Source organism: Sulfitobacter sp. G21635-S1, assembly GCF_027213915.1.
Taxonomy (GTDB): domain Bacteria; phylum Pseudomonadota; class Alphaproteobacteria; order Rhodobacterales; family Rhodobacteraceae; genus Sulfitobacter.
In genome coordinates this window covers 1-111,375 of the sequence record NZ_JAPWGV010000020.1, presented here as the reverse complement: position 1 = coordinate 111,375, position 111,375 = coordinate 1, and the positions used below count along the sequence as shown (strand labels likewise).

Sequence of the window (111,375 nt, the reverse complement as noted above, 5' to 3'; positions counted from 1 at the left end):
TGCGCGCAAGCCAAAGTCAGAGAATTGCACCTTCTATCCGTCGGTCGGCGCTTGCCTCGAAGCAGGCTTTCGCGCTTGCAAACGATGTCACCCGCTGCAGCCGATGGCCTCTGCCGATCCGTCGATCACCGCGCTGCTGGCGGCATTGGACGAGCGGCCGACATATCGCTGGTCGGAACACGACATTGAACGCATGGGGTTCGATCTTTCGACGGTCAGAAGAAGTTTCAAACGCCAGTTCGGCATGACGTTTCTAGAGATGGCGCGACAGCGGCGATTGCGGGATGGATTTGAGACGATTGCCGGAGGCGGGCAGGTCATTGATGCGCAATTGGATGCAGGCTTCGACTCTCCCAGCGCATTCCGTGCGTCCTTTTCCAGGCTACTGGGGCGCGCGCCCGGCAGGCTGGACAGCACGCCGCTTCTTTTTGCCGACTGGATCGAAACGCCGCTGGGCAACATGATTTCGGTTTGCAGCACGTCCCGGCTGCATCTGCTGGAGTTTCTGGATCGCAAGGCATTGAAAACAGAGCTTGGCAAACTGGATGCCTTTGCCAAGGGCAAGATCGGTATCGGGAAAACCGGCCCCGGTGCGCAGATCAAAAGCGAACTGGAGGCCTTTTTTGATGGAACCTCCGCCCGGTTCTCGACCCCGCTGGCTTTCGGGGGCTCTGCTTTTGCCCGAAGTGTCTGGGCCGAATTGGTGCAGATCCCACCCGGCGTGACCCGCAGCTATTCCGAGATCGCCAAGCGGATCGGGCGGCCCTCGGCGACCCGCGCCGTTGCGCGTGCAAATGGCGCGAATCAGATTGCGCTAGCCGTACCTTGTCATAGGGTTCTTGGTGCGGATGGATCACTGACGGGATATGGCGGCGGGCTTTGGCGCAAACAAAAACTTCTCGAAATCGAACGACACTTCAAAACAACCTCAAAGGACATCGCGGAATGAAGGATCATGCAGCAAAGAGTGCTCAGTTCAGGACAATGCACGTAAAGGGCGATCCGCTGGTCCTCTATAACATCTGGGACGCCGGCGGTGCGCGGACGGTAGAGAAGGCGGGTGCAAAGGCAATCGCAACCGGCAGTTGGTCGATGGCGGCAGCGCATGGATTTGCAGATGGGGAAACCATCCCGCTGGACCTGGTCGCCCAGCTGGTTGAACGTATTGCAGTCTCGGTCGATCTTCCGCTCACGGTAGATTTTGAAAGCGGCTATGCCACTGCACCAGACGAAGTTGCAGAAAATGTGCGCCGGATCATTCGGGCAGGTGCCATCGGGATCAATTTCGAAGATCAGATCGTGCAGGGCGATGGGCTTTTTTCCATTCAGGATCAGGTGCAGCGGATCAAGGCCATCCGCAGTGCCGCTGAGCAGGAAGGCGTCGATCTGTTCATCAACGCGCGGACGGATCTTTTTCTGGCCTCTGACCCATCCGAGCACGAAGGTCTGGTCGACGAAGCCATCAGGCGCGAAGCCGCATACAAGGATGCAGGTGCCAATGGGTTCTTTATCCCGGGGCTTGACGCCACACGGCTCATCAAAAGAATCGTGGATGCCGTGAGCTTGCCCGTGAACGTCATGATGATGGGGAATCTGACCTCAATCCGGGACGTTGCGCAAACCGGTGTTTCCCGGGTCAGCTATGGCCCCGGGCCATACCGCAGCGCGCAGTCTGATCTGAAGGCACGCTTTGAGGCTCTGCAATGACGGCTGTCTGTTCAGGCGATGAACCTTTGAAAACCGGTCTTGCCTGATGAAATCTTGTTATTGGTCGGGCTGAGAGGATTCGAACCTCCGACCCCCTGCTCCCGAAGCAGGTGCGCTACCAGGCTGCGCTACAGCCCGACCGATGCGCGCCACATAGCTTAGTGGCGCTGCCTTGGCAATTGTTCTCTTACACTTGCGACAGTCTTGCGTGCGATCAGGCTGAGGCGGGGCATGCCGCCCATTTCCGGTCTGCGGCTGAGATTGTTCAGCACAGGCAGATGTTCCGATGTGCCGCCGCCTGTTTCGCGCAGAACGATATAGCCGCCGCTGGCAATGATGATGCCCGCTCCGATGAATGTCGTCAGGTCCGAGGTTTCCGCAAAGAACAGCCAGCCAAACAACGTGGCCCAGAGGATTTGGCTGTACTGCATCGGGGCAACGATGGCTGCATCGGCAAGGGTATAGGCACGGATCATCAGGCTCATCGCGGTGACGGCAAGCAGGGCGATGAGCAGCACAAGGCCGAGATCGGCAAGGGGCATCGGAACATAGACAAACGGCAGGATGCACAGCATCACACCGAAATTGGCCAGCAGCGGATAAAGCAGCAGGACCTCTCGCCGTTCCCGCGCGCCGATCTTGCGCATCACGACAGCCGCAAGGGCGCTGCCAAAGGCAGATACCAGTGCGGCCAGATGGCCAAGGCCCAATTCGGCCGACCCCGGCCGCAGCACCACCAGCACCCCGATCAGGCCGGCAAGGACAGCGAGCCAGCGATGCACACGCACGACCTCTCCCAGCAGGGGGACGGACAGGACCGTGATGATCAATGGCGAGGCAAAGAGAATTGCATAGGTCTCGGCCAGGGGCAGGACGGCAAAGGCGTAAAAAGCGCAGAAACCGCCGATCACGACGGCAGCGGTGCGCACCCCCGCCCAGAACGGATCGCGCGGGCGCAGGTTCTCTGCCTTCGTGTCACTGACCAGCATCAGCGTCACCATCGGAAAGCTCAGCAGCACCACAAAGAAAACGATCTGGAATGGCGAATAGGTGCTGCCAAGCGTTTTGATCGCCGCATCGTGGCTGGCATAGAGCGCAAAGGCCAGCAGCCCTGTCAGCACGCCCCTAAGGGTGGTGCTGCGGACCTGCTGGTGATTTTCACTGGTCACGGTCGCCTCGGGCATGTCGCCGAGTTAATATTGCCAGGGTGCAGCGTAAAGGGCCGACTGGGCAATTCGTCGGCTTGCGCAGAATATTTGGTCGGCCTGCGCAAGCGCTGTGCATCGCGTTAAGCCACAGCCGTCACAGGCTGGCGTCCAGTGCCGCCAGGATCACATCACCCATTTCGGTGGTGGAAATCGGTGTGCCGCCGTCGGGACCCATCAGGTCAGCGGTGCGCGCGCCATCGGCGAGAACCTTTTCGACCGCCTGTTCCAGCCGCGTCGCCTCGTCCCCCTGGTCAAAGGAATAGCGCAGCGCCATGGCGAAGCTGAGGATGCAGGCAATCGGGTTCGCCTTGCCCTGGCCCGCGATGTCAGGGGCGGAGCCGTGAACGGGTTCGTAGAGGGCCTTGGGCCGGCCATCGGCATTCGGCGCGCCAAGCGAGGCGGAGGGCAGCATGCCCAGCGACCCGGTCAGCATCGCGGCGCAATCGGACAGGATGTCGCCGAACAGGTTGTCGGTCACGATCACGTCGAACTGCTTGGGCGCGCGGACAAGCTGCATCGCGCCGTTGTCGGCATACATGTGGCTCAACTCGACATCCGGATAATCCGCGTCGCGCACGCGCTGAACGACTTCACGCCAGAGTACGCCCGATTCCATCACGTTGGCCTTCTCCATCGAGCAGACCTTGTTGCCGCGGCGGCGGGCCAGTTCGAAGGCCGAGCGGGCCACGCGTTCGATTTCGGATTCGGTGTAGCGCTGGGTGTTGATGCCGACGCGTTCGTTGCCTTCCTCGAAGATGCCGCGCGGTTCCCCGAAATAGACGCCCGATGTCAGCTCGCGCACGATCATGATGTCGAGCCCGGCGACCACGTCCTTTTTCAGCGAGGAGAAATCAGCCAGGGCATCAAAGCATTGTGCCGGGCGCAGGTTTGAGAACAGGTCCATCTCCTTGCGCAGGCGCAACAGGCCACGCTCGGGTTTCAGGCTGAAATCGAGGTTGTCGTATTTCGGACCACCCACGGCGCCAAGAAGGACGGCATCTGCGGCCAGCGCCTTGGCCATCGTATCGTCATGCAGCGGAGTGCCATGCTTGTCATATGCGGCGCCGCCGACCAGATCATGTTCGACAGTGAAGGCAAGATCGCGTTTGGCGCCGAACCAGTCGATCACGCGGGCGACCTGCTCCATGACTTCCGGTCCGATGCCGTCACCAGCGAGGATTAACAGGGTGGGATTTGCCATGGGATGCTCCTGAAAGATCATGTTTCAGGCGGCGTAGCCTGCCCGGCGCGGCGGGTCAAGTTGGGCTTGGCAGCTGGCCGGTATCAGGTCCCCAATTCGACCCAAACAAGCTGATGGCGGCTTGCCTCCGGATGGGGTGCGGTGATCCCTGATCCGATGACGGTCCAATCGGCAGAGGGCAGGACGTAGTCCACCCGCAGCGGCCCGGTTTGCGGCCAGTTCACACTGGCCTGTTCCGGCAAAGGGTCTTGCAGACGTGTGTCGCCCAGCAACCGGCGAATGGCGATGTTGCGGCCATCCCCCCGGTTCGGATCAAGGTTCGCATCGCCGGTCAGGATAAACCGTGCAACAGGCGGGGGGCCGAATTGACCATCAAGGTACTGCCGCCAGAATTCTGTCTCATCGTGGTTGCGCCTGCCATTGCGGTCTTCCGGCCCGTCAAAGACCGGGGGCGCGGCGTGATAGGTGAGAATGTGAATGGGCCCCAGGGCGGGATGCGAAATGGGCACCACCCAATGCCCGTTGCTGGACAGGCGCTGGATCGCCAATGCCTCGGCGCTGGGGAAAGGCGCCTGCCGCGTTCCGGGCAAAAGCGCACCCGGCAGTTCGCGCCAGAGCAGGGTCGAATAATCCTGCACCTCTGATTGTCTGATCGGAAAGCGGGACAGTATCGCCATGGCTCCCTGGCCAAAGAAATGTCCGAAACCCTGGGCATCACCCGGCCCGCCAACTCTGCTGTCGCCATCCAGGTCCAGGTCTGTCATCAGGCCTGCATTGGGCGGGCCTGCGTATCGGTAGGGATAGGTCAGGCCGCGCGCCCTGATCTGCGCGGCAAGGGCCTCCAGGGTGCGCCCTTCCAGGTCATAGTCCACGCCCTGAAGAGCCAGGACATCGGCGCGGGCGGTGACCAGCACGTCGACCACGGCGACGACCTGCGGATCGTCGCCCTTCAGAATGTCCCGCAGCAGGAGGCCAGGGCCCTCGCGCGCAAGTTCGGTGTTGTAGGTGGCAATCCGGATGCTCTCGGCCGATGCTGCCGAGACGCTGCAGATCAGGCAGAGGAAAAGGGCAATCAGGCAGTCTGGAATGGGGTATCCGCGTCGGCGTAGGTGCGGCGACGCTTGTCTTCGATCATGTCGGCGACCTTGCCCATTGCAAGGCCACGCATGATCATGCTGGCAGGCAGAAAGGCCCATGCGCTGATTGTCCAGATCAGGGTTTGCGGATTTTGCAATGTGATCGGGTCTATCAGGTCAGACGCCGCCTTGACCAGAGCGGGGATGATAAAGGGCAGCAGGAAACCCAGTGCGATATTCACGCGGGCATCGCGTTGCAGGCGGTATACAACATCGCCCCCGACTGTCGGGTCGAACAGGGGGAGGTTGACCCATACGTTGAAAATACCTTTGCGGGCGGGCCAGTTCATCACGCGGACAAGGATCAGGAAGGCGGTCATTGCCACCAGCGAAATCAGATAGGCAAGCCCGGCAGAGGTCCGCACGGAGGCAACCAGTTCGGGGTTGGCGGATTCGGGCAGCATCAGGACCACAAGGCGCACCGGCGAATAGGGAAAGTCGACAGCATTGCCGATGATTGTCCCGACGGAGGTCAAGGCGCCGGTCAGCAGGGTCGGCTCGGTTGCGCCCCGCAAGATCATGCTCAGCAGCAGCACCGTCACGAAGAGCGAGGCAAAGCGCAGCCGGTTGAAAGGCGGTGCATCGCGGAATTCCATGATGCTGGGAAAGTTGGAGTTGTATTCGACGAAGGTCAGGAAGGCGGCCAGCAGTGCAACGAGAACGGAGATCTGTGTGGAATCGGCAGCCACGCCCGGAAGCACAAGCGCTGGCAGCAATACCAACAGGGCCACAAAGAGACCACGCGCCGCGGCGCCTGTCATCCGTCCGATCACTAGTTTTCCCTTCCAAACTGGCCAGCCGCGGTGCATTGCCGCGTACTTGTCCCAACTTGCTGCCCCCGGGGTTTGGGGACCTGCCTCATTATCGCCCAATTTGTGCCTTCTTTCGTCTCAATCCTCAAGACTATTGATGAACAGAACTTAAACCTTGGGGCTTTTTGAGGGCAGGGGTGGTGCCATCTTGCATCTATTTTCGGGCAGGAAAATGGCGCGATCCATATCTTGTGGGCGAAATGGTATCGCCCACAAGTGCTTTGAAATCTCTGCTGAAATATTCAGCGTCTGTCAGACCCAGGGCCGGCTTTGCGCGACGGCTGTTTCGAAACTGTCGATGGCGGCGGCCTTTTCCATGGTCAGGCCGATGTCGTCGAGGCCGTTCATCAGGCAGTGTTTCTTGAAGGAATCGAGCTCGAAGGAAAAGGTCTCGCCGTCAGATGTTGTGACGGTTTGCGCTTCGAGGTCGATGGTCATGCGCGCATTTGCGCCCTTCTCTGCGTCCTTCATCAGGACATCGACCTGTTCCTGCGGCAGGGCGATGGGCAGAATGCCGTTCTTGAAGCAGTTGTTGTAGAAGATATCGGCATAGGAAGGGGCAATCACGCAGCGGATGCCAAAATCCTTGATCGCCCAGGGCGCATGTTCACGCGACGATCCGCAACCGAAGTTGTCGCCGGCCACAAGGATTTCCGCATCGCGGTATTGCGGTTTGTTCAGGACGAAATCCGGGATTTCATTGCCATTGTCGTCGTACCGCATCTCGTCGAACAGGTTCACCCCAAGGCCGGAGCGCTTGATGGTTTTCAGAAACTGCTTGGGGATGATCATGTCGGTGTCGATATTGATCATGGGCATTGGTGCCGCAATGCCGGTGAGGGTGTCAAACTTGTCCATTGAAATGAACTCCTGTTTCAGGGCCACGCAGAGAGGGGGCCAGATAGTTGGATGCACCTGTCAGAGGTGCTTTTGATGTGATGGCTTTCATGGCTGCCGGTTGCGCAGGACAAGGCCGACGGCGGCAAAACCGACGCCGTCCATGACCAGTTGAATGCCCAGCAGAAGCCCCAGCAGTTGCGTCGCCAGCGACTGGAAGTCGGAAAAGATCACGACCCCCACAAGAAGCGAGGCAGCGCCGGACAGCAGGAGCGGCACATAAGAAGGCGTGTCCCGGCCTGCCCGAGTTGCCCAGATGATCCGCGCGATGCCGGAAATGACAAAACCCGCGCCGACGACGATGGCCAGGGAAATCGTGCCCTCCAGCGGGTTGGCCAGCAGCCAGACACCGACCACAAGGGTGATCAGGGCGATGATCCAGTTCAGCGCACCGTCAAAGCCTGTCCCGGTCTTGAACAGCAGCCAAAGCTGCAGGATGCCGCCCAGCAGGAAAAAGATACCGACCAGGGTGGTGACCGCGATCGAAGCGGCGAGCGGATTCGCGATGGCAAGAATGCCGCCGATGATCAGCACGACGCCCATGAGGACAAGTGTAAGCCAGGGTTTCATAGCATTTTTTCCTTCAGATGCCCGGTATGCCAGCCGGGGTTCGGCTGGCACCGGTGTTACATCATGGTCCGAACATCGGTCAGCTTGCCGGTGATCGCCGCCGCCGCTGCCATGGCGGGTGACATCAGGTGGGTGCGTCCTCCCCGGCCCTGACGGCCTTCGAAGTTGCGGTTCGAGGTGGCCGCGCAGCGTTCACCGGGTGACAGCTGATCGGGGTTCATCGCCAGACACATGGAGCAGCCGGCCAGACGCCATTCGAACCCGGCCTCCTTGAAGATATCGGCAAGGCCTTCTTCCTCGGCCTGGGCGCGGACAAGGCCCGAACCGGGGACGATCATGGCGCGCAGGCCTTCCTTGATCTTCCTGCCCTTGAGGATCGCAGCGGCGGCGCGCAGGTCCTCGATCCGGCCGTTGGTGCAGGATCCGATAAAGACGGTGTCGATTTCCACTTCGGACAGCGGTGTGCCGGCGGTCAGCCCCATGTAGTCGAGCGAGCGCTGGGCCGCCCCAACCTTGCCGCCCTTGAAATCGGATGCGGCGGGAACATTGGCGGTGATGGGCAGCACGTCCTCGGGGGAGGTGCCCCAGGTCACGACCGGCGCGATGTCCTCGCCCTTGAGCGTGATCACCTTGTCCCAATGGGCATCGTCGTCGGAATAGAGGGTTTTCCACCAGTCCATCGCGGCTTCCCACTGCGCGCCTTTCGGTGCGTGGGGGCGACCCTTGCAATATTCAAAGGTCTTTTCATCCGGTGCGATCAGGCCCGCGCGCGCGCCGCCTTCGATTGCCATGTTGCAGACCGTCATGCGCCCTTCCATCGACAGATCGCGAATGGCCTCGCCGCAGTATTCGATGACATAGCCGGTGCCGCCCGCCGTGCCGGTGGCGCCGATGACGGACAGGGTGATGTCCTTGGCGGTGACGCCGGGGCTCAACTTGCCGGTGATCTCGACCTTCATGTTCTTGGATTTCTTCTGGATCAGCGTCTGGGTGGCCAGCACGTGCTCCACCTCTGACGTGCCGATGCCATGGGCCAGCGCGCCGAAAGCGCCGTGGGTCGCCGTATGGCTGTCGCCGCAGACCACGGTCATGCCTGGCAGGGTCCAGCCCTGTTCCGGTCCGACGATATGCACGATGCCCTGACGCACATCGGTCACCGGATAGTAATGCAGGCCGAATTCCTTTGCATTGGTGTCAAGCGCTGCCACCTGGATACGGCTGTCTTCGGTCATCGTCTCGGCATTGGCGCGATCCAGGGTGGTCGGCACGTTGTGGTCCGGCACCGCGATTGTCTTTTCCGGTGCGCGGACAGTGCGACCGGTCATGCGCAGCCCTTCAAAGGCCTGCGGGCTTGTCACCTCGTGGACAAGGTGACGGTCGATGTAGAGCAGACAGGTGCCATCCTCGGCCTCGTGGGCCACGTGGGCATCCCAGATTTTGTCGTAAAGCGTTTTGGGGGACATGGGTCCTCTCCCGTATTGGTGGTGTGGAACAGGCGAAAGGGCCGCGCGGTTGCGCGGCGGGCAGGCTTATAGGCGTGCCAGCACCGTATGCGTGGCACCGAAAAAGCGTTCGCGCAGCCGTGCGCGATCAGTTTGATCAAAGACCTGTATCATGGGGATGAGATAAGGCACCGCGCAGATTCCCGCAAGGTACCTCTTGATGCAGGCCGGTGCCGCCGGAAAGGACCCCCGCCGTTGCGGGGATTGGGGTAATGTGCAAGCATGAAACCGGTACGGTAGCGAGGCAAGACATGGATCAACCCACAGACCCGTTTGCACATTTCCTGGGTTCGCTTGAGAGCGTCTGGATCAACGCGATGGGATTTGTTTCGGGGGTGATCCAGCCGGGATGGCGGCAGAACCAGGTGCTGATCGTGCTGGGGCTGGCGCTGGTTGCATGGGTCCTGCACCGGTTCAGCGATCGGGCCGTCCGCAATTGGGTGCGGTCACGGCAGGGCTGGGCAAAGTGGCAGCTGCGGGTGATCGTGCAGGTGCGCCGCAGACTGGGTCTGATCTGGTTCTCGCTGATGGCCTATATGGTCTACACGGTGATGCAGAACGTCACCTGGCCATCGCGGTCCTATTTGATCGGTCTGGCGGCAACCCTGGCGATTGTCTGGGTCGGCATCGCCTTTGCGGCGCAGCTGGTGCGCAACCGGCCGCTGCGCCGCATCGTGACCTGGGCCTTGTGGATCTACGCGACGCTCTATTTCCTCAACATTTCGGACGATGTGGCGGCATTCCTGGACGGTCTTGCCATCGAAGTCGGTGATTTCCGCCTGTCCGTCCTGACCCTGATCACCGCGCTGGTGGTGATCGGCGCGCTCTTCACGGTTGCACGGCTGGTCAGTCAGGCGACCGCCAGCACAATCAGAAAGAACGAGGAAATAAGCCCTTCGATGCAGGTGCTTGCGGTCAAGGGCATCCAGCTTGCCCTTTATGGCTTTGCATTCTTCATGGGGGTCAAGGCGGTCGGCATCGACCTGACCGGGCTTGCGGTGCTGTCGGGTGCCATCGGTGTCGGCCTTGGTTTCGGTCTGCAAAAGGTGGTGTCGAACCTTGTCTCGGGCGTCATCATCCTGATCGACAAGTCGATCAAGCCGGGCGATGTGATCTCACTGGGAGAGACATTCGGCTGGATCCAGACTTTGGGCGCGCGCTATGCGTCGGTCGTTACGCGGGATGGCAAGGAATACCTGATCCCGAACGAGGACCTGATCACCGGGCAGGTGGTCAACTGGTCCCATTCGAATGATTTCGTGCGTTTGGACATCTATTTCGGCACGGCCTATGGCGATGACCCCCATGTGGTCCGCAAACTGGCGATCGAGGCTGCCTCGGGTGTGGAAAGGGTGCTCAGCTTCAAGGCACCGGTTTGTCACATCGTCGGCTTTGGCGACAGTTCGGTCGATTACATCCTGCGTTTCTGGATCAAGGACCCCACCGGCGGGCTGACCAATATTCGCGGCAATGTCTATCTGGCGCTTTGGGATGCATTCAAGGAAAACAACATTTCCATCCCCTTCCCGCAGCGCGAGGTCCTGATGCTGGAAGACAGCAAGCTGGCGCTGTCGCGCAACGTCCGGAACCCGGTACAGGATTGACTTGCTTTGCGCCGGTACAGGGGTAATTTTCCTGAAACGCCAAGGCACCCGGGGGAAATTCCATGACAGAACGCGGTCCGGTTGTTCTGATTCTGGGGTCCGGTCCAAATGTCGTGCAGGCTGCCGGTTGGCACAGATCCCTTTTCGATCACATCGTGGTGATCAACAACGCCTGGCAGGTCCGACCGGACTGGGACGCCCTGGTGTTTCCCGAGGATTTTCCGGCTCACCGTATGCCGCCACGGGTTGGCCCGGACCAGACCCTGGTCGATGCCAGCGCCTTTGTGCCCGCGCAGAACCGCTATGGCGGTTTCGTTTTTGCCGGCGCGACGATGGCTTTTACAACGGCCTATTGGGCGCTGGCTGAATACCGGCCCGGCGTTATGGCATTCATGGGCTGTGACATGGTTTATCCCGATCAGGGGCCAACGCATTTCTACGGGGCCGGTGCCGCCGATCCGCTGCGGGCCGACATATCGCTGCGCGATCTCGGGGCCAAGTCGGCACGTCTATCGGTCCTGGCGGCTTTGCAGGGTTGCGCCTGCGTGAACCTGTCCGGCGATGTGTCCCGCCTGATGTTTCCACGATGTGACGCGGCTGACCTGCACGAGGTGACAGAAGCGGGAGCGGTCGACCGGCACATGGTAGGCAGCCTGCTGGCGCGGGAACGCGCCTTGGGATATGCAACGCCTGATGGCCGCCATGACGCCTTGCAGGAAAGGGCCGATCTGGAAGCGCTGGATGCGCTGGACAGGGATTGGCAGGGCTTTTTCGGATCTGCAACGGGGCGCGCGCAATCAGACGGCAGAACAGCGTTTCCAACTGGTCAATCTCCTCCAGCGGTGTGAGTGGTTTCGAGCAGGAAGTTCGCGGCCTGTTGAAAGATATTGGTGCCGGAGAAAGCGGCATCATCAGCCGGGAAGGCCGGTAAATGCCGACAAATCCCGGTTGTCATTGAATTGTCACCCCTGGATTGCTAATTTGGGGTTACCCAGCATCGGGGGAAACGGTGCATTGAAAAGGAGGACAATGTCCTGTCAACCCAAGCCAACGCAGCTTTGGCTGCGAACCCTCAGGCGGCTGTCATGACGGCCACTGCTGATATGGCCACAAGCGATGCTGTGCTGGCTGCTGTTCTCAACTCTCTTCAAGACGACAAGGCCGAAGACATCGTGCAGATTGATCTGCGCGGGAAGACGGCAATTGGCGACTACATGGTTATCTGCTCCGGCCGGTCCACACGGCAGGTCTCGGCGATTGCCGAAAAGCTTGCGCAGAATATCAAGGATGAATTCGGTGTAACGCCGAAAATGGAAGGCAAGGACATCGGGGACTGGGTTCTGATCGACACCGGCGATGTCATCGTCCATGTTTTCCGTCCCGAAGTGCGCGACTTCTACCAGCTGGAGAAGATGTGGATGGCGGGCGGTGAGGCCGCAGTTCAGAACTGATCTGCCCGGACCGGCGCGATGCGCGTTCATATCTGTGCCGTCGGGCGCCTGCGCAAAGGTCCCGAAAAGGATCTGGTTGATGACTACCTGACCCGGTTCGACCGGACGGGCAGGGGGCTGAGCCTTGGCCCGGCCCAGGTGATCGAAGTGGATGACCGCAAGGGCGGCGGCATGTCCGCCGAGGCGGCCCTGCTGGAAAAGGCGCTGCCAAAGGGGGCAACCCTGTGCGTTCTGGATGAACGCGGCACCGTTGAGACTTCTCCGAAATTTGCAAAACGTCTGGCGGGCTGGCGCGATGGCGGGGTCGGTGATCTTGCCTTTGTCATTGGGGGCGCCGACGGGATAGACCCAGCCCTGCGCGCAAAGGCGCATCACGGGCTGTCATTCGGCAAGATGGTCTGGCCGCATATGCTGGTACGGGTGATGCTGGCCGAACAATTGTACCGTGCCGCATCCATCCTGTCCGGCGGGCCGTATCACCGCAGCTGACGGGCAGGTAGCCTGAGGCGGTGGCCGTGTCAGACCTTAACGCAGCTTGATGCGTTTGATATCGGGTGACCAGCCGTTCACCGTATCGCGCGCCTGAATGCCGATTTCGGTCACCCCCTCGGGGATGCTGACCCCTGAAAGGGACCGGGTGAAGGGCTGCTCATTCACATGGGGGTGGGCCAGATTGCGCAGGCCCAGTTCCTTGCCGTCGCCATCCACGATGCGCCAGCCATCGGCATAATCGTCCCAGCCGGTATCTGTGTGCTTGATGGTCACATCAAAGTTCCAGGTATCGCCGGTTTTCTTGATGTTGACGTTCTGAATGACCGGCGGGTCCGCCAGCGCGGGTGTCGTGGCAAGAGCTATGGCCAGTATGGATCGCTTGAACATGGGACTCACCTTGGGAGGATTGGAACGTATATATTTACCATATCTACTTTTCCAAGAGTATCCCCCGGGAACGGGAGGCAAACTCCCGTCGCCAGATCACAAATAGTGTCACAAATGCACCAGCGATCAACATCAGGGCGCCCCCCAGCCAGGCCACGCTGGCCAGCCCGAAATAGATCGAGCGCAACCCCCGGTTGAAGCTGCGCGCGGCAAAGATGTTTATTTCAGCGGCCTTGTGGGCCATCCGGGGCGCTTTGGGGTCGGTGGCGTCATTGGGCACCGCCGCCATCAGGACGGAACAATAGCCGAAGAGCCGGTTTGACCAGATGAACTTCAGAAAGGCGTTCGCCAGGAAGAAGACCACAAGCAGCAGTTTGATTTCCCAGACAAAGACGGGCTGATGCGCAAATGTCAGATCCTTTGCCACGCTGGCAAGACGTTCGGCATTGCCAATCAGCGCGAGTGTCCCGCCGATGGCGATCACGCAGGTGGAGGCAAGGAAAGACGAACCCTGCCTCAGCGTGCTGATGGTCTGCGCATCGAAAATGCGGGGCTGGCGGGTGATCATCTGGCGCATCCATTCGCGACGATAATCTGCCATCAGGACCGATACCGAAGGCCGGTGGGCGGCCGGGTTCTCGATCCGCCATCCAAGAGACAGCCAGAGAAGGATGATGATTACCACGGCTGAAAAATCCAGCGGGTCAAACAGGGCAAGGCGGTCGATCCAATTCATGGGTTGTTCATACGCGACTGGAATACTATTGCCATAGCGGTAAATTGGTCATATTATTTTACCAAATTGGAGTAGTGCGATGGAAATGCCGATCCCGGATGCTACGGTCCTTGCCCGCAAGGCACGTATCGTGGCGCGTTTGCGTGACGTATTGCCGGGGAATGCGGTGATCGACGATCCGCGAGAGACGCGGGCCTATGAATGCGACGCGCTGACTGCCTACAGATGCGCGCCGATGGTGGCGGTGCTGCCCTCCACCACGGCGGAAGTCTCTGCTGTTCTGCGGATCTGCCATGCCGAAGGGGTGCCGGTGGTGCCGCGCGGGTCGGGGACATCGCTGGCAGGGGGTGCTTTGCCAACCGCGGATTGCGTGATCCTCGGTGTGGCCCGGATGAATGCGGTGATCGAAACCGATTACGTCAACCGCCTGATACGGGTGCAGACGGGACGCACCAATCTCAGCGTGACGGGTGCGGTCGAGGCGGATGGATTTTTCTATGCGCCCGACCCGTCCAGCCAGCTGGCTTGTGCCATCGCCGGGAACATCGCGATGAATTCGGGCGGGGCACATTGCCTGAAATACGGCGTGACAACCAACAATCTGATGGGGGTCACCATGGTGATGATGGATGGCGAGATTGTTGAGATCGGCGGCGGACATCTCGATGCCGGGGGTCTTGACCTGTTGGGGCTGATCTGCGGATCGGAAGGCCAGCTTGGTGTCGTGACCGAGGCGACGCTGCGGATCCTGCCCAAGCCGGAGGGCGCGCGGCCTGTCCTGATGGGATTTGACGACAATGAGGTGGCAGGGGCCTGTGTGTCGGACATCATCAAGGCGGGTGTGCTGCCGGTGGCGATCGAATTCATGGACCGCCCCTGCATCGAGGCGACGGAGGCTTTTGCAAAGGCGGGATACCCGATGTGCGAGGCATTGCTGATCGTCGAGGTTGAGGGATCAGACGCCGAGATCGACCATCAGCTTTCGCTGATCAAGGAGATTGCACTGCGTCATGACCCGGTAGAGCTGCGCGAAAGCAAATCGGCGGAGGAATCGGCCAAGATCTGGCTTGGCCGCAAGTCTGCCTTTGGCGCGATGGGGCAGATCAACGATTACATGTGCCTTGACGGGACGATTCCGGTCTCTTCCCTGCCGATGGTCTTGCGCCGGATCGGTGAGATGAGCGCGGAATACGGCCTGAAGGTCGGCAACGTCTTTCATGCGGGCGATGGGAACATGCATCCGCTGATCCTGTTCGATGCGAACAAGCCCGGCGATCTGGAGCTGTGCGAAGCCTTCGGGGCAGAAATTCTCAAGCTGTGTGTCGAGGTGGGGGGCTGCCTGACCGGAGAGCATGGCGTGGGGATCGAGAAACGGGACCTCATGCATGTTCAATACGCGCCGGAGGATCTGGAGGCGCAGATGGCGGTGAAAGACGTGTTTGACCCGGCGTGGCTGTTGAACCCGGCCAAGGTGTTCCCGCTGAATGCCTCGGAACGGCGGCGGGCGGCGATGCTGGCGGCTGAGTGATGTCGCCGGGTGACTGCGGCAATGCATTGGGGGCGCTGCCCCCAAACCCCCGGGAATATTTAAGGCCAAAAAGAAAATGAATCTCAGTTCGGAAAAAGAAGTCAGCGCAGCAATTGCCGGGGCCAGGGGCCCTCTGTCGGTTTGCGGTGGCGCTACGCGTGGTCTGGCCGGCGCGGGCGAGGCCCTGAGCGTGGCGGGGCTCTCTGGGATCACGCTTTACGAACCGGGTGCGCTTACCATGGTGGCGCGGGCCGGAACACCTGTCGCGGAGATCGAACAGGCCCTCGCCAGGGAAAACCAGCGGCTGGCATTCGAACCGATGGACCACAGGGGGCTTCTGGCCACGAAAGGCGAACCCACCATCGGCGGGATATTCGCGGCAAATGTCGGGGGGCCGCGACGCCTTGCCGTAGGGGCGGCGCGGGATTTCCTGCTGGGGGTTCGATTTGTCGACAGTCAGGGTGTGGTCATCAAGAATGGCGGGCGGGTGATGAAGAATGTCACGGGCTATGATCTGGTCAAGCTGATGGCAGGGTCATGTGGCACGCTGGGGGTTCTGACGGAGGTGTCGATGAAGGTTCTGCCCCGACCCGAGACGGAGGCAACTCTTGTACTGTCCGGTCTGGACGATATGCGTGCCGTCGCGGCGCTGTGTCGCGCGATGGGCAGCCCCTTTGAGGTCACCGGCGCGGCACATGATCCGGGCGCCGGGGAAAGCTATCTGCGGCTTGAGGGGTTTGAAGATTCGGTTGCCTACCGACTGCGGCGGTTGAAGGACCTGTTGGCCAGCGCCGATGCGCATGTGCTGCAATCCGATGCCTCGGCGCGGAAATGGGCCGCACTGCGGGATGTCGAGGCGTTTCACGGCGTTTCGGGCGATGTCTGGCGGGTGTCGTGCAAGCCCTCGGCCGGGCCGGAACTGGCGGCAAGATCGGGTGCCGATGCGCATTTTTTCGACTGGTCCGGCGGGCTGATCTGGTTGCGGGTGCCGACGGGCCATGACCTGCGCGGTCGGCTGGGGGCGTTTGACGGCCATGCGACCCTGATCCGGGCCGACGCGGCGACCAAGGCGCGCTTGGGCCGATTCCAGCCGGAATTGCCCGGCGTGGCGCGGTTGGCCGCGGAATTGCGCGCGCGGTTCGACCCGAAGGGTATCTTCAATCCGGGATTGATGGAGGCTGTATGACAGTTCTGATCGGTATCTTTGCGATCTTCTTTGTCGGGGGGCCGCTGACCTTCCGGGCATTGACCCGACCGGCCCCGTCGCGTGATGCGCTGCAGGCACTTATTGTCTTTGCCGGAGTCTTTGCCCTGTTCGGGCTTGGGCTGCGCTTTGGTTTTGCGGGGCTATGGGGGCACGAGGAGATGCTGACGGTGGGGGGCATTCTGGCGCTGTGGTTCGCCTGGATCGGTGTGCTGGCCCTTGGCGCACAGGCTTTCCGGCGGGCGGAACCGGGGCTGTACATGCGCCGCTGGACCGGCATTCTGGGGGCGGGCGGGACCACGGTGCCCTGGTTCGGTCTGGCTTCCGCCCAGTTGCTGGTCGGATGAACCCGTCGTCAGATCAAAGTTAGCGGAGCCATCATGCAGACCACCTTTACCCCCGCCCAGCTGAAGGATCCCGACGTTGCGCGCAGCAACGAGATCTTGCGGTCTTGCGTGCATTGCGGGTTCTGTACCGCCACCTGCCCGACCTATCAGATACTGGGAGACGAGCTGGACAGTCCCAGGGGGCGGATTTACCTGATCAAGGACATGCTGGAAAACGAACGGGTGCCGGATGCCAAGACGGTCAAGCACATCGACCGCTGCCTGTCCTGTCTGGCTTGCATGACGACCTGCCCGTCGGGGGTTCACTACATGCATCTGGTGGATCATGCCCGCAGTTATATCGAGCAGAACTACAAGCGGCCCTTTGGCGATCGCGCCCTGCGCTGGATGCTGGCGCGTATCCTGCCCCACCCGATGCGGTTTCGCATGGCCTTGCTGGGCGCAAAGATCGGCCGCCCCTTTGCCCGGCTGATGCCGGATGCCCGGCTGCGGGCGATGCTGGAAATGGCGCCCAGGGTCATCCCGCCGGTCAGCCGCAATGATGACCCGCAGACGTTCCCTGCCAAGGGGAGGCGCAGGATGCGGGTGGCGCTGATGACGGGCTGTGCCCAGAAGGCGCTGAACACCGATATCAACGATGCCACGATCCGGCTGTTGACCCGCATGGGTTGCGAGGTTGTCGTGGTTCGGGGGGCGGGATGTTGCGGAGCCCTGACCCATCACATGGGCAAGACCGACGAAAGCCATCGTTCCGCGGCGCGCAACATTCGTGCCTGGACCGCCGAAATGGACGGCGCGGGGCTGGACGCCATCGTGATCAACACCTCGGGCTGCGGCACGACGGTCAAGGATTATGGCCATATGTTCCGGAACGATCCCCTGGCAGAAGATGCCGCGCGGGTTTCCGCAATTGCCAGGGATGTTTCCGAAGTTCTGGTCGACCTGTCCGATGCGTTTGCGGCTGATGGGGAAAGCCCGGGTTCCGGCGATCACCTGGCAGGGGCGGATGCAGGGCGCGGTGATCCTCACCGCCCCGCAGCGGGGCTGACAGTGGCCTATCACGCGGCCTGTTCGCTGCAGCACGGCCAGCAGATCAAGAGCCATCCAAAGGACTTGCTGAAGGCCGCCGGGTTCACCGTGGTGGAGCCTGCGGATCCGCACCTGTGTTGCGGCTCCGCAGGGACGTACAACCTGATGCAGCCGGAAATTTCAAAGCAACTGAAAACCCGGAAAATCCGGACGCTGGAGGCACGGCAACCCGATGTGATCGCGGCGGGCAACATCGGCTGCATGATGCAGATCGGATCTGCGGCTTCTGTCCCGGTAGTGCACACGGTGGAATTGCTGGACTGGGCCTCAGGCGGGCCGGTGCCGCCCGCCCTGAGCGGAAAATTGTCGGCCGAGGCGGAAATTCCCCGGCTGCGTTAAGGGTGCTGCCCAATTTTTGCCGCAAGTTGTCCATAACAAGGCACGAGTGGCTTGGCTTAGGGGAAATTCGTGCGGCGTTTACTGGCATTTACTTTGATGGTGGTCGTCACCGCAACGGCGGTTGTAGCGCAGGATGCCCGGCTCAAGCGTCTGGATTCCGGTGATGATGCCGCCGCATGGGAGGCCGTGGGGCGGCTGGATATCGCCGGAAGCGGATTTTGCACCGGCACGCTGATCGCCCCCCGCCTTGTGCTTACCGCGGCGCATTGCCTGTTCGACCGCGAGACGAAACAGCGTGTGGATCACAGCAAGGTGCGCTTTCTTGCCGGGTGGCGAAACGGCCGCGCCGGGGCCTACCGGGACATCCGCAGGGCGGTGGTGCACCCCGATTACGTTTATGACGATGTCGTCTCATCCGATCGGGTGCGCAATGACCTGGCGCTGCTGGAGCTGCAGCGGCCCATCAACAACACGACGATCAAGCCTTTCGGCACTGCCGCACGCCCCAGACCGGGCGATTCCGTTGGTGTGGTCAGCTATGCCAAAGACCGGTCCGAAGCCCCCTCGCTGCAAGAGCTCTGCAAGGTGATCGCGCAGCAGGAGGGCGTTCTGGTGACCTCTTGCTCGGTCGATTTCGGATCAAGCGGCGCGCCGATCTTCTCGCTGGAAAACGGCGAGGCCCATGTCGTCTCCGTGGTCTCGGCCAAGGCAGAGGTCGAGGGGGAAACGGTTTCTCTCGGTACGGCGCTGTCCACGCCACTGGCATTGTTGCAGGCGGAACTGGTCGCCGGAAAAGGTGTGTTCCCGGTCAGTGGCAGCGGCAGCAAGAGCATCCTGGCCGGGCAACGTGGCACGGATACGGGCGCGAAGTTCGTGCGCCCCTGATCTGTCAGCGGGGTCTTGAAACCCCGATATGGTATTCCCACATCTTCGATATCAGGACGCCTCTGCAGGGTCCTGACAACAAGGCCGGGCCTGTCCAATGGTGGAAGGTCCATATCGTTAATCGCTCGAAGATGAGGATGACACATGCGTACTTATGATTTTGCACCGCTTTACCGTTCCAGCGTTGGCTTTGACCAGATCGCCAACATGATGGACCGCGTGTTGAGCAATGATGGGGCAACCCCCAGCTACCCCCCTTACAACATCGAGAAACTCGACGACGACAGCTATCGCATTTCGATTGCGGTGGCAGGTTTTGCCGACGCTGACCTGAGCGTCGAGGTCCGTGAAAAGGCACTGATCGTGTCTGCGCGCAAAGCGGATGCGGATGAAGAAAAGACCTATCTGCATCGCGGTATCGCGACACGGGCATTCGAACGCCGGTTCCATCTGGCAGATCACGTCCAGGTGACGGGTGCCGCGCATGCCAACGGGATGCTGCACATCGAACTGCAGCGCCAGGTTCCCGAGGCACTGAAGCCCCGGCAGATCCAGATCGCATCGGATACCAAGGTGCTGGACAAGGATGTCGTCGACGCGAAATCCGTCAACTGAGGCGGCCGGTTCACGCTGGTCAGCCCCAAGGGGCGGATCACGGTCTGAACCTCACTCAAGATGGACCGGGCCCGGAGCAGAGATGCTCCGGGTTTTTTGATGAGCGGCGCTCAGGCTATGGGTTTTTCCAAATGTGGCCGATGTTCATCCGCCGGTGTCCACCCTGACAAAAAAGGGGGCCGGATCTGCCGTGGCAGAACCGACCCCCGGGACAGCCGAGGCAGTCTTGGGTTCAAACCGGGAGAAATCAGTTTGTCTGCGTCTCGGTGCCCGTCCCTGCGCCATTGCCCAGCTGCTGCTGGACTGCGGCGGCGAATTCCTGTTCGGTGACTTCCAGTTCGAGCTGGCCTTCGGCATTCAGCTGGTCGGCGCTCTGGATCGACACGCGGCCGCCTTCGACATCATATGAATCACCCAGGGCGATCTCATAGCGGTTCATGCCGTCTTCCAAAGCGGTCACTGTCTCGATCTTGCCGATCACCGCATCGTCTGACGTCACCGCGACAGCCGTGCCGTTTTCGATCGCCTCGGTCGTGGCGCTGTTGATCTCGGCGGTGGCTGCGGGTGCGACTTCGGTTGTCGGCTGTTCAGGTGTCGGCGAGGTTGCCGGTGCTTCCTGCGCCATCAGCGGCATGGAGAAAGCGGCCGCGAGAGCTGTCGATCCGACGAGGGTCCGGGTGATTTTCGAAAAGGTCATAGGTTTTCCTTTCTGTCTGTTAAGGCGAGAGACCGGCAGGCATCCTGCCCACCGGTTGTGGTGCCAACCCGGATATGGGCAGGGGGTTTCCCGCCTGCCACCGCGTCGGCGGCAGCTTGCGCAGATCGCAGGATGTCGGCGGCAGACCGCTTCTTGCGCCCCGTCGCGGGCGTGGTAAGGGGCTTGCAATCGCAGCGCGGTTTCCCGGTGGCGACGGTTACGGAATATTAGGGCGCAACTGCCAGTCTGCCCCGGTCCCCCAGGCCGGAGCCGTGATGCGTGTCGTTTCCCCAATTCTGCTGGCAGTGCTGTGCGCATCGGTTCCATGCAACATTGCCCGCGCCGAAAGCGGATCGTTGTTTTCGCAAGGGAACTGGGGCGGCGCGCGGGGCGGTTTGATTGCAACGCCTGCCCTTTCGCGTGACAGCAAGGGGACCCCCAGCCTGTTCGTGGGCCGTGCCGCGGCCGGCCTGTTCGCGGAAAGACCGGCCCATGAACCTGCCTTCGACACTGCGTCGCCGGTGCTGGCGCAGGGCTCTGATGTTGCGCGGTTGCGGGCGCTGATCGGTGCGGCGGAATCGCGGCGCGATGGCTATGAGGCCGTCCAGCATGGGGCGCGCGTCAAAACGCCGAAACCCCCGACACAGATGACATTGGCCGAAATTTACCGCTGGATCGGGCAAACACCGGGCCAGCCACATGCCATCGGCAGATACCAGTTCATCCCCGCAACCTTGCGCCGGGTTGTGGCAAAGCTTGGGATCGCCCCGAATACTAGGTTCAGCCCCGCTGTTCAGGACCGTCTGGCAGATGTCCTGTTGGCGGAGGCGGGTCTGCATGAATTCCGCGCGGGCAGGCTGGGGCGCGTGGCCTTCATGAACAATCTTGCAAAGATCTGGGCCGGTTTGCCCAATGTCACCGGCAAGTCGCATTATCACGGATATGCAGGCAACCGGGCGTCGATCACATGGGCCCGGTTCGACGCAGAGATGGCGAGGATTGATCCGGCGGTGATTGCTGGCCATGGGGTTGAGTAGCGGGCGCCCCCCTCACCCTAACCCTCTCCCCCGTGGGGGAGAGGGGATTTGTTTCACCTGTGGCGACCGGGCAGTCAGACGGACATGCAGATGTATTTCATTTCGAGGTAGTCTTCGATCCCGTGGTGGCTGCCTTCGCGGCCCAGGCCGGATTGCTTGACGCCGCCGAAGGGGGCAACCTCGGTGGAGATGATCCCGGTGTTCACGCCGACGATGCCGTATTCCAGCGCCTCGGCCACCTTGTAGACGCGGCTCAGGTCCTTGGCATAGAAGTAGGAGGCGAGGCCGAAGATCGTGTCATTGGCCATTGCGATCACATCGTCTTCGTTTTCGAACTTGAACAGCGGGGCGAGGGGGCCGAATGTCTCTTCCTTGGCGACTTTCATGTCCTGGGTCACGCCGGTGATGATGGTCGGCGCGAGGAAGTTGCCCGCGAGCTTTTCTTCTGTCGATCCCAGAACGATCCGGGCACCCTTGGAAACGGCATCCTCCACATGTTCCCTGACCTTTTCGCTGGCGTCACCGTTGATCAGCGGCCCCAGTTCGACACCCTCCGCGAAGCCATCGCCGACCTTCATCTTGCTGACGCGGTCCTTCAGTTTGGCAGCGAAAGCGTCGTAGACGCCTGCCTGGACATAGATGCGGTTGGCGCAGACGCAGGTCTGGCCGTTGTTACGGAACTTGCACAGGATCGCGCCTTCGACCGCGGCGTCGAGATCGGCGTCGTCAAAGACGATGAAGGGGGCGTTGCCGCCCAGTTCCATGGAACATTTCATGACCTGATCGGCGGCCTGACGCAGCAGGATGCGCCCGACTTCGGTAGAACCGGTGAAGGTCAGTTTGCGCACGGCTGGGTTTTCGCAGAATTCCTTGCCCACGGCAGAAGAAGACGAGGAGGGCACCACGTTGAACACCCCGGCGGGGATGCCGGCACGTTCGGCCAGGACACCCATGACGATGGCCGACAGCGGTGTTTCCGCAGCGGGACGGGCGACGAAGGCGCAGCCTGCGGCCAGTGCGGGGGCAGCCTTGCGGGTGATCATCGCATTGGGGAAGTTCCAGGGTGTGATCGAGGCCGCAACCCCGATGGGCTGCTTGATCACCGTGATGCGTTTGTCGCGCTGATGACCGGGAATGGTTTCGCCGTAGATGCGTTTGGCTTCTTCGCCGAAGAATTCGATGAAAGATGCGCCATAGGCGATTTCACCCTTGGCTTCGGCCAGCGGCTTGCCCTGTTCGGCGGTCAGGATCGTGCCAAGATCGTCCTGGTTCTCCATCATCAGGTCGAACCATTTGCGCAATACATTGGCGCGTTCCTTGCCGGTCCAGGCGGCCCATTCCTTTTGCGCCTTTTCGGCCTGTGCGATGGCACCTGCGACCTGCGCGCGGCTCAGGTCCGCAACCTTGGCGATCACATCGCCGCGGGCGGGGTTGGTTACATCAAATGTACCATCCTCGCCATCCACCCATTTGCCACCGATATAGGCGCGGGTTTCCAGGAGGCCGGGATCCTTGAGCATGGATTTCAGATCGGTTTTTGCGTCTGTCATTTGGTTGTCTCCGCTTTTGTTTGTGGAACCCAAAGCAACATTGGCTATGATTGTCCAGTTCCCGTTTGGTTTCGGGGCACTATCCAGAGGACGACTTATGACGCAGTTTGACGATGCCTATGACAATTCCGGCCATATCGAGGGCGCTGAAACATACCCTCCGAAGTGGGAAAAAGCAGCTGCTGCTTTTCGCCAGGAGCTGGGGGCGCGGGCGCAAATCGGGGTGTCATATGGCCCTTCTGACAGGCAGGTCTTTGATTTCTTTCAGCCCGAAGGCGTGTCGCGCGGGACCGTGATTTTTGTTCATGGCGGTTACTGGAAGGCATTCGACAGCAGCTATTGGTCCCATCTGGCTGCGGGGCCGCTGTCGCGCGGCTGGGCTGTCGCCATGCCGTCCTATGATCTGTGCCCCGACGTGCGCATCGGTGAAATCACCACCCAGATTGCCGCCGCCGTTACCGAGATTTCCAGGCGGACATTCGGCACATTGTCGCTTGCGGGACATTCGGCAGGCGGGCATCTGGTGTCGCGGATGACCGATCCGCTGGTGCTGCCATCCGAGGTGCGCGACCGGATCGCGAATATTGCCCCGATTTCCGCCGTTGCCGACCTTGCACCGCTGATGCAGACATCGATGAACGACATTCTGGGGATCGACGCGGCAGAGGCACAGGCGGAAAGCCCGGTCAACATGAGCCCGCCGCATGGCGTCAATGTGACCGTCTGGGTCGGTGCGGATGAACGGCCCGCCTTTCTTGAACAGTCCGAACAGCTCTCGCGGGTCTGGGGAGCGCGGCAGGTCGTTGTCGAGGGCAAGCATCATTTTGACGTGATCGATGCCCTGGCCGATCCTGAAAGCGACATGGTCCGGGCTGTGCTGGGCGGCTGAACCCTGCCCTGGCCGGTCAGGTTGCGGATCCTGCGCAGGTTGCGCCCGAAGGAGGGGTCCTGCCTGCCCGGAGGTAAGCGCCCGATCAACCTTGACCCGGCAGATCAGTTCAACAATACCGATGTGAAATTCACGTTCGGGCCAATTCTTCAGGATGCGGCGCGGCAATGAAAGAGCCTGGATGCAAGACAAGCTGATTGACGATGAAGAGATCCGCCTTGCGCTCCTGCGCGGATACAACATCCTGGACACGGCGCCCGAGGAAGGCTTCGATGAAATCGCACGACTTGCGGGCGAGATATGCGGGACACCCATCGCATTGGTGTCGCTGGTCGAAAAGGATCGTCAGTGGTTCAAGGCGGTTCAGGGTCTGGATGTGACGGAAACCCCCATCCAGATGAGCATTTGTGCGCATGCCATCCAGTCCGGCGATTATCTGGAGGTTCAGGACACAACCAATGACCCGCGCACGGCTGCAAATCCGCTTGTCACAGGCGATGAGCAGATCAGGTTTTATGCGGGGGCTTTGCTGACATCGGCCGATGGCGTGGCGTTGGGCACATTATGTGTTCTGGACCGTGTGCCGAGGGTGCTGACAGAAATGCAGCGCACCACGCTGAAGATCCTGGCAAAGCAGGTGATGCGTCATCTTGAGCTGCGTGAAGCCTTGGGTGCTGCGGAGATGCTGCGCCGCGAGGTCGATCACAGGGTCAAGAACTCCCTTCAGGCGCTGGAGGCGCTGATCCGCATCCAGACGCGTTCGGTCAAGACAAACGAGGCGCGCGAGGCGCTGGAGGCTGTACAGGGACGGCTGGCCATGGTCAGCAACCTGCATGAGGCACTGTATCTGTCCGATGCGGGTGCCATGGTAAATCTGAGCGGCTTTCTTGACCGGGTGGTTCAGACGGCGTCGGCGCAGATGCCGCAGGGCATCCATGTGCGTCATGAGGTGGAACCCTGCAAGCTCCAGTCCCGGGCTGCCTCAGCGGTCGGAATGATCGTGAACGAGGCCATCGCGAATGCTGCGAAATATGCCTTCGAGGGGCGTGACAAGGGGGCTTTCGACATCACCGGCAAGATTGAAGGCGAAAGCTATGTGCTGATCTGTGCCGACGACGGCGGGCCGCCTGCTGCGGGGGGCGTTCAGACCATCGTCGGAACCGGCCTGGGGATGCGCATCATGCAGGCGGCAGCGCAGCAGCTGGGGGGCGAGTTGACCTCGCATTCCGGTGAAAAAGGGCATGTTGTGACCCTGCGCTGGCCACTGACCTGACTCAATGCCCTCTTTTCAAGGGCATGGGCTTTTGCCACACTCTGCTTAAATTGCGGGTGTGGGTGATGTAAATTGCCATAACATTACCTACGTGTACTTTAACTTATTGGAAAGCGGAGACTTTAATGTCGAATTTGGATGCACAGGTCAAGGAATCCCAGGCGCAGGTCGCACAGGCGCAATCCAAGATTGCAGAGCTGACCAGCCGGATCGAGACAGCGCGGGCCAAGCTGAAGACGGGTGACGATGCGATGATCGACATCGAGAACGCGTCTCTGGAAGATGTCCACGCCCATACCGATGTGATGAACGCGAACATCGCCGAACTGATCATGGGCCTGGACGATGTCACCGCCGGGTTCAGCCGCGATTTCGACGAGATGCGCAACAAGACGGGGATGGAAACCTTTATCGGTATCTTCTCCCGCGCAAAGGCGGACAGCATGCGGCAGGAACGGGTGCGCTCTGCCTCGATCGACGACAAGTTGCAGGATCTGATCAGCAAATCCGACGTGATCGTCCAACTGCTGGAGGGGCAGTTGGCGATGTTGGAAGAGCAGAAGGTCAAGGTCGAAAGCAACCTGAGCGAGACGCTGGATGAACGCGAGCTGACAGTGGGAGAGCTGGAAACCATCCGTGCCGATATCGGCGGCATGGACCCGGACATCATCAAGCTGGAAAACGCCATCGCGTCAGAAGCGGATGCCGCGAAACGTACCAAGCTGGAAACCGAGCTGGCAGAGGCCAACGCGAAGTACAACGCGCTGGTGCAGGAGGAGCAGGTCAAGCTGGCCAAGTCCCAGACGCTGGAGCGCTATATCGAAAAGGGCAAGACCTGGATCGACTCCCTGCAGAACCAGGCGGCGACGCAGATGGTGCTGATCAACAAACTGCAGACGGACACAAAGCAGCGCGTGGTGCTCTATGACGCGCTGACCAAATCGCTGAAAACCGCCCAACAGCAGGACGTTGCCCACCGCATCAACGAGATCGGTGTGAAGACGGACCAGGAGGCGCAATCGGCCATGGCCGGGATCGGCGCCGCCACCAACGCCCGCATGGCCGAGATGATGGAGAAACACGAGGATCACATGGTGTTCGCGCGTGAAGTTCTTGAGGCCAAGGCCAAGGCGGATGAGCGTTTCGCACGGCGGTTTGCCGCGATCATCGAGAAACATGACAGCAATCAGTATGGCGGCTGAAAAGGAATACAGGAACAGGCATTCGGGAAACTTGCTTTCCGACCGAGGCAGGCGCGACTTGTTGATTGGTATTTCGCTTGTTGGCCTTCCGCCCCTTCTGGTGGTTGTCTTCAATATCGGCATTGGAGCCAATTTCTATGCTCTGGGGTTGTTGATTGCCGTGTTCCTTATCATCCGGACGTGTAGCCGGGAGTTAAACTGGCTCATTCTGAAAAGACGCTTTTTTGATGGCTGATCTTACGCTTTCGCAAGACCACGTCGGCATCACCGACACCTTCGCGTCGCGCCGCTACTTCGCCAAGTTCGAAGGCATCATGCAGCACATGTTGCATGTGGCCGGAGTGATGGAGGCCGAAGGGGCGCTGGACCGGGATGAAATCGACATTCTCACCCGCTATGCCGCCAAGCTGACCCATAGTTTCCGTGCGCTCAGCTACAAGTACCTGCTGGTGGGGCGCGAGACGGGCCGCTTCTTTGGTTCGTTGACAATGGACAACCGCGACAGCGGCTTTCCGGTGGCGGCGGAAATCATGACCATGGCCAATGACGCGCAGCAGGCCGCCAAACACCTGGAAAACATGCCGACCGAGGCGCGGCTGAAGGATGAGATGGTGCAGACCATTCTCGGCGACCGGAAAATTCCCACCAAGCTGCAATTCGCCCTGTCCCAGCGGATGTATTATGCGGAACTGGCGCGGGGTGATCTGTTCTGGGTGCAGAATGATCCGCAGGCGGCCTGGCTGGGCAATGTGAGCGAGGGGCGCAGGCGATTCCGCCTGCACTGGGCCACTTACGATTCAGAGGTCAACCTGCCGGTCATCTATCTGATGGAACTGGAGGATTCCGGCCGGATCGGTCTGCCCAAGGATGAACGCCGCTGGCCGGAGGTGCAGGCCCATCTGAGCGCGCAGGCGCTGGGCGGGCTGAAACTGCTGACCATCGCGCGCGGCTTTGATCAGGACTTTGACGATCTGCACCCCAAACGGCTGCGCCGGTTCCATCTGGGGCCGATGTACAGCCACGCCTACACCCGGCAGGCGGGCCCTCTGCGCGAGGTTCTGGCAGAGGCGAATGCGCCTGCGGGCCAGGACTGGGCGCTGGTCTGGACCGAGGAAGAACTGGTGAGCGACCGGGTGATCGAAGAGAAATCGGGCTGGTTCTCGACGGTCGAGCGGGAAGTCTTCGCGCTTGATCCATTTGGCGTGCAGGGGCCGGACCTGGGCGCCACGCGGACGGAGCGCAGCATCATCCTGCCCCAGCGGCCCTATCAGGTGCTGGAGGAAAAACGCCCCCCCGGCTTTGCCTCGGTGCGGAAATATGTGGTCAGCCCGAAAGGACGTGTTCTTCGATATTAGCGACGTCGTGCCGGAAGAGTGTATTTATTGAACAATGAAAATGAGTTTGAGATATGAGCCAGACATCTGACGCGATGGAGCTTCGGGAAGAGGATATTGCAAAGCACGTGAGCGTGGCACTCTCCCTGCTGGAGGGGTTCGACCACGCGCCGCGCATCGGCAAGGCCGCGGATGAGGTGCCCCGGTCAGAGCGGTCGCCGGGCATCGGCGCGCGGCGGCGGTTCCGCAGCACGACGCCGGGTCTGGCCACGCGGCGGACCACGCCCAGCGGTGCGGTGCAGCTGCTGGCGCGGATCGAAGGGGCGGATGATGGTGACACGCTGGTCACGCCCCTGCAGGCCACCGTGATGCACGCCCTGCGCCGCGCCACAGCCATCGCGCTGGCCGTAGCCGAGAATGTGGCGGAGCAATCCGGGCTCGGCGATCTGAAACGCGCGAACCTGGAAGGGTCTCTGCCTGCCGCGCGCAAGTCCGAGTTTTCCGAATTGTTGGCGGCGGAGGCGCTGGTGACGCTTTATGTCTTCGGTAACGCCACCGCCTATCTGCTGTCGTCGCATCTGTCCGAAACGACGGTCGAGGTCGGCGATGTGGATGAGGTGCTGACAGACAACGGCCAGACCGCCCTGCATGGCGCGTTGTGGGAGCTGGATCAGGACATCGCGGCGCATGCGCAGGACGATGCGCGGCTGGTGGCCACGGTCAGCGCCTTTGCCGAGGCGCTGATGGAGAAGGTCGCCCTGCGCGCCCAGACCGCCCCGCGCCTTGAAGGGTTCAGGGGCGCGTCCTGGCGTGTCGAGGCGGATGATTTCACAATTGCCGGGTTCAGCCCTGCCTCCAAGGCGAAGTCCACCAAGCTGACCATGACCTTCAAGAAGCCGAATGAGGTCGTGGGCAACCACATCGCCAAATATCAGGCGATGAAACTGGCCAAGATGCTGATGGCCTATGATTTCGACCGCCGCCTGAACCCCTTTGCCGATCTGGGCGGGTTCATCTTTACCTTCATGGGTGACGGTGCGCCGGGGACGGGCAAGACCACGCTGATCCAGATGATGGCAGGGCTGATCAGCGAATATTGCGGCAACGCGGGCTATCCGTTCCGCTATCAGAACCTGAGCACGGACAACATCGACAGCTATCAGGGCAAATCGGGCCAGAACGCCAAGGCCTTTATCAACAACATCATCGACCCCAGCGTGATCGGCTTTGGCACCATCGACGATATCGACCAGCTGGCCGGCAAGCGCGGCGACCGGCAGTCGAGCGCGGGCCAGCTGGAGATCACGGCGGTGCTGATGGAAAGCTTTGCGGGGGCCAATACGGTTGTGCGGGGCAATTGCACCTTCGGCATGTTCTCCAACTACCCCGAGAACGTGGACGATGCCCTGCGCCAGCGTGCCGGGGCGCGGTTCCTTGTGGACGGGCCGCAGACGCGGGAGGATTACGTCGACATCCTGTTTCTGCTGATGGGCAAGAACCACGATATCCCGCTGGGCGATCACAACGTGTTCGAGGCGCAGGCGATCAAGAAGGCGGTGGCGGCCTCGTTTGAATCCCATTCCAGGCCCCATGAGGCGGGGTTGCTGCGCGTCTACGAAGCGGTGCGCGGGGAGATCGGGGAGTTGGATACGATCAACAAGCTGGGGACGTACCTGAAGGGCATCCGGGAGGCCGACGAACGCTTCACGGGCCGCGCGATCAAGAACATCACGGATGCGGTCAAGGTCCGCGCGATGGACTTTGAATTGCCCGATGAATGGATGGAGAACCCCGATCTGTTCCTGTTCAAGGGGTATGACGCGAAGAAGGCGATGATCGAGGACATGCGCCAGCCGATCACGGTGGAGATGGTGATACAGGAGATCAACCGCTACGCCGACAGCGAATTCCGCTATGCCGACAAGTCGGACGAGGTGGCGATCGAGAACGCCGTGCGGGAGATGGGGAGGATGGAAGAGGCGAAGAAGCGGTATTTGGGGGGTAGGGAAGGGTGAGCGCATCTGTGAACATATCAGATGCTGTAACCGCTCTGGCAACACTCCTAATTGCTTGCGCAGCATGGGGTGCAACCATTGCGGCTTGGAAAGGCCTTGGTACTTGGCAGGATCAGGCCAAATGGCAAGCTGATCGCGACCTTGCAAGGCGAATCCTAGTTAGTGTCTACAACTATCGAAATTCTCTCTACTCCGTACGTCATCCTGCCATGCCACATGCTGAAATGGAGCTTGATCCTAAGCCAGAAATTGAACTCACAGCTTCTCAACGTCGAAGTCAGGGCGTGGTTCAAGCCTACGCTCGCAGATGGGAAAAGCATCGAACCTCGCGCGTCGAATTAGATACACTACTAATCGAAGCGGACGCATTATGGGGTAAAGAACTGTCCGAAATAGTAAAATCGATCAAATCGCTCGAACATGAACTCTATATTTACATCGTTAACTATCTCGACGCGAACTACCGAGAGGACCAAGAACTGGCGGCTGAGTATCAAAAGATACTCAAGAAGAAGAGGGACATACTTTATGATTCACTCGATGATGAGAAAGACGAGTTCCGAAAAGACTTCTTGAATGCCCTTGAACCGGTTGAGCATTTCTTGGCGAACAAACTAGGCCGAGCGAAATGAATATCTCTGGGTCAATTGAATCCTGCATTAATTGGAGGCTGCAGTGCCTTCTTGTGATCGTTTAATATGAACCGCCTCATCCGCTACGGCCTCATGTTCGGCAACCTCTTCCACGTGGACTCCCCCGCGTTGGTGGACCGATACAACCGTGCGCTGGAGCATCTGACCGGCAAGCGCACCACCCAAACTGACTTCCACATCGACATCTCCGGCTATTCCCCCGAAGTGGGTGACGAGCTGGGCGATCACCTCTATCTCAACCATGCGGGCGTGAACCGGCAGTTCATCCTGCTGAGCATGGAGCAGCGCACGGCGCCTTTGCTCAACATGAAATTCTCCACCTCGCGCGGCATCCTGCAGCAATTCATCGCCGAGAATGAGGCGCAGTTGTTCGCGCTGACCGCCCGTGACGCGGTGGCGGGAGAGTTGGTGAACAGCGTCTATGATGTCTCAACCCCCGCGCGGCTGTTCGACATAAGACGGGTGAAGGTCGAGGCCGATACCACCGCAGGCACGGTGCGCGACGCGGAAAAGCTGGGGCAGATGGTCGAGCGGTTCAAGACCGAGAAAGACGGCTGGTACGACGACGTGCTGATCGCGCAGATGATCGAACTGGCGGGCAAGACCGGGGATGTGGTGCGCAACCCGGTCAGGCTGCGCCAGATGTCCTTTGACCAGCGGAATTTCTGGACGGCGCATTTCGGCGGGCTCTATCTGTTCCAGGATCTGGATCATCCGGCGGTCGTGGCCCCCTCTGGCAAGGATCATCTGGGCGATCTGCCGATCAAATATGTCTTTGACGCCGACGACCGGAACCAGCTTGCGAAGTTTTTCGAATACAACGGCCTGACCGAAACGATTGTCGAGGCGCGGGGCATCAACTCGGCGGCGATCCTGCGGCAGAAGATGGATTTCATCCTGATCGACGCGGTGGCGGATGAGGGCGGCGACCTGACCGGGGCCACGCGCGCCGATATGCGGCGTCTGGCGCGGGAGCATGTGGACAAGCTGCCGGAGGAGTTCCACGCGCTGGGCGCGCTGGTGAACTGGGCCGAGAACGGCGGCAACTGGCCGCGGATATCCTCGGACCATCCGGCCTATTTCTATACCCTGCGGGCGAGCGATACCAAGGACGCGGCGCTGGTGAACATGCTGCTGGCCGAACTGGCCCCCAAGGACGCGCGGCAGATGTTCATCTGCCACAAGGAATTGTTCTATCAGACCTATGCCCGCTGGCCGGATGCGAAGAAGGCCTATGTTGCCGATTTCCTCGTGGCCGAGTATCAGATGGACAAGGCGGGTGCGCGGGCGGCGCTGTTCGGCCATGATGCGCCGATGGAAGAGCCTGCCCCCCGCAAGCCCGATCCGGTGTCCGACATGATCGCTCGTGTCGGCCCCTGGGGCGCGGTGAGGGAGAGATAGATGTTTGCACTGGCGCGTCTTGTGGTGATCGGCTTTGTCGTTCTGACGATCATCTATGTCTGTCTGTCGTTCTATTCGCGCAGCGTGCGGCGGTCGAAGCTGCGCAAGAAGTGGTACGAGGGCAAACAGCTGGTGGACCGCGACACCTTTGTGCAGCGCGGGCTTGAACGCTATGACGGGTCGATCCGGCGCAAGCTGATCCTGGGCGTCTATATCGTACCCGTCGTCGTTGTCGGCGTGGTCATTTACCTGACGAATTTTTCCTGAGAGGGGCCAACATGGCGATTATCAAGTGGGTTTTCTGGATCACCATCTGGGTGCTGGTGGCGGCCTTCTTCCACTACACACTGCCGCAGGTGGATATCGTCCGGGTCACCGATACCTATGAAAAGCGCGTCGATCCGGGTGAGAACTCGATCTTCTGGGCGCAGGCGGATATCGGAACGGACGGGACGCTGGCGAACCGGGATGTGTTCTTCATCCAGACGCGGCGCGCCAAGGGTGACGTCATGGTTTATCGCAACGAGGATACAGGCTGGGGCTGGCCGCCCTATTTCAAGTTCGACACTTCGAACCTGCAGGCAGAGGCGGCGGATGCCAAATCGACCGAGGCGGCGCCGGAATGGTATGCGATCAAACACTACGGCTGGCGCAACGAGTTCCTGACGGTGTTTCCCAACGCCATATCGCTTCGCAAGGTCGAGGGGCCCGACGCTTCCAAGGGCATCCCCTGGCTGAACATCATCATTCTCACGCTTTTCTTTGCCATCGTCTATGCCATCTGGGTGCGCTGGCGGCGGTTCCGGCGGGCGCGGATCGACCCGACGCTTGAGGCGCTTGAGGATGATCTGGCGGAGAAACGGCAGGGTATGTCGCGGTGGATCGGGAGCTGGCGGGCAAAGAAGTGACCGCGCTGTTGTGATCCGGGTGCTCCGGTGAGGGGGCGGCTTGCCCTCTCGCTCCCCCAAGCGGCGGTTTGCCGGCAAAAGAACGATGATCTGCGTCAGTCTGCGAACAGATAGTCCGTCTTGGCGATTTCGCGGGCCTTGTCCTTGGAGATGTTCAGGAATTTCTCAAGGTTTTCGGCGTTGAGCTCGGGATCGGCAGCCTCGCGGATGCGAATGTGGTTCTCGAACTGGGCGTCGCGGATGCGGTCGCTTTCGTGCACCATGTCGTTGCGGATCGTCGGCAACAGGCGTTCCAGCGTGTCCTGCGATGTCTGTTCCCCGGCAAGGCCCACGCGCATCGCATGGCCGATCAGGTAGTCGTCGGTGAACTGGCATTCGATTTCCAGAATGCGGGTGATGGACCGGTCCGAGGCGAAATCGTTCAGAAGCTCGATATTGCCCGGGTCCATGCAGACGATCATGCGGTCGGTTTCGAAATAGTCGAACAGCATCCGCATCAAGGCCCGCCGGTGACGGTGGCGTTTTTCCAGCGTGTTCTGGATGCCGCCCAGATCGGGCAGGGTCGTATCTTCTTCGTTGAAGAGGTACTCGATCGCGGGGACGTTGGTGACCTGCCGGATGCGGTCGAGGACCCTTTTGGCGACGTGCCATTTCTTGCAGACAACGATCAGCAGTTCCCGTTCGCGTCCCAGCGTGCTTTCGGTTTCCCAGAAACGGGTGGCAAAGCGGCGGCCGATCCGGCCCCGGCCTGACAGGAACTTGAACAGGCCGCGGCCTTCGTTGCTGATCTGGAACTGGACGCCCTCGGCGGCGTAGAGCAGCCCGAGCCTGCGTTTCAGGTCCTGCGCCTCGGGGCTGATCTTGCGGGCGAAAAGGTAATCCTGGCTGAGCAACAGCTCGTAATGGTCATTGTAGAAATTGACCGGCATCCCGTAATCCGTGAACATCAGGAAGGTCAGGGTGCGGCAGCGGATCTCGACCTCGGGCACCAGGTGGCGGACCAGCGTCTGAAAGAAGGTTTCATCGGGAATCCAGGTGGACCGGAAGAAACGGACGACATCGCGGCGCTTTTTCACAAAATCCAGCAGCCATTCAACGGTGCGGCGGCGCAGGCACCACCACTGGCTGCCAATCATGATCTGCAGATCGGCGGGGATGTTGCGGGTCAGCCCCAGTTTCTTCTGGATCTCGTACATCCAGTAGAACCGCTTTTTCTGGGTCCGTTCATTGAACCAGTGCCGGTAGATCAGACGTTCCTCTTTCCAGCCGGTCTTGATCCAGTCGCTTTCGAAGTAGTCGAAGCTTTCGATGAAATCGGCATCGTTGTCGTCAAGGAACTGGTGGGTGTACTCCGCCGACTTGATCGCCATGCAATCGCCGGAAAGCATGTAGAAATGCGTTGCGCGGGGAAACGCCTCAACGGCGGAGGTCAGGGCGCTGAGTGTTGCCTGCACAAGGGACCATTCGCCCCAGCCGCATTTCACACGTTTCTTCGCGAAGATCACGTTCGGGTTATTGTCCAACGCCGCGCGGATCTGCTGGTAATGCTCGGGCTTTGCCCGGGAGTCGAAGTGGATCGACATATAGTCGCCGGCCGTCGTCAACCGCTCTGCCTGCCGGATGATCGCCAGCGGGTCCTTGTGACAAAGCAGTATGTAAGCGATTTTGGCCACGGCTGAAACGAACTGCCTCTTTACCTTGTATTGTTTACCTAGATAATGATGAAGCAACATTGAATAAACCGCATTTATTTGCTTTTTTGCGGCAACTCAGAACTGTTGCTAAAAACAGTCATGACAGAACGAGTGAGAGGCAGTCGGCTATGGGGTTTCCCGGAACATGGATGACGGAAAGCGAAAGCGTGGTCTATCGGGTGGTGCCCAAGTGCGCCTGTTCGACAATCGGGCAGATCATGTACTACTCCGACCACGGCGAATTCTTCGATGGTGACATCCATGATGCACAGTCCGGGTTGCACAAATGGGCGCTGGATGCCTCGCAACTTCCGATCACCGAGAACGTCAAGGGCCACAAGTCCTACGCCTTTACCTGCGTGCGCAATCCCTACACCCGGATCCTGAGCTCGTTCTTCGACAAGATCTGCGGCATCCAGCGCAACGGCAAACGCTATCGCGGCAACCTGGTCCCCCTGCTGATCCAGAAGTATGGCATCGAAGTCGGCGGCGATGACGGCAAGCAGGAGTTCGACCAGATTGCCAGTTTCCGCAGGTTCCTGTTGTTCGCCCGCGATACCATCCGGTGGCGGCGGCCGATGGACCCCGACATTCACTGGTCGGCCATGTCCGGCCATGTCAGCACCTTCATCGTGAACGGTGGGCGCTATGACAAGATTTTCTGGACCGAGGCATTCAACGACGGGATGCAGGACGTGCTGGACGCGATCGAGACATCCCACCAGGTCCGCCTTGCGGATATCCCGCGGTTCAACGAGAGCGAGGGGCACGGCCCCAAACGGGCCCATCCGGTCGAAGATTATTTCGATGATCTGTCGATGCACCTGATGCGCGAAATCTACAAACGCGACTTCGAATTGTTCAAGTATGATTTCGAGAATCCGGGCAACAAGATGCCGGTGGGCGAAATCGACCTGGACGAAGTGCACGCCAAACTGGGCGATTGAGGGCCATGGCAGTCCCTGGCCATAGGGTGATGCCGTGAGCCTGGAAAGCCTTGTCAGCACCTATGGCGTGCCGGCTCTGTTCCTTGGATGTGGGATCGAAGGGGAATCCGTTGCGATCATGGGCGGCGCGCTGGTGCACCGGCATGTCCTGCCGTTTTTCCCGGTGTTGCTTGCCATCGGGTCAGGTGCCTGGATTGCAGATACATTGTTTTTCTGGCTCGGACGGCGTTTCCGGTCTCACCCGTTTGTGCAGCGTCAACTGGCGGGAAGCCGGATTGCGGCCCTGCTGGGCAGGGTCCGAAGCCAGCCCGGCCGGTTTGCCGCGTCCTTTCGCTTTATACCCGGCATGCGGATATTGGTTCCCTTGGCGCTGGCCCAGACAGAGATCACCTATCGCCGCTATGGCGCGATCACCGCAGTTTCTTCTGCGATCTGGGCTTTGTTCTACATCCTGGTCGGGCATCTCGTGGGGGCGGTTCTGGCGCGGGTGCTGGGCCATATCCACCATATTCCCGTCATTGTCTGGGGTGGCGGCATGGCTGCCACGCTTTCGCTGCTGCTGGCCGTGCATCACCTGCGCCGCTCTCAGAAGCGCGGGTAACAGGCGCTTCATGCGCGTTTGAATGCGCCGCCAGGACACGCCGCGCGGCAACGGCGCACCCCTTGGCCGAGGGGTGGACCATATCCGCCGCGTGATAGCTGCCGTCACTTGCTGCGGAAGTTTGGCGGAAATCCGGGGAACTCTCCCCGAAGTTGTAAGCAATGCTGCTTGTGCTTTCCGTATTCAGGACAAAGCAACTGCGAAAGCGCGGTGCCGAACCTTGCGCTGGCTTGGGGTGCGCTCTACATCTGCCTGCATGTCACAGGTCAAATCCGCCACGAAATCTGATCCCAATTACAAGGTGATCGCCGAAAACCGCCGGGCGCGGTATGATTACGCTATCGAAGAAGATATCGAATGCGGCATTATCCTGGAGGGGTCAGAGGTGAAATCCCTTCGGCAGGGCGGCGCGAACATCGCGGAAAGCTATGCGGCTGTGGAAGAGGGCGAGCTGTGGTTGGTCAACTCCTATGTGGCGCCCTATGCACAGGCAAAGACGTTTCAGCATGAAGAAAGGCGGCGGCGCAAGTTGCTCGTCTCGCGCAAGCAGATGGCGGATTTGTGGAATGCCACCCAGCGCAAGGGGATGACGCTGGTGCCGCTGGTGATGTATTTCAACCATCGTGGCATGGCAAAGCTCAAGATCGGCGTCGCCAAGGGCAAGAAGAATCACGACAAACGCGAGACCTCGGCGAAACGTGACTGGTCGCGGCAAAAGGCGCGTCTGCTCAAAGATCATGGCTGACGGTTTCACGCTGATCGGGTTCAGGCATTCGGTCTACACGCGGATTGTCCGGGTTGCCCTGATCGAAATGCGCCTGCAGGCCAGCTATGTCGAGGTGGACCCGTTTTCCGATCCCTCCGTGCTGGATCGTTTCACCCCACTGGCCCGCGTGCCGGTTCTGCGCCACGGTGATTTCACGCTGACCGAGACAGCGGCGATCCTGCGCTATCTGGCGCGGGTCAGTGGCGCCATGCACCTGCTGCCCGACGACTCACAGGCGCTCGCACGGATGGATCAGGTCTTTGGCATTGTGGATACCAGCCTGTACTGGCCGCTTGTCCGGCAGGTTTTCTCCAACGGCTTCTACGCACCGCTGATGAATGAACCCTTTGATGCCGATCAGGTCGCGGCCGGTATCAAAGCGGGCAGGCCCGGCCTGAAACTTCTCGATACCATCGCGGCGGAGGGGCTGGTGCTGAACGGCATGGATCTGACCCTTGCCGATCTGCATCTGGCCCCGGTCATGGATTACCTGACGCGGGTTGCTGTGGGGGCGGAGCTCCTGGCAGAGTATCCCGACCTTTCGGCGTGGTGGTCCGGAATGTCGGGCAGCCCGTTGTTGCAGGAAACGGACCCGTTTCCCGGCGAGGAACGCCCGTAATCACTCCGCAACCGGGGCGCGCTCTTGCCAGTTTGCATCAGCGCGGCTAGGCAAGAATGGAGCCATTTTCTAGAAGGACTGCCCATGGTTGATGATCCCAAGACGCTCGTGTCCACCGCATGGTTGGCCAAGCACCTCAAGGACCCGGACCTGCGGTTGCTGGATGCATCATGGTACTTGCCGGATGCGGGCCGTGACGCAAAGGCCGAGTATGACGCCGGTCATATTCCAGGCGCCCGGTTTTTCGACATTGACGAAATTTCGGATGGGCGTTCGGACCTGCCGCATATGGCGCCGCCGGTGGAAAAATTCATGTCGCGGATGCGCGCGATGGGCGTGGGCGACGGGCACCAGGTGGTGGTCTATGACGGGGCCGGTCTGCTCTCTGCAGCGCGGGTCTGGTGGCTGTTCCGCCTGATGGGTCAGGAGAATGTCGCGGTGCTGGACGGCGGATTGCCCAAATGGGTGGCCGAGGGGCACCCGACGGAAGACATGCCGCCGATTCCGCGTGATCGCCATATGACGGTCCGCCTGCAGAACCAGCTTGTCCGGGATGTGACGCAGGTGGCCCAGGCTTCCAAGCTGGGGGAGCCGCAGATCGTCGATGCGCGGGCACCCGCCCGGTTCCGTGGCGATGCGCCCGAACCACGCGAAGGGCTGCGCGCGGGCCATATTCCGGGGTCGCGCAACGTGCATTACGAGACCCTGTTGAACGATGACAAGACCATGAAGGATCCCGACGCCCTGCGCGCGGTTTTCGAAGCCGCAGGTGTCGATCCCGCGAAACCGGTCATCACGACCTGCGGGTCGGGTGTCACGGCCGCAATCCTGGCGCTGGCGCTTGAGCGGATGGGGCAGACCTCGTGGTCACTTTATGATGGATCATGGGCGGAATGGGGGATGTTCCCCACCGTGCCGATCGCTACCGGAGACGCATAAGATGTTCGAAACCCTACAAAGTCAGCCTGCGGACAAGATCCTTGCCCTGATGCAGATGTACCGCGACGACCCCCGGGACACCAAGATTGACCTTGGTGTCGGCGTCTACAAGGACGCGACTGGTCTCACCCCCGTGATGCGGGCGGTAAAGGCGGCAGAACAGCAGATTTGGCAGTCGCAGGACAGCAAGGTCTACACCGGGCTTATCGGTGATCCGGCCTTTTCCGATGCGATGATCGAACTGGTGCTGGCGGGGGCCGTTCCGCGCGACACCGTGGCTGCGGCGGCGACACCGGGCGGCACCGGTGCGGTGCGTCAGGCGTTCGAGCTGATCCAGATGGCCCGCCCCGATGCACGGGTGTTCGTGTCGGATCCGACCTGGCCCAACCACCTGTCGATCCTGAAGTATCTTGGCATGGAGGTGGTGAACTACCGCTACTTCGACGATGAGTCGCGCGGGGTCGACTTCGACGGCATGATCGCGGATCTGAGCAAGGCACATGCGGGCGATGTGATCCTGTTGCACGGCTGCTGCCACAACCCGACAGGGGCGAACCTGAACGCCAGTGAATGGGATGCCGTCATCAAGGTGTTGCAGGAAACCGGCGCCACGCCGATGATCGACATCGCCTATCAGGGCTTTGGCGACGGGCTGGCAGAAGATGCCGCCGCGACCCGCAAGATCGTGGCAGCAGTGCCGGAATGCCTGATCGCCGCCAGTTGTTCAAAGAACTTCGGGATCTACCGGGAACGGACAGGTCTTCTGATGGCCATTGCTGCCGACCCGGCGGCGCGCAAGCTCAATCAGGATACTTTGGCGTTCCTCAACCGCCAGAACTACAGCTTCCCGCCGGACCACGGGGCGCGGATCGTGACGACGATTCTGAACGACGCTGCGCTGCGGGAGGACTGGATGCAGGAACTGGAAGACGTGCGCGGCACCATGCTGAACCTGCGGACCCAGCTTGCCGGTGAATTGCAGCGCCTGTCGGGATCTGATCGTTTCGGTTTCCTCGCGCAGCACCGGGGAATGTTTTCGCGCCTTGGCACGACGCCTGAAAAGGTCGAGGAGCTGCGCGCCAAACACGGGATCTATATGGTGAGCGACAGCCGGATGAATATTGCCGGCCTGAACCAGCAAACCATTCCGATCCTTGCCCGCGCGATTATCGACGTCGGTATCTGAGCAGGACACCAAAGGGGCCCGCGCTGATCTTTCGGCGCGGGCCCCCGGATGTTTCAATCCCGGATGTCGTCGGGATCAGATCTTGTTGCCAAATGCGCCTTTGACCGCGCCCTTGGCCTTTTGTGCCTCGCCCTTGATCTTCTGGGCTTCGCCCTCGACCCTCAGCTTGTCATTTCCAGTCACTTTGCCCGCCGCAGATTTTGCGGCGCCAATGGCTTTGTTGGCATTGCCCTTGGCCTTGTCTGCAATCTCACCCATGGTCTGATCCTCTCGGGGTAGGTCAGGTGCGGCGCGCGGTGATCGCGTGTCCGGTCTGATCTATGTGGAAACCCGGCAGGGGTGGTTGCGGTTCCCGGTGAGTGATCTTGATTAAGGCGGGTCGGCCAGATCTGGCTGATGGCCAATCGGGTCGGGCGGCATAAAAAACCCGGCCTCGAAAGGCCGGGTTCGCTGCCACAGGGTTTGAGGGGGATCAGCCCTTGGAGAACTCCGGATAGGCTTCCATGCCCAATTCGGTGGTATCCAGACCCTGAATTTCCGCTTCTTCGCTCACCCGGATGCCCATCACGGCTTTGAGGATGCTGAAGACGATGAAGCTTGAGATGAAGACAAAGGCGCCGATGGCGACAAAGCCGATGATCTGCGTCACGAAGGATGTCCCGTCGGTATAGACCGGCACCACCAATGTGCCCCAGAAGCCCGCGACCAGGTGAACCGGGATTGCGCCGACCACATCGTCGATCTTGAGCTTGTCAAGGAAGGGCACGGCGAAGACCACGATGACACCGCCCACAGCGCCAATCCACAGCGCGCCAAAGAGCGTCGGGTCAAGCGGGCCAGCGGTGATGGAGACCAGACCGGCAAGTGCGCCGTTCAGCACCATCGTCAGGTCGACCTTGCGGTACAGGACCTGTGTCAGGATCAGCGCCGCGACGGCACCGGCTGCTGCCGCCATGTTGGTGTTTGCAAAGATCTGTGCAACCGCATCGACATCTTCCAGCGTGCCCATGGCGAGCTGGGATGCACCGTTGAAGCCGAACCAGCCCATCCACAGGATGAACGTACCCAGCGTCGCCAGCGGAAGGCTGGAACCCGGCATCGGCACCACACGACCGTCCTTGGCATATTTGCCGATGCGCGGTCCCAGGATGATGACACCGGCCAGGGCAGCAAAACCACCCGCGGCGTGCACCAGTGTGGAGCCCGCAAAGTCAGAGAAGCCCATCGCGGAAAGGAAACCGCCGCCCCACTGCCAGGATGCCTCGATCGGGTAGATCAGGCCGGTCAGCACGACAACGAAGATCAGGAAGGGCCAGAGCTTTACCCGTTCGGCCAATGTACCCGAAACGATGGAAGCGGTGGTGGCGCAGAACATCAACTGAAAGAAGAAGTCGGAGGCGTTGGAATAGCCGCCTGCGTCGATGTCCGTCTTGATGTCCTTGGGTGAAATCGTGCCAAGCACGCCGTCCATCATCCAGTTGCCGTCGCCGGGGTACATCACGTTATAGCCGATCAGCCAGTACATGATTGCGGCGATGCCGAAGAGGCCCATGTTCTTGGTCAGCTGGGTGGTGACGTTCTTGGACCGGACCAGCCCGGCTTCGAGCATGGCAAAGCCTGCAGCCATCCAGAACACCAGAAAGCCGCCGATCAGGAACAGCAGCGTGTTGAAGATGAATGTTGTCTGGGCGAGTGATGCAAATTCCGCATCCTGGGCCGCCCCCAGCGTGGGCACCAACGCAATCGCGGTGGCCAGCGGGATATATTTGAGTTTGTTCATTTCGGGTTTCCTCAGATCTAGGGGAAGGTTCAGATGGCGTCTTCGCCGGTTTCGCCGGTGCGCACGCGAACGGCCTGTTCGACGTCGAGCACGAAGATCTTGCCGTCACCGATCTTGCCGGTCTGGGCTGTCTTGGAGATCACTTCGACCAGCTGGTCCGCGACGTTGTCGGCGACGACAAGCTCCAGTTTGACTTTGGGCACGAAGTTCACGACGTATTCGGCGCCGCGATAAATCTCGGTATGACCTGACTGGGCGCCAAAACCCTTGATCTCGGTCACCATCAGCCCGCGGACACCCGCTTCGGTCAGCGCTTCGCGCACTTCCTCGAGCTTGAATGGTTTGATAGTAGCAATGATGAGTTTCACCTTCTGAGTCCCTCTTCCGGTTGGCAGGTTCGACCTGCGTGATGCCCCCGCAGAAAACAGGGTATTGAGCCTGTGGTGAAAGGTTTGACGCAGGTTTATGCGCAGAAAATCGCCGCTTCCTGCATGGAAAATGTGCAGAAATAGGAATCTGCACAAAAAATAATCAAATAAATGATGGGCTTTCCGGTCGGATGCGCTAAACAATCCTGCATTTGCAGCGTAAGGTGCAGAAAAAGACAGGCGAGCAGGCCAGATTCATGAGTGATTCATCAAAGCGCAAACGCCCGTTGGTGGCGGACAAGCGCTATCCGTCCAAAAGCAAGGCTGCTGCGAAACAGCCTGCCAGGAAACCGGTTGCGAAGAAGGCTCCGGTGCGGCGCAAACCCGCCCGTACCAAAAAGCCCCGTCGCGGCGGGATCATCGGTCTGCTGGCGGCGCTGGTGTCATGGATTCTGCGGCTGATCTGGAAGATCGTCTGGCGGGTGACGGCGGTTGCCGTTCTGTGCCTCGCGCTGGCCGTGGGCTATTTCTATACCACATTGCCCCCGCTGGAGGCGCTGCTGGATGGCCGTGCGCGCGGCTCTGTCACCTTGCTGGACCGCAACGGCGATGTCTTTGCCTGGCGCGGCGACCAGTTCGGCGGTGTGGTCACTGCCGACAGCGTGTCAAAACACCTCAAGAATGCTGTTGTCGCGACCGAGGACAAGCGGTTCTACCGCCATTTCGGGATCAGCCCGCGCGGCATCGCCTCTGCCGTGCGCATCAACCTGAGCGAGGGGCGCGGGCCGCTTTCCGGGCACGGTGGTTCGACCATCACCCAGCAGACTGCCAAGCTGATCTGCCTGGGAGAGCCCTTTGACCCCTCGACCGGCCAGACCGAGAAGGAATACGAGGCCGGGTGCCGCGCAGGCAACCTGCAGCGCAAGGCCAAGGAAGCGCTCTATGCCATGGCGATGGAGGTCAAGTATTCCAAGAACGATATCCTCTCCATCTATCTGAACCGCGCCTACATGGGCGGTGGCGCCTATGGGGCCGAGGCCGCCGCGCAGCGGTTCTTTGGCAAGTCGGCAGCGGCGGTCAATCCGTCCGAGGCTGCAATGCTGGCCGGGTTGCTGACCTCGCCTTCCGTCCTGTCGCCGACAAACAACCTCGACCGGGCGCAGAACCGGGCGGCAACGGTGATCCGGCTGATGCGTGAGCAGGGGTATCTGTCGGCCGAGGAGGCCGAAATGGCCATGGCAAACCCCGCCGAATTGTCCGAAGCGGCAGAAGCCCGCGCGGGTGGCTATTTCGCGGATTGGGTCATGTCGACGGGGCCGGAGTTTTTTACCCGCAACACGACCGAGGACGTGATCATTCGCACCACCCTGGATCAACGCATCCAGAAGGCCGCCGAGGACGGGCTGAAGTGGGTTTTCGAGAACAAGGTCCGCGAGGGATCGACGGCGCAGGCCGCGGTCATCATCATGTCGGCGGACGGTGCGGTGCGCGCCATGGTGGGCGGGCGCAAGACCAAGGTGGCGGGAGCATTCAACCGTGCGACCCAGGCCCTGCGGCAGACCGGCTCTGCCTTCAAGCCCTTTGTCTATGCCGCTGCGCTTGATCTGGGATATTCGCCCAATGACATCGTTGTGGACGAACCGTTTTGCATGAACATCCCCGGGTCGGGCCAGTGGTGCCCCAGAAACTATACCAACCGTTTTCTCGGCCCGGTGACGCTGACCCATGCCTTGAAGGATTCATTGAACATTCCTGCGGTAAAAATCTCGGAAAGCGTCGGGCGCGATCTGGTCAGCCGGGTGGCCGACCAATTCGGGATCAAGAATGACCTCGCCGCCGGTCCGGCGCTCGCCCTGGGGGCTTCGGAAAGCACGCTGATCGAGATGACCGGCGCCTATGCGGGTATTCTCAACGGCGGTTCCTCCGTCACCCCCTACGGGTTGGTGGATCTGCGCCTGATGGGCGACAATGATCCACTGATGGGGACCGGCGGGGGTATCGGTGAACGGGTCATCCAGGAAGAAGCGGCACGCCAGCTGGTCTATATGATGGAGAAGGTGATTTCGGACGGCACCGGAAAGCGGGCGCAGTTCGGCGGGCGGGAGCTGGCCGGCAAGACCGGGACAACCTCGGCGGCCAAGGATGCCTGGTTCATCGGATTTTCGGCAGATTATGTGGCCGGGGTCTGGATGGGCTATGATGACAACACCCCGCTCAAGGGGGTGACCGGTGGTGGCCTGCCCACCGACATCTGGCGCGAGGCAATGAGCCGCGCGCATGAAGGGGTCGAACTGAAAGGGCTGCCGATGTCGCCCCCGATCGCGCCCAGTGGTTTGGGTGAGGGTGATCCAGTGCTGGCCTCTGACCCGATTCCGGTTGATGACAATCGCGGCAATCAGGGCACCGGCAACATTATTGACCAGGTCCTTCAGGACATCTTTGGCGGCGGCAGCACCGGATCGGGCAGTTCCTCCCCCCCGCCCAGCCCCTCGGACAGGTAACCCTCCAGTTCCGGTGAGGGTCACCACACTTCGCTTGATTTCTGTTCCGTCTGGCACTCTGCCGACCATGCGGGTTGGTGCGGTGCGCCGGATGTGAACGGGCCACAGTTGCCGGACTTGCGGATTCTTGGAATGGAAATTCGCTGTTAAACTGGCTATGCCAATACTGGTCGGGCCTTTTGGGGCATTGTCGGGTCGATCTGCGGCGTCTGTCGCTGTCTGTCCTGACACCGGAGATTTTAGACAGCCTTTGGGCAGGAAGGCGCAGATGCGTGATGAAATAACTCAACGTGGCCTTGCCGAACTACGCGCTGTGCGCAAGCGCAGTCGCGCGCTTTACTGGACGGTGGCGTTGTTCAGCCTGTTTGCCAATTTGCTGATGCTGACAGGCCCCATGTACATGTTGCAGGTCTATGACCGGGTGCTGGGCTCCGGCTCCGAAGAGACGCTGATTGCCCTGTCGATCCTGGTGGTCTTTCTCTACGGGGTGATGGGGGTTCTGGACCACACCCGGGGCCGCATCATGGCGCGGGTGGGCGCGCGGTTTCAGGATGCTCTGGACCGTCGCGTCTTTGACGCGGTTGTGCGCAAATCGGCGATTGCGCCGGATACCCGGACCAATGCCAACCTGGCCGATCTGGAAGCTGTGCAGCGGCTGCTGACCTCACCGGTGCTGATGGCGTTCTTCGACATGCCGTGGACGCCGATCTTTTTCGCCGCGATCTTTATTTTCCACCCGATGCTGGGCTGGCTTGCCGTCTGCGGCGCGGGGGTTCTTGTCGCGATTACATTCGCCAACCAGATCCTGTCCCGCAATTCGCAGGCAAAGGCGGGGATGGCCGGGCAGACCGCAGGTTCAATCGCGGATCAGATCCGGACAGAGGCCGAAATGGTGCAGGCCATGGGGATGCGCGATGCGGCCTTTGACCGTTGGCAAAAGGCCCGGGGCGAGGCGCTGGAAAGCCAGATCAGGGCGACGGATGTCGGCGGCACCTTTTCGTCAATGACCAAGACGCTGCGCCTGTTCCTGCAATCGGCCATGCTGGGGCTCGGTGCCTATCTGGTGTTGCAGGGTGAAATGACACCGGGGGCGATGATCGCCGGGTCCATCCTGCTGGGCCGTGCCCTGGCACCGGTGGAAATGGCGCTGAATCAATGGCCGGTCGTGCAACGGGGCCGCGACGGCTGGCAGAGCCTTGCGACCTTGCTGGGGGCCGTGTCGCCCGAGCCGCTGCGCACAGCGCTGCCGAAACCGGCGGCCAAGCTGGTGGCCAAGAACCTGACCGTTGTCCCGCCGGGAGAGCGCCAGGCCTCGCTCAAGTCGATTAACTTCAACGTTGAACCGGGGCAGGCCGTCGGGGTGATCGGCCCTTCCGGGGCAGGAAAGACCACCCTGGCGCGCACCCTGACCGGCGTCTGGCCGCCCGCTGGCGGATATGTGCGGCTCGATGGTGCGGCGCTGGATCACTATGGGGCCGAAGTGCTGGGCCGGCATATCGGCTACCTGCCGCAGAGGGTCCAATTGTTCGACGGCACGATTGCGGAAAACATCGCACGCCTGTCGCCGCAGCCCGACGATGCAAAGGTCATCGAAGCGGCCAAGAAGGCGGCAGCGCATGAGATGATCCTCGAACTGCCCAAAGGCTATGATACCCAAGTCAGTGCCGGGCAGATCCGGCTGTCGGGCGGTCAGATGCAGCGGATCGGGCTGGCCCGCGCGCTTTACGACAATCCGGTGATCCTTGTCCTGGACGAACCGAATTCCAACCTCGACAATGTCGGCTCGCAAGCGCTGAACCATGCGATCCGGTCGATGAAGGCCGATGGCCGTTCTGTTCTCATCATGGCGCACCGCCCGGCGGCGATCCAGGAATGTGACACATTGCTGGTGCTGGATGGTGGCATGCGCATGGCCTTCGGGCCCAAGGACGAGGTGCTGGCAGGCATGGTCAAGAACGCGAAGGCGATCCAATCGGCCCCGGCGGACGCAGGAGGTGTCACATGACCCCGCAACCGACAAGAAGGTGGTCCGCGACCGGGCCTGTTGTCATTGGCCTTCTCGGCCTGTTGGTGCTGGTCGGCGGGTTTGGCACCTGGGCGATGATGACCCAGATCGCCGGTGCGGTGGTCGCATCGGGGCGCATCGAAGTGGAGCGGAACCGGCAGATCGTGCAGCATGAAAACGGCGGTGTCGTTGCCGAAATCCGCGTGGTCGAGGGCGATGCGGTGGTCGCAGGGGATATTTTGCTGCAGCTGGACGGCCAGCAGATCGGGTCGCAACTGGCGATCGTCGAAGGGCAATTGTACGAGCTGATGGCCCGCCGTGGCCGTTTCGAGGCCGAGCGCGACGAAGCCGAAGAAATCGTTTACGAAAAGGAACTGATCGCGACCGGCGCAAGGGATCCCGAAATTGCGGAACTGATGGAGGGGCAGCAAAATCTCTTCGTCGCCCGCCGCGCCTCTGTCGCGCGGGAGATCGAGCAATTGGGCAAGCGCCGCAATCAGATCGGCGCGCAGATCAACGGCGTCACCGCGCAGGAAGACGCGCTTGCCCAGCAGCTTGGGCTGATTGAGCAGGAGCTTTCGAACCAGCAGTCCTTGCTGGATCGCGGACTGGCGCAGGCCTCGACCGTGCTGAACCTGCAAAGGGAAAAGGCGCGGTTGACCGGGCAGATCGGTGAACTGGCGGCCAGCCGGGCACAATCCGAGGAACGGATCACCGAGATCGAGATCGAGATCCTGAAACTGGGCACCGCAGGTCGGGAAGAGGCCATCACCCGCCTGCGTGATCTGAGGTATCGGGAGCTTGAGCTGATCCAGCAACGCCGCGCCCTGCAAAACGAGATCGAGCGCCTGTCGATCCGCGCGCCGGTCTCCGGCATCATCTACGGGCTTCAGGTGCAGACCCCCCGGTCGGTCGTGCGGGCGGCGGAACCACTGATGTTCCTGGTGCCGCAGGACCGACCGCTGGTGATCGCGGCGCGGGTTCTGCCGATCCACATCGACCAGATCGTTGTCGGTCAGCAGGTCAACCTGCGCATGTCGGCGCTGGACCAGCGCACGACGCCGGAACTGGTGGGCCAGGTCATGCAGATTTCGGCAGATGCGATAGAGGACGAGGCCACGGGCCAATCCTATTTCCGTGCGGAAATTGCCCTGAACCCCGGCGAGATGGACAAGCTGCCGGAGGGGACGATCCTGTTGCCCGGCATGCCGGTGGAAGCTTTCATCCGCACCGGTGAACGGTCCCCCATGGCTTATCTTGTCAAACCGGTTGCCGATTATTTCGCCCGCGCGTTTCGCGAAAGTTGATCGCGGGGCTTTCGGATTCCGCGCTGCGGCGCTAGTTTCTGCGTAAGCAATATTCGCGAAAGGACGATCCATGAGTTTTGCAGACCAGCTGTCGGCACTGGGCGTGACCCTGCCCGATGCGCCCGCCCCGGCGGCAAACTATGTGCCTTACGTGCAGGTTGGGAATATCCTTTACGTCTCCGGCCAGATTTCCAATGGGCCGGATGGTTTTATCCTTGGAAAGCTGGGCGCCGACATGACTGTCGAGCAGGGGGCAGATGCGGCAAAATCCTGTGCCATCAGCCTGCTCGCCCAGGTCAAGGCGGCCTGCGGTGGCGATATCGAGCGGTTGGTTCGGGTCATCAAACTGACCGGTTTTGTCAATTCCACCGAAGATTTCACCGATCAGCCCAAGGTCATCAATGGCGCCTCCGACTTTCTGGTTGCGGCGCTGGGGGACGCGGGGCGGCATGCCCGTTCCGCGGTTTCGGCGCCTTCGCTGCCGTTGGGCGTTGCGGTCGAAATCGAAGGCATCTTCGAAATCAAATGACCCTGCCACGCGCATTCCACTCTACCCCTATCGCACACAGGGGCCTTCACGATGTGAACGCCGGGCTGCCTGAAAACAGCCGGGCATCCATCCGCGCGGCCATTGCGGCGGGTTACGGGATCGAAATTGACCTGCAGCTGAGCGCGGATCATGCGGCAATGGTCTTTCACGACTATGCGCTGGACCGTCTGTCGCTGGCGTCAGGGGCCCTGCGGTTGCGCAAGGCCGAAGAACTGGCACAGATCCAGTTGAAAGGCGGCGACGAGGGGATACCGTCCCTGCGGGAAATCCTTGATCTGGTGGCGGGGCAGGTACCGCTCCTGATCGAACTGAAAGATCAGGATGGCGGTATGGGCCAGGACATCGGGCCATTGGAAGCGGCGGCGGCCGAGGGCCTTGCCGGCTATGTCGGCCCGGTTGCAGTGATGTCCTTCAATCCGCATTCGGTGGCGCGAATGGCTGAACTGCTGCCCGAGGTGCCCCGTGGCATCGTGACCAGCGCCTACCGGTATGAAGACTGGCCATTGCCGCGTGCCACCTGCGACATGCTGCGCGAAGTGCCCGATTTCGACCGGGTCGGCGCGTCATTCATCAGCCATGAGGTCGACGATCTCGCACGTCCCCGCGTGGCAGAGATCAAGGCGAAGGGCGCGATGATCTGCTGCTGGACGATTCGCGATGCGGCGCAGGAGGCCTGGGCGCGCAGGGTCGCGGATAATATCACCTTTGAAGGGTATTCACCGGCCATTCCCGCTTGATCCGGCGCGTGCCCGGACCAGATAAAGGGCAGGCAGGGCAATAGGCATGAGCGCACAAGAGATTGAAATCAGGGTGGTTCCCCACCTGTCCGAGATCGGGCAGGCCGATTGGGATGCCTGCGCCTGCCCCGAAACCGGCGATGGCGGCGCGCCATACGACCCCTTCACGACCTACCGTTTCCTGTCTGCGCTGGAGGAAAGCGGCAGTGTCGGCGCCGGTACGGGATGGCAGCCCCAGTATCTGGCGGCCTCCGTGGCAGGGCAGGTCATCGCGGTTGCGCCGCTTTATGCGAAATCCCATTCGCAGGGCGAATACATTTTTGATCACAACTGGGCCCATGCCTATGAGCAGGCGGGCGGCCGGTATTATCCCAAGTTGCAGATCGCCGTGCCGCATACCCCCGCGACGGGCCGCCGGTTTCTCACCCGACCGGGGTTCGAAGAGACGGGGCTGGCGGCCCTGGTGCAGGGGGCGGTGCAACTGACGGAAAACAATGGTCTGTCGTCGCTGCATGTCACCTTTTGTACCGGCAATGAGGTCGCAAGGGCAGAGGCCTTGGGCATGATGGTGCGCAAGTCGCAGCAATTCCATTGGCGCAACGAGGGCTATGCGGATTTCGACGGTTTTCTCGCGGGGCTCAACTCCCGCAAGCGCAAGAACCTGCGCAAGGAACGCGCGCAGGCACAGGGGTTCGGCGGCACGATCCGGACCTTTGCCGGTGACGACCTGCGGCCAGAACACTGGGATGCGTTCTGGCAGTTCTACCAGGATACGGGGGCGCGCAAATGGGGTTCACCTTACCTGACGCGCCGGTTCTTCGATCTGGCCCAGGAAACCCTGCGCGACGACATGGTGCTGGTGCTGGCAGAGCGCGAGGGACGATGGGTCGCCGGAGCGCTGAACTTTGTCGGACGGCATGCGCTTTACGGGCGCTATTGGGGGTGTATTGAACACCATCCCTGCCTGCACTTCGAACTGTGCTATTATCAGGCGATGGATATCGCCATCGCGCGCGGTCTGAAAACCGTCGAGGCGGGGGCACAGGGCGAACACAAACTGGCGCGCGGCTATCTGCCGACGCCGACCTGGTCCCTGCACTGGATGCGCGATGCGGGTTTCGCCCGCGCGGTCGAGAACTATCTACAGGCCGAACGGGAAGCGGTGGATCATGAAATTGAAGTGCTGACCGAATACGGCCCGTTCAAACACGTTCAGATAGAGGAACAGCAATGACCGAGAAACTCAGTGAAGAGACACGCCACACCGTGCTGCAACCCTTGTTCGACAGTGGCTGGGAGGTGACCGAAGGCCGCGATGCCATCCGCAAGACATTTGTCTTTCAGAACTTCGTGGAGGCGTTCGGTTGGATGACGCGGGTGGCCATCTGGGCCGAAAAATGGGATCACCACCCCGAATGGGACAATGTGTACAAGACCGTTAATGTGACGCTGACCACACATGACGTGGACAGCCTGACCACGCTGGACGCGAAACTGGCCCGCAAGATGGATGGATTGTACGGAATCGAAAAGGACCGAGTGGACAGGGACTGATGGATAAAGAGTTGAATAATTTTCTGAATACCGAGATCTGGAATGGCAAATCGCTTGCCGATCTCTTGACGCTTGAGTTTCTGGCAAGCACCGCAGGCTCTATCCTGGGTGCGATTGCCATTCTGCTGGCGGGCTGGATCATCTCCAGTTGGTTGCAACGCCGGGTCCAGAACCTGGGCAAGAAGAACCGGCACCTGGACGAGATGCTGTTCGATTTTCTGGCGTCCATCGTGCGCTATGTGGTCCTGGGTTTCGCGGTCCTGTTCGTGCTTAATACCTTCGGGGTGCAGACCACTTCGGTTGTTGCGCTCATTGGTGCCGCCGGTCTGGCGATCGGCCTGGCACTGCAGGGGACGCTGTCCAATGTTGCCGCCGGTGTCATGCTGATCCTGTTTCGCCCGATCAAGATCGGTGATTTTGTGGAGGTCGCCGGAAAGATGGGGACGGTCAAGCAGATCAACCTGAACTTTACCGAGCTTGCCGATCTGTCGAATGTCCATGTCATCGTGCCGAATTCACAGGTCTGGGGCAATGTGATCGACAATTATTCGGTCAACCCGACCCGGCGCGCCGAATGGACTTTCGGCGTGGGCTATGGTGCGAATCTCAAGGATGCTGAAACCATCATTCGCGACACCATCATGGCGGATGCGCGGGCAAAGACCGAACCCGCCCCTTTCGTTCAGGTCACGAACCTGGGCGACAGTTCCGTCGATTTCCTGGTGCGGGTGTGGTGCGATGCCGGGGATTATTTCGGGTTCAGGGCCGATATGACCCGTCAGGTCAAAGAGGCGCTGGATGCCGGTGGCGTCGATATTCCGTTCCCGACGCGGACATTGTACCAGGCAAGCTGAACAGCGCTTGCCGGGAAAAGGCCGGGCCCCTCGATCAGAGGCCCGGCCTTTCAAGTTTAAGGCGGGGCGCTTTGGTTCTTACATGCTGGCCAGCAGGCCCTCGCCGCCCGACACGTCGCAGACACCGGAGTTTTCCTCGGGCTGGAACAGGGTGACCTTGCCGTTTTCGACCAGCATCGCATAACGTTTGGACCGTGCGACCAGCCCGGCGGGCGGCGCGTCGAAATCCATGCCGATGGCCTTGGTGAATTCCGACGTGGCATCGGCCAGCATGGTGATCCCGGCTTCGGTCGCGCCGGTCGCCTCACCCCAGGCTTTCATCACAAAGGGGTCATTGCAGGAAATGCAGATGATCTCATCCACGCCTTTGGCGTCGAACTGGTCCTTGGTGCGCACAAAGCTGGGCACATGGGCGGAATGGCATGTGGGCGTGAAGGCACCGGGTACAGCGAAGATCACCACCTTGCGCCCCGCGACCTTGTCGGCCATCTTTACCGGCGCCGGCCCTTCCGCACCCATCTGGACAAGGGTTGCGTCGGGCAGTGCATCGCCTGTTGAAATTGTCATTGGCTGGGCCTTTCGTGTGATTGTGTTTATTCCTCGCAACCATATAGGTTTCCCCAATCGGCGCGACCAGAATAATCGGAAGGAATGACCATGGGACATGTGATAGTTGTGGGGGCGGGGCAAGCTGGTTCGTCCTGCGTTGCCAAGCTGCGCAATGGCGGGTTTGAAGGTGAGGTGACCCTGATCGGCGCAGAGCCGGTGCCGCCCTACCAGCGTCCACCCCTCAGCAAGGCCTACCTGATGGGTGACATGTCCCTTGAGCGTCTGTTCCTGCGGCCCGAAGCATTCTATGCCGACAACCGCGTTACGCTGCGCATGGGGACCGCAATTGAAAGCGTGGACACCGCGGCGCGCACCGTGACCCTGCCCGGTGAAACGCTGTCATATGACGAATTGGTGCTGACCACCGGGTCCACCCCCAACAGGTTGCCAGCAGCGATCGGGGGCAATCTGGAGGGCGTCTTTGTCGTGCGTGATCTGGCGGATGTGGACGCGATGGCCCCCCGGTTCAAACCGGGTGCGAAGGTTCTGATCGTCGGCGGTGGCTATATCGGGCTGGAGGCGGCATCGGTTGCCGCCAAGCTGGGGCTTGAGGTGGTTCTGGTGGAAATGGCCGACCGGATCTTGCAGCGGGTGGCGGCGCCTGAAACCTCCGATTTCTTTCGCGCGCTGCATCGCGGGCATGGTGTGGACATCCGCGAAGGCGTCGGGCTGGACAGATTGCTGGGCGAGGGTGCCGTGAGTGGCGCGCGGTTGACCGACGGCACCGAGATTGCGGCCGATTTTGTGATCGTTGGCGTCGGCATCCGGCCGGGTGTGGCGCTGGCGGAGGCTGCGGGCATCGAAATCGACAATGGCATCAAGGTTGATGCGCAGGGCCGCACCTCGGCCCCGCATGTCTGGGCGGCGGGTGATTGCACGTCTTTCCCCTACCGTGGCGGGCGCATTCGCCTGGAATCGGTTCCGAATGCCATCGACCAGGCAGAGGTGGTGGCAGAGAACATCATGGGTGCGGGCAAGGACTATGTTGCCAAACCGTGGTTCTGGTCTGATCAATATGATGTAAAGCTCCAGATCGCGGGCCTGAATACCGGCTATGACCGGGTGGTGACCCGGCGTGTGGACGCAGATTCGGTCGGGTTCTGGTATTACCGGGGTGAGGAGTTGGTTGCGGTGGATGCGATGAACGATCCGCGCGGCTACATGGTGGGCAAGCGCCTGATCGAAGCAGGAAGATCGCCTGATCCCATGGCCATCGCCGACCCGGCAACCGACCTGAAGGCATTGCTAAAGGCGTGAGGATCATCGCGGGCAGATTTCGCGGCACCGCATTGACGGCCCTGGGCAAGGGGGACGCGGCGGCGCATCTGCGGCCGACGTCGGATCGGGTGCGTGAGAGCCTGTTTTCCATGCTGACCCACCGCAATGTGATTGCGGGCGCGCATGTGCTTGACCTGTTTGCAGGGACCGGCGCGCTGGGGCTCGAGGCGCTTTCCCGCGGTGCGCGGGATGTTTGTTTTGTCGAGAATGGTCGCGTGGGCCAGCGGTTGATTTCCCAGAACATCCAGAAGCTGAGGGTTGCGGAGGAAGTGAAACTCATGCGCGACGACGCGACCCGGCTTGGGGCCTGGCCCAACGCACCCTTCGATCTGGTGTTTCTTGACCCGCCTTATGGCAAGGGGATGGGCGAACTGGCTCTGACCGCTGCCCATGCGGGGGGATGGCTGGCCGCAGAGGCCACCATCGTCTGGGAGGAAAGCGCACCGATGATTGCCCCGAATGGCTTCGCGCCGCTGGACAATCGCCGGTTCGGGGATACCCATGTGACGCTTTTGCGCCACGCGGGATAGGGTCAGGCGGCGCGGATCGCTGCCGCCAGTCGTTTGATGCCTTCGCTGATCTTTGCATCGTCCGCCAGGGAGAAGGCCAGCCGCAGGGTGTTCGCCCCGGACCTGTCGGCAAAGAAGGCCTGACCGGGCACAAAGGCCACGCGCTGGGTTTCCAGCGAAACACGCAGCAGGTCGGCGCCGTCCATGTGTTTTGGCAGCGTGATCCAGACGAACATGCCGCCGTCCGGTTTGGTCCATGTCACGCCATCGGGCATATGGGTTTCCAGCGCCGCCAGCATCGCATCACGTCGCGCGGCGTAGGTCCGGCGCAGCTTGGCGGTGTGATCGGCAAAGACACTGCGCGCGACGGTATTGATCGCCATCTGGTTGATGGTCGAGGAATGCAGGTCGGCGGCTTGCTTCATCAGCACAAGGCGGCTGATGACATCGGCAGCACCGCAAACCCAGCCGACCCTCAGACCAGGCGCCAGGGATTTGGAAAAGCTGCCACAATAGAGTGTCCGGCAGTCTTCGATGGTTCCCTTGCGGGCAACTTCCAATGCCAGCATCGGCGGGATCGGATCACCATCGTAGCGCAGCACCTGATAGGCGGCGTCTTCGATCACCGCGATGTCCATCTCGTCCGCAAGGTCAAGGATGCTCTGGCGCGCGGCAAGGTCCAGCGTTTCACCGGTCGGGTTGGCAAAATCGACGGAGGCATAGGCGAACTTCACCCGTCCGCCCTGCGCGCTGGCTGCCTCGGCATAATCCGATGCGGACCGGTTTCCACGCGGGATCAGGCGGTCGTAATTGGGTTCATAGGCGTTGAACGCCCCCAGCGCACCAAGGTAGGTCGGCCAACCGATCAGCGCGGTGTCACCAGGCGACAGCATCAGCTTGCCCAGGTAGTCCAGCGCCTGTTGCGAGCCGGATGTGATCAGCACGTTGTCGCGGGTACAGGGCACGCCCAGCGCCTCCATCTGGGTGACGATCCAGTCACGCAGGGGCGCGTATCCTTCGGAAACCGAATACTGCAGGGCGGCGCTGGCGTTTTCAGGGGACAGGGCATCGGCCAGGGCCGATTTGAAGGCTTCGGTCGGAAACAGCGCCGGGTCGGGAATGCCGCCGGCAAAAGAGATGATGTCGGGCTGATCCAGCAGTTTGAGCAACTCGCGGATTTCGCTGGCCTTCATGCGGTCCATGCGCGTCGCGAAAATATCGTGCCAATCCATGATGGGTCCCTCCCTTTTTGGGGACGTAACCACGAAACCAAATCTATGGCAATAGTTCTTACCTAACTGGCGGGATAGTTGCTGGGCCCGGGGTTGAGCGAAGACGGGTCAGCGTTCGGATTTTCCTGGGTGCGTCCGGGTAAATCAGGGGCGGTTCGGACAAATGGACAGTTTGGCCCAAAACCCCGCCAGCAGGCAAAAGCTGCAAAGGCTCCGCTTCCGTGCTATTTTCCCCGCATGATGGATTTGACATTGCCACGCTGGGCCATGCCCTTGTTTCAGACAAGGGCCAATGACCGCACCGCGCCTGTCCGCACTCCGGCGGGTCCCGCGATCTTCATCACCGATGCGATCACACCTGTCGCGGGAGAGACCCTGCTCAGCCTGCTGATGAAGAAGATGGCAGAAGCGGAAGACAACCCGGAGGGTTAGCCGCCATATGTCGGATGAAACATGTTCGATGGCGACAGGGTAAAGATCTCGACCCCATCTTCCGTCACGCCGACAGAATGCTCAAACTGTGCGGACAGGGATTTGTCCCGTGTCACGGCAGTCCAGTCGTCGGAGAGGGTCTTGGTCTCGGCCCGGCCCAGATTCACCATGGGTTCGATGGTAAAGAACATGCCCGGTTCAAGGATCGCGCCGGTGCCGGGTCTGCCGTAATGCAGCACGTTGGGCGGCGCATGAAAGACGCGGCCCAGCCCGTGCCCGCAGAAATCCGTGACCACCGACATGCGCTGCGCCTCGACGTAGGATTGGATCGCATGGCCAATGTCGCCAAAGGTGTTGCCGGGTTTCACGACCCCGATGCCCCGCATCAGGCTGTCATGTGTGACCTCGATCAACCGCTCCGCCTTGCGGGGCAGCTTGCCCGCGACATACATGCGCGACGTGTCCCCAAACCAGCCATCGACGATCACGGTCACGTCGATGTTCAGGATGTCGCCGTCCTTCAGTTTCTTGTCACCGGGAATGCCGTGGCAGACCACATGGTTTACACTGATGCAGGAGGCATGCTGATATCCCTTGTAGCCGATGGTCGCTGATTTCGCGCCGGCCGCATTGACCTTTTCCTCGATGATGCGGTCAATCTCGCCGGTTGTCTGGCCGACGAACACATGTTCGGCAATCTCATCCAGGATGGTTGCCGCAAGCCGCCCGGCCGCGTGCATTCCGGCAAAATCCGACGGGTCGTAGATGCGGATGCCGTCCCTTGTGACGCGGCCACGGTGCTGTTCGTTCACCGGCTTCTCCATGATGATACCATTCTCATTTCCAACGATATTTAACCCGTGGGGCCGCGCAATGCCAGAGGGGCAGCCAAAGTGACGCATTCCGGGCTGATATGGGTGCCGAGACACAGCGTTTCCACCCCGGCCCGGGTCGCCGCCGCATGGGCCGCAGCATAGGCAGGGTCAATATCCGCGGCCATTGTAACATCTGTGCAATCGGTACGCTGCACCAGATAAAGCAATACGGCACGATGGCCATCGCGTGCCATTTGCGCAAGTTCGTCCAGGTGCCTCGCACCCCTTGCGGTCACGCTGTCGGGGAACTCCGCCAGGCCCAGCCTACGGCAAAGCGTGACCGATTTGACCTCGACATAGCAATCGGGGCGGTCTGCACCGGACAACAGGAAATCGACACGGGACTTTTCACCATATTTCACCTCGGCACGCAGGGCGTCATAACCTGCCAGCCCGGCAATCTCACCGGCCTCCAGCGCGGCCTTTACCGCCCGGTTGGGCAGGCTGGTATCGACGCCGGTGAAATGACCGTTCTCATGATCCACCAGCCGCCAGCCGAATTTGAGCTTTTTCTTCGGATCGTCGTTGGGCTCCAGCCAGATCTTGCTGCCGGGGTCGGCAAGCCCCATCATCGACCCGGGGTTGGCGCAATGGGCGGTGACCTCGCGCCCGTCCTCCAGCCTGCAATCGGCCAGGAACCTCTTGTAGCGTCGGATCAGCCGGGCGGGGACAAGTTGGGTTTGAAAGCGCATGGGGTGCGGCCTATACCGATCCTGAGATTGCCTCAAGGAGAACCCGATGCCAAACCCTACCGCCGCCATGATCGTCATCGGAGACGAGATACTGTCGGGCCGAACGCGGGACAGCAACATGTACCATCTGGCAGGCAAGCTGGCGGAGGCGGGGATCGACCTGAAAGAAGTGCGCATGATCAGCGATGACCATGATGCAATTGTCGGCGCTGTGCAGGAGGTGTCAGCCCGCTACGACCATGTCTTTACCAGCGGCGGCATTGGCCCCACCCATGATGACATCACGGCCGACAGCATTGCTGCGGCCTTTGGCCGGGGGATCGACGTGCGCGACGATGCCCGCGCCATCCTTGCCGCGCATTATGCCAAATCCGGGACCGAGCTGAATACCGCGCGCCTGCGCATGGCGCGTATTCCCGACGGGGCGGCACTGATCGAAAACCCGGTTTCTGCCGCGCCCGGTTTCAAACTTGAGAATGTGCATGTCATGGCGGGGGTGCCCAGCGTCTTTCACGCCATGGTCGAATCTGTCCTGCCCGGCCTGACCGGTGGTGCCCCGCTGATCAGCCGCAGCCTGCGCGTTGACCGGGGCGAGGGGGACATAGCCGAACCGCTGGGCGCATTGGCCAGGGCCTATCCGATGTTGTCGATGGGGTCCTACCCGTTCCAGAAAGACGGCAAATACGGCGCGCATGTCGTGATCCGGGGCAGTGATGCCGTGGCCGTCGATGCGGCGCTGGTTGAGCTGAAGGCGGCCTTTCCATGACACCTGAAACGGCACGGTTCTTCGAGGTCTGCGACCGGACTTGGCCCGCCGCGCGGCGTTTCGATCACGGGGTCTGGACATTGCGGGAGGGGCAGGGCGGTGGCAAGCGCGTCTCTGCCGCGACAGCGCGGGGTCAGGTTGCTGCCGCCGACATCGAAGATGCCGAAACCGCGATGCGCGCGCTGGAACAGACCCCTTTGTTCATGATTCGCAACGGGGATGAGGCGCTTGACAGGATGCTTGAGGCGCGCGGTTACCGGGTTGTCGATCCGGTTGTCATCTACAGCCTGCCGATCGAGCGGTTGACCGATGTGCCGATCCCGCGGGTGACCGCTTTCAACATCTGGGAGCCGCTGGCCATCATGCGTGAGATATGGGCGCAGGGCGGGGTCGGTCCTGCACGTATTCAGGTGATGGAACGCGCCGAGGAGAAGACGGCGATCCTCTCCCGTTGGAAGGAAATGCCCGCCGGTGTCGCCTTTGCCGCGATCCATGACGGCATCTGCATGGTTCACGCGGTCGAGGTTCTGCCCCATCAGCGGCGGCAGGGGGTCGCCGGGTGGATGATGCGGCGTGCCGCCTTCTGGGCGCAGGCGCGGGGCGCGACGCAGATGGCGGTGCTCTGCGTGGTGCAGAATGCAGGCGCAAACGCGCTTTATCGGGCTATGGGCTTCACCGAGCAAGGACGCTACCATTATCGTCAATCCCCGGAGTAGAGGAGACTTTCGTGGCTGACACATCCCCAACCGCACTGGACCTGCCCATGGTCCAGCCCTTGCCAGAGCAGACGCAGAAGTATTTCGATGTCTGCATGGACAAACTGGGGATGATCCCCAATGTGCTGCGCGCCTATGCCTTCGACATCGACAAGCTGAACGCCTTTACCGCGATGTATAACGACCTGATGCTGGGCGACAGCGCCCTCACCAAGCTTGAGCGCGAGATGATCGCGGTGGCGGTGTCCTCGGTCAACAAATGCTATTATTGCCTCGTTGCCCATGGGGCGGCGGTGCGGCAATTGTCGGGGGACCCTGAACTGGGCGAGGCGCTGGTGATGAACTACAAGGTTGCCAGGATCGACGCGCGGCAGATGGCGATGCTGGACTTTTCCGTCAAGCTGACCCGCGAAAGCGCCGCCGTGGTCGAGGCGGACCGGCAAGTGCTGCGCGACCACGGTTTTTCCGACCGCGATATCTTTGATATTGCCAGTGTCGCGGGGTTCTTCAACATGACCAACCGCGTGGCGAGCGGTACGGACATGCGGCCAAACGCCGAATATCACGCACAGGCGCGATGATCCTCCGGGCGCTGGTTCTGGGCTGTTTTCTGGTCGGTCCGGCGGCGGCCCTGGAACTTTCCCTGCCTGCCGCGGCGCGGCTGACGGCCGAACGCAACACCGGGCCGGACAGGTATTCCGCCCCGGCGGGCATTTTCCGCAATGGCCAGGTTGTCACGCTTGAGGTGGAAGGCGACGTGCACCGTGCCGCCTGGCGGTTGAGCCAGCAAGGGCTGACACCGCTGCAACTGGTCCGCCCCCTGCGGCGGCAATTGGTCGACGCCGGATACGAGATACTGCTGGATTGCGCGTCGCAGACCTGCGGCGGCTTCGATTTCCGCTTTGCCACGGAAACGCTGCCGGGGCCGAACATGTACGTCAACATCCGGGCCTATCATTTCATCACCGCTGTGCGCCCCTCTGTCGCGGCTCCGCAGGAGGTGCTGACGATCCTTGCGAGCACTGCGGCAAACTCGGCCTATCTGCAGATCATCCGCGCGGGCGAGGTAAGTGATGACGAGGTGGTGACCGATGCGCCGGTGCCTATTGCCCCGGCAGCGCAGGTCGAGAACGATCTGGGCAACCGGCTGATACAGCAGGGCCATGCCGTGTTGCGGGATCTCGAATTCGCGACCGGCGCCTCTGACCTCAACGACGGCAGCTATGCATCGCTGCAAACCCTGGCAGAGGTGCTGGAGGCGCGGCCAGAGCTGCGCATCGCACTTGTCGGACATACGGATTCGGTTGGCGGGCTGGACGGTAATATCGCGCTCAGCCAGCGCCGCGCACAATCCGTGCGCCGGCGCATGATCGACAGCTACGGGATCGACGGTGCAAGGATGGAGGCTGAAGGGATGGGATACCTCGCGCCTATTGCGAGCAATCTTGAGGAAACAGGCCGCGAGGAAAACCGCAGGGTTGAGGTGATCGTGCTGGGAGAGTGAGCCGAAGACAGAAAAAACCCCGACACCTAGAAAGTGCCGGGGGAGTTCACCGAGGGAGGTTGGTGTTCGTAATTCTGTGACCGCTCACCAGTCGTTGGGGCCCTTGTCGGCAAAGGCATGCACCAGAAAGTCGATGAAGGCGCGCACCTTGGGCTGGGTGAACCGGCCCGGCGGATAGACAGCGTAGATGCCCTGGGTCTCAAGCGGCAAATCGGGGATCGCATCTTCGATCAGCCCTTTTTCCATCGCGTCGGAGTAAAGGAAGCTGGGCAGGTAGGCGATGCCAAGGCCCGAGATCGCCGCATTCAGCAGGGATTGCCCGTCGTTGACCGACAGCCAGCCCGCGGTGCGCACCTGCCTTTTTTCGCCCGACGGGGCGGTCAGTTTCCAGACGTTGCCGCTGGACTGGTTGGAATAATGCAGCAGCTTGTGGTCGTTCAGATCGTCGATCTTTTCAGGCCGCCCATAGGTTTCGAAATACTTCGGGCTTGCGATCATGCGCTTTGTGGTTTCGGTCAGCTTGCGCGCGCGCAATGTGCTGTCCTCCAGTTCCCCGATGCGCACGGCCATGTCGAAACCTTCGCTGATCAGTTCGACATAACGGTTGTTGAGCACCATGTTCACGGTGATATCCGGGAAATCCTTGAGGAAATCCGACAGTGCCGGTGACAGGTGGTTCACGCCGAAATCGGTGGCAACCGAAATGCGCAGCAGGCCGGAGGGCGCGGATTGCATCGAGGTGACAAGGGCATCCGCCTCGCCCGCATCGTTCAGCACGCGACGTGCCCGGTCATAATAGGCAAGGCCGATTTCCGTGGGGGACACGCGGCGTGTAGTCCGGTTCAGCAGGCGCGCGCCCAGCCGCGCCTCAAGGGACGAGACGTGTTTTGACACAGCGGATTTGGAGATCCCCATTTTCTTGGCGGCATCGGTAAAGCCTCCCTGGTCCACCACGGTGGCGAATGCTTCCATTTCTGTCAGGCGGTCCATACAAGGGTTCCTCGTCCTCTTAGTTTCAAGGACCGTGTATGCTGTTCAATTTAGGCAAGATCGCGGCAGGGATGGGACAGTTGCAAGGTCTTTGCAGGAATCGTTGATGGCAGGGAAACGACGGAACAGTCTGTTTCTGCCTGTGATCAGAACCAGCGCACCAGCTTGAGAAGGGCAACCATGATGGCGCCCAATCCCAGCATAGACAGGCTAAGGATGGCAAAGGCACTGGGTGATCCCACACCCGGCATACCACCGACGTTGACCCCGAAGAGCCCGGTCAGGAAGCCCAAAGGCAAAAAGATGGCAGCGGCCACGGATAGTACATAGCTGTGCCGCGCCTGCCTCTGGGCGATATTCCCGTCATGTTCTTCCTGAACGGAGATCAGGCGACCCTGCAGCTCGTCAAGTTCTTCCACCGCAATCGCGGCCCGGTTTGCAAGTTCGCGCAAACCCAGGCTGACAGTTTCCGGAATCAAGGGCAGGTCAAGTGTCGCGAGTTTGCTGAGTGCGGCGCGTTGCGGCTCCAGGTAACGACGCAGGCGAATGACACTCCGACGGTTTTCCGGCAGGTCCCGGGGCATCGGTGTGTTCTTGTCCTCCAGCGCAATTTCATAGTGATCCGTGCGCGCGTCGATCGTGGCCACATGCTGATCCACCCGGTCGGTCAGCCCTTCGATCAGGGTTTCAAGGAACTTAGCCGTGCTGACCGGGGCTTGCTGAGCCTCTGCATTCCGGCGGATTGCGTCGATGGCAAATACCTTGTTGCGGCGGACGGTGATCAGCACGTCCTCATCAGCGTAGATGCGGACCGACACCATCTCGTCCGCATCCTGTCCGGCGTTCAGGTTAATGCCCCGAAGGTTCAGGATCAGCCCGCCCTCGAAGCGGTCGCATCTTGGCCGTGTCTTGGGTTGGATCAGGGCACCACCCGGAATGCTGTGCAGGTGTTCTCTGGTCCAGGCCTCAAGCAGTGGATCGGACAGGTCGAAATGCCACCACCGGAAAACCCCGCCGCCGGTCAGATTGTTGTCCTGCGGCACTGTGGTCGTACCGTCCTCGGCAATATCGAAAACACAGATCGGCATTGGCGGTCCCTCGTTACCCGGGCTTGAGTCTGCACCCGGCAGCCCTTGCCCGCAAGGTGTAGTCGCACCCGGTTCAGAGTGTCGCCGCCAGTCTTGTCCCCTGATTGATCGCGCGTTTTGCATCCAGTTCCGCCGCAACATCTGCGCCGCCAATGACATGGCAGGTCTTGCCCTTGGCCTCCAGCGCATCGGCCAGCGACCGGTCCGAAAGCTGCCCTGCACAAAGCACGATTGTATCAGCCGCGATCAGGGTCGGGTTTTCACGCGCCTCGCCAAAGCTGATGTGCAGCCCCTCCGCGTCGATCTTTTCATAGTTTACGCCTGCGATCATCCTGACCTGTTTCATGGTCAGTGAGGCACGGTGAATCCAGCCTGTGGTCTTGCCCAGGCCCTTGCCGACCTTGCTGGTCTTGCGTTGCAGCATGGTGACCTCACGGGCGGGGGCGTCGGGCTGGGGGCCTTCCGGGGCAAGACCCGCGCGATGCTGCGCCGGGTCGGTCACACCCCATTCACGCATCCATTCGGGCAGGTTCAGCGTTGTACTTTTGCCGTCGTGGACAAGGTGTTCGGACACGTCAAAGCCGATGCCCCCCGCGCCGATGACCGCCACCCGTTGCCCTGCCTTTGCGGTGCCGTTCAGCACGTCGATGTAGCTGACGACATTGCCGCTGTTCTGGCCCGGGATCTGCGGGTCGCGGGGGATGACACCGGTGGCGATGATCACTTCGTCAAAACCGTCCAGATCGTTGGCAGAGACCTCTGTGCCGAGTTCAACCGTGATCCCATGGAATGCGACCATGGTGCGATACCAGTCGACAAAGCCCCAGAATTCCTCCTTGCCCGCGACCTGCTTGGCCAGGTTCAACTGGCCGCCGATCTCTGACGCGCGGTCAAAGATGGTCACGGCATGACCGCGCTCCGCCGCGGTGATGGCGGCCGACAGGCCCGCCGGCCCGGCCCCCACAACGGCGATGGATTTTGGCGTCGCGGCCTTTTCGAGGGTCAGTTCGGTTTCGTAACAGGCGCGCGGATTGACCAGGCAGGTTGAAATCTTGCCGCCAAAGGTATGGTCCAGGCAGGCCTGGTTGCAGGCGATGCAGGGTGCGATCCGGGCGGCATGCCCTTCCATCGCCTTTTTCACGAATTCGGCATCCGCCAGCATGGGGCGGGCCAGGCTGACCATATCGGCGCAGCCGTCCGCCAGCACCTGTTCGGCGACGTCGGGCGTGTTGATCCGGTTGGAGGTGATCAGCGGGATGCCGACCTTGCCCATCAGCTTTTTCGTGACCCAGGCAAAGGCGGCACGCGGCACGGATGTCGCAATGGTCGGGATGCGCGCCTCGTGCCAGCCGATGCCGGTGTTGATGATGGTGGCACCTGCCTTTTCGATCTCCTGCGCCAGTTGCGCAACTTCGTCATAGGTCGATCCGTTCGGGATCAGGTCGATCATCGACAGGCGGTAGATGATGATGAAATCGGGACCAACCGTTTCGCGGACACGTTTGACCACCTCGATCGGCAGGCGCATCCGGTTTTCATAAGAGCCGCCCCATCGGTCGGTGCGTTTGTTCGTGTGGGTGACAAGGAACTGGTTCAGGAAATAGCCTTCGGATCCCATCACCTCGACGCCATCATAGCCCGCGTCCCTGGCGCGCCCGGCGCAGGCTGCAATGTCGCTGATCTGCTTTTCGATACCTTCCTCGTCCAGCTCCTTGGGGGCGAACATGGAAATGGGGGATTTGATCGCCGAAGGGGCGACGCAGTCGGGAGAGAATGCATAGCGGCCCGCGTGCAGAATCTGCATCGCGATCTTGCCGCCTGCCTCGTGCACCCGCCGGGTCACGATGCTGTGGTTCGACACGTCCTGATCGCTGATCATCATCGCCGCACCATGTGCGACGGAACCTTCGGCGTTCGGGCCGATGCCGCCGGTGACCATCAGACCAACCTCGCCGCGTGCGCGCGTTGCGTAGAATTCCGCGACACGGTTCCAGTCGCCGGTTTCCTCAAGTCCCGTATGCATGGACCCCATCAGCACGCGGTTCTTCAGCGTGGTAAACCCAAGATCGAGAGGGGCGAGCATATGAGGGTAGCTGGACATGGAAAATCCTTTCTGGCTTGCGGGCACTTGTGCGCAAGAACACCCGATCCGGAGGCTTGTGTCACGGCAGACGCGGCGTCATCCTGACCATTGGTAATGATCGGGGCGATGGAGGCAAGGATGCAGGTGCGGGCGCGCAGGGATCAGGGCGCGGAGGACGAAGCGCTTGGCCGGATCATGTATGATGCAATTCATCACGGTCCGAGCCAGTATTCAGCCGCAGAAAGGCAGGCCTGGCTACCGGCCCCGAACGCGGGCGATGGATGGCGCGCGCGCCTGTCGGCGCAACAGGTCTGGGTCGCCCATGACGGCACCGGTCCGGTCGGTTTCATGACGCTTGACGAGGATTACATCGACCTGGCCTTTGTCGCTGCAGGCTGGCAGGGGAAGGGTGTTTTCAAGACTCTTTTTGCCCGGGTCGAAGCGGCGGCTCAGGGTCATCGGCGGCTTTGGACCCACGCCAGTCTGATGGCGCAACCTGCCTTTCTGGCGGTGGGGTTCCATGTTATCCGTCAGGAAAACGTGACCCGGAACGGTGAGGTTCTGCGCCGCGCCGAAATGGAGAAGATGCTCGAATGACCCCGGAAGAAATTGCCAAACTGCCCTATCGCCCCTGCGTCGGCGTGATGTTGGTCAATGCCGCTGGTGACGCCTTTGTGGGGCAGCGCAAGGACCGCGACCAGGACGCCTGGCAAATGCCGCAGGGCGGCATTGAAAAGGATGAAGCCCCGCGCGAGGCGGCACTGCGCGAGCTGGAAGAGGAAACCGGCGTCTCGCGCGATCTGGTCACGGTGGTCGCTGAAACGCGGGGGTGGGTGCCATATGACCTGCCGCATGATCTGGTGCCGAATATCTGGAAGGGCCGGTTTCGCGGGCAGGAACAGAAATGGTTCCTGATGCGTTTCACGGGTACGGACGATCAGGTGAACATCGAAACCGCGCACCCCGAGTTTTCCCGCTGGCGTTGGTTGCCTGTGGATCAGTTGGTGCCCAGCATCGTTCCCTTCAAGCAGGCGGTTTACCGCGCTGTGGTAGATGAGTTCGAGGAGTATCTGTAATGCGATCTGTTGTCTTCATGCTGGCACTCTGTGCCCCGTTTCCGGCCCTGGCGCTGTCCTGCATCGCCCCGTCCGTCGAGCGGACCTTTCACGAGGTCAACGATGCCAAGGCCGAATACGTCGTGGTGCATGGACGCCTGACGCTGGATCAGAGCAAACTGCCAAGTGAGGGTACGACGCAATCCAATCCGCCCAAGATGACGATGGTGCCTGCGACGCTGAACGGAACCTCGCTGAGCGCATCGGGGTTCCATACGCCCTTTGATCACGACATCATGCTGGAAGTCGCCTGTTTTGGTCCCTGGTGCGGATCCATCGCCGATGGTGCGGATGTCCTGGCCTTTGTCCGCCGTGATGGCGGGCATTATGCATTGGGGATCAACCCCTGCGGGGGGCATGTATTTGCCCCTGCCCAACCGGCTCAGATGGAACAGGTAAGACAATGTTTCACCGGTGGGACCTGCAAGAAGAAATAGCCGTTCCGGAGAGGTTCGCGGGAACTGAACGTCGGTAACCCTGAACCCGGTAAGACCGTTTCAACACATCAAGACATGTCATTTATGACATGTCTTGATGTGTTTCCGGGTGCAGACCTTGCAGAAAAAGGCAAAGCGGTGCGGACGGGGCCGCCTCCTGATGCGGAATCTGCTCAACCGGGCCGGAAGATCGGGACATGGCCAGCAGCCTCAGCGGGCAGGATGCCGGACAGACGCGGATCATCTTCGATCTCGATCTGCTGTCTGTAGGGAGCAAAGCCGCTGCGGATGTAGAACCCCAGGGCCTGCGGGCTGTCCAGCGTGCAGGTATGCACGTGAAGCCGCGTGATCGGCGCGCGCCATGCCAGCGCAATCGCCTGGTTCATCAGGTAACGCCCGGCACCGGAGCCGATCAGGCTGGGCGCCAGCCCGAAATAGGCAAGCTCGCAGGCTCCTTCCTGGCGGAAGTCCAGCTCCAGGATTGCCGCATCCTCACCCGCCTTCTGCAGGGTATGGAATGTCACCTTGGGATCTTCCAGGATCGCCTGAAGCTCGGCATCCGGCATCATCCGGCGACCAAACCAAAGCCAGTCGCGTCCGACCCGATCAAACAGCGCCCTGTAGCGGGCCAGGTCGGGCCTGATCTGTTCGAATGTCAGCCCGGCAGGCAGATCGACGGGGCGCAAAGGCGGTTTTGCCTGCATGTGCAGATGCGTGACCACCATTGCCACCTTGCCCGGCGGAACGTCATGCAACCCGTCCGCGATCATGGCTCAGACCAGACCTTCGGCCCGGAACCGCGCCAGCATGTCCGCTTGCGGGCGTGGTCCGATGTGGCTGATCACCTCGCCGGCGCAAAGATTTCCCATGCGGCCGCAGGTTTCCAGATCGGCCCCCTTGGCGAGGCCGAACAGGAACCCGGCCGCGAACTGGTCCCCCGCGCCGGTGGCGTCCACCGGCGTGATCTTCTTGACCGGCACGTCAACCCGTTCACCCTCACGGATCAGGGTCACGCCGTCGCCCGAACGGGTGCAGACCACGATCGGGCAGATCGCTGCAGTCCTGCGGATCGCCTCTTCCAGATCTTCGGTTTCGAACAGGGATTTCAGCTCCGCCTCGTTGCCGATCACATAGTCGAGGTCATGTTCGATCAGGGTCAGAAAATCCGCGCGGTGGCGCTCGACACAGAAGGGATCGGAAATGGCGATGCCTGCCATGCCGCCTGCCGCCTTGGTCGCGCGCGCGGCCTCGCGAAAGGCGGTCTTGCCCGCGTCCTCGTCAAACAGATAGCCTTCGAGAAACATCATCTTTGCGTTGCCCGCGACGTCACCCGATACATCCTCCGACGCCAGGCCGGTTGAAATGCCAAGATATGTGTTCATCGACCGCTCCCCGTCGGGGGTGACAAAGATCATGCTGCGCGACGTCGGCATGTCGCCCGAAGTGACGGGCGGATTCACAAAGTCGATGCCGTGGTCCGACATGGCGCTGGCATAGAACTTGCCCAGGGCATCGTCCCGCACGCGCCCGATGAAACCCGTCTGCAACCCCAGCGCACCGGCCCCCGCAATGGTGTTGGCCACGGATCCGCCGGGCGTCTGCACCCGTTCCGCCATCGCGGCATAAAGCGTTTCGCCCCGTTCGCGTTCCACCAGTTGCATGATGCCTTTCTCGATCCCCATGTGATCGAGAAAACTGTCGTCGCACTGGGTAATCACATCCACAACGGCGTTGCCGATGCCAACAAGGTCGTAGGTCTTCATATTGTCTTTTCCTCAAATGGGCAGAGATCACGGATAATGCAGGTCCTGCACAAGGGTTTGCGGGCTTTGCAATGATAGCGGCCATGCAGGATCAGCCAGTGATGCGCGTGCAACTGGAAATCCGCCGGTATGTGGTCTTCGATGGCACGTTCCACCACGTCCACGGTCTTGCCCGGCGCAATGCCGGTGCGGTTGCCGACGCGAAAGATATGGGTGTCCACGGCCTGGGCGGGCTGCCGCCACCACATGTTGAGAACCACATTGGCGGTCTTGCGCCCGACACCGGGCAGGCTCTGCAGGGCGGCGCGGGAACTGGGCACCTCACCGCCATATTCCTCGACGAGGATCTGGCTCATTTTCATGACGTTCTTGGCCTTCTGCCGGAACAGGCCAATGGTCTTGATATGCTCAGTCAGGCCTTCCAGCCCCAGTTCGACCATCTTTTCGGGAGTATCGACGATCTTGAACAGACTGCGCGTCGCCTTGTTCACCCCGGCGTCGGTGGCTTGCGCGCTCAGCGCGACGGCAACCAGCAGGGTATAGGCGTTGACGTGATCGAGCTCCCCTTCGGGTTCCGGGTCAGCAGCCTGGAAGCGCAGGAAAATCTCGCGGATCGTATGATAGTCGAGCTGTTTTGCCATGTCGGGCATATGACGCAGAAACGGGGGTGGGGGCAAGGCATGGCGGCAAAGGCGCATGTTTCGGGTCGCCTGGGCGCTTCGGACTGCCTAGATTGGCTGCATGACAAACCAAGCTTCCTCCCCCGCCGATGACGGCTACCACTTTGGCGTGATGCGCCGCGCGATCGATTTGATTGATGCCTCGGAAACCCCGCTGACGCTTGAGGCGCTGGCGGCCCGGATGGGCATGTCTCCCGCCCATTTCCAGCGGGTGTTCTCCCGCTGGGTCGGCGTGTCGCCCAAAAGGTATCAGCAATACCTGATGCTGGGCCAGGCCAAGCAGATGCTGCGCGACCATGCCACAACCCTGCATGCAGCCCATGAGGTCGGCCTGTCGGGGACCGGGCGTCTGCACGACATGTTCCTGCGCTGGGAGGCAATGAGCCCGGGCGATTTTGCCCGCAAGGGGGCGGGGCTCACCATCTATTGGGGCTGGTTCGACAGCCCTTTCGGCCCGGCGCTGGTCATGGGGACCGACAAGGGGATCTGTGGCCTGGCCCTTGCCGCTGAAGTCGGTGAAGAGGCGGCGATGCAGGATCTGACAGGTCGCTGGCCGCTGGCGGATTTCGTGGAGGACCCGATGTTGCTGCGGCCATGGGTGCTGGCGGCTTTCGGCGCGCAGGATGACAGGCTGGAAAAGGCGCCGCTCTACCTGATCGGTGCGCCTTTCCAGATCAAGGTCTGGGAGGCACTGCTGCGCATCCCCTCGGGGCAGGTCACGACCTATTCCGACATCGCCCAGGCGATTGGCAGCCCTCGCGCTGTCAGGGCCGTCGGCACGGCGGTAGGGCGTAACCCGGTCAGCTGGCTGATCCCCTGCCACAGGGCGCTTCGGAAATCTGGCGCGCTGGGGGGCTATCACTGGGGTATGCCGGTCAAACGTGCGATGCTCGCCTTTGAGGCCGCCCGCGCAGAGGCCTGACAGGGCGCTGTTAACGCGTTTCCGGTTTTCGTTGAAACAAGGCATCGCCGATGTCCCGGGAGCGCCGAAGGCGTGGCAGGGTATTGGCGATACAACATGAACTGGAAACGCTGTAGGCGGGTTGCTGCCGATCGAAAATTCCCCCTGAACGCGGGCCGTTTGCGCACTATATATGCGCTACATCGAGATGCCGCGCCCGAACGCGGCCCCAGAACCAAAGGCAGTAGATATGATTTCTTCCAAACTTTCCCTCGCCGCGCTGATCGCCGGCGCATTGACCCTCAGCGCCTGTACAGAGCCAGGTCAATTGGGTGCAGGTCCCAACGATCCGAACCAGAAAACCAAGAACGGCGCCCTGATCGGGGCCGCCTCCGGTGCGGTTTTGGGCGCGCTCACGGCAGATGACGGCAACCGGGGTGACCGCGCCCTTGCCGGTGCTCTGCTCGGTGGTGCCGTCGGTGCTGGCGTCGGCTATTCACTGGACAAGCAGGAGGCCGAGTTGCGCCGCCAGATGGACAGCCGGGTCGTGATCACCAACACCGGTGACCGGCTGATCGTGACCCTGCCGCAGGACATCACCTTTGCCACCGACAGCACCGCGGTGCAGCCGAGCATTCAGGACGATCTGCGGGCACTGGCCCAGAACGTGCAGGTCTATGCAAATTCCACGCTGCAGATCATCGGCCACACGGACAGCGACGGCGATGCCGCCTACAACCAGACCCTCTCCGAAGGTCGTGCGAATGCGGTGGCCCAGGTGCTTTACGCCAACGGCGTGCCCGTCAGCCGGGTCCAGACCTATGGTCGCGGCGAAAGCCAGCCGATTGCAAGCAACCTGACGCCGCAGGGCAAGCAGCAGAACCGCCGGGTCGAAATCGTGATTCTGCCCAACGCGCGCTGATCCCCGGGCGCCCCGTCACGGGGTGCTTGAATGCTGAATTTTGCACGGAGCCCCTGCATAGCGCGGGGGCTCCTTGTTTTTGTGCCTGCGCCCGACCTGGCGTTTCGGGATATACCTGAATCACTTGTTCGCTGCCGCTCCCTTGGGCCTTACGCGAAAAGTGATGCGGGATGTTTCAAACCTATCCCGAAGCGCTGTAAAAGACAGAGCACTTACTGGGAGCGAAGATTGCCATGACAAAGCCAAAACTCCTGGGGATTTCGGGGTCCCTCCGGACCAATGCCACCAATACGCTTCTGCTGCGCGAGGCCGCGCGGCTGTTTGGTGCGGCAGAATATACCCAGGCCGATATTCGGTTCCCTTTGTTTGACGCCGACGAACAGGCAGCAAAGGGCGTGCCGGAGGCCGTGGTCAAGGTTGCCCGACAGATCGAGGCGGCGGACGCGGTGATCATCTCTACCCCGGAGTACAACAAGGGACCCTCCGGCGTGATCAAGAACGCGTTGGACTGGATCAGCCGGGTCGACTTCAAGCCATGGAACGACAAACCCGTCGCCGTGATGTCGGCGGCTGCCGGTCGCGCAGGCGGGGAACGCGCGCAGATGGTCCTGCGCGGATTCATGGTGCCTTTCCGCCCCCGGATCCTGCAGGGCCCCGAAATTCACCTTGCGGGCAGCGGTGACCAGTTTGACGAGGCGGGCAGGCTCAAGGGCGAGATTTACGTCAGGGAGCTGACCGATCTCATGCAGGCCTTGCACCGCATGATCTAGAGGTTGTCCGCGACCCGAAAACCATCGGGGATGGCATCGACCCCCTCCAGCATGAGATCAGCCATCACCTCAGCCACCTTGGGCGCCATGCCGAACCCGATCTTGAAGCCGCCGTTGGCGATGAAATGGCCCGGCCGGTCGGGCCACGGCCCCAGCATCGGTGCGCGGCTGCGGGCGCGGGGCCGCACCCCGGCCCAACGGGCGATCACGGGTGCATCCGCCAGCACTGGCACCGCCGCGCGGGCCCGCCCGATCACCTCGTCCAATTGCGCATCGGTCCGGTCCGGGTCGTCATAATCCCGTTCCGAGGTGGAGCCGATGGCGACAGTTCCGTCCTGATGCGGGATGATGTGAACCCCGCCCGCGAACAGCTGCGGCGCGCCCTTGGCGTCATGTTGCAGCAGGGCAGCCTGTCCTTTGACGCCTGCGCCGATCACACGGTGATGAGCGGCATTCATAGTTTCAAGCCCGGCCACCCCTGTCGCCCAGAGCGTCGAACCCTCATCGGCCCCTTCGGTGGTGACCGGGACTCCATGGGCGGCAAGGGCGCGCACCAGCGATGCGCAGCCCTTGCGCGGATGAACCAGTGCGCTCAGCGTGTCCCGGATCAAGAGCCCGGTCGGGCTTGCCGGTTCCCATGCGGCACCCGTGGCGGGGATGACCTGCCATGTGGCGTGATCCTGCCACAAGGCCTTCGCTGTTCCTGCGCGGGCCTGCGCAAGCTCCAGCAGATGCGGATCGGGGATGGGCTGCAGGCGGCCGTGCCGCGCATAACCGCTCTCACCGCCACCCGCTGCGTCCACCTCGCGCCAGAAGGTGGAGGCCATCAGCAGGCTCTCCAGTTGAAACGCCTTCTTGGGATTCCAGTTTTCCGGCACATGTGGTGCCAGCGCTCCGACGATGCCACCGCTGCTGCCTGCCGCGGGGCCGTTGGGGTCGATCACTTGCACCTTGGCACCGCGCCGGAGGCAGGCCCATGCAATCGAAAGGCCGAAAATGCCCGCGCCACGGATGGTGATATCATGCATTGCCATTCCCCGCCTGTTGTCGCACATCTGGCGCAACTCTCCCCAGCGGGCAACCCCATGCAGCAGCAGTCCGATCCGATCACCTGGCGCGACGGCAATATCCCCGTCTCCACCCGTTTCGACGACCCGTTCTTCAGCCTGGACGACGGGATCGCCGAGACACGCCATGTGTTTCTGACCGGCAATGACCTGCCTGCGCGGTTCCGCGATGCATTTGCCATCGGCGAATTGGGTTTCGGCACCGGTCTGAACCTGTTGGTCGCTTGGGATGCTTTCGCCACCGCGATGCCGGGGGCAACGCTGCATTTCACCAGCTTCGAAGCCTTCCCCCTGTCGTCCGATGACATGGCCCGCGCGCATCGTGCTTTCCCTTCATTCGACGGCAAGCGCGATGCGCTGGCAGCGGCCTGGACCGGGACCGGCGGATCGTTCGATCTACCGGGTTTGCGGCTGAACGTGATCCTTGGCGATGCGCGTGCCACGCTGCCCGCATGGACCGGACGCGCCGATGCATGGTTCCTTGACGGTTTCGCCCCGGCCAAGAACCCCGAACTTTGGTCGCCGGAGCTGATGGCCGAGGTTGCAGCACATACCGCACCACAGGGGACGGCGGCGACCTATACGGCGGCGGGCGATGTGCGGCGCGGTTTGGCGGCGGCAGGATTTGAGGTGCAGCGGGTACAGGGATTTGGCCGCAAGCGGCACATGACACGGGCAAGGATAGCAGGGTGAGTCAGGGCAACAATACACCGCTGGGCATTGGCCTGATGGTCGCGACGACATTTGTCTTTGCGGTTCAGGATGGCCTGTCGCGGCATCTGGCATCGGAATACAACGTGTTGATGGTGGTCATGATCCGCTACTGGTTCTTCGCAGCCTTCGTGATCGCGATTGCGGGGCGCAAGGCAGGCGGTGTGCGTGCGGCGGCCCGGACCTCGCAGCCGATCGTGCAGGGTATTCGCGGTTTTCTGCTGGCCACCGAGATTTGCGTCATGGTTTTTGCCTTCACCATTCTGGGGCTGGTCGAAAGCCATGCGGTCTTTACCTGCTATCCTTTGCTGGTGGCGGCGCTGTCGGGGCCGATCCTGGGGGAAAGTGTCGGCTGGCGGCGTTGGGCGGCCATTGCGGTCGGGTTTGTCGGCGTGCTGATCATCCTGCAACCGGGGATGAGCGTCTTTGACCCTGCCGCGCTGATCCCCCTGCTGGCGGCTGCCATGTTCGCGGTCTATGGCCTGCTGACCCGATATGTCGCCAAGAAGGATTCAACGGCCACCAGCTTCTTCTGGACCGGGGTCACGGGGGCCATCACCATGACCCTCGCAGGTGTCTGGTTCTGGGAACCGATGGTCGGTTCCGACTGGCTGATCATGGCCTGTCTCTGCGTGACGGGCATTTCCGGCCACTGGCTGCTGATCCGCGTCTACGAGGTGGCCGAAGCCAGCGCGGTGCAGCCCTTTGCCTATTTCCAGCTCGCCTTTGCCGCTGTCATCGGGTTGAGCTTCTTTGGCGAAACCGTGCGGGCAAACGTGGTTCTGGGGGCCGCCATCATCGTGGCGGCGGGGCTATTCACCTTTTGGCGCGAACGCCTGAAGCGTCGACCCGGTCAGCTCCTCTGAGAAGGGCACGGGCAGCGGATCCTTGCCCAGCCTTGCTCGGTAGGTCGGCAGGCTTTCCGTGACACGCATGATGTAGTTCTGGGTTTCGCGGAACGGCACCATTTCGATCCAGTCGACGATGTCGATCTCGCCTTTTCGCGGATCGCCGTAAAGCGCCATCCAGCGCGGCGGTCGCGCCGGCCCCGCATTATAGGCGGCCGACATCATCACCACGTTCCCGTCGAACCGCCCTGCCATCTGGCTGAGATAGGTCGCCCCCAGCCGCGCATTGTAATCCGGGTCGGCGATCAGCCTGTCGGTGGTGTGCAGGCTGCTGATGCCAAGGTCGCGCGCGATGTCGCGGCCCGTTGCAGGCATGATCTGCATCAGGCCCCGCGCGCCCACTGCGCTTTGCACCACCGGGTCGAATTCGCTTTCCCGGCGGGCGATAGACAGGGTCATTTCCGGGGCCATGGGCAGATCCATCTCGATCAGCGAATGCAGCGGGTAATAGGGCGCTGCGATGGTCAGACCCCGCTGCGCGGCGCGCTTGCCGATCATCACCGCCAGATGCGGCTGGCCGATGTCAATCGCCGCCTGCCCCAGCAGATGCAGGTCCTCTTCGACAAGCTGATCGGCAAGATGGGTCCAGAAACGTTCCGCCAGGCTCAATTCTCCCGACGCCTGAAGCAGCAGGCCCGCTTCGAACAGGGGGGCTTTGGCCAGCGCCGAGCTGCGCCAATCCTGTTCCGGTTCAGGCCCCGCAAGGCTGGTGTCGAAGGGCAGGCCGCCACGCTCCGCCGCAAGCAGCCCGTAAAAGGCGGTCTGGAACTTTGCCCCCATGGCATAGGCCTTGGCGGCCCCTTCGCTGTCGCCCATCGCCTCAAGCGCCCGGCCCTGCCAGTAGCCTGCCCGCCCCTGCGAGATTGGTGATTCGACGGCGCTGTCATGGTTGCTGAAGTGTTTCAGGGCGGTTTCCGGATCCTTGAGAAAACGCAGTGCGATATAGCCGGACAGCCATTCCAGATCGGCATAGTCCGACCCCGGCAGCAGGAAATGCCGGGAGGCCATGCGATAGGCGACCTTGGGGTCGCCGGTGCGCATCTCCTCCCGCGCCAGCGCGCGGCGCCGGTTGCCCCATTTGTCGGGTCGGCCCAGGGCTTCGGCGGATGTCGAGCGTTCCAGCATCAGATCCCTGGCGTCATCCACCAGGTTCTTGCGGAGGCGCCATTCGAAACGGTCATGCTGCAACCCGGCGTCGGCCTTTTTGGAGGCGGGCAGGGCGTCGATCATCGCGTTCACGTTGCCTTGCAGCTGTTGCAGGGCGATGCGGGTTTCGGCCAGCGCTATGTCCTCCTTGCCCACAAGGTCGAACATCTGCCGCGCCTCGGCATGTGCGCGGTCCCAGAGCATCGCCTCCAGCCGGGCGGCATGGTGGGGTTTCAGCAGCTCGGCATGGTCTTTCAGGAACAGTGCCTGTGATGTCGCATTCATCGGCATCGTCCGCCATGCCAGAACCAGGTCAGCCTGAGCATCACCCAGGTTTCCCGCCGCGGTCAGGGCCGCCGCATGGGCCAGGACGCCGCGCGGTGTCTGCGGTGCTACATTCTTGAAAAAGGCCAGGATGGCTTCATTGCCCGCGTCGATAACGGCATCTTCGCTCTGCCGGCGCAGATAATCTTCGCCGGGCCAGTCGGACCGGCGCGCCAGGAAATCCCGGACCTCGGCATAGGTGCCGCGGCCCGCGCGCAGGCGGTGCCATTCGATCACATCTGCCGCGACTTCGCCGTCGCGGGCGGCGATCATCGCGGCTGTTTCCCAATTGCCGTTGCGCATGGCGTCCATCGCCCAGCCCAGCGGGCGCGGGCGTTGCTCGGCCTCAGCCGCGAAGGCGACAGTGCAAACCAGCATCAGCGCAGTCAGAAGTCGTGTCATCGCTTGAGTTTCCATGGGTCAGGGGCTAGAGGCTTGCAACATATGGCATGCTGAGGTGAGTTCAAATCACTTGGCTGTGCCTGCCAATGTATTCCAGTCCGGCAACCCGCCGGCCAGCACAAAAGGAGCGTGCAAATGTTCAAAGGCTCACTGCCTGCCCTCGTCACGCCGTTCAGGAACGGCGAGCTGGATTTGGGGACATTGAAGAAACTTGTGGAATGGCACATCGGCGAAGGGTCGAACGGCCTTGTCCCGGTGGGCACCACCGGCGAATCCCCGACCCTGACGCACCGCGAACACGAACAGGTGGTCGAAGAGGTTGTTAAGGCGGCGGCGGGCCGTATCCCGGTGATCGCCGGTGCCGGTTCGAACAACACGCTTGAAAGCATCCGGCTTGCGCGACATGCCGAGGCGGTGGGCGCAGACGCCATTCTGGTGGTCACGCCCTATTACAACAAGCCGACCCAGCGGGGGTTGATTGCACATTTCACGGCGATCCATGATTGCTGCGAACTGCCGATCATCATCTACAATATCCCCCCCCGGTCGGTCATCGACATGACACCGGCGACGATGGGCGAACTGGCCAAGCTGCCGCGCATCGTGGGCGTCAAGGATGCGACCGGCGATCTGGCCCGTGTCAGCGCCCAGCGCATCACCTGTGGCAAGGATTTCATCCAGCTCTCCGGTGAAGATCCCACCGCACATGGTTTCAACGCCCAGGGCGGCGTCGGCTGTATCTCGGTCACGGCCAATGTCGCGCCCCGGCTGCTCAGCCAGATGCAGGCGGCCTGTGCCAAGGGCGATTATGCCACGGCCCTGGAAATTCAGGATCGCCTGATGCCGCTGCACTCTGCCGTGTTCACCGAGCCTGGGCTGGTTGGCGTGAAATACGCCATGTCACGGCTTGATCTGTGCAGCGAAGAAGTGCGCCTGCCGCTGACGAGCCTGTCCGATGAGACCAAGAAACTGGTCGATGCCGGTCTGCGCCATGCAGGGCTGTTGAACTAGGCTCCATCGGCGCAGGGTAGCCCGCGCGACACATCCTCCGAAAGCAGGCGCAGGGTTGGGCAAACCCTCGCCTGACCGGAGTTTCTGACATGGACATTCTGCCCACCGTCGCCACGCGCGCCGGGGACGCTGTGTTGCACCCAGGGCCATGCGGGCACCGCCGGGCTGCATAATCCGGGCTATGTGCTGGATACATCTGTCCTGCCCCTGGGCGCCTCGATCATGGGGCGGGTGGTGGAGCGGCGGCTTCCCCTGAACGGCTGACCCATCCAGGGGCAGGCTCAGCGTTTGCCGTAGTAGAGACCGACCACATGTTCTGCCTCTGCAAAGAACAGCCAGCGCGAGGCCAGCACGCCTGCCACATGCACCAGCACGGCGACCACCGCCAGCAGGTGGCTGAAGGGCAGCAGCAACAACAGCACCGGAAGCACGATCATCAGGCCGAATGAAATCACCCGCAACTTTTGCGCGTGCTTGCGGCCGATCTGAAAGACAAATTCACGCAGCAGATAATTGGTGCCGGTGTGCGGTGGCTCAAAGGCGCGGACCTTGCCGATGCCGCCCAGTTGTGTGGCGCTTGCGATATCGGTCCCCGATTGCTTCAGCGCCTTGTCACCCAGCAGCCATGTGGCGATCTGGACCGCGCCTGCGGCGATCAGCAGGACCACCGCCCAGGTGATCTGACCGGCAAGCAGGGCACCCCCGGCGAGGCTGAGAGACAGGAAATAGAAAGGGGTCAACGGCTGGTGCCAGCGCGGCACCGTCTTGAGCTGGGTATAGATCATGGCCGTGGTGAACACCGTGCCAAGCGACAGCAGCGCCCCCAGAATCCCGAGGGGCTGCCAGGCGGCGTCAAAGAACACCAGCCCCGCGCCATAGATCGCCATCACGATCAGGGCTGCAACGGCGCAGAGGCCTTCACGGCTCAGCCAGCTGGAGCGCCATTGCGTGAAGGCCTTGAGCGCCCGTTCCGGGTGGCCAAGGTGGAAGGTCGAAGAGATCAGACCGCCCACGGCCAGCAGGTATGCGATGGTGAAGAAGGCAAAGGCGGACCAGCCGCTGACCGCGGGGACACCGAAGCCCAGCCAGAACAACAGGCCGAACCCCAGGCCGGAGAAGGTCGAAAATGCGATGACGGAAGGTGCGGGATGCATCAGAGTTTCTCCAGTGCCTTGTCGAGCCAGCCCAGGAAACCGCCGGGCTCCTGCGCCACCGGTTCCAGGAAGGGGGCCAGCACGTCGATTTCCGGCAACCTATCCTTTGGCCGTGGCGGCAGATACTTATTGACGGGTCTGGTGCCCTGTTCTGGCATCAGGTCCACGCCGCCACGTTCTGCGACCAACTGGCTGACATCGCTGTCGGGGTCGCCCAGGTCGCCGAAGTGCCGCGCCCCTGCGGGGCAGGTGCGCACACAGGATGGGATGCGGTCCACCTCCGGCAGGTTTTCGTTGTAGATACGGTCCACGCAGAGGGTGCATTTTTTCATCACCTTCTCTTCCATGTCCATCTCGCGCGCGCCATAGGGGCAGGCCCAGGCACACAGCCCGCAACCGATGCAATCGGACTCATTGACCAGCACGATCCCGTCTTCGACCCGTTTGTAGCTGGCACCCGTCGGGCAGACGGTGACGCAGGGCGCATCCTCGCAATGCAGGCAGGACTTGGGGAAGTGGATCAGCTGCGCATGGCCCTCCTCGGGTTGCACCTCGTAGCTGTGCACCCGGTTCAGGAAGGTGCCGGAGGGGTTGCCGCCATAGGCATCCTGGTCACTGAGCGGCGCGCCGTAGTTTTCCGTGTTCCAGCCCTTGCAGGAGATCACGCAGGCATGACAGCCGACGCAGGTATCGAGGTCGATGACAAGGCCCAGCTTCTTTTCGGTGGAGGGTGGGAGAGTGGTCATCTGATGCGCTCCGTTGTCGGTGTGGCACCGGGGCGCTGCCCCGGACCCCGGGAATATTTAAGGCCAAAAAGAGAGGGGATCATTTGCCAACCTTCCATGCCAGGTTTTCCGGGCCCTGGGGAACCGGTGACTTGAGTGGCGGGTATTCGGGCCGTGCTTCCCTGGGCGCTTCGGCCTTTTCGATGCGCACTTTCAGGTCGAACCAGGCCGCCTGACCCGTGATCGGATCGGAGTTGGCCCAACGCATCCCGTCCGCCTTGGGCGGCAGCAATTCATGGATCAGATGGTTCAGCAGGAAGCCTTTGGTCGCCTCCGGTGCAGCCTTGTCCAGCGCCCAGGCTCCCTTGCGCTTGCCGATGGCGTTCCAGGTCCAGACGGTATTCTCGTTCAGCGCAGCCATCTCCATCACCGGCACGGTGATTTCACCATGTGGCGAGCTGACCCGCGCCCAGTCGCCATCGGACAGGTCATGCTGGCGCATCAGCTTGGTCGGCAGATACAGCGGGTTGTGGCCGTGCAGCTGACGCAGCCAGGCGTTCTGACTGCCCCAGGAGTGATACATTGCCATCGGCCGCTGGGTGAGGGCATTGATGGTGAAACCCTCGTTGCCCTGCTGGTCGGTCTCGTACCAGATCGGCAGGGGTGACATCGTCGCCTTGATCCGCTCGCGCAGATGTTCAGGCGGCTGGCGGTCGCCATGGCCCTCGGCTGCAAGCTGGAACTTGCGCATCGGTTCCACGTAGAGCGAGAACAGATAGGGTTGCGGGCTGTCGTAGAGGCCCAGTTTGACCGCCCAGTCCTGATAGGCCCTGTTCCAGGGTTTGTAGTAATTTGCACCATCGGGGATGTGTTCGGCAAAAAAGCCGCCGTTCCTGATGTAGCTGTCAAGCTGCCCTTCGTTCGGTCCGCCGCGCCCGTGTTGCAGGCCGTTTGCCCCCATCCGCCAGCCCGCCAGCGGGCCGATGCCGGGGCGGCGTTCGTGGTTGGTGATGTAATCCGCATAATCGGCGTATTTCTGGCTGCCATCTTCGTTCACGAAGCCGGGCAGGCCCAGCTTCGCCCCCAGATCGCAAAGCGCGGACTGGAAGCCCTTCACATTGCGGTCCGGCTCCACCACCGGCCAGCGGATCGCGTCGGCGGCGGCGTCCGCCTCGCAGATCGGGCGATCCAGCAGGGAAATGCAGTCATGCCGTTCCAGATAGGTGGTGTCGGGCAGGATCAGGTCGGCATAGGCCACCATCTCCGAACTATAGGCATCCGAGTAGATGATATGCGGGATGACGTAATTGTCGTTCTCGTCCTTGTCGGTCAGCATCTGCATCACGCCGCCGGTGTTCATCGAGGAGTTCCACGACATGTTCGCCATATACATGAACAGCGTGTCGATCTTGTAGGGATCGCCCGCATGGGCGTTCGAGATCACCATATGCATCAGCCCGTGAGAGGACATGGGGTTTTCCCAGGTGAACGCCTTGTCGATGCGGGCGGGTGTGCCGTCTTCCTTCAGCGCCAGATCGTCGGGGCCATGGACAAAGCCGAGGTGCGGGCCGTTCAGCGGCCCCCCCGGCGTCATGCCGACATGGGGCTTGGGATGTGCGGTCGCGGGCTTGGGGTAGGGCGGTTTGAAACGGAAACCGCCAGGCACCTCGACCGTGCCGAGGATGATCTGCAGCACATGCAGCGCGCGGCAGGTCTGGAAGCCGTTGGCATGGGCCGAGATCCCGCGCATCGCATGGAAACTGACCGGGCGGCCGATCATCGTGTCATGGGTCTCGCCCCGGAAGTCGGTCCATTTGTGGTCCAGCTCGAACGCCTCTTCAAAGGCGACGCGGGCAAGTTCCGATGCGATGGCGCGGATGCGGTTTGCAGGCAGGCCGCAACGCTCTGCGACGGCCTCGGGGGCGTAGTCCTCGCTCAGGTACATTTCGGCCATCTTGTGGAACACGGGCCGGTGGGTCACGCCCTTTGCACGGTAGGTGGCGGACAGGTCCGGCTTCACACCGGGCTGGTCATAGGGTGTCAGCTTCTTGGTCACACGGTCCATGACCAGTTGCTTGCCATCCTCATCGCGCAGGTAGAGCCCGAACTCCGGCGACTTTTCATCACCGTTCACCAGAACCGGGGCATCGGTGTATTGCGCGAGGTAATGCAGGTCGATCTTGCCCGCCTTCATCAGGCAATGGATCATCGACAGGATGAACAGCCCGTCGGTGCCCGGGGTGATCCCGACCCAATCGTCTGCCACGGCGTTATAGCCGGTCCGGATGGGATTGACCCCGATGACCCGCGCACCGCGCCCCTTGATCTTGCCGATCCCCATCTTGATCGGGTTGCTGTCGTGGTCCTCCGCCACGCCGAACAGCATGAACAGCTTGGTATGGTCCCAGTCGGGCTGGCCGAATTCCCAGAAGGCGCCGCCCATGGTGTATATGCCCGCGGCGGCCATGTTGACCGAACAGAACCCACCGTGTGCCGCATAATTCGGTGTGCCAAAGGCCTGTGCCCAGAGGCTGGTGAAGCTCTGCGATTGGTCGCGGCCGGTGAAGAAGGCCAGTTTCTCGGGATTTGACTCGCGGATGGGCCCCAGCCAATCGGCGGCGATCTGATAGGCCTCCTCCCAGCTTATTTCCTCGAACTCGCCCGATCCTCTGGGCCCGACACGTTTCAGCGGCGCACGCAGGCGCGAGGGGGCATTGTGCTGCATGATCCCTGCCGACCCCTTGGCGCAAAGCACACCCTTGTTCACGGGATGGTCGCGGTTGCCCTCGATATAGGCGACCTTGCCCTCCTTGAGGTGAACATTGATCCCGCAGCGGCAGGCGCACATGTAGCAGGTCGTCTTGCGCACCTCATCTGACACTTTCGGGCTCAGGTTCAGCTTGGGCTGGTTCATCACTCGGGTCCTTTTTTGGGAGTCAGATAAGGCTGCGGATCAGCGAGAGCATCGCCAAGCCGATCAGAAGGCTGAGACATAAGGGTTTGTAGTAGGGTTCCCACCTCGGATTAAAGAGCCTGGTACCGAGCCAGACGCCAAGCAATGTCACCGGCAATAGGAACATGGCAGCCTGTGCTGACGCAAGGGTCATCACGCCAAAAGCCAGAAGGTATATCAACGATCCAAGTGAGCCGACAAAGAGGTAAAGCACCAGGGTGCCGCGCATGGTCCGCGCCGTATCGTTCTGGCTGAGCACATAGAGCGCGACCACCATCCCGCCCACATGTGCCACGCCAGAGACGATACCGGCCAGCACCCCGGCAACGAGCGTGCCGCCACGGGTGGCGAGGGCGGGGATGTTGACCTTGAGCATCTGCAGGGCGGCCAGCACAAGGATCATGCCCAATGCGATGCGGCCAGACGCGGTGGCGGGCAGGCTTACGGTCAGCCAGAGGCCCAGGGGCCAGCCGATCCAGTTGCCTGCAACCAGCAGACCCGCGCGGGTTCGGTTCGCGGACTGCCAGCCGCCGCGTGCCATCAGCAGGCTGGCCGCCATTTCCTGAAACCACAGGATCGGGATCAACAGGATCGGCGCGATGAAACTGGCCGCAGCCGCCATCACCAGCGCCGACAGGGCAAAGCCCGCAAACCCCCGCACGAGACCGGCGGCGAAGGTGATGCCAAGCAGCAGCGCCACCTCGACCGGGGTGAGAGGCAGGGGGAACCAGGGATCAGGCATCGGCGGTGTCGATGCCGGTCAGCTGCGCGGCCTGCATGGCGATATGCGCCTCTTCGGCGGCGGGGACAACATGGACAGGCAGGTCCCCGGCCCAGCGCAGCAGGTCGGTGATGCGGGTGCGGATGTCCGCGTCGTTCTCGCCGATGCCGCCGGTAAAGGCGATGGCGTCGCAGCCGCCCATGGCCGCGAACATCGACCCGGCCTGACGTGCGGCCCAATAGGCAAAGTGATCGCGGGCGAAGGCGGCCCGAGGCGTGTCACCGGCAGCCAGTTCACGCATGTCGCCGCTGAAGCCCGACAGCCCCAGCAACCCGCTCTGCGCGCTGAGGATCTGATCGGCCTGCGGCAGCCCGACGCGGGAGACCAGTTCCAGCACCGCGCCGGGGTCGATCACGCCGACGCGGGTGCCCATGGTGAGCCCGCCCAGGGGCGAATAACCCATGGTGGTGGCCACAGACTTGCCCTCGCGGATCGCGCAGAGCGAGGCACCGTTGCCCAGATGTAATGCCAACAACCGCGCGGGCAGCGGCGCGCCCGTCATCTCCGGCAGGGCACGGGTAAGCGCGGCATAGCTGTTGCCATGAAACCCGTAGCGCCGCAGCCCGCGCGTGGCGGGCAGATCGGGCAGAGCGTATCGCCGGGCGACCTCGGGCACAGTGGCGTGAAAGGCGGTGTCGAAGCTGGCCACCTGCGGCAGCGACGGGGCGGTCTGCGCGATCCAGTCGATGGCGGCCAGGTGATGCGGGTTATGCAGCGGCGCCAGCGGGATGCAGGCCTCAATGCCCGCGCGGACCTTGTCGGTGATGTGCGCCGGGGCGGTGAATTCATCCCCGCCATGCACCACGCGATGCGCCACCAGCGCGAGCCGGTCCAGCGCTGCACCTTCCGCCGCCAGCGCATCCGCCACCGCGCGCAGCGCGGCGGCATTGTCCGGCAGGGACAGGGCGCGCGGTGCGGCACCGCTGACTTTCAATTCTCCCCGGGCACCGATCCCCGTTGCCTCGACCCGCAGCATCTCGCGGAAACGCGCGCCGAAAAGCGCGCATTTGATCGACGAGGATCCCGCATTGAGGACGAGTATCGGCCCCGGCACAGATCAGACCGACTGCGGCCGCATGTCGGACTTCGAGATGCCCGCAACACTGACCGGCTTTTTCATCGCGTCGCGGCGGAAGGGTTCTCCCAGCTCCTGGTTGATCATGGCTTCGATCAGCGTGGTCTTTCCGTGGTTCATCTGGTCGTCGATCGCCTGTTTCAGGGCCGCCGTCAGTTCATCCATCGTGCGCGCCACAACACCCTGCAGACCGCAGGCCTGGGCGATGCCCGCATAGGACACCTTGGTGTCCAGCTCGGTGCCGACGAAGTTGTCGTCGAACCACAGGGTCGAGTTCCGCTTTTCCGCACCCCATTGGTAGTTGCGGAAGACGATCTGCGTCACCGCCGGCCATTCGCCACGTCCGATTGCCGTCAACTCATTGACCGCGATGCCAAAAGCACCGTCACCCGCAAAACCCACGACGGGCACATCAGGCTGGCCGATCTTGGCACCCACGATGGCGGGCAGGCCATAGCCGCAGGGGCCAAAGAGACCGGGTGCGAGGTATTTCCGGCCCGCGTCGAAATCGGGATAGGCATTGCCAATGGCGCAATTGTTGCCGATGTCCGAGCTGATGATCGCCTCGCGCGGCAGCGCAGACTGGATCGCACGCCATGCCATGCGGGGCGACATCCAGTCCGGCTTGTCCTTGCGGGCGCGTTCGTTCCATGTGGTGCCGGGATCGTCCTCTTCGTGGTCCATCGAGGACAATTGCTGCGCCCAGGTGGATTTCGCCTTGGCGATCTTTGCCTTGCGGTCTGCGCGGCCGGCGTCGCCCGCATCGTCGGACAGCTGGTTCAGGATGCCCCTGGCCACCTTGGCCGCGTCCCCCACGATGCCCACCGTGACCTTCTTGGTCAGGCCGATCCGGTCGGCGTTGATGTCCACCTGGATGATCCTGGCGTCCTTGGGCCAGTATTCCATGCCATAGCCCGGCAGGGTCGAGAAGGGGTTGAGCCGGGTGCCGAGGCAGAGAACCACATCGGCATCCTTGATCAGCTCCATGCCCGCTTTGGACCCGTTGTAGCCCAGCGGGCCTGCAAACAGCGGGTGCGAGCCGGGGAAGGCGTCATTGTGCTGGTAGCCGACACAGACCGGGGCATCCAGCCGCTCGGCCAGCGCCTTGGCCGCGTCAATGCCGCCTTCGGAGAGGACCACGCCGGCGCCATTGAGGATCACAGGATTCCGGGCCCCGCTCAGCAGTTTGGCCGCCGCGGTGACGGAGCCTTCGCCGCCCGGGGAATGTTCGAATTCCATCGGTTCGGGGATCTCGATGTCCACCACCTGGGTCCAGAAATCGCGCGGTATGTTCAGCTGTGCGGGACCGGACAGGCGCTTGGCCTTGGCGATGACGCGGGTCAGCACCTCGGCCACGCGGGTCGGGTCGCGGACCTCTTCCTGATAGGCGACCATATCCTCGAACAGTTTCATCTGTTCGACTTCCTGGAAGCCACCCTGGCCGATGGTCTTGTTCGCGGCCTGTGGCGTGACCAGCAACAGCGGCGTGTGGTTCCAGTAGGCAGTTTTTACGGCGGTCACGAAATTGGTGATGCCGGGCCCGTTCTGCGCGATCATCATCGACATCTTGCCGGTCGCCCGGGTGAAGCCATCGGCCATCATCCCGGCCGACCCTTCATGGGCGCAGTCCCAGAACATGATACCCGCCTGCGGAAACAGGTCAGAGATTGGCATCATCGCTGACCCGATAATGCCAAAGGCATTGTCGATGCCGTGACGTTGGAGGACTTTTACGAATGCTTCTTCGGTCGTCATTTTCATCGCAGATGATCCTTAATATTTCGTGAGTCGCGCGATTCCCGGGCGTTTGGCCCACCCTAGGCGGCTATATCCCCTACTGTTAGGGCCAAAAAGAACAGGCGCCTAAGGCCACTTCAGGAAAACTCCCGGATTGCCTGTGCAACCAGGGCCAGGCCCTCCGGGATGCGGGCGGCGGGGATCGAGGAATAGGCCAGACGGTAGTAGTTCGATGGTTGATGCGCGCCGGTAAAGAAGGGGCGGCCCGGTTCGATCAGCACGTTCTGCTGGTGCAGCCTGCGGGCCATCACGTCGGTATCGACCCCGTCGGGCGCGCGCATCCAAAAGGAGGAACCGCCGTAATAGCCGCGCCCGGAGATGCGCAGGTCGTGCTCTGACAGGGCCTTTTCCATGACCGCGCGCCGGTCCTGCAGGGCGCTGCCCATGCGCCGGATCAGGGCATCGTAATGGCCCAGTGACAGGAAATAGGCGGCGGTGCGCTGGATATGTCCCGGCGGGTGCCGCAGGACGGAGGCGCGCAGCGCGCGGGCTTCCTTGATGAAAGGCTCGGACCCCACGAGATAGCCAAGACGCAGCCCCGGAAACAGCGACTTGGAAAAACTGCCGACATAGATCACCCGGCCATCGCTATCGAGAGATTTAAGCGCCGGCGAGGGTGGTTTGAGAAAGGACATCTCGAACTCGTAGTCGTCCTCGACAATCAGGGCATTCATCTCTCCGGCGCGGGCCAGCAGGGCATGGCGGCGCTCCATCGGCATGGTGGCATTGGTCGGGCATTGATGGCTGGGAGTGGTAAAGATGACATCCGTGTCGGGGGGGATCGCATCGGGCGGGATGCCATCGGCATCGACACGGACGGGTGTCATATGGCAGCGCGATTGGGTCAGGATGTCGCGCAGCGCGGGATAGCAGGGATCTTCGACGGCGGCGCGTCTGCGTTGGGTCAGCAGCACCTGGGTGGTCAGCCAGAGGGCGTTCTGCGCACCCAGGGTGATCAGGATCTGTTCGGGCCGGGCGTTGATGCCCCTGCGCGGCAGGGTGTGTCTTGCGATGAATTCGATCAACTGCGGGTCGTCGCGGTCAAAGTAATCGGTGGTCAGGGCCGAAAAGTCGCGCTGGCCCAGGGCCTGCAGGGCGCAAAGCCGCCAGTTGGCATGGTCAAACAGGGTCGGGTCGGCCTGACCATAAATGAAAGGATAGCGGAACTTTGCCCAATCCTGCGGTTTCGACACGGTGGCGCCGCCGCTGAACTTCTGGCCGATGGCGCGCGACCAGTCGACCGCATCTTTCCGTTCCGCCGCCGGGGCAAAGCTGGGCGGGGTGGGGGCGTTGCCCGACACGAAGTAGCCGGACCGGCCCTTGGAGGTCAGGTAGTCGTTTGCCAGCAGTTCGGTGTAGGCGATGGTGACGGTGATCCGGCTGACGCCGAGATGTGCGGCCAGCCTGCGGGTGGAGGGCAGCTTTTCGCCGGGCCGGAACCGGCCCGACAGGATGCCCTGCGCGATCATTTGCTGGATCTGCTGCTGCAGTGTTCCCTGTGTGCCGGGGCGCAGAAAGAAGGTTTCGACGGGAAGGGCCATGACGTTACCTTAGATTGGACCTAACGGGCAATCAATCTGGAGATATCGGTATGCGAAATGGAATTGCCTTGCAGGGGGAGTCTATCTGGTCGTTCAGCGCGTGTAAATCAATAAATGAGACTTTTGGTTTCGTTCATTTCCATTGATCGAAGGGAATTGGCCGACACAAGCCGTACACGGGCGATGCACCGCAGGGTGCATCCTCTGTTTGTTCAGCTAAGCGCGCCATCCTTGCCGCCACCATAATCCGGCGAATGGATGCGCATACCGAAATGGGTCCAGAGCCTGAAGCGGCTGCAGAACGGCATGGAGGACGCATGGCTGCGGGGAAGCCTGACCGAAAAGTGGATCGGGCTGGATCGACGGGCACCTGTCCCGCGACCGACAGCGCGGATCAGCGTGCCATGATCTCGGCCCACCAGCACGCATCGGAGTCAATAAGGGCCGAAATGAAGAAGGGCCCCGCCTTGCGGCGAAGCCCAACCAATCCTTGGAGGGATGTTCAGTCTTACGGGCAGGCCGCCGAATAGCGCGAGCCATCGGGACGCTGGTAAACACAGGTGCCCGTCTGGGTCTTGCCGATGTAGTTCCCGGCAGCGGCACCAACGGCACCGCCGATCAGCGCGCCAGCCACACGGTCGTCACCGCCGGAAACGGCAGCGCCTGTCGCGGCACCAAGAGCGGCACCGGTCAGGGCGCCCTGATTTGGACCGCCCGGTTCACAGGCTGCAAGTGCGGCAATCATGGGGATGGCGATAAGAAGCTTTTTCATTTTGGTCTCCCGAATTGTTGTTCGTGGGTTAACGCGATCCGTTCCAGAAAAGTTCAGACAAATTTTTAACCGACCGGTTTATCGGCGGAGATCAGCCATCTGGCAGGGTCGCGTATCTTGTTCGGGCAAGACATGGCGTGGGTCGGATAAATCAAAGGCCGGGTCAAGCCCGGCCTCTGTTTCTATTGGCAAGAAAGCGCTGAGCGCCCGGACGTTCAGGCGAAGACGCGGCCCAGCGCCCCGTCCACCGCTTCGACGATCTGGTCGATGTCGTCCTTTTTCGCGATCAGCGCGGGCGAGAAGCACAGCGTGTTGTTCTTGCCCGGCAGGGAGCGGTTGGTGGCGCCGATGATGACACCCTGTCCCATGCAATCGCCCACCACCTGCTGCACCAGCTTTTCAGCGACGGGTTCGCGGCTGTTGCGATCAGTGACAAGCTCTGCGCCCAGGAACAGGCCCTTGCCGCGGACCTGACCGATGACAGCATGTTTGTCGGCCAGCGCCTGCAGCTGGTCCAGCATGTAATGGCCCATCTCGGTGGTGTTCTGCAGCAGGTTCTCGTCTTCGATGATCTTCATGTTCTCGATGCCGGCGGTCGGCCCGGCGGTGCAGCCCCCGAAGGTGGAGATGTCGCGGAAGTAGTTCAGCGGGTCGGCGGCATCGTCCTTGAACATGTTGAACACCTCTTCGGTGGTGACAAGGCAGGCGATGGCGGCGTAGCCGGAGGCGACCCCCTTTGCCATTGTCACCATGTCCGGCTGGATGCCGTAGTTCTGGTAGCCGAACCAGGTGCCGGTGCGGCCCACGCCGCAGACAACCTCGTCGATGTGCAGCAGGATGTCGTATTTGCGGCAGATTTCCTGGACACGTTCCCAATAGCCCTCCGGGGGCGTGATGACACCGCCGCCGGCGGTCACGGGTTCAAGGCACAGGCCGCCGACGGTATCGGGCCCCTCGGCCAGGATCACCTTTTCGATCTGGTCAGCGGCCCAGACGCCATAGTTTTCCTGCGGTGCGCCGTCCTGTTCGAAGCTGCGGTATTCCAGGCAATGCGGCACCCGGACAAAGCCGGGGGTGAAGGGGCCGTATTGCGCATTGCGTTCGTCCTGACCGCCCGCCGACAGCGCGCCGATGGTGGTGCCGTGGTAGTCGCGGTCGCGGTAGAGGATCTTGTGCTTCTTGCCGCCGTAACGCTTGTGCGCGATCTGGCGGACCATCTTGAAGCCCTTCTCGTTCGCCTCTGACCCCGAGTTGCAATAATAGACGCGGCTCATGCCGGGCATCTTGTCGATCAGCATCTCGGCAAAGTTGGAGCCGGGGATGGAGCCTGCAGAGCCTGCGAAGTAGTTGAGCTTGATCAGCTGGTCGCGCACGGCATTGGCGATACGCTCGCGGCCGTAGCCGACGTTGACTGTCCAGACGCCGCCGGAAACGGCATCGAGGTGTTCCTTGCCCTTCTGGTCCCAGACGCGCATGCCCTTGCCTTCGACAATGATGCGGGGATCGGTGGTCTCGTAGGGCTTGTGCTGGCTCAGGTGGTGCCAGATATGCGCGCGGTCGGATTCCACCACGCGGGAAATATCGTTCTCGTTGAAATTGCCATCCATGGATCGGACCTTTCTTCGCTGGGAGAGCGGGTGAATTCAGGGCACAACTGGCCCCGTCTGTCCAACTGTCTGAGGGTTGCGGGCAGAATCAAGTAGGGCCAGACCTGCCCCATTCGTAGCGCCAGAATTTGGGCGTGTCTAATGGGGCAGAGGTCAGAAGATGAAATCCGAGGCGTCCAGGTCGCTGAGGTCGGTGCCGGTGAGGGTGATGGTACTGCCGTCGCCGGTGTCGATCACCACGTCCGCACCGATCTGGAACAGGTGGTTGTCGTGCAGATCCGCGAAATTGGTGATGGCTGTTACGCCACTGAGGTCGATGCGCTCGAAAGGGTTCAGAGCCTCGAAATCGGCGATAGTGTCCTGCCCGAAACCATCTGCAAAGATAAAGGTGTCGGCATTGTATCCGCCGATCAGGCTGTCGTTCCCAAGCCCTCCGTCAAGCCTGTCGAACCCTGCATCGCCGGAAAGAAAATCGTTCCCGTCATTGCCTTCCAACGTATCGTGACCGGTGCCGCCAAATATGCGGTCGTTACCGTCGTTCCCGGACAACAGATCGTTGCCCTGCTGGCCGAACAGCGCGTCGTCAGAACCGAGCCCCTCGATGCTGTCCTCGCCGGTGCCACCGTACAGGCGGTCAGAACCGACGGATCCTTCGAGGACGTCATTACCATCCTCACCAAAAAGCCAATCGGCGTTGCCCCCGCCACGCAGGGTGTCGTTGCCCGTGCCGCCATATAGGGTGTCAAAGCCGAAATCGCCTGTCAGAAAGTCATTGCCGGCACCACCATGCAACCGGTCATTCCCGGAACCGCCGCTCAACTGGTCATGGTCATTTCCGCCGTGCAGGATGTCGTTGCCACTTCCGCCCTGAAGGTTGTCACGCCAGTGACCGCCGAAAAGCACGTCGTCCCCGCTGAACCCGCGCAGGTAGTCGTTGTTGGCACCGCCGTAGAGCGTGTCGTTGCCGTTAAAGCCATCAAGCCTGTCGACGCCACCGTTGCCGTAGATCACCGTGCCGGTCTGATAGCCCCAGATTATTTCGCCGTACATGCCACCCATGATCGTGATGGACTGTGGGTCGGGGAGGTAGTCGTAAAGCGTCCCTTGATATCTCATGTAGCCCATCGAGGCGTTCAGAACGATATCCTCAACCCGCAGCAGGTCCACGAGCCCGGCGAAGCGCGCATCGCCTGTCAGGGTAAGTGCGTCATCCAGCGCTTGTGCGACCTCTGCCGCATCCCAATTCATGCCTGTCATGTTCGAGGCGACGGTGGAAAGATCGGCCTCCAGATAGTCAATTTGGGTGACGGTCCCTGAAATCGGCCATCCGGCATCATCGAAAACCAGATCTGTTCCGACGACCCGGATCGCCCGTTCCCCCTCGATCGTTGGCAGGAACATGAACTGATCGGGCGTATCGGGGTCTGACACCAGCTGGTGCCCGCCTGGGATCCAGTCACTGAACTGGTGATAGCTGTTGTTGGAAAATATGACCATTTTTCTGGCCTTTCAATCTGCGGAGCAGTTCTGTTGAATGAGATCAGGTTAGGAGGTGTGGCACCCGAGGTCAAATCCGGCGGTCGCGTGCGACAGGTTGTGCCATCTGGACTCATGCACTGCCGCCGGTTGGACGTTTGTTCGCGGCGTGATCGCTCACAGGATCGGGAACCAGGTCAGAGCGGATTTCGATGTTCCGAATGGCGAAATCGGGTTTGCTGAAATGTCCCCTTGGCTCTGCCCAAACATCAGTCAGCGGTCGTGCGAAAACCGGAACAAACGAGAAAACAAGGCAGAAATTTGAAGGTGAGCGCGGCGTCCCTTGCATTTTCGCGCAGGATAACGCCCAACTTGGCATTACAAATTGAGACGATACGACCCAATAACGGGCAGCCAATGTCCGTAAATAAGATCAAAGGGAGATTACAATGATCAAGAAAACCACCACCAGTTTTGTCGCCGGCGCCGTGATGGCCCTGACCGGTCAGGCCGCATTGGCGGATGCCCATTCCGGCGAGATCACCGTCGCCTATTTTCTCGAATGGCCGATGCCGTTGCTGGCGGCCAAGGCTTCGGGTGCCTATGAGGAAGCGCTGGGCAAGAAGATCAACTGGGTCTCTTTCGAGACCGGCACCGCGATGTCCGCCGCCATGGCTTCGGGCGACGTGCAGATTTCAATCAGCCAGGGTGTGCCGCCCTTCGTCGTGGCGGTCTCGGGCGGGCAGGACATCCAGGTGGTCGATGTGGCCGTGTCCTATTCCGACAATGACAATTGCGTGGTGAAGGCCGATCTGGAGATCGACAAGGACAGCGCCTCCGAACTGGCGGGCAAGAAGGTTGCCGTGCCATTGGGCACGGCGGCGCATTATGGCTTCCTGCGCCAGATGGACCACTTCGGCGTGTCGCTTGACAGCCTGCAGATCGTCGACATGGCACCGCCGGAAGGTGCCGCTGCGCTGAGCCAGGGCGCGGTCGATTTCGCCTGCGGCTATGGCGGTGGCCTGACGCGGATGAAGGAATATGGCAACGTTCTGCTGACCGGCGATGAAAAGGAAGAACTGGGCATCCTGGTGTTTGACGTGACCTCCGTGCCTGCGTCCTATGCGGCGGAAAACGGCGAGGAACTGGCCAAGTTCCTGAAAGTCTCTGCCGAGGCCAATGCGCAATGGGCGGCCGACCCCAGTGACGAGATGCTGGCCCAGATCGCGGAGCAATCCGGCATGGACCTGGAAGCGGCGCGGTCGGCGATTGCAACCTTCAAGTTCCCCACCGTGGAAGATCAGCTTTCCGAGCGTTGGCTGGGCGGCAATGCGGCGACCTTCATGAAAGGTGTGGCCGAGGTCTTTGTCGCGGCGGGCTCCATCGATTCGGCGCTGGACAGCTATGAAGGTGCCGTCAACACCGTGCCGCTGACAGCGGCCAAGGAGATGATGGACAGCGGTTCGTGATGGTTCGGGGCCGGTGCGGATTTCTCTGCACCGGTCCCGATGATCTGGCGACCTAACGAAACTGAGGCGGGTCCACCCGCCCCATTGCCCCCCGGGCAGAAAGCCGAAATGATGAGCGGACTTTCCATCGACAATCTCTCCATGCGTTTTGATCTGCCGGGGGGCGGCCATGTGCAGGCCCTGCAGAACGTGACGCTGGACCTCAAGGCCGGCGAATTGTTGAGCGTGCTTGGCCCGTCGGGATGCGGCAAGACCACCCTGTTGAACATCGTGGCCGGGTTCCTGGCCCCCACCGGCGGCAAGATGACCCTGAACGGCCACCAGATCACCGGCCCGGATGCGGAACGCGGCATGGTGTTTCAGCAAGGGGCGCTGTTCGAGTGGATGTCGGTGCGGGAGAATGTGGGCTTTGGCCCCTCGATGAAAGGCATGCCCAAGAACGACAAGGCCGAGACGGTGAATCGCCTGCTGGATGTGGTGGGCCTGCAGGATTTCAAGGAAAAGGCGGTTTACGAACTGTCGGGCGGGATGCAGCAGCGTGTGGCGCTGGCGCGGTGCCTCGCCAATGACCCTGACGTCATCCTGATGGACGAACCGCTGGGCGCGCTGGATGCGCTGACCCGCGAGAAGATGCAGAGCCTTGTGCTCAAACTTTGGAAAGAGACCGGCAAGACCATCATCCTGATCACCCATTCGGTCGAGGAGGCGTTGCTGCTGGGTGAGCGGCTGATCGTGATGGCCCCCCGGCCGGGGCGTATTCACAAGGAATACCGCCTGCCCTTTGCTGAGCTGGGCGTGAATGCGGACCTGCGGGAGGTCAAGAAACATCCTGAATTCGGGCCGCGCCGCGAAGAGATACTCAACATGATCTGGGACATGGAAGAGGAGATCATGGGCACCAAGGAGGACGCGGCATGACCGGTCTGTTCTTCCTCGCGATCTATGTTGCCATCTTTGTCGTCAGCGCCTTTGTCGTGACCCGCGTGCTGCAGAAGACGGCGCAGGATTATACCTCGTTGAAAACAGTGACCTTCGGGGATGAAAGTGCCGTGCGGCCAAACCGGGTTGCCGGTGTGGTGTCGATCCTGACGATCTTTGTGATGTGGGGGGTCTTTACCGGGTCCAGCCTGCTGCCCTCCTTCCTGCATGCACCGGGTGCCTTTGTGGGGACAACCACCTTTACCTATACCGCCCAGGCGCCCGGGCAGGCGCCTGACGATGCCACGGTGACTGTGGTGGTTCATCCGCGCGGCGCGCCGGCGGAGGCGCCCGAGGTGCCGCCGGGAGAGGGCTTTGCCAAGGACGATTCCATCGCCATTGCGCAATGGCGCAGCGGGTTGATCCGCGTCGATGCCAACGACGCGCTGAAAAAGAGCGACGGGGCCGAGGTGATTGCCATCAACGGTCAGAAGATCGCCCCCGGGGGGACGGTTCAGACGGCGGATGGCACCGTGACCCTCTCGGACAAGGGGACACCCAATTTCCAGCCCGCGCGCGGCTGGCAGATGGAGCCTTTGTACCTGCCCGCCCCCGAAGTGGTCTGGAGCAGAACGCTTCAGATCATGCGCGACGGGTTCCGCAATTTCACGCTGTTGGAACATCTGGGCTATTCGCTGTTCCGGGTGATTCTGGGGTTCCTGCTGGGCGCTGTCGTGGGGATTCCGCTGGGCTATGCGATGGGGCTGAGCAACTGGTTCAGAGGCTGGTTCGACCCGATCGTGGAGTTCATGCGCCCGGTGCCGCCCCTCGCGCTGATCCCGCTGGTGATCATCTGGGCCGGCATCGGCGAGGCGGGCAAGATCATCCTGCTGTTCCTCGCGGCGCTATGGATCATGGCAATTGCGGCACGCTCCGGCGTGTCGGGCGTCAAGATTTCCAAGGTGCATGCGGCCTATTCGCTGGGGGCCAGCAAATGGCAGGTGATGCGCTATGTCATCATCCCCAATTCGCTGCCTGAAATATTCACCGGGGCGCGTGTCGCCATGGGGGTTTGCTGGGGCACGGTTGTGGCGGCGGAACTGGTTGCGGCGGAGCAGGGGGCAGGCATGATGATCATGACCGCATCCAAGTTCCAGAACACCGATATCGTGATCATGGGGATCATCCTGATCGGCGTCATCGGTTTTGGCATCGACATGCTGATGCGGGCGGCTGAGCGGTTCCTGGTGCCCTGGAAAGGAAAGGGATAACCCCTGCGGGTTATCCCTCCGGCGCTGGACGCGCCGATTTTTTCGAAAAAATCGGGCCGGAGTTTTTGAAAACTCCGGGTCCTTGCCCCGGGCGTCTTACTTCGGCTTGAAACCGCCCTTGCCGCCTGCGGGTTTGCCGCGCGCGGGTTTGGCGCCGGGTTTGCCCATCTTGTGCGGCGGGGTGAAGCGTTTCGAGGGGTCGCCCGCGCGTTGATAGGTTTTCGTGGCCGGTTTGCCGTCGCCCGCCGGGGCAGCCCGGCGCGGTGCATCAGACTTTGGCCCGTCCTTCTTCCACACGGGTTTCGCCTTGGGGGGCGAGCCGTCTGCCTTGGGCTTCGGCGCGGCACCGGGCTTCATCGGGCTGCGTTCGGTCTTGTGCGACTTTGGCGGGCGTTCGCCCTTGGGCGCTTTGGGCTTGTCGAATTTCGGCCGGTCGGCCTTTGGTTTGTCAGCCCTTGGTTTGTCGCCCCTTGGTTTGTCAAACTTCGGTTTGTCGAATTTGGGCTTTTCCGCGCGTGTCTCTGCCATGGGCGCTGCATCGCGGGGGGCGCGGGGTTCGCGGCTGTGTGACGGCGCGTCGGGATCATAGGCGGGTTTGCGCTGCGGCTTGGGGCCGCCGGGCTTTGGTCCGCGTGGCGCGCGCGATGCCGGTCCGCCCTTGGGCAGGTCCGGGGCCTTGTCCAGCTGGGTGACCACCGCGCCTTCCTCTGCCGTGCGGTCGGGGCCGAGGGCATTGAGGAACTTGGGGGCGGAACTGGCAAGGATCTCCACAAAGCTGTGGCTGGCCTGCACGCGGATTGCGCCGATGTCGTCCTTGGTCAGGTCGCCGGCGCGGCACAGCATCGGCAGCAGCGTGCGGGGCTCTGCCCCGTCGTTGCGGCCCTGGCTGACCGAGAACCAGACCGAGGGGCCGAAGGCCGGGCGCTTGCTGTCGTCCTTTGATCCCGGATCGGCCAGTTCCTCGGGCGCGGAGGCGCGGGCGCGGTAGAGGTTGACGAAAGCGGTGGCAAGCTGTTCGGCGCTGTAGGTCGCGACCAGGTTGGCGACGAAATCGGCGGCCTCCTCCGGCACGGGTGCTTCCCAGGCCGGGTCTGCAAGCAGGCGTGCCTCGTCGGCGGCGTTGACCTCTTCGGCGGAGGGGGCGGCGGCCCATTCGGCCTTGAGCTTGGCCCAGCCCAGCAGGCGGTTGGCCTTGGTCTTCATCTTGGTCGGCACGATCAGGGCGGAGACCCCCTTGCGCCCCGCGCGCCCGGTGCGGCCGGAGCGGTGCAGCAGCGTATCGGCGTTGCTGGGCAGGTCCGCATGGATCACCAGTTCGAGGTTGGGCAGGTCGATGCCGCGTGCGGCCACGTCGGTGGCGATACAGACCCGCGCGCGCCCGTCGCGCAGGGCCTGCAGCGCATTGGTGCGTTCCGATTGCGTCAACTCGCCCGACAGGGCCACGACGGAAAAGCCGCGGTTGGTGAATTTGGTGGTCAGCCGCGCCACGGCGGCGCGGGTGTTGCAGAAGACGATGGCATTCTTGGCTTCGTAGAACCGCAGCACGTTGATGATGGCGTTTTCGGTGTCGCGGGGGTGCACGTTCAGCGCGCGGTACTCGATGTCCGCGTGCTGGCGCGCCTCACCGGTGGTGCTGATGCGCTGGGCGTCCTTCTGGTAGGATTGCGCCAGTTTGGCGATGGCTGCCGGGACCGTGGCCGAGAACAACAGGGTGCGGCGGTCTTCGGGGGCTTCGGAGAGGATGAACTCCAGCTCTTCGCGAAAGCCGAGGTCGAGCATTTCGTCAGCCTCGTCCAGCACCACGGCGCGCAGGGTGGACAGGTCGATGTTGCCGCGCTTGATGTGGTCGCACAGGCGCCCGGGGGTGGCCACGACCACATGCGCGCCACGGTCCAGGGCGCGGCGTTCGCTGCGCTGGTCCATGCCGCCCACGCAGGTGGTGACCACGGCCCCCGCCTGACCGTAGAGCCAGGTGATTTCGCGGGCCACCTGCATGGCCAGTTCGCGGGTCGGCGCGATGATCAGGGCGAGCGGTGCCCCGGCAGCGCCGAAGCGGGGCTGGTCGCCCAGCAAGGTGGGTGCAATGGCAAGGCCGAAGCCCACGGTCTTGCCCGAGCCGGTCTGCGCCGAGACCAGCAGGTCCGCGTCGGCCAATGCGGGGTCGGTCACGGCCTCCTGCACGGGGGTAAGAGTATCGTAGCCTTGGGCGGCAAGGGCGTCGGCAATGGTCTGAATCACGGGGTCCGTCCTGTTCGTGAGGTCGCTGTGCACCGCACAGGGGGCCGGGGAGGCGGCCTTTGAAGGGGTTGGGCAGGCCTTATGTTGTTCAGGCACGTTTGTACATGGGGTTCTTTTCTACGTCGAAACAAGGGTGGTTTCGCATTTCGCTTGAATATAATGGATAAAGTCCATTATATCTGGGCTGCTGTTGGTGGAGGCAATCAATGTCAAATGATTTTGACACCTCGGGTGCATTCGAGATCCCGCGCGGGAAACATCCCGCGGTGACGGGCATCACGGATGTCATCACGTTCAAATTGCATACCCTGGAAACGATCGGAGACCGGTCAGCAAGCGGCTGGTCCGAGGCGTTGTTCGGGGTGAGCCTCACGGCGTGGCGGGTGCTGGCGGTGGTCAGATCGCAGCAACCGGTGCGGGCGGGCGATGTTGCCGACATCCTGTTGATGGACAAGAGCCAGCTGAGCAGGGCGATCAAGCAGTTGACCGCCAAGCATCTGGTCGTCGATACCACCGACCCGCGTGACGGGCGCGCGGTGGCATTGAAGCTGACGTCGATCGGGCTTGATCTATATGATCGGGCCATGGCGCATGTCCTTGACCGGAATGAAAAGGTGCTTGAGCCTCTGAGCCTGGCGGAAGTGGCGAGCTTTGACATGATGCTCGACAAGCTGATCGCGCATGCGCGGGCGACGCTGGCCGCGGGTTTTGCAGCCGCCAAGAAATAGCCTGCCGGGGGCCGGATGAAGCGCAGCTGCCGGCCTTTCGCGCTGGGGGCGCGGGGGCGCATCTGCTCACCCGGTCGCGGGATTTTCATTAGCGATGGGGAAGTTGCGCTGTTAGGAACAGGAGCGGCTGCGCCGCATTCGATCTATTTTTGCTGATGAGGGGCGCTGCCCCTCAAACTCCCCGGGAATATTTATGGCCAAAAAGAAAAGGCAGGATGGGTGTTGAGCGCGGTGCCCCTGACCCGTGATCTGGTGCTGGTGGGTGGCGGGCATGCCCATGCGCTGGTGTTGCGGAGCTGGGGGATGGACCCCTTGCCGGGGGTGCGGGTGACGGTGATCAACCCCGGTCCGACGGCACCCTATACCGGCATGTTGCCGGGGCATGTGGCGGGGCATTACGGGCGCGATGAGCTGGAGATCGACCTGGGCAAGTTGTGCCGTCATGCGGGCGCGCGGCTGATCCTGGGCCGCGCCGAGGCCATCGACCGGGCGGCGCGGCAGGTCCGTGTCGCGGGGCGCGGGCCGGTGGGATATGATGTGGCCAGCATCGACGTGGGCATCACCGCGCAGATGGATGTGCCGGGATTTGCCGATCATGCGGTCGGGGCCAAGCCGCTGGATGTCTATGCGGCGCGCTGGCGGGCCTTTCTGGAGCGTGTCGAGGGTGGGGCGGTTGCGCCCGAGGTGGTGGTGATCGGTGGCGGTGTCGCGGGCTGCGAATTGTCGATGGCCATGGCCCATGCCCTGCGCGACCGCGGCGCTCTGCCCGAGGTGACGGTGATCGAGGCCGGACAGCATGTCTCGGGCCTGGGGGACCGGGCGCGCAGCCATGTGTTGTCTGCCATGCGTGGGCTTGGCGTGACCTTGCGGACCGGGGTGCAGGTGGCACGGATCGAGGCTGATCGCGTGGTGCTGGGCGATGGCAGCAGCGTGCCAGCGCGGTTTTGCGTCGGGGCGGCGGGTGCCTTTGCCCATGGATGGATCTTCGGGACCGATCTGCCGCAGCGCGATGGTTTCATCAAGGTGGGGCCGGACCTTGGGGTCATGGGGGATGACAGGCTCTTTGCCGTGGGCGATTGCGCCGAGATGGACCGTGCCCCGCGGCCCAGGGCCGGTGTTTTTGCGGTGCGCGCGGCGCCGGTCTTGCATGGCAATCTGCGCGCGGCACTGGGGGCCGGGCGGCGGCGGGCGTTCCGGCCGCAGAAGCACTATCTGAAGCTGATTTCCCTTGGCGGCCAATCGGCGGTGGCGGAGAAGTTCGGGCTGGCGGTTTCCGCCCCCTGGATGTGGCGCTGGAAGGACCGGATCGACCGGGCGTTCATGGACCGGCTGGGCGCCTTGCCGTCGATGCCGCCGCCCCGGGTGCGCGGCCCCGTGGCGCAGGGCGTGGCCGAGGCGCTGACGGACAAGCCGCTTTGTGGCGGTTGCGGGGCCAAGGTGGATGGCGCTGTGCTGGGTGGAGCGCTGGCCGGTATTGCCCAGAGTGGCAATGATGTGGTGACCGGCCCCGGGGATGATGCCGCGATCCTGCGGCAGCCCAACGGGGGGTTCCAGGTGATCAGCACCGATCACCTGCGGGGTTTCATCGAAGACCCTCATATGATGGCGCGCATCGCGGCGGTGCATGCGCTGGGGGATGTCTGGGCGATGGGGGCGACACCGCAGGCCGTGCTGTCGTCAATCGTGCTGCCGCAGATGACGGTTCAGATGCAGGCGCGGACCCTGGCAGAGATCACGCAGGCGACGCAGGAGGTGATGGCCGAGGTGGGCGCGCAGCTGGTCGGGGGCCATACCACCATGGGGGCGGAGCTGACGCTGGGCTTCACCGTCACGGGCCTGCGGGACGACATGCCGCTGACGCAGGGGGGCGCACAGGCGGGTGATCTGCTGATCCTGACCCGTCCGGTCGGGTCAGGCGTGCTGCTGGCTGCTGACATGGCCAGGCAGGCCGATGGCCGCGATCTGGCGGCGGCACTGGCGGTCATGGCGCGGCCCCAGCACCGCGAGGCCAAAGTCCTGGCGCGGGTGGCCCATGCGATGACGGATGTGACCGGCTTTGGGCTGGCCGGGCATCTTGCGGCGATGGCCCGGGCCTCTGGCCTGGATGTGGAGATCTGGGGCGACAGGGTGCCTTACTTTGCAGGCGCGCAGGCCCTGTCCGGCGCGGGCGTCGCATCCTCCCTGATGGCGGCAAACCGGGTGAATGCGCCGGTGAGCGGGCGCGCCGATCCGCTGCTGTTCGATCCGCAGACGGCGGGTGGGCTGCTGGCCGCCGTGCCGGAACCGCTGGCGGAGGCGACGCTGGTCGCCCTTGCTGCCCAGGGGTGTGACGGCCATCTGATCGGGCGGCTGTGGTCCGGCGCGGGTGCCTTGCGGGTTACGTGAAATCCGCCGTCAGCCGGGCGGCTGCGGCGCGCAGGGTTGCGGCCTCAAGATCGGGCAGATCAAGCCGGCGCATCGGCGCGGGGGCGGATGCATTGGCCTTTTCATAACGCGGGTCGTAATGGGTCTGCATCAGCCCCTCGGCCAGCGCGACGAAATCGCCGGTGTCGGCCTGCTCTTGCCATTGCGCGATCTGTTTGGCCGCGTGGTAGGGCCGCAGGTGATCAATCTGGCGGTGCAGGCGGGCGGGGTCTTCCTTCAGCTCCGCATATGCGCGGCACAGATAAGTCGCGCGGGCCTGCAAGGGGGCATGGATTTCGACCCTTGGGGCCGCGCACATCGCGGTCCAGAGCGCGGGCGGGATGATCCGGTTGCCAACCTTGCTGCTTTCGGCCTCCACCCAGGTCAGGCGGGAGGGTTCAAGACGGCCAAGGGCGCTGGCAATGCGGCTTTCGAACATCTTCTGACTGGGCTGAGCCACTTCTGTCGCCCCGAAAAGGGAGCCGCGATGCCGGGCCAGCCCCTCAAGGTCCAGCACCTGCGCGCCTGCCTTCTGCAGGTGGTGCAGCATCTCTGTCTTGGCGGTGCCGGTCCCGCCGGAGACCAGCGCGATACGGTGCGGCAGCGCCCGGTCATAAAGCGCATCCACCACAAGACGCCGATAGCTGCGATAGCCGCCCTGCAACAGAGTGACGCGCCAGCCGACGTGGTCGAGGATGGTGGCGAAGGCCCCGGAGCGCTGACCGCCGCGCCAGCAATAGACCAATGGCTGCCAGCCGCCTGACTTGTCCGCAAGCGGGCCGTCAAGATGTGTTGCGGTATTGCGCGCCACCAGCGCCGCGCCGACCTTGCGCGCAGAAAAGGGCGAGACCTGTTTGTACATTGTGCCCACGTCGGCGCGCTCCGCGTCATAGAGCACCGGCAGGTTGATGGCGCCGGGCATATGGTCTTCTGCAAATTCCGCGGGGGAGCGCACGTCGATGATGGTATCGACGGTCAGGTCGGCCAGTTCGGCAAGCGAGGTGAGGGTCAGTGGTTTCATCGGACGCCTTGCACTGGGACAGGCTCTTTTAGCTGGGAATGGGGCAGGGGCGCAATCTGGCTCTGCTCATGGGTCAATGCGTGATGGCTGTCATCCCCTGGCCAATGTTTCATCACATCCGAATTCCGAGAGAACCCAGGACAAGGTTCGCCGCAGCGACAGGTCGTGGGCGTGGTGTCTGGACCAGGACAGGAACAGGAATTCGCCCGATGATTCCGAAGGCTGCCATATCTGTTTCAGGCGACCGGCGCGGATATCAGCCTCTGTCATGTATGTCGGGGCGATGGCGATGCCATGCCCCTGAATGGCGGCGTCCACGGCAAGGGCCGCGCTGCCGAAGTTCAGAATCCGTTGCGGCCCCTGGTGGTCCGATGCCTCGATCAGCTGTTTCCAGCGGTGATGGGCATCCTGCAGCAGCGGCAAGGTCAGCAAGGTTCCGAGGTCGACAGGCCGGTCTGGGAGCGGGAAATCCGGGCTGCACAGGGCCACGAGCCGCAATTCGCAGAGGCGCCGGATATGGTGGGCCGCATTCGGTTTTGGCGTTCTGGCGGGCCATATGGCGATTTCATTGCGGCCCAGATTGCGTTGCAGCAGGGTGCTGTGGATCTGTGTTTCCAGCGAAATGTCGGGATGACGCATGTTGAATGCATCCATCCGGGGCATCAGCCATTTCGAGGCAGATGACGCCCCGATGTGCAGCGTGATCTGGCGGCCGGGCTGTTGCAGGTCGGTGGTGGCCTCTGTCAGGATCGTCAGCGCCCGTTCCACAGCATCGAAGTATGTTCTGCCCTTGTGGGTCAGTGAAACGCCGCGCGGTTTCCTGTTAAAGAGGATGACACCCAGATCGGCCTCAAGCTGCTTGATGCGCTGGGAGACCGCGCCGTGCGAGATGTTCAGCACCTCTGCCGCATTCTGAAAGCTGCCATGCCGGGCGGCCATGGCAAAGACACGCAGGGCGTTAAGATTGAGGTTTTGCATCGGGTTGCCAAGCTGTTAGTTTTTCTAACATCGCCAGCAAATTTCCTGCTTTGTCAATTCGTTCCGTTTCTGCAATCGGTTACGCGCGACCCATCATGCCCCGCGAACAGGAAAGGCTCCCCATGTCCCTTGCAATCCGACCTGCCAAGCTGCGCGACCTTGATGCTGTTTCGGAGCTGCTGCTTGCGGATGCTGAGGCGCGGCACGCCCTTGATCCCGATTTGTGGAAGCTGGATCAGGCAGCCCGGGACAAGATCCGATCAACCGTCAAAGCGGCGATGGAGGCTGCGCAGCCACCGTTCCGGCAGCAATGGCTGATCGCCGAGGATGGGGGCAAGGCCGTTGGTGTTGCCCATACCATCCTGTTGCCGGTGCCGCCGATCTATGCGGGCGCATTCGGGCCGCCCGGCCTGATCATGGAAGATTGCTTTGTTGTGCCGGATGCCCCGGCAGAGACCCGGCGCGCGTTGTTCAGAGCCGCTGAAGCCGACCTGATCGAAGCGGGCGCCGTGATCCTTCTGGCCTCCGGCGTGGAGGGCGGGGACTGGCAGGAGACCTATGCCGCGCAGGGCTATGACCGTCTTACTGCGTATTTCGCGAAATCCGGGCTGCGGGGGCAGATTGCCGGGGCAGAGGTGCGAAAAGCAACCGGTGGCGACATCCCCGGGATTGTCAGGGCAAGCGCCCTGCACCGCCGCGTTCTGGACAACATCCATCACCTGTTCTGGCAACCACATGAGGAGGCGGACGCACGTTTTGGATCCTGGATGCGGCGGAGCCTGTCGCTGGAGGACCGTGACATGTTCGTTTCGGAGGACGAAGGGGGCATCCGGGGCTATGCCATCTCGCAGCCCGCGACCGCGCTGCATTTCCCGGCAGCCCATGACATTTCGGATGTCGGGGTGATAGACGATTTTTTCCACGATGCCTTTGAAGACAGGCAAATGCGCGCCAGCTCCGGGCCGGAAGCAGCGGCGCTCTTTTCGGCGGCGGAAGCGGCGCGTGCAGAGCGGGGCGATCGGGCGATTCTGGTGGTCTGCCCGGCCCGGTGGCAATCCAAGATCAACCTGCTGGAACAGCAGGGATATCGAAACGCGATCACCTGGCATATCCGGATGCTGGTATCTCCGGCCTGATTCCGGGCACTGCAAAGGGCCGGTCAACGGCGGCGAGGCGCGCAGGCGATGGCCCGACGCAGCAAAAGGCCAATGCGGCAGAGGCCATTCGGCCAGAGGCAAATCCCCTGACGAGAAAGGCAAACCTATCTGGTCTCTTACGAAGAAAGGAATGGTGGAGCATAGCGGGATCGAACCGCTGACCTCCTGCATGCCATGCAGGCGCTCTCCCAGCTGAGCTAATGCCCCATTCAGGTCCGCGTCTTGTCTGCGGTCCGTTTGGTGGTGCGTGATTAGGCGCAAGCGGGGGCGGGATCAAGTGGAAAATCCACTCCCGCCACCGCAAATGGTTCAATCGTCGTCGTTGGTCGTCACATCTGCGATGTCGTCCAGCGGCACTGTGTCATCATCATCGTCGTCGTCGTCCAGGATATCGTCATCCAGATCGACATCGACATCGTCGTCATCGTCCAGAATCACATCATCTTCGACTTCGGCCTTCTTGGCCTTGGCTGTTTCGGCATCCTCGGCGTCGGCGGCGATCATGCGCGACTTGGATGCGTCGATCTCAAGCACTTCACCCGTGTAGGGGCTGACGATCGGATCCTTGTTGAGGTCGTAGAAGCGCTTGCCCGTTGTGGGGCACAGGCGCTTGGTTCCCCATTCTTCGTTGGGCATGGAACACCCCTTCTGAAAATTGCGTTTGCGTGTAGATGATTCAGGGCAAGTGCCATATGAGGGGGAGACTGTCAAAGGCTTTAGCCCCTTGTCCGAGTAGAGTCCGATTGATGAGCGATCCTGTCCTGTCCGGCGACCCGCCTATTCCCCTGATCCTGCGTCGTTCCGCACGGGCAAAGCGTATTTCCCTGCGCATTTCGCAACTGGACGGACGGGTCACGCTGACGCTGCCGAAACGGCTGGCGGAGCGGGAGGCACTGGATTTTGCGCGCAGCAAGGAAGGATGGATTCGCAAGCATCTGGATGCGCGTGGTGCAGATCTGCAGGTGTTGCCGGGGGTAGAGGTGCCGGTGGCCGGGCAGATGCTCAAGGTGGCCCGGGGGCAGGGGCGCCGGGTGCAGATCGGGGCTGACGTCATCGCCGTGCCGGGGCCGGAGGAACGCGTGGGTGTGCGGCTTGCCAGCCATCTCAAGCTGGTGGCGCGGGACCGGCTGGCAGCGGCCAGCGACGCCTATGCCGCGCAGCTTGGCCTGGGATACAGCCGCCTGACCCTGCGGGACACGCGGTCGCGCTGGGGGTCCTGTACCAGCGACGGGGCGCTGATGTTTTCCTGGCGCCTGATCATGACGCCGCCCGAGGTGCTCAACTATGTCGCCGCGCATGAGGTTGCGCATCTGGCGCAGATGAATCACTCGCCCGCCTTCTGGGCCGAGGTCACGCGGCTCTACGGTGATTATGATCCGCCCCGGCGCTGGCTGCGGACACATGGCAGTGGTCTGCACCGTTATCGGTTCTGATCCGGCGGTCCGCAGTACCTTCAAATCGCTTGACCGGGTGAAAATTTGTGATCACACAAAGCTCATGAACCTGAACCGCCGCCCTGCCGAGGCCACGCCGCCAGCCCATGACCGTGTCTATCGACGGATGCGCAGCCGGATCATGCACGGCGATCTGCCGCCGGGTCAGGCGCTGACCCTGCGCGGCATCGGCAAGGAATACAACGTGTCGATGACGCCCGCGCGCGAGGCGGTGCGTCGCCTGGCCGCCGAGGGAGCGCTGACCATGTCGACCTCGGGGCGGATTTCGACACCGGAATTGTCCAGCGACCGGATCGAGGAACTGGCGGCCCTGCGCGCCCTGATCGAGGTGGAACTGGCAAGCCGGGCCCTGCCGCGCGCACATCTGGCGCTGATCGAACGGTTGCAGACCATCAACAATGCGGTGGGTGAGGCCGTCGCGCAACGCGACGCGGTGAGCTATATCCGCACCAACCTTGAATTTCACCGCACGCTTTACCTGCGTGCGCAGGCGCCTGCGATGCTTGCCATGGCCGAAACGGTCTGGTTGCAGATGGGGCCGACGATGCGCGCGCTTTACGGGCGGTTGCGCCGTACCGAGCCGCCGCAGTTTCACCGGCTGATCATTGCCGCCCTGCGTGCAGGGGATGAACCCGGTCTGCGGTTGGCAGTGCGGTCCGACGTGACGCAGGGCCTGCGGATGCTGGCGCGGTAGCCCTTCAGTCGGGGACAATCCGCAGAGCCGCGCCCCTGCCGCCGCGGCCTCAGCCCGCAACGCCGCCGGTGCTGACGATCGGCTTTTCCATCATCCAGTGGGTGCCGGCCGACATCACGCAGCTTATGCCGTCCGGGCGGGTCAGCAGGATGGTAAAGCTGCCTCTTTCCTCCGAGCTCCAAACCTCGATCAGGGCCGCGCCGTTCTGCAACCCCCGCGCGGTCAGCGTTTCGGCATATTCCGACGTCAGCCGCGCCACCAGCGCCTCGCGCGGGGCGCAGGTCAGGGCCCAGGCCGGGGGCCCGGTGCAGGCCATCCCGAAGAGCAGGGCAGCGGTGAGAATGCGTTTGTACATGACTGGCTCCTTTCCGATGTGATCCGGAAGGCGCCTAGGGGCCAAGAGGTGGTCTCAGACGCCCTCTGATACAAATATCGTGATGCGGGGGCGGGTTTGCAATTCAGGCGGCTTCACAACTTCGGCGGTGTGGCGTTGACACATCACCTGTCCGGTCGCTAACTGCCCCTATGGAAAACCGCCGCACCACGACCCAGCGCTGCTATCGCCGCACTCAATAAGCGCGGTCCTTTCCCCATTCAGAAACATTTGGCCGCCTGACGCGCGGCCCCTCCGTGCGGTCGGCCCGAACGGAGCTTTTCAATGCCTCTCATCAGACCTGTCACCGAAAACGATCTGCCGCAGGTTCATGCCATGGTTTGCCACCTTGCCCGGCACCATGGCGATACCGCGCAGCTTACACTTGACGACCTTGCCCGCGATGCGCTGGGTGCGCATCCCTGGCTGAGTGTCCTTGTCGCCGAAGCGGCGCAGGGCCTGTCCGGCTATGCCGCGCTTTGCCCGCTTGCCCAATTGCAGTTCGGGGTGCGTGGCATGGACCTGCATCACCTGTTCATCCGGGACAATATGCGCGGGCAGGGTGTGGGGCGCGCCCTGGTCGACGCCTGCATCGGCGTTGCGCAGGCGCGGGGCTGCCGGTTTCTTGCGGTCGGGACCGATCCGGGCAACCTGGCCGCGCAGGAGGCCTATGTCGCCATGGGGTTCGACCGTGTCCCGCAACCGGGGCCACGGTTTCGCATCAAATGGTAGGGGGCGTCAGGCGGCCAGGCCCTTGGCGCCCATGTCCAGGTATTTCTTGCGGCGGTCGGCGATCAGGGCGGCAGCATCCTTGCCGTCGAGTTCTTTCAGCATGGCGGCGATTGCGCTGCCAACGGCCTTGATCGCGGCAGGGGCATCGCGGTGCGCGCCGCCTTTCGGTTCGGTGATGATCCTGTCGGTGACGCCCAGTTTGCGCAGGTCATCGGCGGTCAGGCGCATGGCCTCTGCGGCCTCGCGCATCTTTTCGGAATCCTTCCAGAGAATCGATGCGCAGCCCTCCGGGGTGATCACGGAATAGACCGCATGTTCCAGCATCGCGACCCGGTTGGCGGTGGCAAAGGCGACAGCGCCGCCCGATCCACCCTCGCCGATGATCACACTCACCAGCGGCACACCGATCTGCAGGCATTTCTCTGTGGAACGTGCAATCGCCTCGGACTGGCCACGTTCCTCGGCCCCCTTGCCGGGATAGGCCCCGGGCGTATCCACCAGCGTGATCACCGGCAGGCCGAACTTGCCGGCCAGTTCCATCAGGCGCACCGCCTTGCGGTAACCTTCGGGGCGGGCCATGCCGAAATTCCGCTCGATCCGGGACTTGGTATCATTGCCCTTCTCATGACCAATCACCATGACGGGGCGGTCGCCAAAACGCGCAAGGCCGCCCATGACCGCCAGATCGTCGGCAAAGTTGCGGTCGCCTGCCAGCGGCGTGAATTCGGTGAAAAGGGCCTTGATGTAATGTTCGCAATGCGGACGCTCTGGGTGCCGGGCAACCTGACATTTGCGCCAGGGGGTCAGAGAGCCATAGATTTCCTCAAGCAGGCTGGCTGCCTTGGCATCCAGCGCCTTGGCCTCGGCCGTGATGTCCATTTCCCCGTTTTCGCGCGCCATGGCGCGCAATTCTTCCGCCTTGCCCTCGATCTCTGCCAGGGGTTTCTCAAAATCCAGATACTGCGTCATGTAATGCTCCGCCTTGTTGCCCGATATATGGCCGCAGTTGCGGCGCTTTGCAACGCGGCGGCAGCGGGGCGGCGGGGGCGCGCGTGCGTGCCCCCGTGTTTCGCCACCGGCGACAGTCGGCTAAATGCGGCGCAATTAAGGCGAAAAACCTCGCGGAAACAATGTGTTTTCCTTGTTTTACTTGCGAAAACCCCGGGTCAGGCGAAGGGTGGGCCTTGGATTAAGGCAGAAATATGTTGGCAAAGGGGCCAAAGATGGCGCTGGTAAATTACATTCTCGCGGGCATGCTTGGCACGGTTGTGGCCATGGCAATCTACCAGCATCGGGTCAGCTTTGGCAGCGATGCCGCCGATCAGCTGCCCCCGGCGCAGCAGCAGATGGTCTGAGCCGGCCCCCTGTCAAAAGGGGCCGACCCGGCGGTTGAAGGCAGAATTCAGCTGTTCGCAATCATTTCTGACTGGCGCACGATCACTTCGGCCTGCTTGATGCTGGCGATATCGACAAGGCGACCCTTGTAGACCGTCGCCCCCTCGCCATTGGCTTTGGCCTGCTCCATCGCGGCCAGGATTTCGCGCGCTTCGGTGACCGCTTCTTCCGAGGGGGTGAAGACCTCGTTGGAGATTGCGATCTGTTTCGGGTGAATGGCCCATTTGCCGACCATGCCCAGGGTGGCAGAGCGCCGCGCCTGCGCCCGGCAGCCTTCGTCGTCTGAGAAATCGCCAAAGGGGCCGTCCACGGGCAGGATGCCATGGGTCCGGCAGGCGGCGACAATGGCGGTCTGCGCCCAATGCCAGGGGTCGGACCAATGTTTCTGGCCCTCGTGCAGCATGTAGTAGTTTTCCTGCGTGCCGCCGATCCCGGTGGTCTGCATCCCCATGGAGGCCGCGAAATCTGCGGCCCCAAGGCTCATCGCCTCAAGCCGGGGGGAAGATGCGGCGATCTCCTCAACATGGGCGATGCCGGCAGCGGATTCGATGATGACCTCAAGCGCAATCCGCTTGGTGCGCCCCTTGGCGGCCTCGATCGCCGTCACAAGTGCGTCGACGGCGTAGACGTCCGCCGCGCAGCCCACTTTCGGGATCATGATCATGTCGAGCCGTTCTGAGGCCTGTTCCAGAAGATCCACCACATCGCGATACCAGTAAGGCGTATCAAGGCTGTTGATGCGCACCGAAAGGGTCTTGTTGCCCCAGTCGACGGTGTTGATCGCCTCGATCACATTGGCGCGGGCCATGTCCTTGTCATTGGGCCCTACGGAATCCTCCAGATCGAGATTGATCACATCCGCTGCCGAGGCCGCCATCTTTTCAAAGAGTTTCTTGTTGGAGCCGGGGCCGAACAACTGGCAGCGATTCGGGCGGGCGGGCGGCGTGGGCTGGATGCGGAAAGACATGGCGGATTCCTTCGTGGCGAAATAATATTACGATTTTCCTGATGCAATCAGGTATTAAATTGCGCAGCAAGCTGCAAGCCGGATTTCGCAGGTGCAGCATTTCATTGGCGCGGCGGTTGCAATATTCTTGCACATATATCAGGCTTGACGCTGGAAATTTGTCGTCGTGACGCTGTCGCTTGCAGAATTGCAATCGATTTGCGTGCCACATGGCGGAAGATACGACAAACCACCTTATTGGAGAGCCTGCCATGATCGAGACCCCATATCTGTTGTTCCTTGGCGATGCGCCTGACCAGCTTGCCGCGAAGGTGGCCCAGGGCATCAAGGACTGGCGCCCCGAGAATGCAGTGGGCCAGTTCCGCATGGCGGGGTGCAAGGCGGATGTGGGTCTCAAGGACATGACCCTGGCGGAGGCAAAGGAAGCCGGTGCCAAGACGCTGGTGATCGGCGTGGCCAACCGGGGCGGGGTGATTTCCGCGGCCTGGAAAGAGGTGCTGGTAGAAGCGCTGAACATGGGGTTCGACCTGGCGTCGGGCCTGCACAATCTGCTGGCCAATGAAGGCGTGCTGGTCGCCGCCTCCCAGGTCAATGGCCGCACCCTGCATGACGTCCGGGTGCCGAACGTGGAATACCCGATCGCCAATGGCAAAAAGCGGACCGGCAAACGGGTTCTGGCGGTTGGTACGGATTGTTCAGTGGGCAAGATGTACACGGCGCTGGCGCTGGACGTGGCGATGCGCGAGCGCGGCATGAAAAGCACCTTCCGGGCCACCGGGCAGACCGGCATCCTGATCACCGGCTCCGGCGTGCCGCTGGACGCGGTGATTGCCGATTTCATGGCCGGTGCCGTGGAATACCTGACACCTGACAACGACCCCGATCACTGGGACATCATCGAGGGGCAGGGCAGCCTGTTCCACGTCAGCTACTCCGGGGTGACGCTTGCGCTGATCCATGGCGGTCAGCCCGATGCGCTGATCCTGTGCCACGAGCCGACGCGCCCGCATATGCGGGGTCTGCCCGATTACACGCCGCCTTCGCTGGAGGCGGTGCGCGACGTGGCGCTGACCCTGGCACGGGTGGCCAACCCGGATTGCAAGGTCGTCGGCATTTCGGTGAACACGCAGCATCTGTCCGAGCAGGAAGCAGACGAATACCTCAGGAAGGTAGAGGCCGAACTGGGCCTGCCTGCGGTCGATCCGTTCCGCCATGGTGCCGCGCGCCTGGCCGAGGCGCTGGAAGTCCTTTGACCGTCGCGACCGCAGCGCGTCCGGGATTGGATATTTTTGGCCAAAAAGAGGAGTGGTCATGCGCATAGAAGTGAGCCGGGATGTCTTTCCGCTGGCACAGGTCTTTACCATATCGCGCGGTTCGCGGACCGAAGCGAAGGTGCTGACGGTGCGCATCCACGCGGATGGCGTGACGGGCCGGGGAGAATGTGTGCCCTATGCGCGCTATGATGAAACGCTGGACAGTGTCGCGGCGCAGATCGAGGGGTTGAGCGGCAATCTGACCCGCGCGGGCCTTTATGATCTTTTGCCCGCAGGTGCTGCGCGCAATGCGGTGGATTGCGCCCTTTGGGACCTTGAGGCAAAGCGCGCGGACAAGCGGGTGTGGGAACTGGCCGGTCTGCCGGAACCGGGGCCCGAGATCACCGCCTATACCCTGTCCCTGGCCGAACCTGCGGAGATGCGGGCGCAGGCAGCGAAAAACGCCCATCGCCCCCTGTTGAAGATCAAGCTGGGGACGCCGGATGATATGCCCCGCCTTGAGGCTGTCCGTGCCGGTGCGCCGAAATCGACCATTATCGTGGATGCTAACGAAGGCTGGTCGGCGGCGGTCTATGCCGATCTCGCTCCGCATCTGGTCCGCCTTGGGGTGGCGCTGGTGGAACAACCGCTGCCCGCGGGCGAGGATGACGCCCTGATCGGGATGGAGCGGCCGGTGCCGGTCTGCGCGGACGAGAGCGCCCACGACCGGACGAGCCTGCCGCATCTCAAAGGCAAATACGATGTGGTGAACATCAAGCTGGACAAGACCGGCGGTCTGACCGAGGCGCTGGAACTGCGGGCGGCGGCGCTGGCCGAAGGATACGACGTGATGGTCGGCTGCATGGTCGGATCGTCGCTGGCGATGGCGCCCGCGACACTGGTCGCCCAGGGGGTGCGTGTGGTTGATCTTGACGGGCCGCTGCTTCTGGGCGAGGACCGCGAAAATGCCCTGACGTTCGACGATGCCGGGGTGCACCCGCCACTCGCCGCACTTTGGGGGTGAGGCGCGTCCCGGAAAAGCTCCAGTGGAGCTTTTCAGCGCCGAACGGGCGGAGCCCTGGCAATGGCGCGTCCCGGAAAAGCTCCAGCGGCGCTTTTCAGCGCCGAACGGGCGGCACCGGGACCGCAAAAGGGATGGACAGGCGGCGGCGTCCGGGCCATGTCGGACCCGGACAAAACAGGACGGGCGTCGCCCGCTGAAAGAGGATTGAGAAGATGCGGACAGTCTATGTGAACGGCGAATACCTCCCCGAGGACGAGGCGCGGGTCTCGATCTTTGACCGGGGGTTCCTGATGGCTGATGGCGTATACGAGGTTACATCCGTGCTGGATGGCAAGCTGATTGATTTTGACGGCCATGCCGTGCGCCTCAGCCGCTCGCTGAACGAGCTGGAGATGAAGAACCCGATCAGCAAGGATGATCTGCTGGAGGTGCACCGCGAGCTGGTGCGCCTGAACGGGATCGACGAGGGTCTGGTGTATTTGCAGATCACCCGTGGCTCCGACGGCGATCGCGATTTCGCCTATCCCGCGCCCGAGACCGAGCCGACCGTTGTCCTGTTCACCCAGAACAAGCCCGGCCTGGCCGATAATCCGGCGGCACGGAAAGGGGCCAAGGTCATCAGCATCGAGGATATCCGCTGGGGTCGCCGCGACATCAAGACGGTGCAGCTGCTTTATCCCTCCATGGGCAAGATGATGGCCAAGAAGGCCGGTTGCGACGATGCCTGGATGGTCGAGGATGGTTTCGTGACCGAAGGCACCTCCAACAACGCCTATATCGTGAAGGGCAACAAGATCATTACCCGCGCCCTCAGCAACGACATCCTGCACGGCATCACCCGTGCGGCGGTGCTGCGGTTCGCCCGCGAGGCGCAGATGGAAGTGGAAGAGCGCAACTTTACCATCGACGAGGCCAAGGAGGCGGATGAGGCCTTTACCACCTCGGCTTCGGCCTTTGTCATGCCGGTGGTTGAGATCGACGGCGTGGCGCTGGGCGATGGTACGCCGGGCCGGGTGGCGCCGCGCCTGCGGGAAATCTATCTGGACGAGATGCGCAAGGCGGCGGTCTGAACGACCTGTCGCGCTTGGGTGACTGTGGTCGCCTGCGCCACCTGAAACAGAGTCGGCACAAGGCTGCGCCGCAGCTACGGGATCCCGTTCAGGCTTGTGAAAAGCCCGATGCCATGCGGCGCAGGAAGACGGTAACGGAGCATTTGGACGCCAATCGTTAAAGCGTCATGCGAGAGAGCTGAATCACGTAACGCTGCCTGAAATCTGTTTCGATACAGGGTGCGACCACGCCAAAGAAAAAGGGCCGCGATGAACGCGGCCCTGAGGCTGCTGAAAAAGCACGTTCCTGCACCCGCTCCCCCCGAAACAACGAAATCGTTCTTCCACGACGCCAGCCACAA

General features: G+C 62.0%; 110 protein-coding genes, 2 tRNA genes and 1 pseudogene (1 of these 113 only partly in view). 67 read left to right on the top strand and 46 right to left on the bottom strand.

The annotated features are described in order from the left end of the window. Positions 1-949 (top strand): annotated as a pseudogene (locus O4H53_RS18485) (bifunctional transcriptional activator/DNA repair enzyme AdaA); its annotated part reaches 56 nt to the left of the window's first position; the annotation flags it as partial. Next, positions 880-1,707 (top strand): isocitrate lyase/PEP mutase family protein, encoded by an 828-nt coding sequence (locus O4H53_RS18480; RefSeq protein ID WP_269366136.1) that lies wholly within the window; start codon positions 880-882, stop codon positions 1,705-1,707. The pseudogene O4H53_RS18485 and the gene O4H53_RS18480, both read left to right, overlap by 70 nt. A gap of 61 nt (positions 1,708-1,768) precedes the next feature. Here O4H53_RS18480 and O4H53_RS18475 read toward each other — a convergent pair. The 8 genes from O4H53_RS18475 to leuC form a co-directional block, all read right to left on the bottom strand. Beyond that, positions 1,769-1,845 (bottom strand) — tRNA-Pro (locus O4H53_RS18475). A 20-nt stretch (positions 1,846-1,865) separates the two neighbouring features. Then, a complete protein-coding gene (locus O4H53_RS18470) occupies positions 1,866-2,891 on the bottom strand; it encodes a DMT family transporter (RefSeq protein ID WP_269366135.1) in 1,026 nt (341 codons plus the stop codon). A gap of 118 nt (positions 2,892-3,009) precedes the next feature. Further along, positions 3,010-4,116: a 3-isopropylmalate dehydrogenase gene (gene leuB / locus O4H53_RS18465; protein WP_269366133.1), complete on the bottom strand. Its 1,107-nt coding sequence runs from the start codon at positions 4,114-4,116 to the stop codon at positions 3,010-3,012. A gap of 83 nt (positions 4,117-4,199) precedes the next feature. Further along, the gene (locus O4H53_RS18460; protein ID WP_443069616.1) at positions 4,200-5,129 is read right to left on the bottom strand and encodes an endonuclease/exonuclease/phosphatase family protein; all 930 of its coding nucleotides are present in this window, start codon (positions 5,127-5,129) and stop codon (positions 4,200-4,202) included. A gap of 59 nt (positions 5,130-5,188) precedes the next feature. Continuing rightward, complete coding sequence (locus tag O4H53_RS18455; protein ID WP_269366131.1) at positions 5,189-6,025, bottom strand: hypothetical protein; 837 nt, start codon at positions 6,023-6,025, stop codon at positions 5,189-5,191. A gap of 291 nt (positions 6,026-6,316) precedes the next feature. Beyond that, positions 6,317-6,922, bottom strand: coding sequence for a 3-isopropylmalate dehydratase small subunit (gene leuD / locus O4H53_RS18450; RefSeq protein ID WP_114273800.1), 606 nt, complete (start codon positions 6,920-6,922; stop codon positions 6,317-6,319). Positions 6,923-7,009: 87 nt separating this feature from the next. Further along, on the bottom strand, positions 7,010-7,531 hold the full coding sequence (locus tag O4H53_RS18445) for an HdeD family acid-resistance protein (protein WP_269366128.1): 522 nt from the start codon (positions 7,529-7,531) through the stop codon (positions 7,010-7,012). Between the two features lie 56 nt (positions 7,532-7,587). After that, positions 7,588-8,994: a 3-isopropylmalate dehydratase large subunit gene (leuC, locus tag O4H53_RS18440; protein WP_269366126.1), complete on the bottom strand. Its 1,407-nt coding sequence runs from the start codon at positions 8,992-8,994 to the stop codon at positions 7,588-7,590. A gap of 290 nt (positions 8,995-9,284) precedes the next feature. Between leuC and O4H53_RS18435 the strand changes: the two genes are divergently transcribed. The 4 genes from O4H53_RS18435 to rlmH all read left to right on the top strand — a co-directional run bounded on the left by O4H53_RS18435 (position 9,285) and on the right by rlmH (position 12,577). Beyond that, the gene (locus tag O4H53_RS18435) at positions 9,285-10,637 is read left to right on the top strand and encodes a mechanosensitive ion channel family protein (RefSeq protein ID WP_269366125.1); all 1,353 of its coding nucleotides are present in this window, start codon (positions 9,285-9,287) and stop codon (positions 10,635-10,637) included. A gap of 62 nt (positions 10,638-10,699) precedes the next feature. After that, a complete protein-coding gene (locus O4H53_RS18430) occupies positions 10,700-11,485 on the top strand; it encodes a hypothetical protein (RefSeq protein WP_269366122.1) in 786 nt (261 codons plus the stop codon). 237 nt (positions 11,486-11,722) lie between these two features. Continuing rightward, on the top strand, positions 11,723-12,088 hold the full coding sequence (gene rsfS, locus O4H53_RS18425) for a ribosome silencing factor (protein ID WP_114274410.1): 366 nt from the start codon (positions 11,723-11,725) through the stop codon (positions 12,086-12,088). Positions 12,089-12,106: 18 nt separating this feature from the next. Next, positions 12,107-12,577: a 23S rRNA (pseudouridine(1915)-N(3))-methyltransferase RlmH gene (gene rlmH / locus O4H53_RS18420; protein ID WP_269366120.1), complete on the top strand. Its 471-nt coding sequence runs from the start codon at positions 12,107-12,109 to the stop codon at positions 12,575-12,577. A 36-nt stretch (positions 12,578-12,613) separates the two neighbouring features. On the opposite strand, the gene O4H53_RS18415 is transcribed toward rlmH, so the two are convergent. Both O4H53_RS18415 and O4H53_RS18410 read right to left on the bottom strand, forming a co-directional pair. Next, positions 12,614-12,967 (bottom strand): hypothetical protein, encoded by a 354-nt coding sequence (locus tag O4H53_RS18415; protein WP_114273795.1) that lies wholly within the window; start codon positions 12,965-12,967, stop codon positions 12,614-12,616. A gap of 43 nt (positions 12,968-13,010) precedes the next feature. Beyond that, a complete protein-coding gene (locus O4H53_RS18410; RefSeq protein WP_269366118.1) occupies positions 13,011-13,703 on the bottom strand; it encodes a DUF599 domain-containing protein in 693 nt (230 codons plus the stop codon). A gap of 79 nt (positions 13,704-13,782) precedes the next feature. Between O4H53_RS18410 and O4H53_RS18405 the strand changes: the two genes are divergently transcribed. The 6 genes from O4H53_RS18405 to O4H53_RS18380 all read left to right on the top strand — a co-directional run bounded on the left by O4H53_RS18405 (position 13,783) and on the right by O4H53_RS18380 (position 19,710). Then, positions 13,783-15,231, top strand: a complete 1,449-nt coding sequence (locus O4H53_RS18405; protein ID WP_269366116.1) for an FAD-linked oxidase C-terminal domain-containing protein — start codon at positions 13,783-13,785, stop codon at positions 15,229-15,231. 76 nt (positions 15,232-15,307) lie between these two features. Continuing rightward, on the top strand, positions 15,308-16,417 hold the full coding sequence (locus tag O4H53_RS18400; protein ID WP_269366114.1) for an FAD-binding protein: 1,110 nt from the start codon (positions 15,308-15,310) through the stop codon (positions 16,415-16,417). Beyond that, positions 16,414-16,782 carry a hypothetical protein gene (locus tag O4H53_RS18395; protein WP_269366113.1) on the top strand — a complete coding sequence of 123 codons (369 nt, stop codon included), beginning with the start codon at positions 16,414-16,416 and terminating at the stop codon, positions 16,780-16,782. The genes O4H53_RS18400 and O4H53_RS18395 overlap by 4 nt, the downstream gene beginning before the upstream one ends. Positions 16,783-16,815: 33 nt before the next feature. Further along, positions 16,816-18,210, top strand: a complete 1,395-nt coding sequence (glcF, locus tag O4H53_RS18390; protein WP_269366111.1) for a glycolate oxidase subunit GlcF — start codon at positions 16,816-16,818, stop codon at positions 18,208-18,210. A gap of 96 nt (positions 18,211-18,306) precedes the next feature. After that, positions 18,307-19,095 carry a trypsin-like serine peptidase gene (locus tag O4H53_RS18385; RefSeq protein WP_269366141.1) on the top strand — a complete coding sequence of 263 codons (789 nt, stop codon included), beginning with the start codon at positions 18,307-18,309 and terminating at the stop codon, positions 19,093-19,095. Positions 19,096-19,239: 144 nt separating this feature from the next. Beyond that, entirely contained in the window at positions 19,240-19,710 is a 471-nt protein-coding gene (locus O4H53_RS18380) for an Hsp20 family protein (RefSeq protein ID WP_269366109.1), read from the top strand. A 247-nt stretch (positions 19,711-19,957) separates the two neighbouring features. On the opposite strand, the gene O4H53_RS18375 is transcribed toward O4H53_RS18380, so the two are convergent. Continuing rightward, positions 19,958-20,407 carry a hypothetical protein gene (locus tag O4H53_RS18375; protein WP_269366108.1) on the bottom strand — a complete coding sequence of 150 codons (450 nt, stop codon included), beginning with the start codon at positions 20,405-20,407 and terminating at the stop codon, positions 19,958-19,960. A gap of 275 nt (positions 20,408-20,682) precedes the next feature. Here O4H53_RS18375 and O4H53_RS18370 point away from each other — a divergent pair, with 275 nt between their 5' ends. Then, positions 20,683-21,444, top strand: a complete 762-nt coding sequence (locus O4H53_RS18370; RefSeq protein WP_269366107.1) for a hypothetical protein — start codon at positions 20,683-20,685, stop codon at positions 21,442-21,444. 74 nt (positions 21,445-21,518) lie between these two features. On the opposite strand, the gene O4H53_RS18365 is transcribed toward O4H53_RS18370, so the two are convergent. Then, positions 21,519-22,994 (bottom strand): NAD-dependent succinate-semialdehyde dehydrogenase, encoded by a 1,476-nt coding sequence (locus O4H53_RS18365; RefSeq protein WP_269366105.1) that lies wholly within the window; start codon positions 22,992-22,994, stop codon positions 21,519-21,521. Between the two features lie 97 nt (positions 22,995-23,091). Here O4H53_RS18365 and O4H53_RS18360 point away from each other — a divergent pair, with 97 nt between their 5' ends. From O4H53_RS18360 to O4H53_RS18315, 10 genes are all read left to right on the top strand, one after another. Further along, on the top strand, positions 23,092-23,883 hold the full coding sequence (locus O4H53_RS18360; RefSeq protein ID WP_269366103.1) for an alpha/beta hydrolase: 792 nt from the start codon (positions 23,092-23,094) through the stop codon (positions 23,881-23,883). A gap of 181 nt (positions 23,884-24,064) precedes the next feature. Continuing rightward, complete coding sequence (locus tag O4H53_RS18355) at positions 24,065-25,156, top strand: histidine kinase dimerization/phosphoacceptor domain -containing protein (protein ID WP_269366101.1); 1,092 nt, start codon at positions 24,065-24,067, stop codon at positions 25,154-25,156. Positions 25,157-25,281: 125 nt separating this feature from the next. Further along, positions 25,282-26,358, top strand: a complete 1,077-nt coding sequence (locus tag O4H53_RS18350) for a hypothetical protein (RefSeq protein ID WP_269366099.1) — start codon at positions 25,282-25,284, stop codon at positions 26,356-26,358. Next, positions 26,333-26,593 (top strand): hypothetical protein, encoded by a 261-nt coding sequence (locus tag O4H53_RS18345; protein ID WP_269366097.1) that lies wholly within the window; start codon positions 26,333-26,335, stop codon positions 26,591-26,593. Before O4H53_RS18350 ends, O4H53_RS18345 begins: the two co-directional genes overlap by 26 nt. Beyond that, entirely contained in the window at positions 26,586-27,713 is a 1,128-nt protein-coding gene (locus tag O4H53_RS18340; protein ID WP_269366095.1) for a hypothetical protein, read from the top strand. Before O4H53_RS18345 ends, O4H53_RS18340 begins: the two co-directional genes overlap by 8 nt. 53 nt (positions 27,714-27,766) lie before the next feature. Next, positions 27,767-29,707, top strand: a complete 1,941-nt coding sequence (locus tag O4H53_RS18335; RefSeq protein WP_269366093.1) for an ATP-binding protein — start codon at positions 27,767-27,769, stop codon at positions 29,705-29,707. Between the two features lie 8 nt (positions 29,708-29,715). Continuing rightward, positions 29,716-30,339, top strand: a complete 624-nt coding sequence (locus tag O4H53_RS18330; RefSeq protein WP_269366091.1) for a hypothetical protein — start codon at positions 29,716-29,718, stop codon at positions 30,337-30,339. A gap of 66 nt (positions 30,340-30,405) precedes the next feature. After that, complete coding sequence (locus O4H53_RS18325; RefSeq protein ID WP_269366089.1) at positions 30,406-31,761, top strand: DUF6638 family protein; 1,356 nt, start codon at positions 30,406-30,408, stop codon at positions 31,759-31,761. Next, positions 31,762-32,028, top strand: a complete 267-nt coding sequence (locus O4H53_RS18320) for a hypothetical protein (protein WP_114273777.1) — start codon at positions 31,762-31,764, stop codon at positions 32,026-32,028. An 11-nt stretch (positions 32,029-32,039) separates the two neighbouring features. Further along, positions 32,040-32,669, top strand: coding sequence for a DUF1523 family protein (locus O4H53_RS18315; RefSeq protein WP_114273776.1), 630 nt, complete (start codon positions 32,040-32,042; stop codon positions 32,667-32,669). Positions 32,670-32,764: 95 nt separating this feature from the next. On the opposite strand, the gene O4H53_RS18310 is transcribed toward O4H53_RS18315, so the two are convergent. Next, positions 32,765-34,342: a DUF5928 domain-containing protein gene (locus tag O4H53_RS18310; RefSeq protein WP_269366087.1), complete on the bottom strand. Its 1,578-nt coding sequence runs from the start codon at positions 34,340-34,342 to the stop codon at positions 32,765-32,767. Positions 34,343-34,491: 149 nt separating this feature from the next. Here O4H53_RS18310 and O4H53_RS18305 point away from each other — a divergent pair, with 149 nt between their 5' ends. From O4H53_RS18305 to O4H53_RS18280, 6 genes are all read left to right on the top strand, one after another. Continuing rightward, positions 34,492-35,310 (top strand): sulfotransferase family protein, encoded by an 819-nt coding sequence (locus O4H53_RS18305; RefSeq protein ID WP_269366085.1) that lies wholly within the window; start codon positions 34,492-34,494, stop codon positions 35,308-35,310. Positions 35,311-35,344: 34 nt separating this feature from the next. After that, a complete protein-coding gene (locus O4H53_RS18300; RefSeq protein WP_269366084.1) occupies positions 35,345-35,911 on the top strand; it encodes a DedA family protein in 567 nt (188 codons plus the stop codon). A gap of 256 nt (positions 35,912-36,167) precedes the next feature. Continuing rightward, complete coding sequence (gene smpB, locus O4H53_RS18295) at positions 36,168-36,656, top strand: SsrA-binding protein SmpB (protein ID WP_269366140.1); 489 nt, start codon at positions 36,168-36,170, stop codon at positions 36,654-36,656. Further along, entirely contained in the window at positions 36,649-37,296 is a 648-nt protein-coding gene (locus O4H53_RS18290; RefSeq protein ID WP_269366082.1) for a glutathione S-transferase family protein, read from the top strand. Before smpB ends, O4H53_RS18290 begins: the two co-directional genes overlap by 8 nt. Before the next feature lie 84 nt (positions 37,297-37,380). After that, entirely contained in the window at positions 37,381-38,235 is an 855-nt protein-coding gene (gene sseA, locus O4H53_RS18285) for a 3-mercaptopyruvate sulfurtransferase (RefSeq protein WP_114273771.1), read from the top strand. A 1-nt stretch (position 38,236) separates the two neighbouring features. Beyond that, the gene (locus O4H53_RS18280; protein ID WP_269366080.1) at positions 38,237-39,421 is read left to right on the top strand and encodes an amino acid aminotransferase; all 1,185 of its coding nucleotides are present in this window, start codon (positions 38,237-38,239) and stop codon (positions 39,419-39,421) included. 75 nt (positions 39,422-39,496) lie between these two features. Here O4H53_RS18280 and O4H53_RS18275 read toward each other — a convergent pair whose 3' ends face one another. The 3 genes from O4H53_RS18275 to O4H53_RS18265 all read right to left on the bottom strand — a co-directional run bounded on the left by O4H53_RS18275 (position 39,497) and on the right by O4H53_RS18265 (position 41,569). After that, the gene (locus tag O4H53_RS18275; protein ID WP_269366078.1) at positions 39,497-39,679 is read right to left on the bottom strand and encodes a CsbD family protein; all 183 of its coding nucleotides are present in this window, start codon (positions 39,677-39,679) and stop codon (positions 39,497-39,499) included. Positions 39,680-39,893: 214 nt separating this feature from the next. Continuing rightward, positions 39,894-41,201: an ammonium transporter gene (locus O4H53_RS18270; protein ID WP_269366076.1), complete on the bottom strand. Its 1,308-nt coding sequence runs from the start codon at positions 41,199-41,201 to the stop codon at positions 39,894-39,896. 29 nt (positions 41,202-41,230) lie between these two features. Further along, entirely contained in the window at positions 41,231-41,569 is a 339-nt protein-coding gene (locus O4H53_RS18265) for a P-II family nitrogen regulator (protein WP_114273768.1), read from the bottom strand. A gap of 257 nt (positions 41,570-41,826) precedes the next feature. Here O4H53_RS18265 and O4H53_RS18260 point away from each other — a divergent pair, with 257 nt between their 5' ends. The 8 genes from O4H53_RS18260 (at position 41,827) to O4H53_RS18225 (ending at position 51,077) form a co-directional block, all read left to right on the top strand. After that, entirely contained in the window at positions 41,827-44,070 is a 2,244-nt protein-coding gene (locus O4H53_RS18260) for a transglycosylase domain-containing protein (protein ID WP_269366073.1), read from the top strand. Between the two features lie 268 nt (positions 44,071-44,338). Further along, positions 44,339-46,075: a type I secretion system permease/ATPase gene (locus O4H53_RS18255; RefSeq protein ID WP_269366071.1), complete on the top strand. Its 1,737-nt coding sequence runs from the start codon at positions 44,339-44,341 to the stop codon at positions 46,073-46,075. Continuing rightward, positions 46,072-47,382 carry an HlyD family type I secretion periplasmic adaptor subunit gene (locus O4H53_RS18250; RefSeq protein WP_114273765.1) on the top strand — a complete coding sequence of 437 codons (1,311 nt, stop codon included), beginning with the start codon at positions 46,072-46,074 and terminating at the stop codon, positions 47,380-47,382. The genes O4H53_RS18255 and O4H53_RS18250 overlap by 4 nt, the downstream gene beginning before the upstream one ends. A 70-nt stretch (positions 47,383-47,452) precedes the next feature. Then, a complete protein-coding gene (locus O4H53_RS18245) occupies positions 47,453-47,911 on the top strand; it encodes a RidA family protein (protein WP_114273764.1) in 459 nt (152 codons plus the stop codon). Further along, positions 47,908-48,669: a glycerophosphodiester phosphodiesterase family protein gene (locus O4H53_RS18240; protein ID WP_269366068.1), complete on the top strand. Its 762-nt coding sequence runs from the start codon at positions 47,908-47,910 to the stop codon at positions 48,667-48,669. Before O4H53_RS18245 ends, O4H53_RS18240 begins: the two co-directional genes overlap by 4 nt. Before the next feature lie 46 nt (positions 48,670-48,715). Beyond that, a complete protein-coding gene (locus O4H53_RS18235) occupies positions 48,716-49,903 on the top strand; it encodes a GNAT family N-acetyltransferase (protein ID WP_269366067.1) in 1,188 nt (395 codons plus the stop codon). Continuing rightward, positions 49,900-50,223 (top strand): 4a-hydroxytetrahydrobiopterin dehydratase, encoded by a 324-nt coding sequence (locus O4H53_RS18230; protein ID WP_269366066.1) that lies wholly within the window; start codon positions 49,900-49,902, stop codon positions 50,221-50,223. Before O4H53_RS18235 ends, O4H53_RS18230 begins: the two co-directional genes overlap by 4 nt. After that, positions 50,223-51,077, top strand: a complete 855-nt coding sequence (locus O4H53_RS18225) for a mechanosensitive ion channel family protein (protein WP_269366065.1) — start codon at positions 50,223-50,225, stop codon at positions 51,075-51,077. The genes O4H53_RS18230 and O4H53_RS18225 overlap by 1 nt, the downstream gene beginning before the upstream one ends. A gap of 78 nt (positions 51,078-51,155) precedes the next feature. Here the strand turns inward: O4H53_RS18225 and O4H53_RS18220 are convergent, their stop codons facing one another. After that, complete coding sequence (locus O4H53_RS18220) at positions 51,156-51,644, bottom strand: peroxiredoxin (RefSeq protein WP_269366064.1); 489 nt, start codon at positions 51,642-51,644, stop codon at positions 51,156-51,158. 90 nt (positions 51,645-51,734) lie between these two features. On the opposite strand from O4H53_RS18220, the gene O4H53_RS18215 reads away from it, so the two are divergent. Together O4H53_RS18215 and rsmD are read left to right on the top strand one after the other, a co-directional pair. Further along, positions 51,735-52,943: an NAD(P)/FAD-dependent oxidoreductase gene (locus tag O4H53_RS18215; RefSeq protein WP_269366062.1), complete on the top strand. Its 1,209-nt coding sequence runs from the start codon at positions 51,735-51,737 to the stop codon at positions 52,941-52,943. Then, on the top strand, positions 52,940-53,494 hold the full coding sequence (rsmD, locus tag O4H53_RS18210) for a 16S rRNA (guanine(966)-N(2))-methyltransferase RsmD (RefSeq protein ID WP_269366061.1): 555 nt from the start codon (positions 52,940-52,942) through the stop codon (positions 53,492-53,494). The genes O4H53_RS18215 and rsmD overlap by 4 nt, the downstream gene beginning before the upstream one ends. Positions 53,495-53,496: 2 nt before the next feature. Here the strand turns inward: rsmD and O4H53_RS18205 are convergent, their stop codons facing one another. Continuing rightward, positions 53,497-54,705, bottom strand: a complete 1,209-nt coding sequence (locus O4H53_RS18205) for an aminotransferase-like domain-containing protein (protein ID WP_269366059.1) — start codon at positions 54,703-54,705, stop codon at positions 53,497-53,499. Between the two features lie 237 nt (positions 54,706-54,942). On the opposite strand from O4H53_RS18205, the gene O4H53_RS18200 reads away from it, so the two are divergent. Then, positions 54,943-55,137 carry a hypothetical protein gene (locus tag O4H53_RS18200; protein ID WP_269366057.1) on the top strand — a complete coding sequence of 65 codons (195 nt, stop codon included), beginning with the start codon at positions 54,943-54,945 and terminating at the stop codon, positions 55,135-55,137. Here the strand turns inward: O4H53_RS18200 and map are convergent. Together map and sfsA are read right to left on the bottom strand one after the other, a co-directional pair. Then, positions 55,134-55,961, bottom strand: coding sequence for a type I methionyl aminopeptidase (map, locus tag O4H53_RS18195; RefSeq protein ID WP_269366055.1), 828 nt, complete (start codon positions 55,959-55,961; stop codon positions 55,134-55,136). The two genes, O4H53_RS18200 and map, sit on opposite strands and share 4 nt — an antisense overlap. 29 nt (positions 55,962-55,990) lie before the next feature. After that, positions 55,991-56,704, bottom strand: coding sequence for a DNA/RNA nuclease SfsA (gene sfsA, locus O4H53_RS18190; RefSeq protein ID WP_269366053.1), 714 nt, complete (start codon positions 56,702-56,704; stop codon positions 55,991-55,993). Positions 56,705-56,750: 46 nt separating this feature from the next. Here sfsA and O4H53_RS18185 point away from each other — a divergent pair, with 46 nt between their 5' ends. The 4 genes from O4H53_RS18185 to O4H53_RS18170 are packed head-to-tail and all read left to right on the top strand — an operon-like array spanning position 56,751 to position 59,690. Further along, positions 56,751-57,470: a competence/damage-inducible protein A gene (locus O4H53_RS18185; protein ID WP_114273752.1), complete on the top strand. Its 720-nt coding sequence runs from the start codon at positions 56,751-56,753 to the stop codon at positions 57,468-57,470. Continuing rightward, complete coding sequence (locus tag O4H53_RS18180) at positions 57,467-58,186, top strand: GNAT family N-acetyltransferase (RefSeq protein WP_269366051.1); 720 nt, start codon at positions 57,467-57,469, stop codon at positions 58,184-58,186. Before O4H53_RS18185 ends, O4H53_RS18180 begins: the two co-directional genes overlap by 4 nt. Positions 58,187-58,197: 11 nt before the next feature. Further along, positions 58,198-58,767: a peroxidase-related enzyme gene (locus O4H53_RS18175; RefSeq protein ID WP_114273750.1), complete on the top strand. Its 570-nt coding sequence runs from the start codon at positions 58,198-58,200 to the stop codon at positions 58,765-58,767. Continuing rightward, entirely contained in the window at positions 58,764-59,690 is a 927-nt protein-coding gene (locus tag O4H53_RS18170; protein ID WP_269366049.1) for an OmpA family protein, read from the top strand. Before O4H53_RS18175 ends, O4H53_RS18170 begins: the two co-directional genes overlap by 4 nt. A gap of 84 nt (positions 59,691-59,774) precedes the next feature. Here the strand turns inward: O4H53_RS18170 and O4H53_RS18165 are convergent, their stop codons facing one another. From O4H53_RS18165 to O4H53_RS18155, 3 genes are all read right to left on the bottom strand, one after another. Further along, entirely contained in the window at positions 59,775-60,680 is a 906-nt protein-coding gene (locus O4H53_RS18165) for a LysR family transcriptional regulator (RefSeq protein ID WP_269366047.1), read from the bottom strand. 146 nt (positions 60,681-60,826) lie between these two features. Then, complete coding sequence (locus tag O4H53_RS18160; RefSeq protein WP_269366045.1) at positions 60,827-61,768, bottom strand: zinc transporter ZntB; 942 nt, start codon at positions 61,766-61,768, stop codon at positions 60,827-60,829. Between the two features lie 73 nt (positions 61,769-61,841). Beyond that, positions 61,842-63,869 carry an NADPH-dependent 2,4-dienoyl-CoA reductase gene (locus O4H53_RS18155; protein ID WP_269366043.1) on the bottom strand — a complete coding sequence of 676 codons (2,028 nt, stop codon included), beginning with the start codon at positions 63,867-63,869 and terminating at the stop codon, positions 61,842-61,844. A gap of 120 nt (positions 63,870-63,989) precedes the next feature. Between O4H53_RS18155 and O4H53_RS18150 the strand changes: the two genes are divergently transcribed. The 3 genes from O4H53_RS18150 to O4H53_RS18140 are packed head-to-tail and all read left to right on the top strand — an operon-like array spanning position 63,990 to position 65,403. Further along, positions 63,990-64,448, top strand: coding sequence for a GNAT family N-acetyltransferase (locus tag O4H53_RS18150; RefSeq protein ID WP_269366041.1), 459 nt, complete (start codon positions 63,990-63,992; stop codon positions 64,446-64,448). Further along, positions 64,445-64,927 (top strand): RNA pyrophosphohydrolase, encoded by a 483-nt coding sequence (locus O4H53_RS18145; protein ID WP_269366040.1) that lies wholly within the window; start codon positions 64,445-64,447, stop codon positions 64,925-64,927. The genes O4H53_RS18150 and O4H53_RS18145 overlap by 4 nt, the downstream gene beginning before the upstream one ends. Then, positions 64,927-65,403 (top strand): hypothetical protein, encoded by a 477-nt coding sequence (locus tag O4H53_RS18140; RefSeq protein ID WP_269366038.1) that lies wholly within the window; start codon positions 64,927-64,929, stop codon positions 65,401-65,403. The genes O4H53_RS18145 and O4H53_RS18140 overlap by 1 nt, the downstream gene beginning before the upstream one ends. A gap of 173 nt (positions 65,404-65,576) precedes the next feature. Here O4H53_RS18140 and O4H53_RS18135 read toward each other — a convergent pair whose 3' ends face one another. Genes O4H53_RS18135 through nth form a run of 3 tightly spaced genes read right to left on the bottom strand, consistent with a single transcriptional unit; the run spans position 65,577 to position 67,807 of the window. Beyond that, positions 65,577-66,173 carry a GNAT family N-acetyltransferase gene (locus O4H53_RS18135; protein ID WP_269366036.1) on the bottom strand — a complete coding sequence of 199 codons (597 nt, stop codon included), beginning with the start codon at positions 66,171-66,173 and terminating at the stop codon, positions 65,577-65,579. 3 nt (positions 66,174-66,176) lie between these two features. After that, complete coding sequence (locus tag O4H53_RS18130; protein ID WP_269366034.1) at positions 66,177-67,166, bottom strand: adenosine kinase; 990 nt, start codon at positions 67,164-67,166, stop codon at positions 66,177-66,179. After that, positions 67,163-67,807, bottom strand: a complete 645-nt coding sequence (gene nth / locus O4H53_RS18125; RefSeq protein ID WP_269366033.1) for an endonuclease III — start codon at positions 67,805-67,807, stop codon at positions 67,163-67,165. Before nth ends, O4H53_RS18130 begins: the two co-directional genes overlap by 4 nt. Positions 67,808-67,907: 100 nt before the next feature. Here nth and O4H53_RS18120 point away from each other — a divergent pair, with 100 nt between their 5' ends. The 3 genes from O4H53_RS18120 to O4H53_RS18110 all read left to right on the top strand — a co-directional run bounded on the left by O4H53_RS18120 (position 67,908) and on the right by O4H53_RS18110 (position 70,439). After that, entirely contained in the window at positions 67,908-68,768 is an 861-nt protein-coding gene (locus O4H53_RS18120) for a bifunctional helix-turn-helix domain-containing protein/methylated-DNA--[protein]-cysteine S-methyltransferase (protein ID WP_269366031.1), read from the top strand. 229 nt (positions 68,769-68,997) lie between these two features. Then, a complete protein-coding gene (locus O4H53_RS18115) occupies positions 68,998-69,669 on the top strand; it encodes an OmpA family protein (RefSeq protein WP_269366029.1) in 672 nt (223 codons plus the stop codon). Between the two features lie 233 nt (positions 69,670-69,902). Next, positions 69,903-70,439: an NADPH-dependent FMN reductase gene (locus tag O4H53_RS18110; protein WP_269366027.1), complete on the top strand. Its 537-nt coding sequence runs from the start codon at positions 69,903-69,905 to the stop codon at positions 70,437-70,439. Here the strand turns inward: O4H53_RS18110 and O4H53_RS18105 are convergent. Continuing rightward, positions 70,436-71,467, bottom strand: a complete 1,032-nt coding sequence (locus O4H53_RS18105) for an NAD(P)/FAD-dependent oxidoreductase (RefSeq protein WP_269366025.1) — start codon at positions 71,465-71,467, stop codon at positions 70,436-70,438. The genes O4H53_RS18110 and O4H53_RS18105 overlap by 4 nt on opposite strands. A 57-nt stretch (positions 71,468-71,524) precedes the next feature. On the opposite strand from O4H53_RS18105, the gene mnmD reads away from it, so the two are divergent. Next, complete coding sequence (gene mnmD / locus O4H53_RS18100; RefSeq protein ID WP_269366139.1) at positions 71,525-72,199, top strand: tRNA (5-methylaminomethyl-2-thiouridine)(34)-methyltransferase MnmD; 675 nt, start codon at positions 71,525-71,527, stop codon at positions 72,197-72,199. After that, the gene (locus O4H53_RS18095; protein ID WP_269366023.1) at positions 72,196-73,083 is read left to right on the top strand and encodes a DMT family transporter; all 888 of its coding nucleotides are present in this window, start codon (positions 72,196-72,198) and stop codon (positions 73,081-73,083) included. The genes mnmD and O4H53_RS18095 overlap by 4 nt, the downstream gene beginning before the upstream one ends. Here the strand turns inward: O4H53_RS18095 and O4H53_RS18090 are convergent. After that, entirely contained in the window at positions 73,030-74,997 is a 1,968-nt protein-coding gene (locus tag O4H53_RS18090; protein ID WP_269366021.1) for a lytic transglycosylase domain-containing protein, read from the bottom strand. The two genes, O4H53_RS18095 and O4H53_RS18090, sit on opposite strands and share 54 nt — an antisense overlap. Before the next feature lie 135 nt (positions 74,998-75,132). On the opposite strand from O4H53_RS18090, the gene dapA reads away from it, so the two are divergent. Beyond that, positions 75,133-76,008, top strand: a complete 876-nt coding sequence (gene dapA, locus O4H53_RS18085) for a 4-hydroxy-tetrahydrodipicolinate synthase (RefSeq protein WP_269366019.1) — start codon at positions 75,133-75,135, stop codon at positions 76,006-76,008. A 281-nt stretch (positions 76,009-76,289) separates the two neighbouring features. On the opposite strand, the gene O4H53_RS18080 is transcribed toward dapA, so the two are convergent. The 7 genes from O4H53_RS18080 to pdxR all read right to left on the bottom strand — a co-directional run bounded on the left by O4H53_RS18080 (position 76,290) and on the right by pdxR (position 86,034). Further along, complete coding sequence (locus O4H53_RS18080) at positions 76,290-77,162, bottom strand: dimethyl sulfoxide reductase anchor subunit family protein (RefSeq protein ID WP_269366017.1); 873 nt, start codon at positions 77,160-77,162, stop codon at positions 76,290-76,292. Then, positions 77,162-77,908, bottom strand: a complete 747-nt coding sequence (locus O4H53_RS18075) for a 4Fe-4S dicluster domain-containing protein (protein ID WP_269366015.1) — start codon at positions 77,906-77,908, stop codon at positions 77,162-77,164. Before O4H53_RS18075 ends, O4H53_RS18080 begins: the two co-directional genes overlap by 1 nt. Positions 77,909-77,987: 79 nt before the next feature. Next, a complete protein-coding gene (locus O4H53_RS18070; protein ID WP_269366013.1) occupies positions 77,988-80,801 on the bottom strand; it encodes a molybdopterin oxidoreductase family protein in 2,814 nt (937 codons plus the stop codon). Between the two features lie 22 nt (positions 80,802-80,823). Beyond that, positions 80,824-81,582, bottom strand: coding sequence for a sulfite exporter TauE/SafE family protein (locus tag O4H53_RS18065; RefSeq protein WP_269366012.1), 759 nt, complete (start codon positions 81,580-81,582; stop codon positions 80,824-80,826). Next, entirely contained in the window at positions 81,575-82,675 is a 1,101-nt protein-coding gene (locus tag O4H53_RS18060; RefSeq protein ID WP_269366011.1) for an acetate/propionate family kinase, read from the bottom strand. The genes O4H53_RS18065 and O4H53_RS18060 overlap by 8 nt, the downstream gene beginning before the upstream one ends. 3 nt (positions 82,676-82,678) lie before the next feature. After that, positions 82,679-84,457: a sulfoacetaldehyde acetyltransferase gene (gene xsc, locus O4H53_RS18055; RefSeq protein WP_269366010.1), complete on the bottom strand. Its 1,779-nt coding sequence runs from the start codon at positions 84,455-84,457 to the stop codon at positions 82,679-82,681. Between the two features lie 113 nt (positions 84,458-84,570). Then, a complete protein-coding gene (pdxR, locus tag O4H53_RS18050) occupies positions 84,571-86,034 on the bottom strand; it encodes a MocR-like pyridoxine biosynthesis transcription factor PdxR (RefSeq protein WP_269366009.1) in 1,464 nt (487 codons plus the stop codon). A gap of 258 nt (positions 86,035-86,292) precedes the next feature. Here pdxR and O4H53_RS18045 point away from each other — a divergent pair, with 258 nt between their 5' ends. Continuing rightward, a complete protein-coding gene (locus O4H53_RS18045) occupies positions 86,293-86,442 on the top strand; it encodes a hypothetical protein (RefSeq protein WP_269366008.1) in 150 nt (49 codons plus the stop codon). A gap of 100 nt (positions 86,443-86,542) precedes the next feature. Here O4H53_RS18045 and O4H53_RS18040 read toward each other — a convergent pair whose 3' ends face one another. The 3 genes from O4H53_RS18040 to O4H53_RS18030 all read right to left on the bottom strand — a co-directional run bounded on the left by O4H53_RS18040 (position 86,543) and on the right by O4H53_RS18030 (position 89,910). Further along, positions 86,543-86,806 carry a glycine zipper 2TM domain-containing protein gene (locus O4H53_RS18040; RefSeq protein ID WP_269366007.1) on the bottom strand — a complete coding sequence of 88 codons (264 nt, stop codon included), beginning with the start codon at positions 86,804-86,806 and terminating at the stop codon, positions 86,543-86,545. Between the two features lie 215 nt (positions 86,807-87,021). Then, positions 87,022-88,413, bottom strand: a complete 1,392-nt coding sequence (locus O4H53_RS18035; protein WP_269366006.1) for an aminotransferase family protein — start codon at positions 88,411-88,413, stop codon at positions 87,022-87,024. A 153-nt stretch (positions 88,414-88,566) separates the two neighbouring features. Then, complete coding sequence (locus O4H53_RS18030) at positions 88,567-89,910, bottom strand: calcium-binding protein (protein WP_269366005.1); 1,344 nt, start codon at positions 89,908-89,910, stop codon at positions 88,567-88,569. A 428-nt stretch (positions 89,911-90,338) separates the two neighbouring features. Here O4H53_RS18030 and O4H53_RS18025 point away from each other — a divergent pair, with 428 nt between their 5' ends. From O4H53_RS18025 to O4H53_RS18015, 3 genes are all read left to right on the top strand, one after another. Next, complete coding sequence (locus O4H53_RS18025) at positions 90,339-91,358, top strand: taurine ABC transporter substrate-binding protein (RefSeq protein ID WP_269366004.1); 1,020 nt, start codon at positions 90,339-90,341, stop codon at positions 91,356-91,358. A gap of 111 nt (positions 91,359-91,469) precedes the next feature. After that, positions 91,470-92,276 (top strand): taurine ABC transporter ATP-binding protein, encoded by an 807-nt coding sequence (locus O4H53_RS18020; RefSeq protein WP_269366003.1) that lies wholly within the window; start codon positions 91,470-91,472, stop codon positions 92,274-92,276. Further along, positions 92,273-93,547 (top strand): ABC transporter permease, encoded by a 1,275-nt coding sequence (locus O4H53_RS18015; RefSeq protein WP_269366002.1) that lies wholly within the window; start codon positions 92,273-92,275, stop codon positions 93,545-93,547. Before O4H53_RS18020 ends, O4H53_RS18015 begins: the two co-directional genes overlap by 4 nt. A 96-nt stretch (positions 93,548-93,643) precedes the next feature. On the opposite strand, the gene O4H53_RS18010 is transcribed toward O4H53_RS18015, so the two are convergent. After that, on the bottom strand, positions 93,644-95,785 hold the full coding sequence (locus tag O4H53_RS18010) for a DEAD/DEAH box helicase (protein ID WP_269366001.1): 2,142 nt from the start codon (positions 95,783-95,785) through the stop codon (positions 93,644-93,646). Between the two features lie 206 nt (positions 95,786-95,991). On the opposite strand from O4H53_RS18010, the gene O4H53_RS18005 reads away from it, so the two are divergent. Then, positions 95,992-96,513: a MarR family winged helix-turn-helix transcriptional regulator gene (locus O4H53_RS18005; RefSeq protein WP_269365999.1), complete on the top strand. Its 522-nt coding sequence runs from the start codon at positions 95,992-95,994 to the stop codon at positions 96,511-96,513. 219 nt (positions 96,514-96,732) lie between these two features. After that, entirely contained in the window at positions 96,733-98,898 is a 2,166-nt protein-coding gene (selD, locus tag O4H53_RS18000; RefSeq protein WP_269365998.1) for a selenide, water dikinase SelD, read from the top strand. Here the strand turns inward: selD and mnmH are convergent. Together mnmH and O4H53_RS17990 are read right to left on the bottom strand one after the other, a co-directional pair. Next, positions 98,891-99,937, bottom strand: a complete 1,047-nt coding sequence (gene mnmH, locus O4H53_RS17995; RefSeq protein ID WP_269365997.1) for a tRNA 2-selenouridine(34) synthase MnmH — start codon at positions 99,935-99,937, stop codon at positions 98,891-98,893. The two genes, selD and mnmH, sit on opposite strands and share 8 nt — an antisense overlap. A 90-nt stretch (positions 99,938-100,027) precedes the next feature. Then, the gene (locus O4H53_RS17990) at positions 100,028-100,915 is read right to left on the bottom strand and encodes a LysR family transcriptional regulator (RefSeq protein ID WP_269365995.1); all 888 of its coding nucleotides are present in this window, start codon (positions 100,913-100,915) and stop codon (positions 100,028-100,030) included. 122 nt (positions 100,916-101,037) lie between these two features. On the opposite strand from O4H53_RS17990, the gene O4H53_RS17985 reads away from it, so the two are divergent. Next, positions 101,038-102,051, top strand: a complete 1,014-nt coding sequence (locus O4H53_RS17985; protein WP_269365993.1) for a hypothetical protein — start codon at positions 101,038-101,040, stop codon at positions 102,049-102,051. Positions 102,052-102,203: 152 nt separating this feature from the next. Here O4H53_RS17985 and O4H53_RS17980 read toward each other — a convergent pair. Further along, positions 102,204-102,279 (bottom strand) — tRNA-Ala (locus tag O4H53_RS17980). A gap of 102 nt (positions 102,280-102,381) precedes the next feature. Further along, positions 102,382-102,708, bottom strand: coding sequence for a TIGR02300 family protein (locus tag O4H53_RS17975; protein ID WP_114273717.1), 327 nt, complete (start codon positions 102,706-102,708; stop codon positions 102,382-102,384). A 110-nt stretch (positions 102,709-102,818) separates the two neighbouring features. On the opposite strand from O4H53_RS17975, the gene O4H53_RS17970 reads away from it, so the two are divergent. Beyond that, positions 102,819-103,505, top strand: coding sequence for a M48 family metallopeptidase (locus O4H53_RS17970; RefSeq protein WP_269365991.1), 687 nt, complete (start codon positions 102,819-102,821; stop codon positions 103,503-103,505). A 64-nt stretch (positions 103,506-103,569) separates the two neighbouring features. Continuing rightward, entirely contained in the window at positions 103,570-104,220 is a 651-nt protein-coding gene (locus O4H53_RS17965) for a GntR family transcriptional regulator (RefSeq protein ID WP_269365989.1), read from the top strand. A gap of 49 nt (positions 104,221-104,269) precedes the next feature. Here the strand turns inward: O4H53_RS17965 and O4H53_RS17960 are convergent, their stop codons facing one another. Then, the gene (locus tag O4H53_RS17960; protein ID WP_269365988.1) at positions 104,270-104,575 is read right to left on the bottom strand and encodes a hypothetical protein; all 306 of its coding nucleotides are present in this window, start codon (positions 104,573-104,575) and stop codon (positions 104,270-104,272) included. Positions 104,576-104,878: 303 nt separating this feature from the next. Between O4H53_RS17960 and O4H53_RS17955 the strand changes: the two genes are divergently transcribed. Next, a complete protein-coding gene (locus O4H53_RS17955) occupies positions 104,879-105,325 on the top strand; it encodes a GNAT family N-acetyltransferase (RefSeq protein WP_269365986.1) in 447 nt (148 codons plus the stop codon). Positions 105,326-105,331: 6 nt separating this feature from the next. Here O4H53_RS17955 and O4H53_RS17950 read toward each other — a convergent pair whose 3' ends face one another. Continuing rightward, a complete protein-coding gene (locus O4H53_RS17950) occupies positions 105,332-106,294 on the bottom strand; it encodes an acetyl-CoA carboxylase carboxyltransferase subunit alpha (RefSeq protein ID WP_269365984.1) in 963 nt (320 codons plus the stop codon). Between the two features lie 254 nt (positions 106,295-106,548). On the opposite strand from O4H53_RS17950, the gene O4H53_RS17945 reads away from it, so the two are divergent. After that, positions 106,549-106,680: a hypothetical protein gene (locus O4H53_RS17945; protein ID WP_269365983.1), complete on the top strand. Its 132-nt coding sequence runs from the start codon at positions 106,549-106,551 to the stop codon at positions 106,678-106,680. Between the two features lie 47 nt (positions 106,681-106,727). On the opposite strand, the gene O4H53_RS17940 is transcribed toward O4H53_RS17945, so the two are convergent. Continuing rightward, on the bottom strand, positions 106,728-107,687 hold the full coding sequence (locus O4H53_RS17940) for an L-malyl-CoA/beta-methylmalyl-CoA lyase (protein WP_269365981.1): 960 nt from the start codon (positions 107,685-107,687) through the stop codon (positions 106,728-106,730). 251 nt (positions 107,688-107,938) lie between these two features. Here O4H53_RS17940 and dgcN point away from each other — a divergent pair, with 251 nt between their 5' ends. The 3 genes from dgcN to O4H53_RS17925 all read left to right on the top strand — a co-directional run bounded on the left by dgcN (position 107,939) and on the right by O4H53_RS17925 (position 111,034). Continuing rightward, the gene (gene dgcN, locus O4H53_RS17935; RefSeq protein ID WP_269365978.1) at positions 107,939-108,940 is read left to right on the top strand and encodes an N-acetyltransferase DgcN; all 1,002 of its coding nucleotides are present in this window, start codon (positions 107,939-107,941) and stop codon (positions 108,938-108,940) included. A gap of 58 nt (positions 108,941-108,998) precedes the next feature. After that, the gene (gene dgcA / locus O4H53_RS17930; protein ID WP_269365976.1) at positions 108,999-109,964 is read left to right on the top strand and encodes an N-acetyl-D-Glu racemase DgcA; all 966 of its coding nucleotides are present in this window, start codon (positions 108,999-109,001) and stop codon (positions 109,962-109,964) included. A 212-nt stretch (positions 109,965-110,176) separates the two neighbouring features. Beyond that, positions 110,177-111,034, top strand: a complete 858-nt coding sequence (locus tag O4H53_RS17925) for a D-amino-acid transaminase (RefSeq protein ID WP_269365975.1) — start codon at positions 110,177-110,179, stop codon at positions 111,032-111,034. Positions 111,035-111,375 lie beyond the last annotated feature (341 nt).

What these genes read in the sequence shown, in the direction of transcription:
- O4H53_RS18260 (WP_269366073.1), top strand. Translation starts at nt 41,827, where the DNA reads ATGAGTGATTCATCAAAGCGCAAACGCCCGTTGGTGGCGGACAAGCGC.
- glcF (WP_269366111.1), top strand. Translation starts at nt 16,816, where the DNA reads ATGCAGACCACCTTTACCCCCGCCCAGCTGAAGGATCCCGACGTTGCG.
- O4H53_RS18470 (WP_269366135.1), bottom strand. Translation starts at nt 2,891, where the DNA reads ATGCCCGAGGCGACCGTGACCAGTGAAAATCACCAGCAGGTCCGCAGC.
- O4H53_RS18235 (WP_269366067.1), top strand. Translation starts at nt 48,716, where the DNA reads ATGAGCGCACAAGAGATTGAAATCAGGGTGGTTCCCCACCTGTCCGAG.
- O4H53_RS18045 (WP_269366008.1), top strand. Translation starts at nt 86,293, where the DNA reads ATGCGCATACCGAAATGGGTCCAGAGCCTGAAGCGGCTGCAGAACGGC.
- O4H53_RS18205 (WP_269366059.1), bottom strand. Translation starts at nt 54,705, where the DNA reads ATGGATTGGCACGATATTTTCGCGACGCGCATGGACCGCATGAAGGCC.
- O4H53_RS18245 (WP_114273764.1), top strand. Translation starts at nt 47,453, where the DNA reads ATGAGTTTTGCAGACCAGCTGTCGGCACTGGGCGTGACCCTGCCCGAT.
- O4H53_RS18275 (WP_269366078.1), bottom strand. Translation starts at nt 39,679, where the DNA reads ATGGGTGAGATTGCAGACAAGGCCAAGGGCAATGCCAACAAAGCCATT.
- O4H53_RS18380 (WP_269366109.1), top strand. Translation starts at nt 19,240, where the DNA reads ATGCGTACTTATGATTTTGCACCGCTTTACCGTTCCAGCGTTGGCTTT.
- mnmD (WP_269366139.1), top strand. Translation starts at nt 71,525, where the DNA reads ATGCAGCAGCAGTCCGATCCGATCACCTGGCGCGACGGCAATATCCCC.
- O4H53_RS18120 (WP_269366031.1), top strand. Translation starts at nt 67,908, where the DNA reads ATGACAAACCAAGCTTCCTCCCCCGCCGATGACGGCTACCACTTTGGC.
- O4H53_RS17985 (WP_269365993.1), top strand. Translation starts at nt 101,038, where the DNA reads ATGTCCCTTGCAATCCGACCTGCCAAGCTGCGCGACCTTGATGCTGTT.
- dapA (WP_269366019.1), top strand. Translation starts at nt 75,133, where the DNA reads ATGTTCAAAGGCTCACTGCCTGCCCTCGTCACGCCGTTCAGGAACGGC.
- O4H53_RS17990 (WP_269365995.1), bottom strand. Translation starts at nt 100,915, where the DNA reads ATGCAAAACCTCAATCTTAACGCCCTGCGTGTCTTTGCCATGGCCGCC.
- O4H53_RS18220 (WP_269366064.1), bottom strand. Translation starts at nt 51,644, where the DNA reads ATGACAATTTCAACAGGCGATGCACTGCCCGACGCAACCCTTGTCCAG.
- mnmH (WP_269365997.1), bottom strand. Translation starts at nt 99,937, where the DNA reads ATGAAACCACTGACCCTCACCTCGCTTGCCGAACTGGCCGACCTGACC.
- O4H53_RS18350 (WP_269366099.1), top strand. Translation starts at nt 25,282, where the DNA reads ATGTCGAATTTGGATGCACAGGTCAAGGAATCCCAGGCGCAGGTCGCA.
- O4H53_RS18005 (WP_269365999.1), top strand. Translation starts at nt 95,992, where the DNA reads ATGTCAAATGATTTTGACACCTCGGGTGCATTCGAGATCCCGCGCGGG.
- O4H53_RS17940 (WP_269365981.1), bottom strand. Translation starts at nt 107,687, where the DNA reads ATGTCTTTCCGCATCCAGCCCACGCCGCCCGCCCGCCCGAATCGCTGC.
- O4H53_RS18035 (WP_269366006.1), bottom strand. Translation starts at nt 88,413, where the DNA reads ATGGATGGCAATTTCAACGAGAACGATATTTCCCGCGTGGTGGAATCC.
- O4H53_RS18110 (WP_269366027.1), top strand. Translation starts at nt 69,903, where the DNA reads ATGACAAAGCCAAAACTCCTGGGGATTTCGGGGTCCCTCCGGACCAAT.
- leuB (WP_269366133.1), bottom strand. Translation starts at nt 4,116, where the DNA reads ATGGCAAATCCCACCCTGTTAATCCTCGCTGGTGACGGCATCGGACCG.
- O4H53_RS17955 (WP_269365986.1), top strand. Translation starts at nt 104,879, where the DNA reads ATGCCTCTCATCAGACCTGTCACCGAAAACGATCTGCCGCAGGTTCAT.
- O4H53_RS18165 (WP_269366047.1), bottom strand. Translation starts at nt 60,680, where the DNA reads ATGGACCGCCTGACAGAAATGGAAGCATTCGCCACCGTGGTGGACCAG.
- O4H53_RS18325 (WP_269366089.1), top strand. Translation starts at nt 30,406, where the DNA reads ATGAACCGCCTCATCCGCTACGGCCTCATGTTCGGCAACCTCTTCCAC.
- O4H53_RS18385 (WP_269366141.1), top strand. Translation starts at nt 18,307, where the DNA reads ATGGTGGTCGTCACCGCAACGGCGGTTGTAGCGCAGGATGCCCGGCTC.
- O4H53_RS18090 (WP_269366021.1), bottom strand. Translation starts at nt 74,997, where the DNA reads ATGACACGACTTCTGACTGCGCTGATGCTGGTTTGCACTGTCGCCTTC.
- O4H53_RS18360 (WP_269366103.1), top strand. Translation starts at nt 23,092, where the DNA reads ATGACGCAGTTTGACGATGCCTATGACAATTCCGGCCATATCGAGGGC.
- O4H53_RS18230 (WP_269366066.1), top strand. Translation starts at nt 49,900, where the DNA reads ATGACCGAGAAACTCAGTGAAGAGACACGCCACACCGTGCTGCAACCC.
- O4H53_RS18355 (WP_269366101.1), top strand. Translation starts at nt 24,065, where the DNA reads ATGCAAGACAAGCTGATTGACGATGAAGAGATCCGCCTTGCGCTCCTG.
- O4H53_RS18335 (WP_269366093.1), top strand. Translation starts at nt 27,767, where the DNA reads ATGAGCCAGACATCTGACGCGATGGAGCTTCGGGAAGAGGATATTGCA.
- O4H53_RS18430 (WP_269366122.1), top strand. Translation starts at nt 10,700, where the DNA reads ATGACAGAACGCGGTCCGGTTGTTCTGATTCTGGGGTCCGGTCCAAAT.
- O4H53_RS18025 (WP_269366004.1), top strand. Translation starts at nt 90,339, where the DNA reads ATGATCAAGAAAACCACCACCAGTTTTGTCGCCGGCGCCGTGATGGCC.
- O4H53_RS18015 (WP_269366002.1), top strand. Translation starts at nt 92,273, where the DNA reads ATGACCGGTCTGTTCTTCCTCGCGATCTATGTTGCCATCTTTGTCGTC.
- leuC (WP_269366126.1), bottom strand. Translation starts at nt 8,994, where the DNA reads ATGTCCCCCAAAACGCTTTACGACAAAATCTGGGATGCCCACGTGGCC.
- O4H53_RS18405 (WP_269366116.1), top strand. Translation starts at nt 13,783, where the DNA reads ATGGAAATGCCGATCCCGGATGCTACGGTCCTTGCCCGCAAGGCACGT.
- smpB (WP_269366140.1), top strand. Translation starts at nt 36,168, where the DNA reads ATGTCACAGGTCAAATCCGCCACGAAATCTGATCCCAATTACAAGGTG.
- O4H53_RS18180 (WP_269366051.1), top strand. Translation starts at nt 57,467, where the DNA reads ATGACACCTGAAACGGCACGGTTCTTCGAGGTCTGCGACCGGACTTGG.
- O4H53_RS18075 (WP_269366015.1), bottom strand. Translation starts at nt 77,908, where the DNA reads ATGACCACTCTCCCACCCTCCACCGAAAAGAAGCTGGGCCTTGTCATC.
- rsfS (WP_114274410.1), top strand. Translation starts at nt 11,723, where the DNA reads ATGACGGCCACTGCTGATATGGCCACAAGCGATGCTGTGCTGGCTGCT.
- O4H53_RS18250 (WP_114273765.1), top strand. Translation starts at nt 46,072, where the DNA reads ATGACCCCGCAACCGACAAGAAGGTGGTCCGCGACCGGGCCTGTTGTC.
- O4H53_RS17960 (WP_269365988.1), bottom strand. Translation starts at nt 104,575, where the DNA reads ATGTACAAACGCATTCTCACCGCTGCCCTGCTCTTCGGGATGGCCTGC.
- O4H53_RS17970 (WP_269365991.1), top strand. Translation starts at nt 102,819, where the DNA reads ATGAGCGATCCTGTCCTGTCCGGCGACCCGCCTATTCCCCTGATCCTG.
- O4H53_RS18135 (WP_269366036.1), bottom strand. Translation starts at nt 66,173, where the DNA reads ATGATCGCGGACGGGTTGCATGACGTTCCGCCGGGCAAGGTGGCAATG.
- xsc (WP_269366010.1), bottom strand. Translation starts at nt 84,457, where the DNA reads ATGAAAATGACGACCGAAGAAGCATTCGTAAAAGTCCTCCAACGTCAC.
- O4H53_RS18340 (WP_269366095.1), top strand. Translation starts at nt 26,586, where the DNA reads ATGGCTGATCTTACGCTTTCGCAAGACCACGTCGGCATCACCGACACC.
- O4H53_RS18215 (WP_269366062.1), top strand. Translation starts at nt 51,735, where the DNA reads ATGGGACATGTGATAGTTGTGGGGGCGGGGCAAGCTGGTTCGTCCTGC.
- rlmH (WP_269366120.1), top strand. Translation starts at nt 12,107, where the DNA reads ATGCGCGTTCATATCTGTGCCGTCGGGCGCCTGCGCAAAGGTCCCGAA.
- sfsA (WP_269366053.1), bottom strand. Translation starts at nt 56,704, where the DNA reads ATGCGCTTTCAAACCCAACTTGTCCCCGCCCGGCTGATCCGACGCTAC.
- O4H53_RS17975 (WP_114273717.1), bottom strand. Translation starts at nt 102,708, where the DNA reads ATGCCCAACGAAGAATGGGGAACCAAGCGCCTGTGCCCCACAACGGGC.
- O4H53_RS18030 (WP_269366005.1), bottom strand. Translation starts at nt 89,910, where the DNA reads ATGGTCATATTTTCCAACAACAGCTATCACCAGTTCAGTGACTGGATC.
- O4H53_RS18365 (WP_269366105.1), bottom strand. Translation starts at nt 22,994, where the DNA reads ATGACAGACGCAAAAACCGATCTGAAATCCATGCTCAAGGATCCCGGC.
- O4H53_RS18200 (WP_269366057.1), top strand. Translation starts at nt 54,943, where the DNA reads ATGATGGATTTGACATTGCCACGCTGGGCCATGCCCTTGTTTCAGACA.
- O4H53_RS18115 (WP_269366029.1), top strand. Translation starts at nt 68,998, where the DNA reads ATGATTTCTTCCAAACTTTCCCTCGCCGCGCTGATCGCCGGCGCATTG.
- sseA (WP_114273771.1), top strand. Translation starts at nt 37,381, where the DNA reads ATGGTTGATGATCCCAAGACGCTCGTGTCCACCGCATGGTTGGCCAAG.
- O4H53_RS18375 (WP_269366108.1), bottom strand. Translation starts at nt 20,407, where the DNA reads ATGACCTTTTCGAAAATCACCCGGACCCTCGTCGGATCGACAGCTCTC.
- O4H53_RS17965 (WP_269365989.1), top strand. Translation starts at nt 103,570, where the DNA reads ATGAACCTGAACCGCCGCCCTGCCGAGGCCACGCCGCCAGCCCATGAC.
- dgcA (WP_269365976.1), top strand. Translation starts at nt 108,999, where the DNA reads ATGCGCATAGAAGTGAGCCGGGATGTCTTTCCGCTGGCACAGGTCTTT.
- O4H53_RS18130 (WP_269366034.1), bottom strand. Translation starts at nt 67,166, where the DNA reads ATGAAGACCTACGACCTTGTTGGCATCGGCAACGCCGTTGTGGATGTG.
- O4H53_RS18170 (WP_269366049.1), top strand. Translation starts at nt 58,764, where the DNA reads ATGATCCTCCGGGCGCTGGTTCTGGGCTGTTTTCTGGTCGGTCCGGCG.
- O4H53_RS18020 (WP_269366003.1), top strand. Translation starts at nt 91,470, where the DNA reads ATGAGCGGACTTTCCATCGACAATCTCTCCATGCGTTTTGATCTGCCG.
- O4H53_RS18280 (WP_269366080.1), top strand. Translation starts at nt 38,237, where the DNA reads ATGTTCGAAACCCTACAAAGTCAGCCTGCGGACAAGATCCTTGCCCTG.
- O4H53_RS18410 (WP_269366118.1), bottom strand. Translation starts at nt 13,703, where the DNA reads ATGAATTGGATCGACCGCCTTGCCCTGTTTGACCCGCTGGATTTTTCA.
- O4H53_RS18415 (WP_114273795.1), bottom strand. Translation starts at nt 12,967, where the DNA reads ATGTTCAAGCGATCCATACTGGCCATAGCTCTTGCCACGACACCCGCG.
- O4H53_RS18370 (WP_269366107.1), top strand. Translation starts at nt 20,683, where the DNA reads ATGCGTGTCGTTTCCCCAATTCTGCTGGCAGTGCTGTGCGCATCGGTT.
- O4H53_RS18305 (WP_269366085.1), top strand. Translation starts at nt 34,492, where the DNA reads ATGGGGTTTCCCGGAACATGGATGACGGAAAGCGAAAGCGTGGTCTAT.
- pdxR (WP_269366009.1), bottom strand. Translation starts at nt 86,034, where the DNA reads ATGGCCCTTCCCGTCGAAACCTTCTTTCTGCGCCCCGGCACACAGGGA.
- O4H53_RS18255 (WP_269366071.1), top strand. Translation starts at nt 44,339, where the DNA reads ATGCGTGATGAAATAACTCAACGTGGCCTTGCCGAACTACGCGCTGTG.
- O4H53_RS18070 (WP_269366013.1), bottom strand. Translation starts at nt 80,801, where the DNA reads ATGAACCAGCCCAAGCTGAACCTGAGCCCGAAAGTGTCAGATGAGGTG.
- O4H53_RS18400 (WP_269366114.1), top strand. Translation starts at nt 15,308, where the DNA reads ATGAATCTCAGTTCGGAAAAAGAAGTCAGCGCAGCAATTGCCGGGGCC.
- dgcN (WP_269365978.1), top strand. Translation starts at nt 107,939, where the DNA reads ATGATCGAGACCCCATATCTGTTGTTCCTTGGCGATGCGCCTGACCAG.
- O4H53_RS17950 (WP_269365984.1), bottom strand. Translation starts at nt 106,294, where the DNA reads ATGACGCAGTATCTGGATTTTGAGAAACCCCTGGCAGAGATCGAGGGC.
- O4H53_RS18160 (WP_269366045.1), bottom strand. Translation starts at nt 61,768, where the DNA reads ATGCCGATCTGTGTTTTCGATATTGCCGAGGACGGTACGACCACAGTG.
- map (WP_269366055.1), bottom strand. Translation starts at nt 55,961, where the DNA reads ATGGAGAAGCCGGTGAACGAACAGCACCGTGGCCGCGTCACAAGGGAC.
- O4H53_RS18185 (WP_114273752.1), top strand. Translation starts at nt 56,751, where the DNA reads ATGCCAAACCCTACCGCCGCCATGATCGTCATCGGAGACGAGATACTG.
- O4H53_RS18270 (WP_269366076.1), bottom strand. Translation starts at nt 41,201, where the DNA reads ATGAACAAACTCAAATATATCCCGCTGGCCACCGCGATTGCGTTGGTG.
- nth (WP_269366033.1), bottom strand. Translation starts at nt 67,807, where the DNA reads ATGGCAAAACAGCTCGACTATCATACGATCCGCGAGATTTTCCTGCGC.
- O4H53_RS18345 (WP_269366097.1), top strand. Translation starts at nt 26,333, where the DNA reads ATGACAGCAATCAGTATGGCGGCTGAAAAGGAATACAGGAACAGGCAT.
- O4H53_RS18150 (WP_269366041.1), top strand. Translation starts at nt 63,990, where the DNA reads ATGCAGGTGCGGGCGCGCAGGGATCAGGGCGCGGAGGACGAAGCGCTT.
- O4H53_RS18105 (WP_269366025.1), bottom strand. Translation starts at nt 71,467, where the DNA reads ATGCATGATATCACCATCCGTGGCGCGGGCATTTTCGGCCTTTCGATT.
- O4H53_RS18290 (WP_269366082.1), top strand. Translation starts at nt 36,649, where the DNA reads ATGGCTGACGGTTTCACGCTGATCGGGTTCAGGCATTCGGTCTACACG.
- O4H53_RS18040 (WP_269366007.1), bottom strand. Translation starts at nt 86,806, where the DNA reads ATGAAAAAGCTTCTTATCGCCATCCCCATGATTGCCGCACTTGCAGCC.
- O4H53_RS18080 (WP_269366017.1), bottom strand. Translation starts at nt 77,162, where the DNA reads ATGCATCCCGCACCTTCCGTCATCGCATTTTCGACCTTCTCCGGCCTG.
- O4H53_RS18315 (WP_114273776.1), top strand. Translation starts at nt 32,040, where the DNA reads ATGGCGATTATCAAGTGGGTTTTCTGGATCACCATCTGGGTGCTGGTG.
- O4H53_RS18065 (WP_269366012.1), bottom strand. Translation starts at nt 81,582, where the DNA reads ATGCCTGATCCCTGGTTCCCCCTGCCTCTCACCCCGGTCGAGGTGGCG.
- O4H53_RS18140 (WP_269366038.1), top strand. Translation starts at nt 64,927, where the DNA reads ATGCGATCTGTTGTCTTCATGCTGGCACTCTGTGCCCCGTTTCCGGCC.
- O4H53_RS18145 (WP_269366040.1), top strand. Translation starts at nt 64,445, where the DNA reads ATGACCCCGGAAGAAATTGCCAAACTGCCCTATCGCCCCTGCGTCGGC.
- O4H53_RS18155 (WP_269366043.1), bottom strand. Translation starts at nt 63,869, where the DNA reads ATGTCCAGCTACCCTCATATGCTCGCCCCTCTCGATCTTGGGTTTACC.
- O4H53_RS18445 (WP_269366128.1), bottom strand. Translation starts at nt 7,531, where the DNA reads ATGAAACCCTGGCTTACACTTGTCCTCATGGGCGTCGTGCTGATCATC.
- leuD (WP_114273800.1), bottom strand. Translation starts at nt 6,922, where the DNA reads ATGGACAAGTTTGACACCCTCACCGGCATTGCGGCACCAATGCCCATG.
- O4H53_RS18225 (WP_269366065.1), top strand. Translation starts at nt 50,223, where the DNA reads ATGGATAAAGAGTTGAATAATTTTCTGAATACCGAGATCTGGAATGGC.
- O4H53_RS17945 (WP_269365983.1), top strand. Translation starts at nt 106,549, where the DNA reads ATGGCGCTGGTAAATTACATTCTCGCGGGCATGCTTGGCACGGTTGTG.
- O4H53_RS18435 (WP_269366125.1), top strand. Translation starts at nt 9,285, where the DNA reads ATGGATCAACCCACAGACCCGTTTGCACATTTCCTGGGTTCGCTTGAG.
- O4H53_RS18395 (WP_269366113.1), top strand. Translation starts at nt 16,414, where the DNA reads ATGACAGTTCTGATCGGTATCTTTGCGATCTTCTTTGTCGGGGGGCCG.
- O4H53_RS18240 (WP_269366068.1), top strand. Translation starts at nt 47,908, where the DNA reads ATGACCCTGCCACGCGCATTCCACTCTACCCCTATCGCACACAGGGGC.
- O4H53_RS17925 (WP_269365975.1), top strand. Translation starts at nt 110,177, where the DNA reads ATGCGGACAGTCTATGTGAACGGCGAATACCTCCCCGAGGACGAGGCG.
- O4H53_RS18320 (WP_114273777.1), top strand. Translation starts at nt 31,762, where the DNA reads ATGTTTGCACTGGCGCGTCTTGTGGTGATCGGCTTTGTCGTTCTGACG.